Origin of the sequence: Pseudomonas sp. HN2-3, assembly GCF_020691745.1 — a bacterium.
GTDB lineage: Bacteria > Pseudomonadota > Gammaproteobacteria > Pseudomonadales > Pseudomonadaceae > Aquipseudomonas > Aquipseudomonas capeferrum.
On sequence record NZ_CP085704.1, the window covers coordinates 858,168 to 973,510 of the forward strand.

The following is a 115,343-nucleotide window of genomic DNA, read 5'->3' on the forward strand; positions in this document are numbered from 1 at the left end:
CTCTCGTTGACGCCGCCGCTGGCCTCAAGTTTGGCCTTGCCTGCGGTGATGCGCACCGCTTCGCGCATTTCATCCAGGGTCAGCTCGTCGAGCATGATGATATCCGCCCCCGCACTCAGGGCCTGGCGCAGTTCGTCCAGGCTTTCGACCTCGATTTCCACGGGCTTGCCAGGGGCGATGCGGTGCGCTGCTGCCACCGCTTCAGGCACGCCACCGCTGGCGGCGATGTGGTTTTCCTTGATCAGGAAGGCATCGTAAAGGCCGATGCGGTGGTTGTCGCAACCGCCACAGGTGACTGCGTACTTTTGCGCCAGGCGCAGGCCGGGCAGGGTCTTGCGGGTGTCGAGCAGGCGCACCTGGGTGCCGTCGACCAGGTCGGCCAGAAAGCGCGCGCGCGTGGCGACGCCAGACAGCATCTGCAAAAAGTTGAGCGCACTGCGCTCACCGCTGAGCAGCGAGCGTGCCGGGCCTTCCAGGTGGAACAGCGGCTGGTTGGCCAGCGCGCGGTCGCCGTCGGCGACTTGCCAGTGCACGGCTACCCGCGGGTCGAGCTGGCGGAACACGGCGTCGACCCAGGCGGTGCCGGCGATCACGCAGTCCTCGCGGGTAATGATGGTCGCCTTGGCCAGGCGCTCGGCAGGGATCAGCTGCGCGGTGATATCGCCACTGCCGATGTCCTCCAGCAGCGCGCGGCGCACGTTGGCTTCGATTTCGGCGGTCAGGTCGGCGAGGCGTAGGTTCGGCATGGTCGGCTCCACAAGCTAGATGCCGGCGATTATAGGGCAGGGGGCCGGTGTGTACAGCGCCCTGGCGGGTGACCTTTGGTCGGTCGGTGTGAGCATCTGCGGCAAAGCAGGGTCATTTCCCCGTACGCGAAACGGCGCTGGCAGCTATCAGATTTTTTGCCGATAATGGTGCCCAGTATTTGGCGTCATAGCTTTGACGAATTATTGCCCGCTCGGGCAAGCGAGCCTGCAAGGAGTTCGGGATGCATAAAGAAGGCAAGGTGGTGCCGCTGGCGGCAGCCATCGACAGAGGGGCGCGCACGCCTCTGCCTTGCCTTCCGGTATTGCTCCTGCAAGTGCGCGACAAGGCTGCACTGCAATTGCGCCAAGGCCTGCAAGCCTTGTTCGACAACGCCGACGACACCCTGTTCGAGATGGCCGACAAGGCCTTCGAGCGCTGCGACCAGAACCTGTATTTTGAAGCGATGCGCGACGTGCGCCTGAAGCGCAAAAGCATCGAGCGGGGCTTTCTCGATACCTTCTACGACACCTTCGCCAGCATCGGCAAGGTTGACCCCTTGGGGTGCCTGGGTGAAACGCAAAGCGCAGCCAGCAAGGCGCAACTGGAGCGCGCATCGGCGCTTGAAGGGATGGTCGCGCGGGTGCTCTCGCGTGACGGCATTGCCCTCCAGCAACTGGGCCTGCGCTTGCAGGCCTTGCTCGATCGCCCTGTAGCGGAGCAGCAGAACCCGGTCGGGCCTGCTGCCCTGTGCGGTTATTTTCTCGAAGCGGGCCGCAACCTGGGGGTCGGTCTGCGGGTGAAGCTGGTGTTGCTCAAGCTCTTCGAGCGCTACGTGCTGCGTGATGTGGATGTGCTTTACGCGGAGGCCAACCAGTTGCTGGCCGCCGCCGGCGTGCTGCCCGAGTTGCAACCTGCACCGCGTCGGCGTGCCGAGGACCGGCGCATGAGTGCCGGGCGCCGGCCGGCAAACCTGGAGGCACAGGGGCAGGTGGGCGCGGACAGTGCGGGGCAAGCGTTTTTTGCTTCGCTGCAGGCACTGCTGGCCCCGTCGCGTGGGCAGATCGCACCGCGTTTGCAGGCTGTGGCCGCTGCCCAGCCGATCAGCACCGGCGACCTGCTGCGCCTGCTCTCGCATTTGCAACACTATGTACCCGCCACCCAAGCGGCAGATGACTTCGAACTCGGCCAGCAGCTTGAGCAACTGCTGTTGCGCGTCAGTGTGCGCAGTGGCACCCGCCGGCGCATCGCCACCGCCGATGAAGACATGATCAACCTGGTCGGCCTGCTGTTCGGCTATATCCACAATGACCACAACCTGCCGCCCAGCCTGCGGGCGCTGATTGCGCGTTTGCATATCCCGCTGCTCAAGGTCGCGCTGCTCGACAAGGGATTGTTCAGCCGTGCCAGCCACCCGGCCCGCCGCCTGCTCAACGAGATCGCTGCTGCTGCGATCGGCTGGGAGCAAGGCGGTGAGGGCCTGCGCGACAGTTTGCATCTGCGGGTGGAGCGAATCATTCAGCGCCTGCTCAACGATTACACCGAGGACGCGTGCCTGTTCGCCGAACTGCTCGACGAATTCCTCGCCTTCAGCCACGACGAGCGCCGCCGTAACGAGCTGCTCGAGCAGCGCACCCGAGACGCCGAAGAGGGCCGGGCGCGCACCTTGCAGGCCCGCCTGCGGGTGCAGCAGGTGCTCAACCAGCGTCTGCGCGGGCGGGTGTTGCCGCAGGTGGTGGTACAGATGCTGGTGCAGGCCTGGAGCCAGGTGCTGCTGCTGGCGTGGCTCAAGCAGGGCGAAGGCTCGCAGGTGTGGCGTGATGCCCTGGCCACCATGGACACCCTGCTCGTCAGCATTGCCCCGCACCAGGCCTGCGAGCAACTGCTGCAACAGGTGCCAGGCCTGCTCAAGGCCTTGCGTGAAGGCCTGGCTGGCGTGGCGCTGGACTCGTCCGCCACCCGCGACTTCTTCCAGCAACTGGAGCAATTGCACCTGCGTGCCTGCTCGGCTTGCGTACCGCCATTGGCCGATGACCACCCGGCGTTGCAAGAGGTACGGGTAGCCGAGGACATCGTCCTGGCCCTCGCCGAAGAGCCGGCCTGTGCGCCCTTGCACATTGCCGATGGGTTCGCCGCGCAACTGCGCCAGGTTCAGCGCCTGCGTATCGGCACCTGGGTCGAGGTGTTCGATGAAGACGACACACTGCGCTGCAAGCTGGTGGCACGTATCGACAGCAATGATCGGCTGATCTTTGCCAATCGCACGGGCATGAAGGTGCGAGAATGGAGCACTGGCAGCCTGGCCCAGGCGTTGCAGCGGGGGGATGCGCGTGTGCTCGATGACGGCTTGCTGTTCGAACGGGCGCTGGCGTCGGTGCTTGAAGGGCTGCGGCAACAGCAGGTGCATTGACCCCCTTACAATGATTCACATGCAAACGGCCTCGCCCGCAGGGCATACTGCTGTTCTGTACCCGGCGTTTTTCAGGATCTGCCACCATGCAATTGGACCGTGCCACCGGCTGGTTCCACGGAATCACCCACTGCCCTTCGCCGAACTTCAACGCGCGCCCCGAGGGCGAGTCGATTTCCCTGCTGGTGATCCACAACATCAGCCTGCCGCCCGCGTGTTTCGGCACCGGCAAGGTTCAGGAGTTCTTCCAGAACCGCCTGGACGCCAATGAGCACCCCTATTTCCAGAGCATCTGCCAGCTGACGGTGTCGGCGCACCTGTTCGTCGAGCGCGATGGTGCCGTGACCCAGTTCGTGTCATTGCTCGACCGCGCCTGGCATGCTGGCGTCTCCAGCTTCGACGGGCGTGAAGGCTGCAATGACTTTTCCATCGGCATCGAGCTCGAAGGCACTGACGACCTGCCTTACACCGATGCCCAGTACGCCACGCTGGCGCAGCTTACCCGGCAGATCCGCAACGCCTGGCCGGTCATCGGCCTGGCGCGCATCCAGGGCCACAGCGACATTGCGCCGGTGCGCAAGACCGACCCAGGCCCGGCATTTGACTGGGGCCGCTATCGCCAAACCGTGAAGGATAACGAGGATTACCCATGAGTTTTCTGGTTCTGCTGCTGGCGCTGTGGGTCGAGAAGTTCTCGGCACTGCGCCATCAAGTACAGCGCGATGGTTTTTTCCTGGGCGAAATGGTGCGCCTGGAGCGCAGCGGCAAGGTGCAGCCGTGGTGGACGCTGGCCATTCTGGTGCTGGCGCCGGTAGCGGTGCTGGTACTGCTGCTGCATGTGCTGGAGCCGGTGGCCTATGGCCTGCTGGCATTGCCGGTACACCTGCTGGTGCTGGTCTACAGCCTGGGCCGCGGCGATGCGAAGGCGGCGCTGGGGCCGTTTCGCGATGCCTGGCGGCGCGGTGATGATCAGGCCGCCCTGCACGTTGCCGAGCGCGATCTGGGCCTGGTGGCCGACGAACCGCAAAGCCTGCTGGTGCGCGTGCAGGGCTATTTGCTGTGGCAGGCTTACCAGAGCTTCTTTGCCGTGATCTTCTGGTATTTCGTGCTCGGCCCCGGTGCTGCATTGGCCTATCGCCTGCTGGCGCTGTGCGGCGAGCACAGCAATCAGCCCGCGCTCAAGGCGCGTGCCGAGCAATTGCGGCACATCATGGACTGGCTGCCGGTGCGGGTGCTGGCCTTGAGCTTCGCGCTGGTCGGCAATTTCGTCGCGGTCACCCGCGTCATGCTCCACGAACTGCTCAACTGGCACATCAGCGCCGGGCACCTGGTGGCCCGGGTCGGCCGGATTGCCGACGATATTCCCGAGGAAGAAGACAGCCAGCGTGGGTTGAGCCGGTTGGACAGCCTGTGGGAGTTGCTGCTGCGCTGCGCGGTGCTGTGGTATGCCGGGTTCGCCTTGTGGACGGTGCTGGTCTGAGCCTACCCAGGTAGCTGGCTACCAGCCAAACAGCTCGCAGGCATTACGGCTGCTGGCAGCGGCCAATTGCTCGACATCGACCCCCATCACCTGCGCCAGCGCCGCCGCGATCTCAGGCAGGTGCTCCGGGCTGTTGCGCTCACCCGGGTACATCACCGGGGCCATGTCCGGCGCATCGGTCTCCAGCACGACGCTCTCCAGCGGTAGCCGTGCCAGGGTCTTGCGCAGCCGCAACGCCTGGGGCCAGGTGGCTGCCCCGCCAAGGCCAAGGCGAAACCCGAGCTTGATGTATTCACGCGCTTCTTCGTAGCTGCCCGCAAACGCATGGATCACCCCCGCCCGCGCCGGCTTGTAGCGCTTGAGCGTGGCGATCACCTGGGCGTGGCTGCGGCGCACATGCAGCAAGGCGGGCAGTGCGAAGTCGCAGGCCAGTTGCAACTGGGCCTCGAACAGCGCCTGTTGGCGGCCCTTGTCCAGTGCTTCGAGGTAGTAGTCCAGCCCGAACTCACCCACAGCGCACAGGCGCGGGTCGCCGCGCAGGCGGTCCAGCCAGTCGCGCAGTTGCGTGAGGTGCTCGGGGCGATGCTGGTCAAGATAGACCGGATGCAGCCCAAGGGCTGCAAACACCTGCGTCTCGGCGCAGGCCAGGTCCCATACCCGCTGGAAGTTCGCCTGATACACCCCCAGCACCACCATGCGTTCAACCCCTCGCACCGCCGCGTTGGCCAGCAGGCGCGGCCGGTCGGCATCGAAGTCGGGGAAGTCGAGGTGGGTGTGGGTGTCGATCAGGCGCATGCTCAGCCCGCTGTGATCCGTTGCTTGAAGGTTCGACCGATGGCGTGTACGCCGGGTTCGTAGCGTTTTTCCTCGATTGCAGCCAGGGCCAGCTCCAGTGCGGTGGCCGCAATCAGCCCGTGCTGCTGGGCCATGGCATTGACCGGAAGCGGCAGGAAATCGAGCAGTTGATTGTCACCGAAGGTGCCCAGCTGCAGCTGGCGCGAGTCGGCGGGGCGCGCCTGCAGGGTGTCGAACACCCCTTGCAGCAGCACGTAGGAAGTGGTGACCAAGGCATCGGGCAACCCCCCTTGCTCGTCGATCAGTTGCTGCATCAGGCGTTGGCCGCATTCGCGGCTGAATGCCTCGCCCTGGTAACGCCGCACTTCACCGGCATAGCCTTGCAGCGCTTCGTCGAAGCCGCCGGCACGGGCCTGGCTGACCGAAAGCTCTGGGCGCGCGCCGATCAGGGCGATGCTGCGCGGGGCAGCGCTTAGCAGGCTGGCCGCCAACTGGCGGCTGGCATCGCGGTCATCGCTGATGACCGAGCAGAAGTGCGCTGGGTCCAGGCGGCGGTCAATGGCGATCACCGGCATGCCCTTGTCCTGCAGTTCACGGTAGCTGTCGTCTTCCACCGGTAGGCAGCTGGCGACGAACAGGGCGTCGCAACGGCGGGCGCGGAACAGTTGCTGCAGCTGGCGCTCGCTGTCGGGCTGGTCATCGCTGCTGGCAATCAGCAGTTGATAGCCCCGGGCGCGGGCGCCTTGTTCCAACTGCTTGGCGATGCGCGCGTAGCTGGGGTTCTCAAGGTCAGGGAGAATGAAGCCCAATGTGCGGGTGTGTCGGCTGCGCAGGCCGGCGGCTTGCGGGTTGGGTGTGAAGCCATGGGCCTCGACCACCGCGCGCACACGCTCGACAGTGCCGCTGCTGATGCGCTGCTGTTCGGCCTTGCCATTGATGACGTAGCTGGCAGTGGTCACGGACACACCGGCCAGACGGGCGATATCGCTGAGTTTCACCGAATTTTCCTTATTATTACCGGGGCTGGCTGCGAGGCCTGACCGGGTAGTTTGACCCGGAGTTGCCGCCGCGCGCAGACGACCATTGTCGCAATTGTCCGACAGGATGGGGCTTTTTCCTGGGGAGATTATCGAGTAACGTGGCCGCCTGGTCAGGTTAAACGTTTCAGCTGCCAAATATTCTGCCTTGGCTGCCGCCTGTGCAAGGCTGTTGAACTGGCCGTTTTCGTGAATTTCACAACAATAACCTCAGTACCCGACTTTGGGCACTGTAAAAGGAGAAGGTCATGCTCGAGCTCGCCACAGGGCAGATAGCCATGGGCCAGAAGGCCGCGGACAAGGCCGAGGCATTGCGCCTGCTGGCGGACCAACTGGTTGCCGACGGCCTGGTCGCCGAGGGTTACCTGCAAGGCCTGCAGGCCCGTGAGGCGCAGGGCTCGACCTTCCTCGGCCAGGGCATTGCCATCCCCCACGGCACCCCGCAGACTCGCGACCTGGTGCATACCACTGGGGTGCGCTTGCTGCAGTTCCCCGAGGGTGTGGACTGGGGCGATGGCCAGGTGGTCTACCTGGCCATCGGTATCGCTGCCCGCTCTGACGAACACTTGCGCTTGCTGCAACTGCTGACCCGCGCCCTGGGCGAGACCGACCTCGCCGAAGCGCTGCGCCGGGCCAGCTCTGCCGAGGCCTTGCTCAAGTTATTGCAAGGTGCGCCGCAAGCCTTGGCGCTGGATGCGCAACTGGTCGGCCTGAACCTGCCGGCCGAAGACTTCGACGAACTGGCCTGGCGCGGTGCGCGCCTGCTGCAGCGCGCCGGTTGCGTCGACAGTGGCTTTGCCGCCGTGCTGCAACAGGCCGAGCCGCTGCCACTGGGCGAGGGCCTGTGGTGGCTGCACAGCGAGCGCCAGGTGCGCCAGCCTGGCCTGGCATTCATTACCCCGCAGCAACCGTTGCGTTACCGCGACCAACCGCTCAACGGCCTGTTCTGCCTGGCAAGCCTCGGCGCTGCCCATCAGGCCTTGCTCGAGCGCCTGTGCGAAGTGCTGATCGAAGGGCGCGGGCAGATGCTCTACCAGGCCACCAGCAGCCGCGCGGTGCTGCAGGTGCTGGGCGGCGAGGCGCCGGCAGATTGGCCCAGCGCGCGCATCGTGCTGGCCAACTCGCATGGTTTGCATGCCCGCCCGGCCAAGGTGCTGGCACAACTGGCCAAGGGGTTCGAGGGCGAAGTCCGTGTGCGCCTGACCGACAGCGCGCAACCCGCCGTGTCGGTCAAGAGCTTGAGCAAGTTGCTCAGCCTCGGTGCCCGTCGTGGTCAGGAGCTGGAACTGATTGCCGAACCCGGCATTGCCGCTGATGCGCTGCCGGTGCTGCTGGCGGCCATCGAGCAGGGCCTGGGCGAGGACGTCGAGCCGCTGCCGCAAAGCGCTGCAGCGGTTGCCGTCCCGCCGCAGGAGGTGCTGCAGGCACCCGCCGCAGGTAGCCGAATTCAGGGCGTCGGCGCGGCCCCCGGCATTGCCAGTGGCCCGGCGCACGTCTGCGTCGAGCGCGACATCGACTACCCGCTGCGCGGTGAGTCCCCCGCCACGGAACGGGTCAAGCTGCGCGAGGCCCTGGCAACGGTAAACGGCGAGTTGCAAACGCTGGTCCAGCGCAGCGACAAGGCCATCGGCGAGATCTTCGTCACCCACCAGGAAATGCTCGCCGACCCGGCGTTGGCCGATGATGTCGAGCAGCGTCTGGCCCAGGGCGAGAGCGCCCCTGCGGCGTGGATGGCGGTGATCGAGGCGGCCGCCCGGCAGCAGGAGTCGCTGCACGACGCCTTGCTCGCCGAGCGTGCCGCCGACCTGCGCGACATCGGCCGCCGCGTGCTGGCCCAGTTGTGCGGCGTGCAAGCGCAGGTTGAGCCCGACCAGCCCTATGTACTGGTGATGACCGAGGTCGGCCCCTCCGATGTGGCCAGGCTGGACCCAAGCCGGGTCGCCGGCATCGTCACCGCCCAGGGCGGGGCGACTGCTCACAGTGCCATCGTCGCCCGCGCCTTGGGCATACCGGCGGTGGTCGGCGCCGGTGCAGCGATTCTGCTGCTCGATGGCGGCACGCCATTGTTGCTCGATGGGCAACGCGGTGTGGTGAACATCGCGCCAGCCGCCGCTGAGCTGCAACGCGCCTTGGCCGAGCGCGACCAGCGTGAGCAGCGCCTGCAAGCGGCCTGGGCCAACCGTCATGAACCGGCTATCACCCGTGATGGCCATGCCGTCGAAGTCTTTGCCAACATCGGCGAGAGCAGCGGTATCGACAAGGTCGTGGAGCAGGGCGCAGAAGGCGTCGGCTTGCTGCGCACCGAGCTGATTTTCATGGCCCACCCCCAGGCGCCGGACGTGGCCACCCAGGAAGCCGAGTACCGCCGCGTGCTCGATGGCCTGGGTGGGCGGCCGCTGGTGGTGCGCACCCTGGATGTCGGCGGCGACAAGCCGCTGCCTTACTGGCCGATCGCTGCCGAAGACAACCCCTTCCTCGGCGTGCGCGGTGTGCGTTTGACCTTGCAGCGCCCACAGGTGATGGAAGACCAGCTGCGCGCCTTGCTGCGCGCGGCCGACCAGCGCCCGCTGCGGATCATGTTCCCGATGGTCGGCCAGGTGCACGAATGGCGTGAAGCGCGGGCCATGGTCGAGCGCCTGCGTGAGGAAATTCCGGTGGCCGACCTGCAACTGGGCATCATGGTCGAGGTGCCCTCGGCGGCCCTGCTGGCGCCGCAGCTGGCACGTGAAGTGGACTTCTTCAGCATCGGCACCAACGACCTGACCCAATACACCCTGGCCATCGACCGTGGCCACCCGAGCCTGTCGGCCCAGGCCGACGGCCTGCACCCGGCGGTGTTGAGCCTGATCGACATGACCGTGCGCGCTGCCCATGCCGAAGGCAAGTGGGTGGGCGTGTGCGGTGAGCTGGCCGCCGACCCGCAGGCGGTCGCCGTGCTGCTTGGCCTGGACGTTGACGAGTTGAGCGTCGCCGCCCGCAGCATTGCCGAAGTCAAGGCCCTGGTCCGCCAGGCCGATCACCAGACGGCCCGCGCCCTGGCGCGCGAAGCCTTGCAACAAGACAGCGCCGCGGCGGTTCGCGCGCTGGTGGAGCGTTACTGATGGCCAAGATCCTCACCCTCACCCTGAACCCGGCGCTTGATATCACCATCGGCCTCGATACCTTGCGCCCAGGGCACGTCAATCGCAGCCAGGCGCAGCACAGCCATGCCGCCGGCAAAGGGCTGAACGTCGCCCAGGTACTGGCCGATCTGGGCCACAGCGTCACCGTTGGCGGCTTCCTTGGGCAGGGCAACCTGCAGCCGTTCGAAGCCTTGATCGACTGGCGTGGTTTTACCGATTGCTTTGTCCGTGTAGCGGGCGAGACGCGCAGCAACATCAAGCTGGTCGAAGCCGATGGCCGCGTGACCGACATCAACGGCCAGGGGCCAGAGGTCGACGAGGCCGCCCGCGTTGCGTTGCTGCGGCGGCTGGAGCAGGTCGCCCCTGGGCATGATGCGGTGGTGGTTGCCGGCAGCCTGCCCCGCGGTATCAGCCCTGAGTGGTTCCGCCAGTTGCTCGAACAACTGAAGGCTCAGGGCCTGAAAATTGCCCTGGACAGCAGTGGCGAAGCGCTGCGTGCCGGCCTGCAATGCGCGCCGTGGTTGGTCAAACCCAATACCGAGGAACTTGGCGAGGTGCTTGGCCTGGTGCTGCAAAGCCCGGCGCAGCAACGCGCGGCGGCCGAGCACCTGCTGGCCAGTGGCATCGAGCATGTGGTGGTGTCCGCCGGCGAGCAGGGCGTCAGTTGGTTCGCCCGCGACCTGGCCCTTCATGCCCAGCCGCCCAAGGTACGGGTTGCCAGCACCGTGGGCGCGGGGGATTCGCTGGTGGCGGGCATGGTCCATGGCCTGCTGCTTGGCGAGGCGCCCGCGCAGACCTTGCGCCGAGCCACCGCCATCGCCGCCCAGGCCGTGACCCAGGTCGGTTTCGGCATTCGTGACCGCGAGCAACTGGCACGCCTGGAAGCGGGCGTGCAAGTGACAGAACAACAAGAGGGTTGCCGATGAACATTGCCATTGTCACCGCCTGCCCCAACGGCCAGGTGTCCAGCGTGCTGAGCGCGCGTCTGCTGGCTGCAGCTGCCCAGCGTCGTGGCTGGAGCACCAGCGTCGAGGTGGAGGACGCCGAGCACCCCGAGCGGCAGCTGACGCCGGCACAGATCAGCGAAGCCGACTGGGTATTGGTGGTCAGCACCGGGCCAGTGGACCTGGCCCGTTTTGTCGGCAAGCGCGTGTACCAGAGCACACCGTCCCAGGCGTTGGCCGACCGCGAGGGTTTCCTCGACGAGGCGGCGGCCAAGGCCCAGCTGTTGGCCGAGGTGCCCGGCAGCCCGGTCGCGGTGAGTGGCGCTGGCACGCGGATCGTCGCGGTGACTGCCTGCCCGACCGGCGTCGCGCACACCTTCATGGCCGCAGAGGCCTTGCAGCAGGCCGCGCAGCAGCAGGGCTACCAACTTACCGTGGAGACTCAAGGGTCGGTAGGCGCGCGTAACCCACTGTCCGCCCAAGCCATCGCCGAGGCCGACGTGGTGCTGCTGGCCGCCGACATCGAAGTGCCCACGGCGCGTTTCGCCGGCAAGCGCATCTACCGCTGCGGCACCGGCATCGCCCTCAAGCAGGCTGGCGCCACCCTGGACAAGGCCCTGGCCGAAGCCAAGGTCGAACATGCCGCCGATGCCGCTGCGGCTGCCAGCGCCGGGAAGGGTGAGAAGACGGGGGTGTACAAGCACCTGCTCACCGGGGTGTCGTTCATGCTGCCGATGGTGGTAGCCGGCGGCCTGTTGATCGCGTTGTCGTTCGTGTTCGGTATCGAAGCCTACAAAGAGCCCGGCACCTTGCCGGCGGCCTTGATGCAGATTGGCGGCGAGGCGGCGTTCAAGCTGATGGTGCCGCTGTTGGCCGGCTACATCGCCTGGTCGATCGCCGACCGCCCAGGCCTGGCGCCCGGCATGATCGGTGGTCTGTTGGCCAGCACCCTGGGGGCTGGCTTCATCGGCGGCATCATTGCAGGGTTTCTCGCCGGCTACAGCGCCAAGGCCATTGCCCGTTGGGCGAGGCTGCCAAGCAGCCTGGAGGCGCTCAAGCCGATCCTTATCATTCCGCTGTTGGCCAGCCTGTTCACTGGCCTGGTGATGATTTATGTGGTCGGTCAGCCAGTGGCGGCGATGCTCGAAGGGCTGACGCAGTTTCTCGACAGCATGGGCACCACCAACGCCATCCTGCTTGGGCTGGTGCTTGGCGGCATGATGTGCGTGGACCTGGGCGGGCCGATCAACAAGGCCGCCTATGCCTTTTCGGTGGGCCTGCTGGCCTCGTCGAGCTATGCCCCCATGGCGGCGACCATGGCTGCCGGCATGGTGCCGCCGATCGGGCTGGGGATTGCCAGCTTCATCGCCCGGCACAAGTTTGCCCCGAGCGAACGCGAGGCGGGCAAGGCCGCGCTGGCCCTGGGGCTGTGCTTCATTTCCGAAGGCGCCATCCCGTTTGCCGCCAAGGACCCGCTGCGGGTGATCCCGGCCAGTGTCGCCGGGGGGGCCTTGACCGGTGCGTTGTCGATGTACTTCGGCTGCAAGCTGATGGCACCGCACGGGGGCCTGTTCGTGCTGTTGATCCCCAACGCGATCAACCATGCGTTGCTGTACCTGCTGGCGATCGTGGCGGGTAGCCTGCTGACGGCCGTGGTGTACGCGGTGATCAAGAAGCGTGAGCAGGTGGAGTTGGCAGTGGTGCCGGTGAAGGGGTAATCGAGCGTTCTGGGGCTGCGCAGCAGCCCCCCTGCCTACCGCTGATGTTTGCGCCGCAACGGCTCCAGCAAGTCCATCAGCCCGTTATGATCGACTTCATGCATCAGCGCCAATAACCCCCCCAGTTCCCCGGCCGGGAAGCCCTTGCGCGCAAACCAGGCCAGGTAGTCACCCGGCAAGTCGGCAATGATGCGGCCTTGATACTTGCCAAAGGGCATGGTCCGGGTGACCAGCAGTTCGAGGGTTTCCGGTTTCATCGGCGCACCTGGCTGTGGAAAAGCGCCGACCATACTGCAATCTGCACGAAGGCCCAAGCGGCAATCATGCAGAACGCCGCTTCGAGCATCGCTGGGCGATTATTTAAGTAATTGATTTAAAAGGATTTAATTCTAAAACAAAGGTTGGCACGAACGCTGCTCCATTACAGATGACTATCACCTGCCAAGGAGTTCGTGAACATGAGCAACCCCAACAAAGACGTGATCGATGTGCTCAACGACTTGATCGAATACAGCAAGGATGGCGAAAAAGGCTTCAAGGCCTCGGCCGAAGATGTGAAAAACCCCGAGCTGAAAGCCTTCTTCGTCCAGCGTGCCGGTGAATGTGGCAACGCCGCCGGCGAGCTGCAAAGCGAAGTACGCCGCCTGGGTGGCGACCCTGAGACATCCACCAGCATCAGCGGTGACCTGCACCGTGGCTGGGTCAACCTCAAGGCGATGGTCACCGGCAAGGATGAAGAGGCCGTGCTGAATGAGGTCGAGCGGGGCGAGGATCATGCCCTGAAAGCCTACAAGGAAGCCCGTGAGAAACTGGTCAAACTGGGCCGTGCTGCCAGCGATCCGAGCTACGCCCTGGTGGAAAAACAGCTGCAAGGTGTGCAGCGTAACCACGACCAGGTCAAGGCACTGCGTAACGCAGCCCGCGCCCGTTCCTAACGCGTAGGCCCCTCTACCCGGTTGCGGCCATTGGCCTTTGCCCGGTAGAGCGCCTCGTCCGCAGCCCCCAGTACGCTCGCCAGATCGTGCTGGGGGCCTGCTTCGTACAGGCCTATGCCGATGCTCACCGTCACTGCGCGGGTGTCATTGGCAAACGGCGCCAGCGCCGCCACGCTGCTGCGAATACGTTCGGCCAGCAGCCGCGCCCCGGCCAGATCGGTCTCGGGCAAGATCACTTGAAACTCCTCCCCACCATAACGCGCCGCCAGGTCCGCCGGCCGCCTGATGCAGGCCTCGATGCACTTGGCTACTTCACGCAGTGCATGGTCACCCCCGGCATGGCCGTGGCGTTGGTTGAACGCTTTGAAATGGTCCACATCCACCATCAGCACTGCCAACGGTTTGTGGTTGCGCTGCGCGCGCGCCCACTCCAGGCGCAGCACCTGATCCAGCCGACGGCGGTTGGCCAGGCCGGTCAGGCTATCGGTGGCGGCCAGTGTCGCCAGGCCCTGCTCGGCCTCGTGGCGACGGCGCAGTTCGCGGCCCAGCAACAAGGTCAGCCAGAGCAGGCCCATGCACAGCACGCCCGTGGCCACGCCAATCACAATCGCGGTACGCCGCCACGACTGGAACACTTCGTCGGCCGAGTGCACTACCAACACGATCAGTGGCAAGTCGGCCACGTGGGCGAAGGTGTACATGCGTGAGGTGCCGTGGGTGGCGGAGCGGGCAGTGAAGCTGCCACTGCGCTCGCCAAGGATGCGCTTGAAGTTGGGCCGCTCGGCATAGAGGGTGCCGATCAGCGGGTCTTGCGGGCGCGTGGGCTGGCGGGCCAGCAGTTGGCCGTCGGTATTGAACAGGTTGATGCTGCTGTCATCGCCGATGTCCAGGCGCTTGAACAGTTCGCTGAAGTACGAAAGGCGCAGGGCGCCCGCCACCAGGCCGGCAAACTCGCCATCGGGGCCGGAGATGCGCCGGCTGAAACTGATGCACCAGTCCAGGTCGCCCAGCCTGGCCTTGAACGGAGGGCCAACCAGCAAGCCGAGGTCGGCATTGTGTAAATGGGCCTGGAACACCCCGGTGTCGCTGAAGTTGGCCTTGCGCGGTACGGTGCTGGTGGAATCGCCCACCACGTTGCCTTGCTTGTCGAGCCAGAGCACGTCACCGCGCTTGCGGTCGACGAACGCTTCATTGAACAACAGGCGTTGGCGTAGCGCACCGGGGATCTCCGGCAGTTCCTTGCGCCCGACCGCCCAGATCAAGCCCTGCAACGACTGATCGTAAAGTTCGGCGTTGCGCAGGATGTCGCTTTCGATCAGTTGGACGATGTTGTTGGAGGCGCGGATGGCCGACAGTTCGACGCTTTCGCGCTCACGGGCCAGCAGGTAACTGACGATGGCCACGATGGCGAGCACGGCAAGGCAACTGCCCAGGTTGAGGATCAGCTCGGGGTGCGACCTGTAGAGTGCGAAACGCGGTGATCGGGTGAGCATGCTCGCTACTGCTGAGGCAGGGCCATTCGCGGCGGCGCCATTCTAGGGAACTGGGGATTGTCGGACAAGATTTGTCCGACGGAATCACGCGGTGCCGTTGCCAGTCCTGTGGGAGCGGGCTTGCCCCGCGAATGGCCCTACGCGAGGCGTGGCACCGGCTTCGCCGGTGTTCGCGGGGCAAGCCCGCTCCCACACGGTCCCTGCTAAATCAAAAAATAGGTGGGTCAGAACACGTTCAACGGATAATCGACGATCACCCGCAGTTCGTCGTTGTCGCTGTTGCTGTCGATCGACGCATAGCCCTGGCTGCCCCGGTGGGCGGCGTAACGCACCAGCACCGAGAGGTCCTTGAAGTCGCCTTCCTGGAACACGTATTTCACGTCCAGGTCACGCTCCCAGTGCATGGCATTCTTGCCATCGGCGCGGTAGTAGTCGTAGTGGGTGTTGTTCTGGTCGGCTTTGGTCAGGTCTGCCTCGCCGCGCGAGTACGACAGCGTCGTGCTCAGGCCGGGGATGCCCAGGCCTGCGAAGTCGTAGCCGTATTGCAGCTTCCACGAGCGCTCGTTGGGCGCGTTGAAGTCCGAGTACATGCGCGAGTTGTCCAGGTACACGCTGTCGCCCAGGTTGATGTAGTCGAACGGCGTATCGCCATTGACCCGCTGGTAGGCAGCCGTGACGCTGTGGAACCCGGCGTTGACGGTGAAGTGCACGCTGTAGGTGTTGTTGTCGATCTTGCCCAGCAGGGCCTGGCCGGTGTCTTGGGTGTGATAGAAGTGCACACCCGGGTTGAGGCTGACCAGGTCGTTGACCACATAGGTGTAGTCGAAGTCGGCGTAATACTGGTTCCAGATGTCCTTCAGCTCGGCGGCGTACAGGTTGGCGGTGATGTTTTCGCTACCGCTCCACGCTGCGCCGGCCCAGTTCAGGTGCTTGCTCTTGTCGTGTTCGTCCAGCGAGCCGTAGTAGGTGTCGATGCGGCGGTGGCCGCTCTGGTTGTACGGCTTGGTGAAGCTGACCTGGCCGCCTTCGAGCAGCAAGCCGTCGATGCTGGTGTTGGTCAGGCTCACACCGCGGAAGGTCTGCGGCAGCATGCGGGTTTCGCCACCGGCGATCACCGGGTTGGTGAGGAACAGGTCACCGGCCTTCAGCTCGGTGTCAAAACCCTTCAGTTTGACTGCTGCACCTGCGGTAGAGAACGAATGCGGGGCCGCGCCCAGTTCGCCGTCGTCCTTCACATGCTGCGGCAGAATGCTGGTGCCAGCATGGCCGCCACCGCCATCGAGCTTGAGGCCCAGCATGGCATGGGCGTCCACGCCGAAGCCGATCACGCCGGGGGTATAGCCCGACTCGAAGCGCGCCACTGCGCCCTGGCCCCACTCGCGGGTGTCGCGCGCGCCGGCATTGTGGTTGTCGCGGTTGAAGTAGGCATTACGAAAATGCAGGTTCAGGGAAGACCCTTCGATGAAGCCATCAGCCTTGTCTTCATCTGCCTGGGCGGCGAAAGGCATCGTTGCAGTCAATGCAATGAACAACGGGGTAAAACGAAACGCGGAAGGCACCGGTACTAGCTCCTTTGGTCTGACGGTGGGGCAGTTTTTATTTTTGAATGTGCAACTTTCTTATGGGTGACGTTACCGCCGGGCTGATAGTTAAAACACATAAAAAAAGCCGCTGATTGGCAGCGGCTTTAAAAGGCTAACATATCGGCACCTAAGGTGCCCATGGCGTAGCCAAGGGAAAACGGGAGCAGGTACGGCGGCCGATCAGCTGTCGGCATTGGCGTCGCTGGACACCTTGGAAGCGGTCTGGTTTGCGTCTTTTACGGCATCGGCCTGTTGTGCGGCTACAGCGTCGCGGGCCTCTTGATGGACGGCGGCGAGCTCTGCATTACGGGCGACGAAAGCCGGGGATTCTTCGGCCATGGCCAGGGGCGACAACAACAGGGAAGACAGGACGAAGACGCTGGCAATACCCATACTGTTGGACATTTGAAACTACCTTCTTGCGATGCAAGTGCTAATGAGGACAGGGCTAAAGTTAGTCCCTTCAGGGCACTTGAAACAGAGCGAAGTACGATAAGCACTGTTGCGCAAAAGGTAACGATCATGCGGCGAAAGCTCAGGCTTCTGCGGCAAACCCGCGCAGTTGAGCGCTTGGCAGGCGAATGCCGAAGGTGTTGGCGCCTGCTTCGCTGCGTACAAAAACCTCGCCGCCATGCATCAACGCAATCGCCTTGACGATAGCCAAGCCCAAACCATGGTTGCCACCCCCACTGTTGCTGCGCGCTGCATCCACCCGATAGAAGCGCTCGAACAGCAGCGGCAGGTGTGCGTCTTCGATCGCCGGCCCCGGGTTGCTCACGGCGATGCTGACCTGGCTCGGCCCGCTGTCGATCCGCACCTGGATCACCTGGTTGGGCGCGGTGTGCTGCACGGCATTGTTCAGCAGGTTGATCAGCGCCCGGCGCAGCTGGGCTTTCTCGATGGGCGCCTGGGCATCGCCACTGACCGCGACGCGGACCTGTGCGTCTTCGAGGATGTAGTCCAGGTAGTCCAGCGTGGTCGCCACTTCCTCGGCCAGCGAGGCTTGGGTCAGTGCGGTGGCCTTGCTGCCCTGGTCGGCGCTGGCCAAAAACAGCATATCGTTGATGATGCTGCGCAGGCGCTCCAGCTCTTCGAGGTTCGATTGCAGCACTTCGAAGTAGTGCTCGGCGCTGCGGCCGCGGGTCAGTGCCACCTGGGTCTGGCCAATCAGGTTGGTCAGCGGCGAGCGCAGCTCGTGGGCGACGTCGGCGTTGAACGCCTCCAGCCGTGAGTAGGCCTGGCTGACCCGGTCGAGCGCGGCGTTGAAGGCCCCGGCGAACTGCGCCAGTTCCGGGGCCAGGTCGTGGGTTTGCAGGCGCCCGTCCAGGCGTGGCGGCGCCAATGCCTGGGCTTCGTTGGACAGTGCCAGCAACGGGCGCAGGCCGATGCGTGCCACCCAGTAGCCGAGCACCGAGGCCAGCAGCACGCCGAGCACCGCCAAGCCAACGATGGCCACCAGCAAACTGTGCTGCGCCTGCCAGAAGGTCTCGGTGTCGATGCCGATCAGAAAGCGCAGCGGTGGGCGCTCAGCCAGCGCCGGCAACTCGCTGACCAGCACCTTGTAAGGGTAGGGCTGGCCGGGCAGGCGCAGGTCGCGCATGCCCGGCGGGCCTTCGGCAAATGCGCGAACCAGCTCGCTGGGGTGGCCATAGTCGTAGGCCGGGTCGCTGCTGACCACCCAGAAGCGGATGCGCTTGTCCTCTTCACTGAGCAGGTTGAGCTTGTTGCTGACCTTGGCCCAGTGATCGGCCGTGCCGAAACGGTTGAGGGTGGACTCCAGCACACTGAAACGCGCATCCAACTCGGCGGCCGGCAGCAGGTCGAGGCTGCGATCGACCTGGCGGTACAGCGCCGTACCGATCAGCAGGAACACGCTCACTGCCACCAGGATGAACAGCACCGACAGGCGCAGTGCGATGGAGTTAGCCCGCACGGTTTTCCAGGACATAGCCCATGCCTCGGATGGTGTGCAGCAGCTTGTGGTCGAATGGCCCGTCGAGCTTGGCGCGCAGGCGTTTGATCGCCACTTCGACGACATTCGCGTCACTGTCGAAGTTGATGTCCCAGACCAGCTCGGCAATCGCGGTCTTGGACAGAATTTCGCCCTGGCGGCGGGCCAGCACGCTGAGCAGCGAGAACTCCTTGGCGGTCAGGTCCAGGCGTTGGCCGGCCCGGCTGGCCTTGCGTGCCATCAGGTCGATCCACAGGTCGGCGACCTGTATCTGCAGCGGTTCGTGGCTGCTGCTGCGGCGGGTCAGGGCCTGCAGGCGGGCGACCAGTTCGAGGAAGGAAAAGGGTTTGCCCAGGTAATCATCGGCCCCTTCGCGCAGGCCATGGATGCGGTCTTCGACCCGCTCGCGGGCGGTCAGCATGATCACCGGCGTCTGCTTGCGCGCCCGCAAGGCGCGCAGCACGCCGTAGCCGTCCAGGCCCGGCAGCATCACGTCGAGCACGATTACCGCATAGTCACCTTCCAAGGCCAGGTGCAAGCCGTCGATGCCGTCACGCGCCAGGTCCACGGTAAAGCCTTGCTCGCTGAGGCCGCGATGCAGGTAATCGGCGGTTTTTTCTTCGTCTTCGATGATCAGCACACGCATGGTCTTGTCTCAACTGGCACTTGGCGCGGCCGCGTTGGCGGCCCGACGGCGATGGAACAGGCGCTCCAGGGCCAAGTATATGACTGGGGTGGTGAACAGCGTCAGGGCCTGGCTCACCAGCAACCCGCCGACCACGGCAATGCCCAGCGGTTGGCGCAGCTCGGCACCGGCGCCGAAACCGAACATCAGCGGCACCGCGCCGAGCAGCGCGGCCAGGGTGGTCATGATGATCGGCCGAAAGCGCGTCAGGCAGGCCTGGTGGATCGCCTGCTCGGGCGTCATGCCGTGATGGCGCTGGGCTTCAAGGGCGAAGTCGATCAAGAGGATGCCGTTTTTCTTGACGATGCCGATCAGCAGCACCACGCCGATCAAGCCCATGATGCTGAAGTCCTGGCCCATGGCCCAGAGCAGGATCAGCGCGCCCAGGCCCGCCGAGGGCAGGGTCGAGATGATGGTCAGCGGGTGGACAAAGCTCTCGTAGAGCACCCCGAGGATGATGTACACCGCCACCAGGGCGGCGAGGATCAGCCACGGCTGGCTCGACAGCGAGCTCTGGAAGGCCTGGGCCGCGCCCTGGAAGTTGCCGCTGATCGAGTCGGGCATGCCCAGTTCGCGCTGGGTGCGCTCCAGGATGCTCACCGCATCGCCCAAGGCCACGCCCGGGGCCAGGTTGAACGACAGGTTGGCAGCCGGGAACAGCCCATCGTGGCTGATCGACAGCGGCCCGGTGCTGGGCGCGGCAACGTGGGCCACGGCGGACAACGGCACCATCTCGTTGCTCAGGGGCGAGCGCAGGTAGAAGTAGTTGAGGCTCTCGGCCTTGCCACGCTGGCGCGCGTCCAGTTCGAGGATCACTTTGTACTGGTTGGTCTCGGTCTGGAATTCGCTGATCTGCCGTTGGCCGAAGGCGTCGTACAGTGCCTGGTCGACGTCGGTGGTGGTCAGGCCGAAGCGCGCGGCGGCCTGGCGGTCGATGTCGATGCGGGTGACGCTGGCCCCCAGTTGCAGGTCGTTGGACAGGTCGCGCAGTGCCGGGTTTTCACGCAGGCGGTCGGTCAGGCGCTGGGTCCATAGGTTCAGTGCCACGCCGTCGTTGCTCTTGAGCACGTACTGGTACTGGGTGCGCGACGGGCCGGAACTGAGGTTGATGTCCTGGCCGGCGCGCATGTACAGGACGATGCCCGGCACCTGGGCGAGCTTGGGCCGCAGCCGGTCGATCAGCTCGCTGGCCGAGACATCGCGCTCGCCGCGAGGCTTGAGGGCGATCCAGAAGCGGCCATTGGCGATGGTCTGGTTGCTGCCGGTGACGCCGACTGAGTGCGAAAATGCACGCACGGCCGGGTCAGCCTCGATGATCTTGGCCAGGGCCTGGTGCTTTTCGATCATCGAAGGGTACGACACGTCCGCTGCCGCTTCGCTGGTGCCGAGAATGAAGCCGGTGTCCTGCAGTGGGAAGAAGCCCTTGGGGATGGCCACGTAACCCACCACGGCCAGGGCCAGAGTGAGGCCGAACACGCCGAGGGTCAGGCGCTGATGGGCCAGGGCGTGGTTCAGGCCTTTTTCGTACCACCTCACCAGGCGCTCGCCAAAGCCGCCGTGCTGCTCGCCGGCCGGGCGGCGCATGAACAACGCGCAGAGGGTGGGTGCCAGGGTCAGCGAGACCACCACCGAAATCAGGATGGTGGCCGTGGCGGTCAGGGCAAACTCCTTGAACAGGCGCCCGACCACCCCGCCCATGAACAGCAGCGGGATGAAGGCGGCAATCAGCGAGAAACTGATCGACACCACGGTGAAGCCGATTTCGCCGGCGCCCTTGAGTGCCGCCGTGCAGCTGTCGTCCCCCGCTTCGAGGTGGCGGTGGATGTTTTCCACCACGACGATGGCATCGTCCACCACAAACCCCACCGAAATGACGATGGCCACCAGGGTCAGGTTGTTCAGGCTGAAACCGAGTACGTACATCAGCGCGCAACTGGCAATCAACGACACCCCGAGCACGCTGGACACCACCAGGGTCGCCGACCATTGACGCAGGAACAGCGCCATGACCCCGATCACCAGGGCCACAGCGATCATCAGGGTCAGCTCCACTTCGTGCAGCGAGGCGCGGATGGTTTGGGTGCGGTCCTGCAGGACCGACACCTCGATCGAAGCCGGGAGCATTTCCTGCAGCTTGGGCAGGGCCGCCAGCACCCGGTCCACGGTGTCGACGATATTGGCGCCGGGCTGGCGAAAGATCACCAGGTTCAGCCCAGGCTGGTCGCCGGACCAGGCCTTGACGTAGGCGTTTTCGGCGCCGTTGATCACCTTGGCCACGTCGCGCAGGTGCACCGGCGCGCCGTCGCGGTACGAGACGATCAGTTGGGCGTAGTCCTCGGGGTGGAACAGCTGGTCGTTGGCCGCGAGAGTCGACACGCTGTGCTCGCCGTACAGCGCGCCCTTGGCCAAGTTGAGGCTGGTCTGCTGGATGGCCAGGCGCAGGTCGGCGAGGGTCAGGCCGATGGCTGCCAGCTTCTCCGGTTGCGCCTGCACGCGGATGGCGGGGCGCAATTGCCCGGTGATATTGATCAGGCCGACCCCGTCGATCTGGCTCAGTTGGCGTGCCAGCAGGGTTTCGGTGTAATCGCTCAGGTCATTGCCGGGCATCTGGTTCGAGCTGACAGTCAGCACCAGCACCGGGCTGTCGGCCGGGTTGACCTTGCGCCAGGTCGGCGGGTTGGGCAGGTCTTGCGGCAAGCGGGCAGTGGCGGTGTTGATCGCGGCCTGGACTTCCTGGGCCGCCGTGTCGATGTTCTTGTCGAGGGTGAACTGCAGAATCAGGTTGGTCGACCCCAGCGCGCTGCTGCTGGTCATCTGGGTCATGCCGGGGATGGCACTGAACTGCACCTCCAGCGGCGTGGCCACCGACGAGGCCATGGTTTCCGGGCTGGCCCCTGGCAACTGGGCAGTGACCTGAATGGTCGGGAAGTCGGCCTCGGGCAGCGGTGCCACCGGCAGGCGGGGGAAGGCGATGGCCCCCAGCATCACCAGAGCGAAGGTCAGCAGCAAGGTAGCGATCGGGTGGTCGATGCACCAGGCCGAAACCCCGTTGCGCGCGTTCATGGCTGGCTCCGGCCGTCGGCCATTTCTGCGGGGGCCGGCGCATCGGTGGTGACTTCGACCCGCGACCCAGGCTTGAGCCGCGACTGGCCGTCGAGCACCAGGCGCTCGCCTGCCTTGACCCCGGCGATGACATTCAGCCCGCTGTCCTGGTACAGCACGTTGACCGGCACGCTGGTCACCTTGTCACCGTCCAGGCGGTACACGAAGTGGCCGTCGACGCCGCGCTGCACTACGGGGGGCGGCACCACCAGGGCATTCTCCTGCATTGCCGTGCGCAAGCGAACGGTGACCAGTTGGCCGGGCCACAGGCGCCCATCCTTGTTGTCGAATTCGGCCTTTACCCGCACCGTGCCCGTGGTCGCCGAAATCTGGTTGTCGATCAGCGCCAGGTGGCCTTCACCGAGCAGGCTGCGTTCGCCGTCGGCGTCCATGTAGGCCTGCACCAGCGCCGGGCTGGGCGCCTTGAGCAGGCTTTGCAGGGTGGGCAGCATCTGTTGCGGCAGGGCGAACTCGACGGCGATCGGGTCGATCTGGGTCACGCTGAACAGGCCCTGGGTGTCGCTGCTGCGTACCAGGTTGCCGGGGTCGACGTTACGGATACCGACCCGGCCGGTCACCGGTGAGCGGATCTGCGTGTAGGACAGTTGTACTTCGGCGTTGGCGATGGCGGCCTGGTTGCCCTTGACCGTGGCCTGCAACTGGTTGACCAGGGCCTGCTGCTGGTCGAGGGTTTGCTTGGATACCCCGTCATCGGTACTCAGCAGGCGGTAGCGCTTGAGGTCGACACCGGCGACCTGGATCTGCGCCAGGCTCTGCCCGAGCTGCGCGCGCGCCTGGTCGAGGCTGGCGCGGATCGAGCGGTCGTCGAGGGTGGCCAGCAGGTCGCCTTCCTTTACCCATTGGCCTTCCTTGACCAGCACCTGGGTCAGCACGCCTTCCACCTGTGCGCGGATTTCGACGCTGTGAAGCGACAGCACCGAGCCGATGGCGCTGGCATAGCGCGGCACGTCTTGTTGGGTGACGCTGACCACGCGCACGGGGATCGCTGCCTGGGCGCGGGGGGCGGGCGCTGGTTGACGCTGACTGAACCAGACGCCCAGCGCTACCAGAATGAGCAGCGCCAAGGCGGCAAGGGTGACAGAGCGGGACGGACGTCGCATCGGGGGCGGGCACCTTGGCCAGAAGGGGGAGACGGTTGTCTGTACTCAAGCTTATAGCCCCCGGAGAGGGTCGGCAGCATGACGGCTGGCTGACAGCGGTGACAGTTTCGGGTTTGGCGACGGTTTTGTGGTGGGGCGGAAATCGAGCGCCGCCCGCGCGGCGCTTCGCGGGGCAAGCCCGCTCCCACATCTGTTTCGGGCCAGTCTCGCCTGTGAGATAGGCGCGCGCCCCCTCGTTTATACGACACGACATTGGGGTGGACGCCAAGAGGGACGCGCGCCAATGCTTCAGGAATAATTGGCCCGAAACAGATGTGGGAGCGGGCTTGCCCCGCGAAGCGCCGCGCGGGCGGCGCTCGATCTCGAATCCGTCACAAGGCCCAAGCCATGCACCCGGCCCCCCCGCAATCCGCGTTACCCCGTCAAAACCCAATAAACGCGTAATAAACCGGCGTTTCAGAGGTCGTGCTCAGCCCAACCCCCCGCAAACTGGCCGTCAACGCTTCATCCTGCACATGCAGCGTCCACCGCGCCCCATTATCCTCCGGCACCTGCGCCAACGCTGTCGCAAAAGCCCCCATCTCCGGCAAATAAGCCGTAAACCCGTTCCCTTTCAGCGCACTGGTAGTCATGCCCAACGCCTGGCAAACCGCAACCTTGGCCGCGATGTCATCACGATCCGCCTGGCGCGAAGCCTCCACCAGCGCCGCCAGCCCCGCGTCGGCCAGCTGGCTGCCATGAATCAGCGCCGGCCCCTGCTGCCAAGCCTCGGTCGGGCAGTCCTTGTTCTCGGGTCGCAGCGGAATATGCGGGTTGATTTCCACCGGGTAGATGCGACAGACCAACGGGCGCGCGTCGTAAATGGTGCACAGGTCATTGTCGTCGAGGTTGCGACAGCGCCCCGGGTTGAAGGCCGCGAAGGTCACTGAGACGCGAGCGACCGTGTCGCCGCAGGCCACCGGGTGGGAGCGGCGCAGCACATGCTCGCGTTGCTCCTCCGGCATGCCCGGGCCATCGGCCACGAAGGCTTCTATCAATACCACCACCTGGCCCCCAGACGCCGCCCATTGGCGCGCCTCGTCGAGGGTCAGCGGCACATGGTGGCCGGTGCAGCACTTGCCGCAGCCGGTGCAGGCGAAACGCAGGTTGTCGGTCACTTGGCTTCCGGGTTCCATTCGCTGACGAACGCGCGCTGGTGCTGGCGGTCGTAAAGGCACAATTCGGTGCCGCTACGTTGCTGCATGTGCTTTTGCGGGTAGACGCCTTCGATCAGCAGGGCACTCATGCCGACTTGGTCGTCGAATTCGGCGGGCTTGCCGCGCGCATGGGCGTCCTTGAACTGGCTGGCGGCAAGGCACGCCTTGAGCATCTGCTGGCGCTGCTCGTTCCAGGCCTGGCTGCTGGAGGCCTGGGCGACACCGCTGAACAGCGCGCAGGCGACTAGGAGGGAGCTGAAAAACTTCATACGCGATTCCGGCAAATATCTTCCGAGGGGAGCGAATTATGCCCGAGTCATCCCCGACGGCAAGCCGGGGAGTTTGTCGCTTGATGTATCAACGCTCGGCAAACACCACTGCCCGCGCCGCCACCACCAGGCAATCGGTCAGCTCCGGCGAGGAGAATTTGGTAAGGATGGCATTGGCCCCCGCCAGCCTGGCTTTTTCGCTGCTCATGGCGCTGTCAAGCGAGGTATGCAGCAGGATATACAGGTGCTGAAAATCGGGCGTTTCACGCAGGGTACGGGTGAAAGCATAGCCGTCCATTTCGGACATCTCGATATCGGAGACGATGATGTTGATCTCCTGCGCGGTGCCCTGCAGTTCCAACAACACGTTGATGGCGTCCTTGGCACTGCGTGCGGTATGGCATTCGATGCCCAGGTTGCGCAGGGTGTGCACCGACTGCTGCAAGGCCACTTGGCTGTCGTCCACCACCAGGATGTTGGCGGCGGCCAGCAGGCTCGCGTCTTCTTCGGTCAGTGCGCCGTGCTGTGGCTCGGCGGCAGGCGGGGCGATGGCATGGATGACCTTCTCGATGTCCAGTACCTGCACCAGCGCGTTGTCGACCCGGGTCACGCCGGTGATGAACGAGCGGTTGCCCGAACCGAAGGGCGGCGGTTTGATGTCGGTGCTCAGGCAATGCACGATGCGGCTCACGGCCTGTACATGCAGGCCCTGGCGCGAGCGGCTGATCTCGGTGACGATCAGGCAGCCGCCGTCCGGGTCGGCCAGCGGGCGCTCGCCGATGGCGCGGGACAGGTCGATGACCGACAGCGAGTTGCCGCGCAGGGTGGCCACACCTTTCACATGGGGGTGCGATTCGGGCAGCTTGGTCAGTGAAGGGCAGGGGATGATCTCGCTGACCTTGAGCAGGTTGATTGCCATCAGCTTGCCGCTGCGCAGGGTGAACAGCAGCAAGGACAGCGAATCCGCGCGGGCATTTTGCGTGGCCATGGTGACCTTCGTGGGAATAGGGGGATAACGGGTTATCGGCGTATTTGCGTCGGGCTTTAGTGGGCGTGTTGTCGATGCCTGGCCTGATAGAGCGGGGGGGCGCAAAGCGCCCCCACGATTACCGTTCGCGCAGGGCTTCCTTGGCCCGGTTCAACGGCTTGATCAGGTAGTCGAGGATGGTCTTCTCGCCCGTGCGGATATCCACCGTGGCAATCATCCCGGGCACGATCGCAAAGTGCTTGCCGGCCTTGTTCTGCAGGCTGTCCTGCTCGGTGCGGATAAACACCCGGTAGTAGTAGATCTCCGGCTTCACCTCGTCCTGCAGGGTATCCGGCGAGATGCCGACTACTTTGCCTTCCAGCCCGCCGTACACCGAGTAGTCATAGGCACTGATCTTGACCTTGGCCGCCTGGTCGGGGTGGATGAAGGCGATGTCCCGTGGTGCAATGCGGGTCTCGATCAGCAGGCGCTCGTCCATCGGCACGATCTTCATCACTTGCCCACCGGGCTGCACCACACCGCCCAAGGTATTGACCTCGATGTCCTTGACGATGCCGCGCACCGGTGAGCGCAGGGTCAGGCGCGTCAGCGAGTCGCTGCGCCCGCGGATCACCTCGGATAGGCTGTCGGCCTCGGCGCTGGCCTTGGCCAGTTCCTCGCGTGCACGCACCAGGTAGTCGGAGCGCGCTTCGTTGGCCTTGAGCTGCAGTTCCGAGCGCTGGCGGTTCAAGCGGATCACCTCGACCCGGCTCGAGGCGCCCATCTTCGCCAGGTTCTCGGTGATCTTCAGCTCGCTGCGCACCAGTTGCAGCGAGTCCTCGATACCGGCCAGGGTCTGCTCCAGGCCACGGCGACGTGTCTGGTACAGCGCGGTCTCGGCGTCGATCAGGTCGGGTGAGTCGCGCAGGCTGTCGGGGAACACCAACGGCTTGCCGGTCACCTCTGCCTGCAAGCGGGCCTGGCTGGCCTTGGCCGCCCGGTACTTGGCTTCACTTTCGCCGACGCTCGAGGAGGTCTTGGTCGGGTCGAGCTGGGCCAGTACCTGCCCGCGGTCGACCAGGTCACCTTCGGCCACGCTCATCTGCGCGACGATGCCGCCCTCGAACGACTGGATCACCTGCTCGCGTGAACTGGGGATCACCTTGCCGGTGCCGGTGGACACTTCGGTCACCTCGAACCAGGCCGCCCACGCCAGGAACGCCGCCAGCATCAGCGCACAGAGGGTGATGATGCGGCCGGCGCGGAACACCGCCTGGTCGTCCTGCCCGTCCAGGTAGGACGCCGGGAGTTCATGGTTGCTCATGCCTGGGCTCCTTGCAGTTTCGCCAGCGCGGCATCGCGTTTGTCGTCGATGACGATGCGCCCGCCATCGAGCACGAGGATCCGGTCGACCCGCTGCAGCACGCTCAGGCGGTGGGTGGCGATCACCAGGGTGCGGCCCTGGCAGAAGCGTTCGAGGTTATCCAGCAGCTTGCGTTCGGTCATGTCGTCGAGGGATGCGGTGGGTTCGTCCAGCAACAGCACCTGCGGCTGGCGCACCAGCAGGCGTGACAGCACCAGGGCCTGGCGTTGGCCGCCGGACAGGCCCACGCCGCCTTCCAGGATCAAGTGGTCCATGCCTTTGGGCAGCCGCCGGACAAAGTCCAGCGCCCCCGTGGCGGCCAGGGCGGCGACCAACTCCTGATCACTGGCCTGGCCGGCACCCAGGGTGAGGTTTTCCCGCAGGGTGCCGTGGAACAGCCGCGAGTACTGCGGCAGCAGGCCGACATCGCGGCGCAGGTCGGCAGGGTCGAGGTGGGCCAGGGCAATGCCATCCAGGTTGATTTCGCCCTGGACCAAGTCCATGGCACCGCCCAGGGCCTGCAGCAGGGTGGATTTACCGGCACCGTTACGGCCGAGCACGGCGATGCGTTCACCCGGCTGGATGTCCAGCTGGGCGATGCTCAGGACGGGCGGGGCCTCCGGGCTGTAGCGGAAGTTGGCCTGGCGCAGCTGATACTCGCCGCGGATGGCCGGCAGGTGCACGCGGGCTTCGTTTTCGGGGTGATCGACCGGTGACTGCATCAACTTGTCGAGGCCTTGCAGGGCCACCTTGGCCTGCTGCCAGCGAGTCAGCACATGGGTCAGTTGTGCCAGCGGCGCCATCATGCGCGACGACAGCATCGACGCCGCCACCAGGCTACCGGTGGTGAGGTCGCCGGCGATCACCATCGGTGCGCCGATGACGATGACCACCGCAAACACCGCACCCTGCACGTTCTGCGTCCAGGTCACCAGGCCGTTGGTCAGGGTGCGCAGGCGCAGGTTGGTGTGGGCGCAGGCGGCGTTGTACTGGTTCCATTGGCGCTCGAAGCGTGCTTCGGCTTGCAGTGCCTTGATTTCGTCCAGGCCCTGGATGCTCTCAACCAGCATGGCGTTACGCAGCGCCGACTCACGCATCGAGGCATTGGCCAGACGGGCCAGGCGCCGTTGCGCGAGCAGGCCGGGCAGGACCATGGCCAGCAACGCCACCAGCGGGATGAACACCAGCACGCCGCCGATCAGCCAGAACACGAACAGGAACAACAGGAAGAACGGCAGGTCGGCCAGGGCCGTGGCGGTGCTCGAGGTGATCAGGTCGCGGATCGACTCCAGCTCGCGTAACTGCGAGATGAACGAGCCGGTCGACTTGGGCCGCACCGAATTGCGCAGGCGCAAGGCATGCCCATAGACCAGGTCGGAGACGCGCAGGTCGGCGCGCTTGCCCAGCAGGTCGGTCACCTTCAGGCGTAGCAGGCGCATGCTGAAGTCGAACACCAGCGCCAGCACCACACCGCCAAACAGCACGTACAGCGTGGGCAGGGACTCGGCGGGGATCACCCGGTCGTACACCTGCATGGAAAACAGCACGCCGGCCAGGGCCAGCACGTTGGCCACCAGCGAGGCGACCATCACCTGCCCATACGGGCGCAGGTCGCGCAACACGATGCGTGCGAACCAGTGGCGGTCGTAGGGGGCGGTGTAGTCGTCGGTGCGCACATCGCGCAACGGCCGCGCCGGGCGCAGCAGGGCAACCCGGGTGATGCGCCCTTTGAGGGTGTCGCGTGGCAGGCGTGAGGTCAGCCCCTGGTCACCGGCGAAGACTACCGCCAGGTCGTCCTCTTCGGTTACCGACTCGACCACTGCCAACTGGCCGTCGTCGAGTTCCAGTACCAGCGGCGTGCGCCATTGCCGCAGGCCTTTGGCATCGAAGCGCACGAAGCGCAGCGCCAGCCCGGCCTGGCGGGCCATGTGGCGAAGAATTTCATCCAGTGGGCGGGCATCTTCGACGGCCGCCAAGCGTATGCGTTGCGGCGACACGTCCAGGCGGTAGTGGTGCGCGACCTGGAGCATGACCTCAAGCCAAGGCCCCAGGTCTGGCCGTTGCTGGGCCGTTTGCTCCGGGGGCTGGCTGGGCAGGGTCACATTGACGGATTCGTTCATGGCTGGATCTCCACACCTTGCAGGTTACGCCCCTCGAGCCCGAAGGCCGTGCGCAGGGCGCCGGTGTTGTAAAGGCAGTCGACATCCAGGCGCAGCAGGTCGGAGCGGGTGCCGGCGAGTTCGAAGCGTGACTGGTAGATTTCCTGCTCGGCGTTGAGCAGGTCGAGCAGGGGCCGGGTGCCCAGGTCCAGGTACTGCCGGCCGTACAGCATGCGGGCTTCCTGAATGCTGACCTGGCGGGCCTCCAGCGAACTGAGCCGACGGCCCAGCCCTGAGGTCTGCGCCATGGCCTCGGCCAGGCCGCGACGGGCCTGCAGGCGGGCGGCATCCTCGGCCGAGTCGGCGGCAGTCAGCGCATGGCCGGCGGCGCGGCTGCGGGCGCTGATGGCGCCACCCTGGTAGATGGGCACCTCGACGTTCAGGTAGATGCCTGCCTGGGTGCGGTCCATGCGTGAGTTGTCGCGGTCGTAGTCGTTGTCCAGGTAGTGGTTGATCTGCGGCTGCAGCGACACGGTGGGGTAGGCTTCGGCCTTCGCCTGGGCCAGTTCGGCCTGGCCTTGGGCGCGTTGGGCCAAGGCCATCAGCACGGCGGGCAAGCGGTCGTCGCCTTGTGCCGGGCGCTTGCAGGCCTGGTTCAGCTCGGGTGGCGATTCCTCGGCAAGCGCCGGTGGCGTGACCCGCCCCAGCAACGATGCCAGGGTCGAGCGCCAGCGTTCGTACTGTGACTGGTATTCCTCCAGGGTGGCGCGGGCGCTTTCCACGCGGGACTCGGCCTGGACCACGTCGGAGCGGGTGCTGGCGCCCATGTCGCTGCGTTGGCGAGCCATGCCGGCGATGTCGCCCACCCCGCGGATCTGGTCGCGGGCAATGGTGATCAGTTGTTCGTAGCGGCGGGTTTCGACCCAGGCATAGGCGGTGTCGCGGGCCAGTTCGTCGACCACCAGCAGGATATTGGCTTGGGCGCGGGCGGCGGCGGCCTGGGCAGCGCTGACGGCGCTGTCGACCTTGCCGAAGTCGTAGAGCATTTGCTTGAGCGACAGGTTGAGCGCCTGGCTGTTGCGGTCGCCGCCGTAGCCGGTGTCATAGCCAGTGCGCACACCGCCGGAAATCTGCGGGTAGTAACCGGCGCGGGCAACATTGATGCCTTCGCCTTGCTTGTAGAGGTTGCCGATGGCCTCGGCGATGCTGGGGTGCCATTGCGCGGCTTGCAGCACCGCTTCGGTCAGGCCAAGGCGGTCGCCATTGGCGACGGGGGCCATGCCGATGGCAGGGCGGGCGGGCACTGCATCGGGCGCATCACGTAACAGTGATGGCCCGATCTGGCGCAGTTGTGGGTCGATGTCATCGGCCGCCTGGGCAGCCGTGTTGAAGTTCAGGGCCAGGAGCCCCAAGGCTCCCAGCAACAGCGGTGACAGCGGACTGCTTCGCTTCACATAGTTCCCTTACTGCTGTTCCGTCCTTGCCGCCGGGCGATGGCCCGGCGGGGTTGCAGCGGCCTCAGACGACATGGATACCGTTCTGCACCCACAGGTGCTGGCTTGGATCCTCCTGGGCCGTGTATTGGTTATAGTCGATGCCGTCGGCGGTTTGGTTCCCGACCAGCGCCCAGTTGTCCGTCATGTGAACCGAGTCGTTTTCATCCCCCTTGATGACCAGTGTGTCGGTGCCGGTTTCGGTGATCGCGACCACGTCCGCCAGGTTCAGGGTCAGCGCCACCGAACTGGTGTCGTTGAGGTCGATCACTTCGATGTCATGCACCCGCCCGACCAGGTTACCCAGGTCGATGCTGGCATCACCGCCGCCCCACAGCAGGGTGTCGGTACCGGTGCCGCCATCGACGCTGGCGAAGTTCTGGTCGACCACCACCAAGGTGTCGTCGCCCGCACCCCCTTGCAGGGTGATGTGGCCGCCCTGGCTGCCATCGAGGTGGTCGTTGCCGTCGGTGCCGGCGATCACTTCGCTGGAGGCCGCCGCCGCGATACTGGCCAGTGCGACACCTTCGTCGCCGGTGTCGGCCAGCAGCGAGCTGGTGGCGGTGAAGTTGGCGGCGTTGTCCAGGTTGATGGTGAGGTTGGCGGTGTCGGTGGTGCCGTTGGGGTGGGTCAGTTCGTAGGTGAAGGTTTCATGCTGGCCGATCACCGCATTGGTCAGCCCGGCGTTGAGGGTGTAGGTGTAGCTGCCATCGGCGTGCACCAGCAAGGTGCCGTAGTTGCCCGCCACACTGACCCCGTTGTAGCCCGGGATGGTGTAGGTATTGGCCGCCGTCATCACACTCAGCACGGTCAATGGCGAGCCGACGTTGTCGTCGGCCAACAGGTTGCCGGTGACTGCGGTGGCGCCGCTGACCACGAACTCGGTCAGGTGCGTGGTAGTGGCGTTGACGCTGGTGGTGATCGAGCTGGCCAGGCCGATGCCACCTGCGGTGACACGTATTTGGTAGGCGCCGGCGCCTTGGTTCTGGAACGTGTAGCCGGCACCGCCGCCAAGCAGGCTGATCAGTGAGCCGCCACCGACCGACTGCACCAGCACGTACTGGCCGGTAGCCGGGTTGAGTTTGAGCAGGTCGAGGGTGGTGCCATTGAGCAGGCTCAACAGGTTGGTGGAGTTGACTACCACTTGCAGGTTGGCCGTGGTGTCGGCGGCAACGCTGGTGGTGTAGAGGGCCTGGCGCGAACCAATCAATGGCAGGCCGAGCGTGCCCAGGGTGGCACTGCTGGTGTCTACCCGGTTGGCCAGGGTGAGGTGGCTGGTACCGGCATCGTTGACCGCATCGACTACCGTGGCCGGTGCGCCGTAGTTGCTGTCGCTCCAGATTTCCGTGGCTTGTGGGCTGTCGATGCGCACATACAGGTTGGCGGCATCGGACGCGCCGTTGGCATGCAGCAGCTGGTAGCTGAACACATCGACCTTGCCGACGCTCGATGGGCTGCCGTTAGGCGTGTAGGTGTAGCTGCCGTCGCCGCGGATCACCAGGGTGCCGTACAAGCCCTGCACCGTGGTGGCGCTGCCCGCCGAGACATAGCTGCCGTCCTTCATGACCTGAAGGACGGCGGCGCTGTCCGGGCCAAGGGCGTCGACGGCGCCGTCGGTGCCGACGTCAGTGATGACGTTCCCCGATGTTGCCGTGCCGGTGCCGGTGAACTGCGTGAGGCTGGTGGTTTCGATGTCCAGCGTGGTGGTCACGTTGGTAATCAGGCCGATGCCGCCACTGCCGACGGTCAGGCGATAGTCCCCCGCCTGCAGCACGCCGATATCAACGCGGATGCCCTGGCCCAGCGGCAGCAGGATCAGGTCGAGCAGGCCTTGGCTGGTGCCTGTGGCCAAGGTCACCCAGTTACCGGCAGCGTTCTTCACCTGCAGGGTGAAGGTCGTGTTGTCGAGCAGCGACAGCGCGCTGCTGGTGTTCAGGGTCAGCGTCGGGTCCACGGTGGTACCGGCACCTACCGTCCAGATGTAGGTCTTGGTGAAGCCCGCCAGCAAGGTCGTGAAGCTGTCCTGATAAGTCCGCGAGCTGACCACCGGAGCCAGGTTGACCTCGGCGGTCACCAGGTTGTCGCTGGCGATCACCGGGGCATTGGCGTCGACGTCGGGCGCGGTGATGTTGACGTTGCCGGACACGTTGCCGCGCCCGTCGCTGAGGGTGACCGACAGCAACTGGCCATTATCCTGAGGTGGGCTCAGGGCCACGGTGAAGTTGCCGTCCGGTTGCACCACCGCCGTCTGCAGCACGGTGCCGTTGGCACTGCGCACGGTGACGGTGGCACCCACTTCGCCACTGCCGGTGAGGCTGCTGCCGTCGGCGCTGATCACCAGGTTGCTGGCGGCCGCAGGTGGGGTCAGGTCAGGTGCGGTAAGCGCGGTGCCGGTCGAGGCATTACCCGCACCGTCGGTGAGGGTGACGCTCAGGGCCTGGTTGTCGATCTGCGCCGCAGTCAGGCTGACCACGAACAGGCCGTTGCTGCCCACTGTTGCGGTGCCCAGCACGGTGCCTGCGCTGTTGCGCACGGTGACGGTGCTGCCGACCTGGCCAGAGCCGCTGACGGCCGTGCCGTTGGCGTTGATGGTTGCCAGCGGCGCTGCCGGTGGCGTGGTGTCCGGCGCCGTCAGGCTGATGCTGGCGGACAGGTTGCCGGACGGGTCGGACTGGCGTACGACCAGCAATTGCCCATCATTTTGCGCTGTGGTCAGGGTGATGGTGAAGGTGCCGTCGGGTTGCACCACGGCCGAACCGAGCGGGCCGCTCGGGCCTTGCACGGTCACGGTTGCACCGGCCTCGCCACGCCCTGTGAGCTCGGTACCCGTCCCGTTGATGACCACGTTGGTAGGCGCAACAGGCGGCTGTACATCGATAGCCGTGAAGCTGGTGCTGCCAGACGCGTTGCCGGCCGTATCGGCCTGGCTCACGGCCAATACCTGGCCATTGAGCTGCGGCGTGATCAGGTTGATGCTGAACACGCCACCGGCATTCACCACCCCGGTGCCGAGCACGTTGTTGGCGGCGTCGCGCACGGTCACCGTAGCATTGGCCTCACCGGTACCGGTGAGTACCAGGCCATTGGCGGACAGGCCGGTCACCAGCGGGTTGGCCGGTGGCGTGATGTCGGCGGCCTGGACGAAGGTCGGTTGCGATTCGCCGCCCACCAGTGCCACCGCCGTCACGCTAAGGTGCTGGCCGTCGAGCTGCGCCGTGTTCAGTTGCAGGGTGAAGGTGCCATTGAGTGTGGCGCCGCCCGTGCCGATCAGGTTGCCTGCGGCATCGTACACGCGGATGCCGACACCGCTCGGCGCGTTGCCCGACAGGGTCAGGCCGTCGCTGCCCAGGGTCACGTTGGTGGGCGGCACCGGCGGTGCCAGCAGTGGCGTGATATAGGTCGCGACCGCCGAGGTGTTGAAGCCGTCAGACTGCGTCACCGCCAACGTGGCAAGGCTGCCGGCTGCCGGCACCAGGGTTACCTGGAAGTTGCCGGCAGCATCCACCTCGCCAGTGCCCAGCACGATGCCGCCGCGGCTGACGGTGACCGTCGCATTGGGTTCGCCTTTACCGGTCAGCACGTTGAAGGTGTTGTTGATGGCCATGTCCGTGACCACGGCAGGCGGCGAGGTGTCGTTGGTCTGGTAGCTGGCAGGCAGCGAGGCGTTGCCGGCATCGTCGGTGGACACCACGGTCAGCAGTTGGCCATTGTTCTGGGCCGGGTTGAGGGTGACGGTGAACTGGCCGTTTTCAGGTACCTCCACCGTGCCGACCACCGCGTTGTTTGGCCCGCGAACGGTGATGGTGGTGCCTGCTTCGGCAGTACCCGTCATCGAGGTGCCGGCCGGGTTGAGCAACAAGTCGGTCGGTTGTAGCGGTGGCGTCAGGTCCGGTGCGGTCACTTGCAGTGGCGCGGACGGGTTGCCGGTGGCGTCCTGGGCGATGAGGGTCAGGGTTTGGCCGTTGATCTGCGCAGCGTTCAGGTCGAGCACGAAGGTGCCGTCCGGGTCGACTGTCACCTGGCCAAGCAGGTCGCCATTGTTGTTTACCACGGTGACGCGGGCGCCGGCTTCACCGGTACCAACCAGCTGGGTGCCGCTGTCGTTGATCACGGCGATCACTGTGGCTGGCGGGGTAACGTCAGCTGCGGTGGTCGTGCTGATCGGCGAGACGTTGCCGCGCGGATCGGTCAGGGTCACTTGCAACACCTGCCCGTCAAGCTGCGCCGAGCTCAGGTCGACCACGAACTTGCCGTCGGCACCGACCTCGATGGTGCCGATCTGGGTGATGCCGACGTAGACGCGAACGGTAGCGCCCGCTTCGCCGACGCCGCTGAGCTGGTCGCCCGCCACGTTGAGCCGCAGCTCGGTCGCAGGCGCTGGTGGTGTGAGGTCGGGCGCCAGGATGTTGACCGGCGCACTGATGTTGCCGGGTGGGTCGGCCTGCTGTACCGACAGCGGTTCGTTGTTGATCTGCGCGGGTGTCAGCTCGACGCGGAAGCTGCCGTCGGCCTGCACGGTGCCAAAGCCCAGCACGGTGCCCGCAGTGTTGCGCACGGTGACGGTTGCCCCGGCTTCGCCCAGGCCGGTCACCACGCTGCCGTCGACACTGATGTCGACCTCGGTAAGCGCAGCGGGCGGGGTGAAGTCTGGGGTCTGCAGGGTGGCCACCGCCGATACGTTGCCGGCAGCGTCGGTCTGGGTGAAGCTGAGCAGCTCGCTGTTACCCAACGCCGGGGTGAGGGTGACGGTGAAATGCCCGCTGGCGTCGACCGTGGCCCTGCCGACTTCGTCGCCATTCGGCGCGGTGACGATGACCTCTGCCCCAACCTCGCCGCGGCCGGTGAGGGTGATGCCATCGCTGGAGATGGCAAGCTCGGTTGGTGCGGCTGGTGGCGTGGTGTCGGGCGCGGTGATGGCACTGGCATCCGACTGGTTGCCGGCGGCATCGATCAGCACCACTTGCACCTGCTGGCCGTTGGCCTGCGGCGTACCGAGGTCTACCTGGAAGCTGCCGTCGCCACGCACGACCGCGGTGCCGAGCACGCTGCCATCGGCAGCCAGCACGCGGACAGTGGCGCCCGCTTCGCCGGTACCGTTGAGCAGGCTGCCGCCCCCGGCGAAGGCCAGGTTCTCGGCGGCATCGGGTGCCACGCGATCAGGCGCGGTGAGGCTGATGCTGTTGGACTCGTTGCCGGCAACATCGGACTGGCTGGCGCTGAGCTGTTCGCCGTTGATCTGCGCGCTGCCAAGGCCAATGCTGAAGTTGCCATTGGCATCGACCAGACCGGTGCCGAGATCGATGCCGCCTTCACCGATCACGGTAACGGTGGCACCCGGCTCGCCGCGGCCACTGAGCACCAGCCCGTCGCTGGACAGCACGACATTGGTCAGCGGCAGCGGTGCGGTGGTGTCGGGCGCTTGCAGGCTGGCCGGCAGCGACGTGCTGCCGTCGGTGCCTACGGCGCTGACTTGCAGCACTTCGCCGTTGGCCTGGGCGCTACCGAGGTTGACCGTGAAGGTGCCGTCGTTGGCGACGGGGGCGGTACCCAGCAGTACGCCATTGGGGCCATACACGTTCACTGTGCTGCCTGGGGTTGCCGTGCCGGTCACTGCCAGGCCATCGGCAGCCAGTACCAGGTTGTCGGGTGTATCTGGCGCCAGCACGCCCGGTGCGGTGACGGTTTGCGCAGGCGAAACGTTCTGCGCGGCATCGGCCTGCACCACGCTGAGGCTTTCGCCGGTAATGGCAGCCGGTGACAGGGCCACGCTGAAATGGCCATCGGCCCCGACGGTGGCGGTGCCTAGCACGCTACCGTCCGGTGCGCGAACGGTGACTGTGGCGTTGGCTTCGCCGGTGCCGGTGAGGGTCGCGCCATTGGCCGCGACAGCAAGGTTGGTCACGACGGCAGGTGGCGTGGTATCGGCTGCGGTGTAAGGCGCGGCTGGCGACACGTTGCCTGCGGCATCGGTGGCGGTTACCTGCACGGTCTGGCCGTTGGTCTGGGCACTGTTCAGGGTGACCTGGAAGGTGCCATTGCTGCCGGCTACCGCAGTGCCGAGCACGTTGCCTGCGGCATCGCGCACGGTCACGGTGCTGCCCGCTTCTGCGTTACCGGTCAGTTGCAGGCCGGTGGCAGCCAGGGCCAGGGTGGTCGGTGCCGGTGGTGGGGTGAAGTCCGGCGCGGTGACTGCTACTGCAGTAGAGGTGTTGTTGCCCGCGTCGGTCTGGGTCACGCTCAAGTGCTGGGCGTTGAGCTGTGCGTTGTCGAGCGTCAGTGTGAAGCTGCCGTTGGCGGCCACCAGCCCGGTGCCGATGATGGTGCCATCCGGGCCGCGCACGGTCACGGTGGCGCCTGCTTCACCGAGGCCGCTCAGGGTCAGGCCGTTGTTGTTCAGCACCACATTGGTCAGCGGCGCGGGTGGGGTCAGGTCAGGGGTGCTGACGTTGACTGCCGTCGAGGTATTGCCAGCAGCATCCACTTGCGTGACGCCGATGGCCTGGCCGTTGGCCTGCGGTGTGTCGAACACCACCGTGAAGCGCCCATCGGCACCGACCACAGCGGTGCCGAGCACGGTGCCGGCGGCATTGCGGACCTGGACCGTGGCGCCCACTTCACCGCTGCCCGACAGCTGCCGGCCGTCCTGGCTGAGGACGGGGTTGCTGATGGCGGCAGGCGGTGTGCGGTCTGGCGTCGCCATGCTGGCCGGGCCAGACACGTTACCCGCAGCATCGCTGAGCGTGACCTGCAGGGGGCTGCCGGCGGTTTGCGCGCTCGGCAGGGTGATCTGGAACTGGCCGTTCTGGTTGACGGTGCCGGTGGCCAGGATCGCGCCGCTGGCATCACGCACAGTGACGTTGGCACCGGCTTCGCCTTCGCCGCTGAGCACGGTGGCCGCGCTGTTGAGGCTGAGGTTGTTGGCTGCCTGCGGCGCCTGCAGGTCAGGTGCCTGCAGGGTGGCCGCGAGCGAGACGTTACCCGCGCCATCGGCCTGGGTGATGATCAGGTTTTGCCCATTGGCCAGCGCTGGCGCGAAGCTGATGCTGAACAAGCCATTGCTGCCGACGGTCGCGGTGCCAAGCACGTCGCCCTGGGCATTGACCACGCGAACGGTCGCACCCACTTCGCCCTGGCCGGTCAGCGTGCTGCCGGTACGGTCGATGGCAACCTGGGTCGGCGCATCCGGCGCTGTGCTGTCGTTGGCCACGAGGGTGGCCGGTACCGACGGATTGCCATCGACCGAGGTGCGAGCGGTGACCACAAGGGTCTCGCCATTGAGCTGGGCATTCTGGAAGAACACCCGGAAGGTGCCATCGCTGCCAACCGTCGCCGTGCCCAGGGTGGTGCCGCCGGCGGTCACGGTGATCAGCGACCCGACGGTGCCCTGGCCGATCAGCAGGAAGCCATCGGCGCTGAGGGCGAGGCCGCTTGGAGTGGCGGCTTCGGTGCCATCCGGGCCGTCCAGCGAGACCGGGGTGGACTCGTTGCCGGCGGGGTCGATCACCACCACGTCGACGGTTTCGCCCGCCGTCAGTGGTGGGTTGACCGGTACCACGAAGGTGCCGTCCGGGGCCACGGTTTCGCTGCCGCGCTCGCTGCCGTCCGGGTTACGGATGACCACCGTGCTGCCAGGTTCGGCGCCGCCGCCGACAATGCTGCCATCCGGGCTGACGGTGACCCCCGTGGCCGGCAGTGGGTCGGTGGTGTCGGGTGCGGTGATGGTGATCGGCGCGGAGCCGTTGTTGGCGCCGTCGGTGACTACCACGGTCACGCTTTCGCCATTGGTCTGCGGGGTCGGCAGCGTCACGCTGAAGCTGCCATCGGGGTTCACCGGCTCGGTGGTTTCGTTGCCGTCCGCGTCCCGCACCGTCACCGAAGTAGCGCCTGGCGCGTTGCCGGTAACGGTGGTGCCATCCGGGCTGACCACCACGTCGGTGGGCAGTGCTGGCGGCGTGACGTCCGGTGCGATGATCTGGGTAGCCAGGGATTGGTTGCCAGCGGCGTCGGTCAAGGTCACGTCCAGCGCCTGGCCATCGAGCTGCGCAGGCGCCAGCGGTACTGTGAACTGGCCGCCAGCCGGTACCACCACACTGCCCACCAAGGTACCGTCGGGGGTGCGCACTTCAACAGTCGAGCCCGCTTCGCCGGTGCCCTGGATCGCGTTGCCGCCGGGGGTGATGGAGAGCCCGTCCGGTGCGGTAGGGGCGGTGCTGTCATCGGCGGTGAAGGTGGCCGATGGCGATGCATTGCCTTCGCTGTCGATCAGTACCACCGACAGCACTTCGCCGTTGGTCTGGGCGGGCGTGAGGGTAACGCTGAAGGTGCCGTCCTCGCCCACCGGGAGGGTGCCCAGCAGGTCGCCGGCTGCGTTGCGCACTTCCACGGTGCTACCCGGTTCGCCCTGGCCACTGAGTACCGTGCCTTCGGGGTTCAGGCCCAGGCCTTGCGCCGCTGCCGGTGCTTCGAGGTCAGGCGCGGTCACGGTGCCAGGCGTCGAGTCATTGCCGGCGCCGTCAGCCTGGGTGACGGACAGGGTCTGCCCGTTGAGTTGTGGCGGGTCGATGCTTACGCGGAAGCTGCCGTCGGCCTCGACCACGGCGGTGCCCAAAATCGCGCCAGCCGTGCCGGTGACGGTAACCTGCGCACCCGGCTCGCCGGTGCCACTAACGGTGCGGCCATCGCCCGACAAGGTGAGGCCTGTCGGGGTGTCTGGCGCTTCGCTGTCCGGTGCCGGCAGGGTGACGGCGGTAGACAAGTTGCCGGTGGGGTCACGTTGCTCCACGGTCAGTGCCTGGCCGTTGGTTTGCGGCGTGTCCAGGGTGATTTCGAAGGTGCCGCCCGTACCAACCACGACGCTGCCCAGCACGGTGCCGTCCGGCCCCCGCACGATGACCGTGGCATCGGGTTCACCGGTGCCGGTGACGGTGGTGCCTGCGTCATCGATGGCGACGCCAGTGACCACTTGCGGTGGTGTGGTATCGGGCGCCGTGAAGTCGACCGGGCCTGCGCTGTTGCCCAGGTTGTCGGTGGCTTCCACGGTCAGGCTTTCGCCATTGCGCTGCGGCTGGTTGAGGGTGACGTCGAAGCGGCCGTCGGCAGCCACCGTGGCGGTACCCAGCACGGTGCCGTCCTCGGCGCGCACGGTCACGATCGAACCGCTCTGGCCCTGCCCGGTGAGGTGGATGCCGGAGGTATCGATGGCCAGGCCCGAAGGCTGCAGCGGGCCATCCAGGTCAGGCGCGTTGACGGTTGCGCTGGAGGTGTTGCCTGCGGGGTCGCGCAGTACCACGTCCAGTTCCTGGCCGTCGGTTTGCGCGGGGGTCAGGATAACGCTGATGACGCCGTTGTCGCCGACCTGGGCATTACCCAGCACATCGCCCTGGGCGTTGATGACCTGAACGGTGGTGCCGGGCTCGCCGCGCCCGGTGAGGACGCTGCCATCGGCGCTGAGCTGCAGGTCGCTGGCCTGGTTGGGCGGGGTGATGTCGGGTGCGGTGATCTGGGTCGGCAGCGAGCTGTTGCCATCGGCATCGACGGCGACCACATCAAGCACTTCGCCGTTGGCCTGAGCAGGTGTCAGGCCGATGGTGAAGGTGCCGTCGGTGCCTGCCTGGACGCTGCCAATGACAGTGCCCTGGGCGTCGCGCACCTCAACTTGCGTGCCCGCTGGGGCAGTGCCGCTGATGGATGAACCGTCAGGCGCCAGCACCAGATCGCTCGGGCTTTCGGGCAGCGGTGCATCGGCAACGATGACGTCGATGCCCACCGAGGTGTTGCCAGCGGCGTCGGTTTGCACCAGTACGATCGACTCGCCAGCGGCCAATGGGTTGGCGAGGTCGATCACGAAGGTGCCATTCGGGGCCACCGTGCCGGTGCCGATGACAGTGCCACCGGCATCCCGCACTTCCACTTCGGCGCCGGCTTCGCCGCGACCCGACACGGCCAGGCTGCCAGCACCGGCGACGACGTCGGTGATGATCGCTGGCGCGGTGATGTCCGGTGCCACGTAGCTCAACGGCACCGAGGTGTTGCCGGCGGCGTCGACCACGGTGATGGCCAGGGTCTCGCCATTGGCCTGGGCAGGGTTGAGGGTCAGGGTGAAGGTGCCGTCGGGCTCGACGATGGCGCTGCCGATCAAGTCGCCCGAGGCGTCACGTACGTTCACCCGCGCGCCCGGTTCGGCGCTACCGGTGAGGCTGTTGCCAGCGGTAAGCACCAGGTCGGTGGGTTGCGGCGGGGCAACCTGGTCTGGTGTGTCCACCGAGCCTGGTTGCGAAACGTTGCCGGCGGCATCGGTCAAGGTCACTTGCAGGGACGAACCGTCTACAACCGCCGACGGCAGTTGCACGGTGAAGTCGCCGTCGGGGCCTACCGTGCCACTTTGCAGCAGTTGGCCTTGGTCGTTGCGTACCTCGACCGTCGCGCCAGGTTCGCCGCGACCAGAAACGGTGCGCCCGTCTTCGCTGACCACCAGGTCGGTGGCCGGCTCTGGCGGCGTGGTATCGCCGCCGTTGTCGATATCCGGCGCGGTGACGGTGCCGGCTGTCGAGCTATTGCCCGTGGTATCGGTGGCAGTGACTTGCAGTTGTTCGCCATCGACTTGGGGGGGGGTGAGGGTGACGCTGAAGGCGCCGCTTGGGCCGACCAGCGTGCTGCCCAGCTCGGTGCCATCGGCTGCCAGAACCCGCACGGTGCTGCCGGCTTCGGCACGCCCGGTGACCACGCTGCCATCGGTGGTGACGGCGAGTTCGGTGGGCGTGTCGGGGGCGGTGATGTCCGGTGCGCTGACTTGTACCGGCAGGGACGATGCACCGGTGCTGTCGATGGCCACCACATCCAGCAGTTCGCCATTGGCCTGTGCGGGTGTGAGCACGACGGTAAAGGTGCCTTCGGCACCGACCACCACGCTGCCGACCAGGGTGCCGTTGGCATCGTGCACTTCTACGCGGGTGCCGGTCTGGGCGCTACCGCTGATGCTGGTACCGTCTTCAGCGACCACCAGCTCGCTTGGGCTGGTGGGTACGGTGGCCAGCGGCACATCGTATTGCAGGGCTTCAGAGGCATTGCCGGCCGCGTCGGTCTGGACCAGGCTCAGGCGTTCGCCCGGCTGCGCGGCGGGGTTGAGGTCGACCAGGAAGGTGCCGTTGGCAAGCACGGTACCGCTGCCCAGCAGGTTGCCATCGACGTCACGCACTTCGACGCTGGCCCCCGCTTCACCGCGGCCGCTGAGGGTCAGGCCGTCGGCACCGACCACGATGGTACTGACCGCTGCCGGTGGGGTGATGTCCGGGGCATCGAACTGCAGCGGAGCAGAGGTGTTGCCGGCGGCATCCACCAGGCGGATGTCGAGGGCTTCGCCATTGGCCTGTGCAGGCGACAGCGTAAGGCTGAAGCTGCCGTTGTCGTTGACCAGGCCCGTGCCGATCAGGTCGCCATCAGCGTCGCGGACCTGCACCGTGGCACCCGGCTCGCCGCTACCGGTCAAGGTCACGCCATTGGCCAGGGCCAGGCCGGTCGGTTGCTCGGGTGCCTGCAGGTCTGGCGAGATGACCGAGCCAGGTTCGGAGGCGTTGCCTGCGGCGTCGGTCAGTATCACTTGCAGGGTACTACCGTCTTTGACGGCCGGGTCCAGGGTGAGCTGGAAGCTGCCATCCGGGTTGACCGTGCCGGTGGCCAGGAGATTGCCCTCGGCATCGCGCACCTGCACGCTGGCCCCGGCTTCGCCGCGGCCGTTGAGCTGGCTGCCAGCGAGGCCAATCACCAGGTTGGTTGGCGCCTCCGGTGGGGTGGTATCTCCGCCGTCGATGTCAGGGGCCGTGACCGTGCCCGCCGTGGAGCTGTTGCCAGCGTTGTCGGTGGCCGTCACTTGCAACACCTCACCGTCGACCTGAGGTGGGTCGAGGGTGATGTTGAAGATGCCGGTCGGGCCAACCAGTGCACTGCCAAGTTCAGTGCCATCGACCGCCAGGATCCGCACGGTGCTACCGGCTTCGGCACGCCCGGTAACCACGCTGCCATCGGTGCTGACGGCAAGTTCGGTCGGTGTGGCGGGCGCGGTGATGTCGGGTGCGCCCACTTGCACTGGCAGCGACGATGCGCCGGTGCCGTCGATAGCCACCAGGTCGAGCAGCTCGCCATTGGCTTGGGCCGGGTTGAGGATGACGGTGAAGGTGCCTTCGGCGCCGACCACGACACTGCCGACCAAGGTGCCATTGGCATCATGCACTTCCACGCGCGTACCGGCTGGGGCGCTACCGCTGATGCTGGTACCGTCTTCTGCCACCACCAGGTCGCTTGGGCTGGCCGGCGCGGTGGTCAGGGGTACGTCGTACAGCAAGGCTTCGGAGGCGTTGCCGCTTGGGTCGCTCTGCACCAGGCTCAGTTGCGCGCCCGGTTGGGCTGCTGGCGCAAGGTCAATCAGGAAGGTGCCGTTTTCGCCAACGGTGCCGGTGCCGATCAGGTTGCCATCGGCGTCACGCACTTCGACGCTGGCCCCCGCTTCGCCCCGACCGCTCAGGGCCAGGCCGTCGGCGCCGACGACAATGTTGCTGACTGCCGCCGGTGGGGTGATGTCCGGGGCATCGAATTGCAGTGGGGTGGAGCTGTTGCCAGCGGCATCCACCAGGCGCACATCCAGCGCCTCGCCATTGGCCTGCGCAGGGAACAGTGTGAGGCTGAAGCTGCCGTTGTCGTTGACCAGGCCGGTGCCGATCAGGTCGCCAGCAGCATTGCGAACCTGCACCGTGGCGCCCGGTTCGCCGCTACCGGTCAAGGTCACGCCATTGGCCAGGCCCAGGCCGGTCGGTTGCTCAGGGGCCAGCAGGTCTGGCGAGATGACCGAGCCGGGTTCGGAGGCGTTGCCTGCGGCGTCGGTCAGTACCACTTGCAGGGTGCTGCCGTCGTTCACGGCTGGGTCCAGGGTGAGCTGGAAGCTGCCATCCGGGTTGACCGTGCCAGTGGCCAGGAGATTGCCCTCGGCATCGCGCACCTGCACGCTGGCCCCGGCTTCGCCGCGGCCGTTGAGCTGGCTGCCGGCGAGGCCGATCACCAGGTTGGTCGGTGCCTCCGGTGGCGTGGTGTCACCGCCGTCGATGTCCGGCGCCGTGACCGTGCCGGCTGTGGAGGTATTGCCCGCAGCATCGGTTGCGGTGACCTGCAGCACCTCCCCATCGACTTGCGGCGGGTCGAGGGTGATGTTGAAGGTGCCGGTCGGGCCGACCAGGGCAGTGCCCAGTTCGCTGCCGTCAGCGGCAAGAATACGCACGGTGCTGCCCGGTTCGGCGCGGCCGGTGACTGTGCTGCCGTCAGCGCTTACGGCGAGCTCGCTTGGGGCAGTTGGGGCAGTGATGTCTGGTGCTGCGATTTGCACAGGCAGGGACGACAAGCCCGTGTCATCGATGGCCACCACATCCAGCAGTTCGCCGTTGGCCTGGGCCGGGTCGAGGATGACGGTGAAGGTGCCATCGGCACCCGCCACCACGCTGCCGACCAGGGTGCCGTTGGCATCATGCACCTCAACACGGGTGCCAGCTGGGGCATTACCACTGATGCTGGTGCCGTCTTCGGCCACTACCAAGTCGCTCGGGCTGGCCGGCGCGGTGGTCAGGGGGACGTCGTACAGCAGGGCTTCGGAGGCGTTGCCGCTTGGGTCGGTTTGCACCAGGCTGAGCTGCGCACCAGGCTGTGCGGCCGGGTCGAGGTCGATCAGGAAGGTGCCGTTGGCCAGTACCGTGCCGGTGCCAATCACATTGCCATTGGCATCGCGTACTTCAACGCTGGCACCTGCTTCGCCACGGCCGCTCAGGGCCAGGCCGTCGGCACCGACGACGATGTTGCTGACAGCGCCAGGTGGGGTGATGTCCGGAGCATCGAACTGCAGCGGGGTGGAGGTGTTGCCGGCGGCATCCTCCACGCGGACATCCAGTGCCTCGCCGTTCGCCTGAGCGGGGGCGAGGGTGACGCTGAACAGGCCATCCGCGCCCACCAGGGCGGTGCCGATCACCGTGCCCGCTGCATCGCGTACTTGAACAGTGGCACCCGGTTCGCCGCGACCGGTAAGGGTCACGCCTTCGGCCAGGGCCAAGTCGGTGGGTTGTGCCGGTGGCAGCAGGTCTTGCGAGGCGACCGAACCCGGCTGCGAAACGTTGCCTGCGGCATCGGTCAGGGTCACTTGCAAGGTGCTGCCATCGATCACGGCAGGGTCAAGCGCGATCACGAAGGTGCCATCTGCACCGACGGTTCCGGTCGCCAGCACATTGCCGGCGGCGTCACGCACCTGCACGGTGGTGCCCGCTTCGCCACGGCCGCTGAGCTGAGTGCCAGCAAGGCCGATCACCAGGTTGGCCGGTGTACTCGGTGGGGTGATGTCGACGCCGTCGATGTCCGGCGCGGTGACGGAGCTGGCTGTAGAGGCATTGCCTGCGGCGTCGGTAGCGGTGGCTTGCAGCACTTCGCCATCGACCTGTGGCGGGTCAAGGGTGATGCTGAAAATACCGGTCGGCCCAACCAGGGCAGTACCCAGTTCAGTGCCATCGGCGGCAAGAATGCGCACGGTGCTGTCCGGCTCGGCGCGGCCAGTAACGAGAGTGCCGTCAGCGCTGACGGCCAATTCACTCGGTGCGGCTGGCGCGGTGATGTCTGGCGCGGTGATCTGCGCAGGCAGGGACGACAAGCCCGTGTCATCGATGGCCACCACATCCAGCAGTTCGCCGTTGGCCTGGGCCGGGTTGAGCTCGAGAGTGAAAGTACCGTCGGCACCGGCAATGGCGCTGCCGATCAGCGTGCCATTGGCATCATGCACTTCCACACGGCTGCCGGCTGGGGCGGTACCGGTGAGGGTGGTGCCGTCGGCATCGATGGCCAGCTCGCTCGGGCTGGCCGGCGCGGTGGTCAGCGGTACGTCGTATTCGAAGGCAACCGAAGCGTTGCCGCTCGGGTCGGTCTGTACCAGGCTTAACTGTTCGCCGGGTTGTACGGCCGGGTCAAGGTTGATAGTGAAGGTGCCATTGGCGCCCACCGTGCCGGTGCCGATCACATTACCGTCGGCATCGCGCACTTCGACGCTGGCACCCGCTTCGCCGCGACCGCTCAGTACCAGGCCGCCAGCGCCGATGACAATACCGCTTACTGCGGCAGGCGGCGTGATATCTGGGGCATCGAATTGCAGCGGGGTCGAGGTGTTGCCCGCAGCATCCGCCAGGCGGATATCCAGCGCCTCGCCGTTTGCTTGAGCGGGGGCGAGGGTGACGCTGAACAGGCCATCCGCGCCCACTAGGGCGGTGCCGATCACCGTGCCCGCTGCATCGCGTACTTGAACAGTGGCACCCGGTTCGCCGCGACCGGTAAGGGTCACGCCTTCGGCCAGGGCCAAGTCGGTTGGTTGTGCCGGTGGCAGCAGGTCTTGCGAGGCGATGGAGCCCGGTTGCGAAACGTTGCCGGCTGCATCGGTCAGGGTCACTTGCAGGGTGCTGCCGTCGATCACGGCAGGGTCAAGCGCGACCACGAAGGTGCCGTCTGCAGCCACGGTGCCGGTCGCCAGCACATTACCGGCAGCGTCACGCACCTGCACGGTGGTACCCGCTTCGCCACGCCCGCTAAGTTGGGTGCCGGCAAGGCCGATCACCAGGTTGGTCGGTGCACTCGGTGGTGTGGTGTCGACGCCGTCGATATCCGGCGCGGTGACGGAGCTGGCTGTCGAGGTATTGCCCGCAGCATCGGTCGCGGTAGCTTGCAACACTTCGCCATCGACCTGGGGCGGGTCAAGGGTGATGCTGAAAATACCGGTCGGCCCAACCAGGGCAGTACCCAGTTCAGTGCCGTCGGCGGCGACGATACGCACGGTGCTGCCCGGTTCGGCGCGGCCAGTGATGACGGTGCCGTTGGCATTGACGGCCAATTCGGCAGGTGCGGCTGGTGCGGTGATGTCCGGCGCAGTGATCTGCGCAGGCAGGGACGACAAGCCCGTGTCATCGATGGCCACCACATCCAGCAGTTCGCCGTTGGCTTGCGGCGGGGTGAGTTCCAGGGTGAAGGTGCCGTCGGCACCGGCAATGGCGCTGCCGATCAGCGTGCCATTGGCATCATGCACTTCCACACGGCTGCCGGCTGGGGCGGTACCGGTGAGGGTGGTGCCGTCGGCATCGATGGCCAGGCCGCTCGGGCTGGCCGGTGCGGTGGTCAGCGGTACGTCGTATTCGAAGGCCACCGAAGCGTTGCCGCTCGGGTCGGTCTGCACCAGGCTCAGCTGCTCGCCAGGTTGCACGGCAGGGTCGAGGTTGATGATGAAGGTGCCATTGGCGGCCACGGTACCGGTGCCGATCACATTACCGTCGGCATCACGCACTTCGACGCTGGCCCCGGCTTCGCCGCGACCGCTCAGCACCAGGCCGCCAGCGCCGACGACAATATCGCTTACTGAGCCAGGCGGCGTGATATCCGGGGCATCGAACTGCAGCGGGGCCGAGCTGTTGCCAGCAGCGTCCAGTTGACGGATGTCCAACGCCTCGCCGTTCGCCTGAGCGGGGGCGAGGGTGACGCTGAACAGGCCATCGGCGCCGACCAGGCCGGTGCCGATCACGGTGCCTGCGGCGTCGCGAACCTGAACAGTGGCGCCTGGTTCGCCGCGACCGGTAAGGGTTACGCCTTCGGCCAGGGCCAGGTCAGTCGGCTGCGCCGGTGGCAGCAAGTCTTGCGACGCGACCGAGCCCGGTGGCGAAACGTTGCCGGCAGCGTCGGTCAGGGTGACTTGCAGGGTGCTGCCGTCAATCACGGCAGGGTCAAGCGCGATCACGAAGGTGCCGTCTGCACCGACGGTGCCGGTCGCCAGTACATTTCCGGCAGCATCACGTACCTGAACGGTGGTACCTGCTTCGCCGCGGCCGCTAAGCTGCGCGCCAGCGAGGCCGATTACCAGGTTGGTCGGTGCCTCCGGTGGCGTGGTATCACCGCCGTCGATATCCGGCGCGGTGACGGAACTGGTTGTCGAGGTATTGCCCGCAACGTCGGTTGCGGTGGCTTGCAGCACTTCGCCATCGACTTGCGGCGGAGCGAGGGTGATGTTGAACACGCCAGTCGGGCCGACTAGGGCAGTGCCCAGCTCGGTGCCGTCGGCAGCAAGAATACGCACGGTACTGCCCGGTTCGGCGCGGCCAGTGATGACGGTGCCGTTGGCATTGACGGCCAATTCGGCAGGTGCGGCCGGTGCGGTGATGTCTGGCGCATTGATCTGCGCAGGCAGGGACGACAGCCCCGTGTCATCGATGGCGACTACGTCCAGCAGTTCGCCGTTGGCCTGGGCCGGGTTGAGTTCGAGGGTGAAGGTACCGTCGGCACCGGCAATGGCGCTGCCGATCAGTGTGCCATTGGCATCGTGAACTTCGACACGGCTGCCGGCCGGCGCGGTACCGGTGAGGGTGGTGCCGTCGGCGTCGATGGCCAGGTCGCTCGGGCTGGCTGGCGCGGTGATCAGGGGCACATCGTATTCAAAGGCAACCGAAGCATTGCCGCTCGGGTCGGTCTGCACCAGGTTTAGCTGTTCGCCAGGTTGTACGGCGGGGTCGAGGTCGATGATGAAGGTGCCATTGGCGGCCACCGTGCCGGTGCCGATTACATTGCCGTCGGCATCACGCACTTCAACACTGGCCCCGGCTTCGCCGCGACCGCTCAGCATCAGGCCGCCAGCGCCGACGACAATATCGCTTACTGCAGCAGGCGGCGTAATGTCCGGGGCATCGAACTGCAGCGGGGCGGAGGTATTGCCAGCAGCATCCACCAGGCGGATATCCAGTGCCTCGCCATTAGCTTGAGCCGGAGCAAGCGTCAGGCTGAAGCTGCCATCCGCATTGACCAGGCCGGTACCAATCACGTTGCCTGCGGCGTCACGCACCTGCACCGTGGCGCCTGGTTCGCCGCGACCGGTAAGGGTCACGCCTTCGGCCAGGGCCAGGTCGGTCGGCTGCGCCGGTGGCAGCAAGTCTTGCGAAGCGACCGAGCCCGGTTGCGATACGTTGCCAGCGGCGTCGGTCAGGGTGACTTGCAGGGTGCTGCCGTCGATCACGGCAGGGTCAAGCGCGATCACGAAGGTGCCGTCTGCAGCCACGGTCCCGGTCGCCAGCACATTGCCGGCGACGTCACGCACCTGCACGGTGGTGCCCGCTTCGCCACGGCCGCTGAGCTGAGTGCCGGCAAGGCCGATCACCAGATTGGTCGGTGCGCTCGGTGGCGTAGTGTCGACCCCGTCGATGTCCGGCGCGATGACCGAGCTGGTAAGCGAAGTGTTGCCAGCGGCGTCGGTCGCCGTGGCTTGCAGCGTTTCACCATCGACCTGAGGCGGGTTGAGGGTGATGTTGAACACACCAGTCGGGCCGACCAGCGCGCTGCCCAGTTCGGTGCCGTCGGCGGCAAGAATACGTACGGTGCTGCCCGGTTCGGCGCGGCCAGTGATAACCGTGCCGTCAGCGCTGACAGCCAGCTCGCTCGGTGCGGTCGGCGCGGTGATGTCTGGCGCGGTGATTTGTGCAGGCAGGGACGACAGCCCCGTGTCATCGATGGCGACTAGGTCCAGCAGTTCGCCGTTGGCCTGGGCTGGATTGAGCTCGATAGTGAAGGTGCCGTCGGCACCGGCAATGGCGCTGCCGATCAGCGTGCCATTGGCATCATGCACTTCCACACGGCTGCCGGCTGGGGCGGTACCGGTGAGGGTGGTGCCGTCGGCATCGATGGCCAGGCCACTCGGGCTGGCGGGTGCGGTCCTCAGAGGGACATCGAACGCCACCACGGCCGACGCGTTGCCGCTTGGGTCAACCTGTACCAGGCTCAGCTGTTCGCCCGGTTGCGCAGCCGGGTCCAGGTTGATCAGGAACGTACCGTTGGCGCCGACTACACCGCGGCCAAGCAGGTTGCCATCGGCGTCGCGTACTTCCACGGTGGCGCCCGCTTCGCCACGACCGCCCAGTACCAGGCCGCCAGGGCCGACCACGATGTTGCTGACGGCATCCGGGGGGGTGATGTCTGGGACATTGAATTGCAGCGGAGCAGAGCTGTTGCCAGCGGCATCGACCTGGCGGATATCCAGCGCCTCGCCATTGGCCTGAGCTGGGGAGAGCGTCAGGCTGAAGCTGCCATCTGCGCCTACCAGGCCGGTGCCGATCACTGTGCCCGCTGCGTCGCGAACTTGAACAGTGGCGCCAGGCTCGCCGCGACCGGTAAGCGTTACGCCTTCGGCCAGGGCCAGGTCAGTTGGCTGTGCCGGTGGCAGCAGGTCTTGCGAAGCGACCGAGCCCGGCTGCGATACGTTGCCGGCAGCGTCGGTCAGGGTGACTTGCAGGGTGCTGCCGTCAATCACGGCAGGGTCAAGCGCGATCACGAAGCTACCGTCTGCACCCACGGTGCCGGTCGCCAGCACATTGCCGGCGGCGTCACGCACCTGCACGGTAGTGCCCGCTTCGCCACGGCCAGTGAGTTGATGGCCCGCGAGGCCGATCACCAGATCAACAGGGGCGTCAGGCGGCGTGGTGTCGCCGCCGTCGATATCGGGTGCGGTGACGGAGCTTGCTGTCGAGGTATTGCCTGCGTCGTCGGTTGCGGTGGCTTGCAGCACTTCGCCATCGACTTGCGGCGGAGCGAGGGTGATGTTGAACACGCCGGTCGGCCCGACCAGGGCGCTGCCCAATTCGGTGCCGTCGGCGGCAAGAATACGCACGGTGCTGCCGGGTTCGGCGCGGCCAGTGACGACAGTGCCGTCAGCGCTGACGGCCAGCTCACTCGGTGCGGCCGGCGCGGTGATGTCTGGCGCGGTGATCTGCGCAGGCAGGGACGACAGCCCCGTGTCATCAATGGCGACTACGTCCAGCAGTTCGCCGTTGGCCTGGGCCGGGTTGAGTTCGAGAGTGAAGGTGCCGTCGGCACCAGCAATGGCGCTGCCGATCAGCGTGCCATTGGCATCGTGCACTTCCACGCGGCTGCCGGCTGGGGCGGTACCGGTGAGGGTGGTGCCGTCGGCGTCGATGGCCAAGCCGCTCGGGCTGGCTGGCGCGGTGGTCTGTGGCACATCGTATTCAAAGGCAACCGAAGCGTTACCGCTCGGGTCGGTCTGCACCAGGCTCAAGTGTTCGCCAGGTTGTACGGCAGGGTCCAAGTCGATCAGGAACGTGCCGTTGGCCAATACCGTACCGGTGCCAATCATATTGCCGTTGGCGTCGCGCACTTCAACCGTGGCCCCCGGCTCGCCGCGACCACTTAAGGCCACGCCTCCGGCACCGACGACGATGTTGCTGACGGCAGCAGGCGGCGTAATGTCCGGGGCATCGAATTGCAGCGGAGCCGAGCTGTTGCCAGCAGCATCCACCAGGCGGATATCCAGTGCCTCGCCGTTTGCTTGAGCGGGGGCGAGGGTGACACTGAACAGGCCATCTGCGCCCACCAGGCCGGTGCCGATCACCGTGCCCGCTGCGTCGCGAACTTGAACCGTAGCCCCTGGCTCGCCACGACCGGTAAGGGTCACGCCTTCGGCCAGGGCCAGGTCGGTCGGCTGCGCCGGTGGCAGCAGGTCTTGCGAAACGACCGAGCCCGGCTGCGAAACGTTGCCAGCGGCATCGGTCAGAGTCACTTGCAAGGTGCTGCCGTCGATCACGGCAGGGTCGAGCGCGATCACGAAGGTGCCATCTGCAGTCACGGTGCCGGTCGCCAGCACATTGCCGGCGGCATCACGCACCTGCACGGTAGTGCCCGCTTCGCCACGGCCAGTGAGTTGATGGCCCGCGAGGCCGATCACCAGATCAACAGGGGCGTCAGGCGGCGTGGTGTCGCCGCCGTCGATATCGGGTGCGGTGACGGAGCTTGCTGTCGAGGTATTGCCTGCGGCGTCGGTAGCGGTGGCTTGCAGCACTTCGCCATCGACTTGCGGTGGAGCGAGGGTGATGTTGAATACGCCAGTCGGGCCGACTAGGGCAGTGCCCAGCTCGGTGCCGTCGGCGGCAAGAATACGCACGGTGCTGCCGGGTTCGGCGCGGCCAGTGACGACAGTGCCGTCAGCGCTGACGGCCAGCTCACTCGGTGCGGCCGGCGCGGTGATGTCTGGCGCGGTGATCTGCGCAGGCAGGGACGACAGCCCCGTGTCATCAATGGCGACTACGTCCAGCAGTTCGCCGTTGGCCTGGGCCGGGTTGAGTTCGAGAGTGAAGGTGCCGTCGGCACCAGCAATGGCGCTGCCGATCAGCGTGCCATTGGCATCGTGCACTTCCACGCGGCTGCCGGCTGGGGCGGTACCGGTGAGGGTGGTGCCGTCGGCATCGATGGCCAGGTCGCTCGGGCTGGCTGGCGCGGTGGTCTGTGGCACATCGTATTCAAAGGCAACCGAAGCGTTACCGCTCGGGTCGGTCTGCACCAGGCTCAAGTGTTCGCCAGGTTGTACGGCAGGGTCCAAGTCGATCAGGAACGTGCCGTTGGCCAATACGGTGCCGGTGCCAATCATATTGCCGTTGGCGTCGCGCACTTCAACCGTGGCACCCGGCTCGCCGCGACCACTCAGGGCCACGCCTCCGGCACCGACGACGATGTTGCTGACGGCAGCAGGCGGCGTAATGTCCGGGGCATCGAACTGCAGCGGAGCGGAGGTATTGCCAGCGGCATCCACCTGGCGGATATCCAGCGCCTCGCCATTGGCCTGAGTAGGGGACAGCGTCAGGCTGAAGCTACCGTCTGCACCCACCACGCCGGTACCGATCACGTTGCCTGCGGCGTCACGCACCTGAACCGTAGCCCCTGGCTCGCCACGACCGGTAAGGGTCACGCCTTCGGCCAGGGCCAGGTCGGTCGGTTGTGCCGGTGGCAGCAGGTCTTGCGAAGCGACTGAGCCAGGCTGCGAAACGTTGCCAGCGGCATCGGTCAGGGTGACCTGCAAGGTACTGCCGTCGATCACGGCAGGATCAAGCGCGATCACGAAAGTGCCGTCTGCACCCACAGTGCCCGTCGCCAGCACATTGCCGGCGGCGTCACGCACCTGCACCGTGGTGCCTGCTTCACCGCGGCCGCTGAGTTGCCGCCCGGCCAGGGCGATCAGCAGGTCGGTTGGCGCATCCGGCGGGGTAGTGTCGGGCGGTGTTTCGACATCCGGGGCCGTGATACCGGCGGCTGGCGAAGTGTTGCCAGCCGCATCCTGGGCGGTCACTTCCAGGGCCTGGCCTTCAGTCTGCGGAGGCTGCAAAGCAATGCTGAATTGCCCGTCGGCACCGGCTACCGCGCTGCCCAGCAGCACGCCACCGGCGCCCCGCACCGCTACCGTGGAGCCGGGCTCGGCACGGCCGGTGAGGGTTGTACCCTGTTCATTGATGGCAAGCTCGGTCGGCGCTACGGGGGCTGTTGCATCCGGGGCGGTAACACTGCCTGGGGCCGAGACATTGCCAGCGCCATCGGTCAGGGTGACTTGAAGGTTCTCGCTGTTGATCTGCGGGGGGGTAAGCGACACATTGAAACTGCCATCGGCACCCACCGTGCCGCTGCCGATCAGGTTGCCCGAAGCGTCGCGAATGTTCACCGTGGTGCCTGCTTCGCCACGCCCGGTCAGGCGCAGGCCATCGGGGGACACCAGCAGGTCGATGGGCGTGGCAGGGGCGGTGGTATCGCCTGGGTCCGAGCTGCCGCTGCTGCCACCGCCACTGTTGTCTGCAGCGGCCGCCGCGCCGCCGATACCCAGCAGGCTGAGCCCGGCAATCGCCCAGGTGGGCATCTCGCTACCGGCCACACCGATACCCGCGACCAGTTCATCCAGCGAAGCCACTTCGTCGAAGGTAAAACCGGTGAATGCCGCTGCATCGTAGTTCGCATGCCACAGGGTGCCGTCTTCACCGACGAAGACGATGTCGCTGCCGACCCCCGCCTGATCCACGGCGAAGAAGTTGCCGATAGTGACCTTCTCGCCCGACTTCAAGGTGACGATCAGGTCTTGCCCGCGCTGGGTTACGGTTGCCACTTTATCGGGAGAAACCGGCATCTGCACGACGCCTGGCCCGTTGAGACTGACATTGCCCCAGGCACTCTGGGTGGCGACTGCGGATTGCTTATCGGCGACGACGATGTTGTCCATGGATGCTCCCTGCTGGTGTGCGGCTACACTGGCTCGACTTCGCGACCCAGGGCCGGCGCAACGTGAAAGAACGTGTTGCGCGCAGCCTCGACCATGACGGCCGTGATACCGGTGGTTAGGGAGATATAGCAGCCCAGCAGGAAGCAACCAGATGGCTTTCTGGGTTAATCCTTTGGTAGATAGCCCTCAGCGAAGCCCCAGCCGACGCGCCAGCCTACTGAGGTTGGCGCGGTCCAGGCCCAGTTCGCGCGCAGCGGCGGCCCAGTTTTCTGCATGCCGTTGCAGGCAGTTTTCGATGACCTGGCGTTGGTAGTCATCCATGGCTTCACGCAGCCCACCCTCGGGCAAAGACGCCGCTTGCAGCGGGGTGGGTGAGGGCAGGGGGTGCAACGCGGGGGCGACACGCAAGTCCAGGTCGATGGCATCCAGGGTGAGGATGCGTGGCCGGTCAGGGTGCTGGCCCAGCGCCTTGAGTGCCGAGCGACCGATCAGGTGTTCCAGCTCACGCACGTTGCCTGGCCAGTCGTAGGCCAGCAGCGCGGCCTGGGCTTCGCTGCTCAGGCGCAGGCTGTTCAGGCCCAGGCGCGAACGGTTCTGTTCGAGGAAATAGCCCGCCAATAGCAGCACATCACGCCCACGTTCACGCAGCGGCGGCACGTGCAGCGGGTACACACTCAGGCGATGGTAGAAGTCGGCGCGGTAGTTGCCGTCGCGTACTTCTGTTGCCAGGTCACGGTTGGTGGCAGCGATCAGGCGCACGTCGACCCGGTGCTCACGGTCCGACCCCAGGCGTTGCAGTTGGCCACTCTGCAGCACCCGCAGCAGCTTGGCTTGCACCATCAGTGGCAGTTCACCGACTTCATCAAGGAACAGCGTGCCGCCATTGGCCAGCTCGAACTTGCCAAGGCGTTCGCCATGGGCGCCGGTGAAGGCGCCGCGCACGTGGCCGAACAGTTCGCTTTCCACCAAGGTGTCGGGCAATGCGGCGCAGTTGAGGCTGACCAGGGGCTTGTCGGCACGGTTGCTGGCCTGGTGCAGGGCTTGGGCCACCAGCTCTTTGCCGACGCCGGTCTCACCGGTGATCAGCACGGTCAGTTCGCTGCCGCCGACCAGGCGTATCTCCTCTTCCAGGCGTTTGTGCGCGGCGCTCTGGCCAATCAGCTGCTTGTCTTGGGTGCTGGCCTGGCGGTAGATCTCGGCGCGGTGGTGTTCGTCTTCTGCGCGCAGGGCCAGGTGTTCGATGCGCTCGGCCACCGTCACCGTGGCGGCGGCCAGGCTGGCGAAGGCCTGCAGGGCATCCAGTTCCAGGCTCTGGAACTGCCCTGGGGTGAGTGCGTCGAGGGTCAGCAGGCCCCACGGGCGTTCATCGACCATCAAGGGGCAGCCCATGCAGTCATGCACTTCAAGGTCGGCATCGGCGGCGGTGACCAGGCCGTCGTAGGGGTCGGGCAGTTCCGAATCGCTGGGGAAGCGAGTGGGTTGCGGGCGGCTCAACAAGACCTGGAAGCGCGGGTGCTCGCTGACCTTGAAGCGTCGGCCCAGGGTATCGGCGCTCAGCCCATCCACCGCCAGAGGCACCAGCCACTCACCGTCCAGGCGCAGCAGCGCGGCAGCGTCGCAAGGCAACAGCCCACGCATGGCCTGAAGCAGTCGACGGTAACGTTCGTGGTCGCTCAGGTCGCGGGACAGGTCGCTGACCAGGGGGAGGAGGGCGGTGAGCAGGGGCTTTGCAGTCATAAGGACTCCTATTGGTCATTATGACTATACGCCGACCTAGGTCATTATGACATGGCCTGCGTCAACCCACTGATTTTGCTAGGGATAAAAGTTGGCACGATTGGTGAAATGCCTAATGCAATCATTTCAAGCCACAGGCTCAGGAGTCGTTGCAATGCTCAATGCCGAACAACGTGCAATCATCAAGGCCACCGTACCCCTGCTGGAAAGCGGCGGCGAAGCACTGACCACCCACTTCTACAAGATGATGCTCAACGAGTACCCGCAAGTACGCCCGCTGTTCAACCAGGCCCACCAGGCCAGCGGCGACCAGCCACGTGCGTTGGCCAACGGCGTGTTGATGTATGCCCGCCACATCGACCAGCTCGAACAGCTCGGTGGCCTGGTCGGGCAGATCATCAACAAGCACGTCGCGCTGCAGATCCTCCCGGAGCACTACCCGATCGTCGGCAGCTGCCTGCTGCGTGCCATCGAAGAAGTGCTCGGCAAGGAAATCGCCACCCCTGAAGTGATCGCTGCCTGGGGCGCCGCGTATGGCCAGTTGGCCGACATCCTCATCGGCGCCGAAGAAAGCCTCTATAAAGAGAAGGAACAAGCCGCCGGTGGATGGCGCGGTACCCGCGCGTTTCGCCTGGTACGCCGCGAGCAGGAGAGCAGCGAGATCGTCTCGTTCTACTTTGCGCCGGTGGATGGCAAGCCGGTGCTCAAAGCTGAGCCAGGGCAGTACATTGGCCTGCAGTTGTTCATTGACGGTGCAGAGCAGCGTCGCAACTACTCCTTGTCGGCCCTGTGCGACGGCAAGCAATACCGCATCAGCGTCAAGCGCGAAGCCGGTGGCAAGGTCTCCAATTACCTGCATGACGAACTGGTCGTGGGCGAGACGTTGCAACTGTTCCCGCCAGCGGGCGATTTTACCCTGGCCGCCAGCGACAAGCCGCTGGTGCTGATCAGTGGTGGTGTGGGTATCACCCCGACCCTGGCGATGCTTGAAGCGGCGCTTGCGACCCAGCGCCCGGTGCATTTCATCCACTGCGCGCGCAACGGTGCCGTGCACGCCTTCCGTGACTGGATCGATGGGCTGGCCGAGCGCCACCCGCAGCTCAAGCGCTTCTATTGCTACGCAGAGCAGGATGCCGACGACCAGGCCGATGCCGTGGGCCTGCTGAGCCAGGAGCTGTTGGCGCAGTGGCTGGGGCGTGAGCGTGACGTCGATGCCTACTTCCTCGGGCCCAAGGGCTTCATGGCAGTGATCAAACGTCACCTCAAGGGCCTGGGCGTGCCTGAACAGCAGAGCCGCTACGAGTTCTTCGGGCCGGCGGCGGCGCTGGAGTAACCTGCGCCTATTGTGGGTAGGCGCCCGACAAGGCCGTGCCTACCCAGAGCACCTCATCTATATAAAGGAGAGATGAAACAGGCCCCGAACCTTTCATCTTTAATCCTCCTTTAATCACGGTATCCTTCACTCCCGGGTGTCGAGGGGCTTGCCCCTGTGCGGCACCCGGGTAGCCGCTTTTTTGCCGTGGCGCGTTGAACCGACGTCGCCAAGGCCGGTCTCAGCCATCTCCGGATAACCCGCGCAGTGCCATCACGCCGCCACCTCGGCACGCTCAAAAGGCCCTGCCCAGCGTGTAGAATTGCGCACAGGCAGGCGGACCACGCGGCCACTATCCATCGAAGGAATCGGCAATGAACGAACAAACATCGCGCCTGAATCGGGAACGGCGCTTTCTGGTGCTGCTAGGGCTGATCTGCCTGTCGCTGATCGGTGGCGCCCTCTATATGCAAGTGGTGCTGGGCGAGGCGCCTTGCCCGCTGTGCATCCTGCAGCGTTATGCCCTTCTGTTTATCGCCGTGTTCGCCTTCATCGCCGCCGCGATGCCGGGGCGCCGCAGCCTGACCTTGTTCGAAGGCCTGGTGGTGCTCAGCGCGGTGGGCGGAATCGTTGCGGCCGGCAACCATGTGTATATACTCGCCAACCCCATGGTCAGTTGCGGCATCGATACCCTGCAGCCAATCGTCGATGACCTGCCCCTGGCCAAGCTGTGGCCACTGGCGTTCCAGGTCGACGGCTTCTGCAGCACGCCGTACCCACCGATCCTCGGTCTGTCGCTGGCGCAATGGGCACTGGTCGCGTTCGTGCTCACCGCCATTCTGGTACCGCTGGGTATCTACCGCAACCGACGTCAGTCTTAGACAAAAGTCCCGAATTGTGTGAGGTCTTTTGCACCGTGTGAGATGCGCAGAAAGTTGCTCCCCGCTTGATCCAGATCAATCACGAAGCCTTGTAGAATGCGGCTTTGAGGGCTACCGGGCGGGGTGCGACAAACTGTCGCGAAGTTGATTCTTCGGGGTGCATTGTTACGTATTCTGTAAAAGACTGTTGCTCAATAAGTCATAGTCAAGGGTTGGCGACCTATCTACAATCGCCCCCAATTTCCGTTCGGCACTGCTTGCGAGTCGCAGGATTGAAGGAAGCCCCAGCGCTCCCTTTTGCTGACTTCGTCAAGTTTCGCCCAGCGGCGATACCGAGCGGACACCCCTCCGCGTTTTCCCGCACCAAATGGACTTGGTCTGAAGTACAGGCCTGTTGCCTACGAAACCATAAGCACCGCTAACACGCTTGAGCCAAGGTCCTGCAGTCGGACCCCAGGCAGGAGCGAGTACGGGCGCGAAATGCCTCACTTGGCAGGACGAAGTGTTGGCTACCAAAACACAAATTGCATTGAAGCAAGCTGATCTAGAGGTCGTGAGATGAGTAAAAAGCGTTACCCCAGACTGTTTGGCATATTGCCCTTTTTAGGCATGCTTTTACTCAGTGGGTGCAACTGGACCCTGCTCGACCCGAAAGGTCAGGTCGGCATTGAGCAAAAGAACCTCATCCTCATCGCTACCGGCCTGATGCTGCTGGTGGTGATTCCGGTCATCATCATGACCGTGGCGTTCGCCTGGAAGTACCGTGCTTCCAACAAGGCTGCGACCTACACGCCTGACTGGTCGCACTCGACCAAGATCGAGGCTGCGGTGTGGATCATCCCGATCCTGATCATCATCGCGCTGGGTTATGTCACCTACAAGTCCACCCACAAGCTGGACCCGTATCGTCCGCTGGATTCGGACGTCAAGCCGATCCAGATCGACGTGGTCGCACTGGACTGGAAGTGGCTGTTCATCTACCCGGAGCAGGGCATCGCGACGGTCAACAAGATCAACTTCCCGGCTAACACTCCGGTCAACTTCCGCGTCACCTCCGACGCCGTGATGAACTCGTTCTTCATCCCGGGCCTGGGCGGCCAGATCTACGCCATGGCCGGCATGACCACCAAGCTGCACCTGATCGCCAACGAGAACGGTGTGTTTGACGGTATCAGCGCCAACTACAGCGGTGCTGGCTTCACCGGCATGAAATTCAAGGCTACTGCCACTTCCCAGGAAGACTTCGACAAGTGGGTCGCCGAAGTGAAGCAGTCGCCTCTGAAACTGGGCAAGGCCGAGTACGAAGCACTGGCCAAACCTAGCGAATACAACCCAGTCGCGCTGTACAGCGAGGCGCCAGCGGAGCTGTTCCAGACCATCGTCGACAAGTACGAAGGCATGAACCGCGGCAAGCCGGTCCACGAAGAAGCAGGCAGCAAAGATCTGGCCACCACCACGGGTGTGGAATCGAGTACGCAACCAGCTGCCGGTGCAGAGGAGTAAGAGATGTTCGGTAAATTAAGCCTGGAGGCGATACCCTATCACGAGCCGATAGTCATGGTGACGCTTGCCATGATCGCGCTCGGCGGTATCGCTGTCGTCGGCCTTATCACCTATTTCCGCAAGTGGACCTACTTGTGGACCGAGTGGCTGACCACGGTCGACCACAAGAAAATCGGGGTGATGTACATCATCGTCGCGATGATCATGCTGCTGCGCGGCTTTGCCGACGCCATCATGATGCGTACACAGCTCGCTGCTGCTACCGGCGGCTCCGAAGGCTACCTGCCGCCTGAACACTATGACCAGATCTTCACCGCTCACGGTGTGATCATGATCATCTTCATGGCGATGCCGTTCTTCACCGGCCTGATGAACCTTGCGGTTCCTCTGCAGATCGGTGCACGTGACGTTGCCTTCCCGTTCCTGAACTCCCTGAGCTTCTACCTGCTGCTGGCAGGCGTGCTGCTGGTCAACATCTCCCTGGGCGTCGGCGAATTCGCCAAGACCGGTTGGGTTGCCTATCCGCCGCTCGCGGGCATTCAGTACAGCCCTGGAGTGGGTGTCGACTACTACATCTGGGCGCTACAGCTCTCCGGATTGGGTACGACGCTTACCGGTGTGAACTTCCTCGTCACCGTGATGAAGATGCGCGCACCTGGCATGAAACTGATGGACATGCCGATCTTCACCTGGACCTGCACCTGGGCCAACGTGCTGATCGTTGCTTCCTTCCCGATTCTGACCGCTGCACTCGCTCTGCTGACTGTTGACCGTTATCTGGACTTCCATATTTTCACCAACGAGCTTGGTGGGAACCCGATGATGTACGTCAACCTGTTCTGGGCGTGGGGTCACCCTGAGGTTTACATCCTGATTCTGCCGGCCTTCGGCGTGTTCTCGGAAGTGACTTCGACCTTCTCCGGCAAGCGTCTGTTTGGCCACCACTCGATGATCTACGCATCGGGCGCAATCGCCATCCTGGGCTTCGCGGTATGGCTGCACCACTTCTTCACCATGGGTGCCGGCGCCAGCGTCAACACCTTCTTCGGCCTGGCGACGATGCTGATCTCCATTCCGACGGGTGTGAAGTTGTTCAACTGGCTGTTCACCATGTACCAGGGCCGTGTGCGCTTCACCGCGCCGATGCTGTGGACCCTGGGCTTCATGATCACCTTCTCCATCGGTGGCATGACCGGCGTTCTGCTGGCAGTACCAGGTGCCGACTTCGTTCTGCACAACAGCCTGTTCGTAATTGCTCACTTCCACAACGTGATCATCGGTGGTGCGGTATTCGGCTACATCGCCGGCTTCGCCTACTGGTTCCCGAAAGCCTTCGGTTTCACCCTGAACGAGAAGTGGGGCAAAGCTGCCTTCTGGTTCTGGATCTCGGGCTTCTACGTTGCGTTCATGCCGCTGTACGCCCTGGGCTTCATGGGCATGACCCGTCGTCTGAACCACTCCGACAACCCACTGTGGGAACCCTACCTGTACGTAGCCGTTGTCGGCGCCGTGCTGATCCTGTTCGGTATCGCTTGCCAGCTGATCCAGCTCTACGTTTCGGTCCGCGACCGCAACCAGAACCTGGACGTGACCGGCGACCCATGGGGCGGTCGTACCCTGGAATGGTCGACTTCGTCGCCACCTCCGTTCTACAACTTCGCCCACATGCCTGAGCAGGTTGGTCTGGATGCATGGCATGAATCCAAGGAAACCGGCGTTGCCTACAAGCCGGCGACCAAGTTCGACGCCATCCACATGCCGAGCAACACCTCTACCGGTTTGTTCATGGGCCTGTTCCTGACCGTCTTCGGCTTTGCCTTCATCTGGCACATCTGGTGGCTGGTTGGCGCAAGCCTGGTTGCAACCATCGCTGTCTTCGTTCGCCACGCCGCGCGTGACGACCAAGGCTTCATGGTTCCGGCCGAAGAAGTGGCGCGCATCGAAGGCGAGCGCATGAAAGCGCTGGCCAAAGCAGGTGCTCTGCCTGCCGGCGCACGTGTCGAATCGTTTGAGCGGGTGTAATCAATGTCCAGTCAAGTAATGCACGGCGCTGCTCATGGTCACGACCATGGGCATGACGACCACCACCACGACTCGGGCCAGATGACCGTACTCGGTTTCTGGCTGTACCTGATGACCGACTGCATCCTGTTTGCGTCGCTCTTCGCCACCTACGCGGTGCTGTCCGGCAGTTTTGCCGGCGGCCCGTCGGGTCATGACATCTTCCAGCTCGATTTCGTGCTGGTAGAAACCGCGTTCCTGCTGCTGTCCTCGATCACCTTCGGCTTCGCCATGCTGAAGATGTTCGCTGGCAATAAAGCAGGTGTACTGGGCTGGTTGGCTGTGACCTTCCTGTTCGGTGCAGGCTTCATCGCGATGGAAATCTATGAATTCCATCACCTGATCGCCGAGGGCTTCGGCCCGCAGCGCAGTGGCTTCCTGTCGGCGTTCTTCGCGCTGGTCGGTACCCACGGCCTGCACGTGACTGCCGGCCTGATCTGGATGGCAATCATGATGTACCAGATCAACAAGCACGGCATCACGCCGACCGCCAAGACCCGCATGAGCTGCCTGAGCCTGTTCTGGCACTTCCTGGACGTGGTCTGGATCTGCGTATTCACCGTCGTTTACCTGCTGGGGGTTCTGTAATGGCTAACGCACACGACACTCATCACGAAGGTAATCACGGTAGCGTGAAGTCCTACATGGTCGGCTTTGTTCTGTCGATCATCCTGACCGCGATCCCGTTCGGCCTGGTGATGTTCCCAAGCCTGCCGAAGAACCTGACCGTCCTGGTCGTGGTGGCCATGGCCGTCATCCAGGTGGTAGTGCACCTTGTGTACTTCCTGCACATGGACCGCTCGCAAGAGCAGCGTTCCAACGTGTCGACGTTCCTGTTCACCGCCATGGTAATTGCACTGCTGGTCGGCCTGTCGCTGTGGATCATGTTCAACATCCACATCGAAATGATGGCCAAGTGAGGTAAGACTGCATGTCCGTTAAGCACTTTATCCAAATCACCAAACCGGGGATCATTTTCGGTAACGTGCTTTCCGTGGCAGGCGGATTCTTCCTTGCCGCGAAGGGCCATGTGGACTTCGCCCTGTTCCTGGCGGTGGTGGTTGGTACTTCCCTGGTGGTGGCGTCCGGTTGTGTGTTCAACAACTGCATCGACCGCGACATCGACATCAAGATGGAACGTACCAAGAACCGCGTCATGGTCCAGGGCGGCATGTCGCTGACCCTCGCGCTGATCTACGCCACCCTGCTTGGGGTGGCGGGTTTCAGCCTGCTGTATGTCCAGGCCAACCCACTGTCGGCGTTCTGTGCGCTGATCGGTTTCATCGTCTACGTCGGTTTCTACAGCCTCTGGCTGAAGCGTAAATCGGTGCACGGCACGTTGGTCGGCAGCCTGTCCGGTGCCATGCCTCCTGTGATCGGCTACTGCGCCGTCAGCAACAGCTTCGACCTGGCTGCAGTGACCCTGCTGGTGATGTTCAGCCTGTGGCAGATGCCGCACAGCTTCGCGATCGCCATCTTCCGCTTCAAGGATTACAGCGCTGCCAACATCCCGGTTCTGCCGGTGGCGCGCGGCATTCTTGCTGCCAAGAAGCAAATCGTGCTTTACGTGCTGGCCTTCGTGCTCGCGACCCTGATGCTTACCCTCGGCGGTTACGCCGGCCTCGGCTACATGGCCGTGGCGGCAGCCATGGGCCTGTACTGGCTGTATATGGCCTGGGGTGGCTACAAGGCCGAGGACGACAGCAAGTGGGCCCGCAAGGTGTTTGGCTTCTCCATCCTCACCGTTACCGCCCTGAGCGTGATGATGTCGGTGGACAGCCAGACCGCTGCGGACGTGCTGATGACCTACGCACGCTGATACCGCTGCCTGTTACACGAAAACCCCGGCCATGTGCCGGGGTTTTTTTATGGGTGTTCTCCTGTGCCGGCCTCTTCGCGGGGCAAGCCCGCTCCCACAGGTGTAGGGCAAGTCCCAATGCCTGTGTATAACCCTGTGGGAGCGGGCTTGCCCCGCGAAGAGGCCGGCCCTGAAAACATAAAATTCTAATTTTCAAAAAATACATCTGAAAAAATATAATAAAACAGGAAATTGTCCTTTACAGGTATCCTGTTTCGGCACTATCTTCTGATCCAGGCCGCTATATCGGCCAACGTCGCTCGGACGGTTCCGGGCGCTTACGTCTGCAGAGGAAACCATGGCCAACCCAGGTTTGCCGCGCCGCTTCGCGCGCATCGATCGTCTCCCCCCTTACGTCTTCAACATCACTGCCGAGCTCAAGATGGCCGCCCGCCGCCGTGGCGAAGACATCATCGACCTGAGCATGGGCAACCCCGATGGCGCCACCCCGCCGCACATCGTCGAGAAGCTGGTGCAGGTCGCCCAGCGCGAAGACACCCACGGCTACTCCACCTCCCGCGGCATCCCACGCCTGCGTCGGGCCATCTCCAATTGGTACAAGGAGCGCTACGAGGTCGACATCGACCCGGAAAGCGAAGCCATCGTCACCATCGGCTCCAAGGAAGGCCTGGCCCACCTGATGCTCGCCACCCTCGACCAGGGCGACACAGTGCTGGTACCCAACCCCAGCTACCCGATCCATATCTATGGTGCAGTGATAGCCGGTGCCCAGGTGCGCTCGGTGCCACTGGTGCCGGGTGTGGATTTTTTCAATGAGCTCGAACGGGCCATTCGCGAGTCCATCCCCAAGCCGAAGATGATGATCCTCGGCTTCCCGTCCAACCCCACCGCGCAGTGCGTCGAGCTGGACTTCTTCGAGCGGGTGGTGGCCCTGGCCAAGCAGTATGACGTGCTGGTGGTGCATGACCTGGCCTACGCCGATATCGTCTACGACGGTTGGAAAGCGCCGTCGATCATGCAGGTGCCCGGGGCCAAAGACATCGCGGTGGAGTTCTTCACCTTGTCCAAAAGCTACAACATGGCCGGCTGGCGTATCGGCTTCATGGTGGGTAACCCAGAGCTGGTCAATGCCCTGGCACGCATCAAGAGCTACCACGACTACGGCACCTTCACGCCCTTGCAGGTGGCCGCCATCGCCGCGCTGGAAGGTGACCAACAGTGCGTGCGGGACATCGCCGAGCAGTACCGTCAGCGCCGTAACCTGCTGGTGAAGGGCTTGCACGAGCTGGGTTGGATGGTCGAGAACCCCAAGGCGTCGATGTACGTCTGGGCGAAGATTCCGCCGGAGTATGCGCACCTGGGCTCGCTGGAGTTTTCCAAGAAGCTGCTGGCCGAGGCCAAGGTCTGCGTGTCGCCAGGTATCGGCTTTGGTGATTACGGCGACGACCACGTGCGCTTTGCTCTGATCGAGAACCAGGACCGTATACGCCAGGCGATCCGCGGTATCCGCCAGATGTTCAGGGCCGATGGCCTGACCCACAAGTAAACCGCGCGGGGCCGCAACGCGGCCCCCATCGGGCAGGAGGTTGGCCTTCCGTCTGCCTGCCCGTTATGCACGCCAATACCTTCAGCACTCATTCTTCCTGTTCAGGTATTCCAATGAGTGTATTCACAGCCTATTTCTGCGGTACCGCTTCCAACCGTTTCGATGATGCAAACCCCAATTTCTGGAACGGTGAACTGGTCTCGACGTTGGCCAGCAACGATAAAGGGTTCGAGTTCGCTCATTGGATTGCAGTCGATGGGCCTGGTAGCGGCAACCTTCAGGACGACAACCTGTTCGTCGAGCCAGGCGGCTACTTCAACTGGAGTGGCCAGTTGTTCGGCCGCGGCTGGGACGAAAACGTGAACCATGTGCTGCAAGTCATCAAGGGCGAAAGTAACTGGCAGCGCACCAAGCTTAGCGAGGACGCGTACACAAGGCTCAAAGACGCGGGCGTACCGATCCCGGATGCGTCCGCAACGGCATCCTGGTTCTGGCGAACCTACGACTATGGAGACCGCCACCCAACCCCGCAGGAATTGCAGGAGCGGATCATCAGCATGTTCCGCAAGCCGCGCCTGCCCACCCAGGTCAACCTGGTGGGCTGGAGCCGGGGTGGTATCAGTTGCCATATGCTGGCCAATGCGATGGCGCAAGACCCGGTGCTGCGAGATATCCCGGTCAACATTTTTGCCATCGACCCGGTGCCAGGCATTGGCAACATCCAGACGCAACGGGTGAAACTGGCGGGCAATGTCAGAGAGTACGTCGGTTTCTATTCGCGGGATGAGCGCTCCAAAGGTTTTGCCTGCGTGATCCCCTCTGTAGAGAGCGGCACGCACATGTGCATTTATCCGATGCCGGGCCGGCATGCCACCTTGGTCGGCAATGCGTCGGCCAATGGCGCGGGCGACGGCAAAGTGCTGACTGAGCCCGGTTTGATCGTGCGGCATTTCGCCGAAGTCTGCCTGACCCGTTGGGGTGTCGATTTGGACAGGCGACTGGCGCTGGATGACGAACAGTTGATGCAGCATCACCTGGCCATGGCCACTGCCGATGAGCAATACCAGGCCATGCGTAGCGAGTCGTATACCGTCTTCACCGAAGGCAGCAAGGACGACCGGCTGGTGCACTGCGGCGAAGCCCAGGCGCACTTCAGCCAAGTGAGCGGCGAAAGCTATGACCCAGGAGAAGGCCTTGGCCTGCAACACTGGGATGCCAGCACTTACAAGGCCCTGCGATAGGTCAGGCGGGCGGCCATCCAGTGGACTGGCCGCCTGTTTTTCGGGCTTCGGGCTTCCCGGATCAGCGGCGATTTTTTTTGCATTGCCCCTCTATCCAGCCGGCCCCGGTTGGATTGAAAATGGCGCTGCGGGCCCAGCCCCGATAACAACAACCTTCCCTCCGTGGCCTCATGTCCGAATATAACCCTTGCCTTGACTGCGGCGCCTGCTGCGGGTACTTCCGTGTGTCCTTCTTCTGGGGCGAATGCCAGTCTGCCGGGGGCGTTGTGCCTGACGACCTGGTGGTGCAGATCAACCCCACCCGGGTCGCCATGATCGGCACCGATGCCAAGCCTTGCCGCTGCGTGAGCCTTGCGGGCGAGATTGGCAAAGAGGTGGCGTGTACCATTTACGCCAACCGCTCGAGCCCTTGCCGAGAGTTTGAAGCGTCGTGGGAGGGTGGGTTGCATAACCCCAGCTGCGACGATGCTCGCGCGGCCTATGGGCTACCGCCGCTGACCCCGCCAGGGGCTAACGAGCCACATTGGCCGGATGACGGGGCTGAGGTAGCTTGAGGTTACTGAGTGGCCTGTACCCGCGAGAGGGTCATCCTGAATGGCCTGTCGGGGCGCGAGTAATGGCTGAAAGGTGCATGACGCAAGGGCTGCAGCGCTCTTGAGATCGAGCGCCGCCCGCGCGGCGCGGGCGGCGCTCGATTTGCGCCCCACCGCAAGACCCCCAAATGATCCCCAAAACACTATAAAAACCCAAGGCATCCCCCAGCCGCCCCGCTTGACGTTAAACTGTCATCTCCCCAGCAATGGACAGGAGATCCGGCGTGACCCCACCCCGCAGTTTCCCCAGTGACCTCTGCCTCGACAGCCCCCGCCTGCAATTGCGCCCGATGCGCCATGGCGATGCCGCGCAATGGCTGGCGATCATGGCCGACCCCGAGGTCATGCGTTATTGGCATCATGCACCCTGGCAAGACCTTGCCGAGGCCGAAAGCGCACTGGCCGCTGACCGCGAAGCCTATGCCAATGGCGACCAGCTCAAGCTAGGCATGTACCGCCGTGACAACGGCGAACTGATCGGCATGGTCCAACTGTTCAATATCGACGACGTTTCCCGCCGTGGCGAAATCGGCTACTGCCTGGCCAGCGCCGTACAGGGCAGGGGCTACATGGACGAGGCATTGACCTGCTTCATCGACTACCTTGCCCATACCCTGCACATGCGCCGCCTTGAGGGCGAAATCGACCCGCGCAACCAGGGCTCGGCACGCACGCTGGAGCGTCAAGGCTTCGTGCTCGAAGGCACCTTGCGGGCGCGTTGGTGCGTGGCCGGCGAGCTGTCCGACTCGGGTATCTACGGTTTGCTGTTGGAGCCACCTGTTGCTTGATGTTGTAGCGAGCATCAATGTTCGCCGAGTATCACACCACCGTAGTTGGCCTTTCGCGGCACCTACTTAGATCTGGAAGCGGGGCAGGGCCTGGGTTATGGTCGCAGCCTGTCCCGTTTTCCCCCAGGTGTGCCCCTTGCCCGTTTTCTACCTGAGCATCAGCCTGCTTTTGTACTTGCTCGCGCTTTTTTTCGATGGCGCGCTGATGAGTGGCGGCCGCCACATGCCGGCCTTGCAGATTTTGCTGTATGGGCCCTGGGGCATGCCGTTCGGGTTGTACCAGTGGTTTGCCAACCCGTTGTTGGCGGTGGCAATTCTTGCCCACCAGCGGTTCCGTCGGATGGCGTTGGGGTGCGGGCTGGCCGCGCTGTATCTGGCCGCCAGCAGCTTTGGCATCGACCGCCTGCCAGACAGCCAGAGCTACGACTTCAATGCACGCACCGGCTTTGGTGCGGGCTTTTATCTGTGGCTTGCGGCGATCTTAGTGTTTTGCGCGGGCCAGGCCTGGCATTGCTGGAAGGCCCGCAGCGCAGCCGACATGCCTGGCTGGCGCTGGCTTGATGTGGCCTTGATTGCTGCGCTGGGGGTGGCGTTGTATGCCGCCACGCAGATGCCGTCGTTGCGTTTCGAGCCGGGCAAGGTGCTGATGCCGCCGGAGCAACCGCAGTCATTTTGATACTCACAAGGAGGGTTTGCATGATCAAGCATTACCTGGCAGGCCTGGCATTGGCCTGCGTGCTGCCGCTGGCTGTGGCGGACGACTATACGCCGGCCTATGGGCAGTGCATGGACAAGGCTTCAAGCACCCTGGCCATGAGCGAGTGCATCAACGCCGAGACCCACGTGCAGGACCAGCGCCTGAACCGGGTGTACAAGCAACTGATGGGCAAGCTGGATGCCGGGCAGCAGAAGACCCTTCGGGATGTACAGCGCAAGTGGATGGCTTACCGTGATGGCAACTGTATGTTCCATGTGCAGGCCAGTGGCGGAACCATGGCACAGCTGGAAGGCGGCACGTGCGTGATGGACATGACCCGTGACCGGGCGGCGGAGCTGGAGCGGGTGTTGGGGCCCGTGTAGGAGCGGCCTTGCGTCGCGAAAGGGTCGCGTAGCGGCCCCAAAATATTCGCGGCGAAGCTGAAATCTGGGGCCGCTACGCAGCCCTTTCGCGACGCAAGGCCGCTCCTACGACGAGCGGGCCTTGAGGTATTCGCGCACCTCTACAGCGTCCCCGGCAAACTCGATACGCTCGGCCTTGGCATCGCGCTGATAGGCATACATCGGGTCGTAATACTCCGTCAGCAACCCTTCGATCCAACCCCTGTGCAAATCCACCGAGCCACAGCGCAGTTGCTCGTCCAGCGCTTCACGCATGACCGCCGACAACCGCTGGAATCGCTCACCGCCCAGGCGCTTGTGGATATTGGCCAGGCTCTGCAGCATGCGCTCGGCGAACAGCCGCCGCCCCAGCTCTTCGCCGTGCAGCGCGACGAATTCGGCGCTCAGGTTGACCACGTAGTCGCGCAGGATACGTTCGACACGGTTCTCGAAGCTGTCCTCCAGCCACACCAACGGGTACTGCTGCATGCCTTGGTACAACGCCAGCGGCACCGTGCAACTGCCGACGATACGGCCTTCATCTTCGAGCACGAACTGCTCGATGCCGCGTGCGCGCTTTTTCAGCACATCGACGGCCAGCTTATTTTCGAAGTCGATCTGCGCAGGTTGCGCCGTGGCGCGTTTGCCGAAGCTGGAACCGCGGTGGTTGGCGTGGCCTTCAAGGTCGAGCACGTTGCTCAGTTGCTGCAACACATCGGTCTTGCCGGTGCCGGTAAGGCCACCCAGCAGGACGAAATCGCAGTGCTCCACGGCGTCCTGGGTGGTATCGAGGAGGAAGGTGCGCATGGCCTTGTAGCCGCCCTTGACGCGGGGGTAGTCGATACCCGCTTCATCACGCAGCCACTGCTGGACAATCTGCGAGCGCAGGCCACCGCGCGCGCAATACAGATAGCCGTCAGGGTGGGCCCGGGCAAAGCTGGCCCAGGCGTGCAGGCGCTCACGCTTGGTCGTGCCTCTGACCAGTTGGTGGCCGAGGGTGATGGCGGCGGCCTGGCCCTGCAGCTTGAAACAGGTGCCGACCTTCTGCCGCTCCAGATCGTTCATCAGCGGCAGGTTGACGACACCCGGGAAGGCACCTTTGGCGAATTCGACGGGCGCGCGCATGTCCATCATCGGCACGTCGTTCAAGAACAGCTGGCGGTAGTCGGTGCAGTCGGGGCGCATCAAAGCACCTCGACTGCATGGCCCTGTCGCTCGACCAGGGTGCCGATGGGGGCCAGTGCCAGGCCCAGTTCGGCGGCCACAGCCAGAAACTGCGCTTCACCCTCAGGGCTGACCGCCACCAGCAGGCCACCGCTGGTCTGCGGGTCGCACAGCAGGTGCTTTTGCTCATCGCTCAAGGCGCCGATCTTGTGGCCATAGCTGTCGTAGTTGCGCAGCGTGCCGCCTGGGATGCAGCCCTCGGCCAGGTAATGCTCGACGCTCGGCAGGCGGGGGACTGCAGCGAAGTTCAGCTGGGCGGTGAGGCGGCTGCCTTCAGCCAGTTCTACCAGGTGGCCCAGGAGGCCGAAGCCGGTGACGTCGGTCATCGCCATGACACCGTCGAGCTTGCCGAAGCGGCTGCCGGGGGTGTTGAGGGTACACATCCAGTCGCGTGCCAGGCCCTGGTCCTGTTCACGCAACTTGGCCTGTTTCTCGGCGGTGGTGAGGATGCCGATGCCCAGCGGCTTGGTCAGGTACAGCTGGCAGCCTGCAGTGGCGGTGTCGTTGCGCTTGAGGTGGCGCTTGCTGACCACGCCGGTGACGGCCAGGCCGAAGATCGGCTCCGGGGCATCGATGGAGTGGCCGCCTGCCAGCGGGATGCCGGCTTCGGCACACACCGCACGCCCGCCGCGAATCACTTCGCGGGCGACCTCCGGCGGCAGTACGTTGACCGGCCAGCCGAGGATGGCGATGGCCATCAACGGGTCGCCGCCCATGGCGTAGATGTCGCTGATGGCGTTGGTGGCGGCGATACGGCCGAAGTCGTAGGGGTCATCGACGATCGGCATGAAGAAGTCGGTGGTCGAGACCACGCCGCGTTCCTCGTCCAGGGCATACACGGCGGCATCATCGCGTGAAGCATTGCCAACCCAGAGCTTGGGGTCCAGGGCCTGGGCGCCGCTTTCGGCCAGGATCACGTCCAGCACCTTGGGGGAGATCTTGCAGCCACAACCGGCACCGTGGCTGTACTGGGTCAGGCGGATTGGCTCGCTCATACGTTCCTCAGCAGATCAAATTGTTGCGCGATTGTAGCAAAGCTGGTCATTGCGCCGTGGCCCCTTATACTTTGCACGGACGGCGTGGCAGCCGCCCATTACCCCGCCACTGTCCCGGAGAATGCCCATGCTCAAACCCCCTCTGGCGCTCGTCGCCGGCCTCGTGTTGTCCTGCTGTGCCGTTGTCGCCCAGGCCGCAGAAACGCTGCGGGTCAGTGCCATCCCCGACGAAGCACCCACTGAACTGCAACGCAAGTTCAAGCCGTTGGGGGAGTACCTGGCCCGTACGTTGGGCATGGAGGTGAAGTTCGTGCCAGTCTCCGACTACCCGGCGGTGGTCGAGTCGCTGGCCTCGGACCGCCTCGACCTGGCTTGGCTGGGCGGCTTCACCTTTGTCCAGGTGCACCTCAAAGACCCCAATGCCACGCCGTTGGTGCAGCGTGAGCAGGACGCGCAGTTCACGTCCAAGTTCATCACCGCCAACCCCAATGTGAAGCGCCTGGCCGACCTCAAGGGCAAGTCGTTCGCGTTCGGGTCGATATCGTCCACCTCGGGCAGCCTGATGCCGCGTTACTTCATGCTCAAAGACGACAAGATAAAGCCTGAGGACTACTTCAGCCGTGTGGCTTACTCCGGTGCCCACGACGCCACCGCAGCCTGGGTGCAGGCGGGCAAGGTCGATGCTGGGGTGCTCAATGCCAGTGTCTGGCAGAAGCTGGTGGATGCCGGCAAGGTCGATACCAGCAAGGTCAAGGTGTTCGCCACCACGCCCACCTATTTCGACTACAACTGGACCGTACGCGGCAACATGGACCCGGCACTCAAAGCGAAAATCAAAAAGGCATTCCTCGACCTCGACCCGGCCAACCCCGAGCACAAGGCGATTCTCGACTTGCAGGCCGCCAGCCGTTTCATCGAGACCAAACCTGAGAACTACCTGGGTACCGAACAAGCCGCGCGTGAGGCCGGCCTGCTCAAGTGACGGCTATTCGTTTGCACGGTGCCAGCCTGCGCCACGGCCAGGTGCGTGCGCTTGAAGCGGTGAGCCTGAGCATCGAGCAGGGCGAGCGGGTTGCGATCATCGGCCCGTCAGGGGCGGGCAAGTCCAGCTTGCTGCACCTGATGGCCACCGCTATCCAGCCCAGTGACGGGCGGTTGGAGCTGTTCGGTGAACTGCCCTGGGCGCTGTCTGGCAGGGCGCGTCAGCGGTTGCGGGCGCGGGTTGGCTTGGTGCACCAGGCGCCGCCCTTGCCGCCGCGCCAACGGGTGGTCACGGCGGTGCTGGCGGGGCGGCTGGGGCAGTGGGGCACCTTGCGTGGCTTGCTCAACCTGTTGTACCCGACCGATGTAGCGGGCGTGCGCCAGGCGTTGGCAGAGTTGGGGCTGGCCGACAAGCTTTTCGTGCAGTGCGGGCAGCTGTCTGGCGGCCAGTTGCAACGGGTGGGCATCGCCCGGGTGTTGTATCAGCGGCCGGCACTGCTGCTGACCGACGAGCCTGTGTCGGCGATGGACCCGGTGCTGGCCGACCACAGCCTGGCATTGCTCAACCGTCACGCCCAGGCCAACGGCGTCACGCTGGTGGCCAGCCTGCACGCGGTAGAACTGGCATTGGCGCACTTCCCGCGGGTGATCGGTATCCGTGAGGGGCAGGTGGTGTTCGACAGCCCCGCCGCAGCCGTCAGCCCGCAGATGCTGGCGGCACTCTACGCCAACGAACAATTGGCGCCGCCGCCTACGCCGGGGCCTACGCCTGCGCTGACGGTACAGATCCCGCGATGCTGAAGGCCGATACCCGCGACCCAGCGGCGCTGCCACGGTTGCTGTTGACCCTGCTGGCCTTGGCGGTGTTATGGCCGGGTGTGCAGTTGAGCGAGCTGAACCCGGGTGTGCTGTGGCAGGCCGAGAACCGTCAGCAGATCGCCAGTTTCACCCAGGCGTTCTGGCCACCGGCGCATGATGCCGAGTTTTTGCTGCTGCTGTTCGAGGCCACGCTGCAGACCCTTGCCGTGGCCACGGCCGGCATGGCCCTGGCGCTGCTGCTGGCGGTGCCGGCCAGCCTGCTGGCCAGCCGCGCCTTGTCGTTGCGGGCGGCCTCGCGCGGCGGCCGGGCCGGGCTGTTGTCGCGGGTGCTGCGCATGCCGGTGCGCGGGCTACTGATCTTTCTGCGTAGCGTGCCGGAAATCGTCTGGGCCTTGCTGTTCGTGCGTGCCGTAGGGCTTGGGCCAACGGCCGGTGTGCTGGCCATCGCCATTACCTACAGCGGCATGCTCGGCAAGGTCTATGCGGAAATCTTCGAGTCGGTCGACCAGCGCCCGGCCCATGCGCTGTTGCAGGCGGGCAGTGGCCGGCTGATGGCTTTCTTCTACGGCATCTTGCCCAATGCCGGGTCGGAGGTGGTGTCCTACACCGTCTACCGCTGGGAGTGCGCGGTGCGGGCTTCGGTGGTGATGGGCTTTGTCGGTGCCGGCGGCCTGGGGCAGCAGATCGACCTGTCGATGCGCATGTTTGCCGGTGCGCAAGTGGCGAGCATGCTGCTGACATTCCTGTTGCTGGTGTCTTTTGCTGACATGCTCAGCCGCTTCCTGCGGGCGAGGCTGGCATGAACCGGGTGATCAACCTGCTGGTGCTCGGCGCGCTTGTGGCAGCGGTGGTGGCCTCGTTCGCTTACCTGGAGCTGGACCTCCAGGCGCTGGTAGGTGACGGCGGGTTGGGGCAGATGGCCGAATATGCGCGGCGCTTCCTGCAGCCAGACCTGTCCGCCGAGCATTTGCGCGCGGTGGGGCGTGGCGCCTTGGAGACCTTGGCCATGTCTGGCCTGGGTACCTTGCTGGCGGTGGTGCTGGGGATGCTGCTGGCGTTGCCGGCGGCGGGCCGGTTCGGCTGGCCGCTGCAGGCTGCGGCGCGGGTGCTGCTCAATGCCTTGCGGGCCATCCCCGAGCTGGTCTGGGCGGCGCTCACCGTGCTGGCAGCAGGGCTTGGCCCGAATGCCGGCACCCTGGCCCTGGCGTTGCACACCGCCGGGGTGCTGGGCCGGTTGTTTGCCGAGGCCCTGGAGAACGCGCCGGCCGAGCCTGCGGCCGCCATTCGTTTGCAGGGTGGCAGCCAGGTTGCGGCGTTCTGCTTTGGCACTTTGCCCAACCTGTGGCCGCAGTTGTTGGCCTACAGCCTGTACCGCTGGGAGAACAACATCCGCATGGCCAGCGTGCTGGGGTTTGTTGGGGCGGGTGGCTTGGGGCAGATGCTCTATACCACCTTGAGCCTGTTCCAGGAGGCGCAGGCCAGCACGGTGATCCTGGCGATGCTGGTGCTGGTGTTGCTGGTGGATGCGTTGAGTGATGTGCTGCGCCAGCGCTATGTGCGCGCCTGATCGGGGCTGCAAAGAGGCCCCGACAGCCGTCAGGTCACCTGCTCCCCATGCTGCGCCTCCCGTTGCATCGACTCCAGGTTGCGCTCGATCGTCTCGCAGATGGTATCCATCTGGATCTGGTGCTCGCTTAACCGGAACGGGCTCTGCAGGTCGGTGCCGATGCGCTCGATGGCCAGCAGCATGAACCCCACCACCGTCGAGGCCAGCGGGGTAAACCAGCCCAGCGACTCGACCAGCCCCACCGGCACGATCAGGCAGAACAGCGTGATGAACAGCCGCGGAAAATACACATAAGGGTAGGGCAGCGGTGTGTTGGCAATCCGCTCCATTCCGCCCTGAGCATTGGACAGGTCCACCAGCGTCGACTCCAGCCTCGCCAGGCGGATGCTGTCCAGGCGCCCGGCCTGGTACTCCCGCGCCAGCAGGGCCGCCGAGCCGCTGAGGATGTCATTGGCGAAGTTGTTCGAGCGGTTGCGCCGTTCGAACTCCGCTGGGGGGATGAACGCCATCAGTTCATCCGGGCAACGCTCACCTTTGAGGTGCGCCGCCAGGCAGTTCACATAGGCGATATGGCGGCGCAGCAAGGTGGCCTTGGCCGGGTTCAGGCTATCGTCCGGGTCGTCGATCAGGGTCAGCGTCTGCCGGGCAAAGCTGCGCGAACTGTTGACCAGGGCACCCCACAACGTGCGCGCCTCCCACCAGCGGTTGTAGGCACTGCTGTTGCGAAAGCTCACCAGCACCACCAGCGCCGAACCCAGCAAGGTCAATGGAATCAGCGGCAGGGTGAACTTGCTGTTGAAGAACAGCATGAAGTCGATGGTGACCAGCACATCCCAGATCAGCAGCCAGAACAGCGACCAGCCGATGTAACCGATGGTCTTCACGACCAGGCGGTACTTGCGGGCGATGATCTCTTTCACACGGGGTACCTCGGAACGCGGGGGATGCAGGATCGGACGCCGAGTGAGGGTTATGGTTCGGTGTAGTCTCTCTTAGGGTGTTAACAGAAGTGTCGAGCTACCCAAGTATTTGCCTCATCTGCACCAACGCCACCCGCTTCCCATCCGGCGCCTGGCGCGCCTCGATGCCGAACGGCACAAAGCCCATCTGTGGATAAAGCAGCAACCCCGCCGTGTTGTGATTGAAGCACGACACCCAAACCTCCCGTGCCGCAAACTGCTTGCGGGCCAGCTCGACCATGGCGTTGACCAGGTAGCTGGCCACACCATGGCCGCGGGCCGCTGGGGCCACGACCACGTTGCCCAGGGCGCATACACCGCCGTGCTCGGCTTTGTAGAAGTTGGCGAAGGCCAGCACCATGCCGCCGCCTTCCACCACCGTGGACCCGTTGCGCTGGGCGATGGCGTCGGTCAGTTGCGCGGGCGTGAGCGGGTAGGTGGCCTTGGGGAACATGTAGAACAGTTCGTCCGGGCCTTGAGGGAAGCAGCAGATGGCGGGGATGTCATTGGGCTGTACAGGGCGGTGGCTGAGGTGCATGGCAGGTCCTTTTACAGGCGTGTGGCTGGCGCTCACAGCGTAGCACTGCGCATGGGGCGCGGGCCTGTCGGGAGCGCCTGGCCGCCGCTCAAGGTTTGGCGGCCACCGCCACAAACCCCTTGATCGCGGCAGGCGCATGCGGTTTGGCCTTGCGTGCCAGCAGGTACTGGAAGCGCCGCCATTCCTTGTCGATCTCGCTGTACGACATGAACACGCTGACGCGCTCTTTATCGGCGAGGTCCGGGCGAGCGCGCACGTCGATCTCGTTCTTGGGGATGAACGCGACATTGATACCCACCACCTGGCCGTCATCGGCGAACACCGGCCCGCCCGACATGCCCTTGACCATGGGGCCGTCGTGCAACGAGTAGAAGACACTGCCCGGGGTGCCTTCGAGGCGTACCAGTGATGGCATGGCATGGCCCTTGCCCTGTACGGGCATCATCAGGCTGTTGAAGCCGACGGCCGTCACCGACTCACCTGGCACGTATTGCCGCCAATGCGGTACCTCACGCGCCTTGTGCTTGAAGAACACGACATCACCGAGGCCCTCGTGGACCACGTTGCGCAGGAAGGGTGTGTGTTTTGCGGTCACTGCGTAGTCTTCGTTCCACTGGATGGCACTGGCCATCAGCAACATCGGCAACGGCGCACCTGAGGTGACCACGAAAGCCTGGCTGTAGACGGGATCGGAGACGTAGGACGTTGGCACTCCATTGCACCCACTGAGCAGCATCATTGCCGCCAGACAGGGCACGGTTGTTTTCATGTGTCACACAGTCATGGAAAAATGGGAGCGCAAATATGGCCAAGTGATATCACTCTGGCAATACTTTGTGCATATATCCGACGAGTAACATCTTAAGTAGGGGGGAGGAGGCTAGCCAATAGATTCGAGGCATGGCTGCTGCCCCGCTCGTCAGGCACGCGGCGTCAATTTGATGAGGGATCAAGGGCGCGATTTTCGTGTTACTCACCACTCGCGATGAGGGTGATGAGCTCCATTGAGCTCTATTGAGCTGTATTGAGCTTGTCGGACAGTGAGAAGCTGCAGTTTGAGCCCTTGTTGCAGGCTGAACTGGATACCCTGACACTGCATAACTGTGCCAGGTATCGGCTGGGCATGAGCCAGGTGCAAGCGTGGATCGAGGCCGGACGCCCACGTTGACGAGGCGTACGCAGGGCATTGGTCGCACGTATTCATAGATCAAAACTGAAAGGAATCAAACATGCTGAAGCTCAATCCCCTGGTCCCCGAACTCATTGTTTCCGACCTCACACGAAGCCTTGCCTTCTACTGCGACATACTCGGCTTCAAGGTCGAGTACGAGCGGCCAGAAGATCATTTCGCTTTTCTTTCTTTCGGCGGCAGCCAACTTATGTTGGAACAGGACTGGCACAGTGAATCGCCTTGGCGGGTCGGGCCTCTTGAGCCGCCTTATGGGCGTGGTATCAACCTGTCCATCGAATGCCCGAACGCTTCAGCGCTGGTGTCGGCACTGGAGGCGGCCGGGTATCCCCTCAGAAACCCGGTTGAAGAGCACTGGTACCGCAGCGGTGAACTACTGTTTGGTCAGCGCAATTTTCTGCTGCTCGACCCGGATGGTTACTTGCTCCGTTTTGCAGAAGCTATCGGCAGCAAACCCTGCTAGCCGCACCTGTCAAAGCGACTACCCATTCGGGTTGATTGGATCATCGCTATCATCCAAGGCGCCATTCGATGTCCCGGTGTGTGCTGGCCATTTCTACGGATTGCCCAATTCGATCACGCTATAGGTGAACTCGTTGGCCTGCTTGGCCTTGCCGCGCGCAGACTCGGCAACCTGAACCCGGTCATCATCGTGGACCACCATTACCTGGCGGGCATTCAACGCTACAACGCCTTCCGGTTTGTTATCGAACCAAAAGGGCGAGCCGTCGGGCCCGAGGAACGGTAGCGGTGTACGCGACCCGTCCGGTTTAAGCAGTGGCAGTGGCAATGCCCACAAATAGCCACCAATCTGGTCACCCTGCTCATGGCTGGTGGTGGCCAGCAGGCGCTTGTTGAAGGGGTCGTATTCCAGGCTGGAAAGGCTCAGCGGTCTGTCGTCGCCCTGCACGCGCGGTTCGAATTGATAGGCCAGTTCGAAGGCGCCACTGATCTCGGGCTCACCGGCCTGCACTGTGATCGGCGCCTGCAGGGTTCATTTTCATTTTGCGGCTCCTTGCACGAGAGATGAAGGCAAGGGCCAGCGTAGGGAAGGGTGCTGAGCCGGGGCAGAGGGCAGTTGTGCCAAGGGGCCGCGCGACGGTGCTTGAGGATTGCTAAACGCCAGGCACAAAAAAACCGACCATAAGGTCGGTTTTTTCTGGATTTTGGTGCCCCGAGGGAGACTCGAACTCCCACTCCTTTCGAAAACGGATTTTGAATCCGCCGCGTCTACCAATTCCGCCATCAGGGCTTGTGGCGCGCAGTATAGAGAGGTGCCTCGGGTCGGTCAATCGGGTTTCATGGTCAATTTTCACACATTGGGCTAAACTTCCCGGCCCTGCCGAACCGAACATCATCATGCGCGTCGCCGATTTTTCCTTCGAACTCCCCGATTCCCTGATCGCCCGCCACCCTCTGGCCGAGCGCCATGGTAGCCGTCTGCTGGTCCTCGATGGGCCGAGCGGCGCCTTGGTACATCAGCAATTCACCGATCTGCTCGACTATTTGCGCCCGGGCGACCTGATGGTATTCAACAATACCCGGGTTATCCCGGCGCGCTTGTTCGGCCAGAAAGCCTCCGGCGGCAAGCTGGAAGTGCTGGTCGAACGCGTGCTGGACAGCCACCGGGTATTGGCCCACGTGCGCTCCAGCAAGGCGCCCAAGGTGGGTGCTCAGATTCTCATCGATGGCGGTGGCGAGGCCGAAATGGTCGCGCGCCACGAAACGCTGTTCGAGCTGCGCTTCACCGAAGAGGTGCTGCCACTGCTCGAACGCGTCGGGCACATGCCGCTGCCGCCCTATATCGACCGCCCCGACGAGGGCGCCGACCGTGAGCGTTACCAGACCGTCTACGCCGAGCGTGCCGGAGCGGTCGCAGCGCCCACGGCCGGCCTGCACTTCGACCAGGCGCTGCTGGAGCAGATTGCCGCCAAGGGCGTGGAGCGGGCCTTCGTGACACTGCACGTCGGCGCGGGCACCTTCCAGCCGGTGCGGGTCGACAAGATCGAAGACCATCACATGCATAAAGAGTGGCTCGAAGTGAGCCAGGATGTGGTGGATGCGGTTGAGGCCTGCCGTGCCCGCGGCGGGCGTGTGGTGGCCGTGGGCACCACCAGCGTGCGCTCGCTGGAAAGCGCGGCGCGTGATGGCGTGCTCAAGGCCTTCAGCGGCGATACCGACATCTTCATCTACCCGGGCCGGCCATTCCATGTGGTCGATGCCCTGGTCACCAACTTCCACCTGCCGGAGTCCACGCTGCTGATGCTGGTCTCGGCCTTCGCCGGCTACCCCGAGACCATGGCCGCCTACGCGGCAGCGGTCGAGCAGGGGTACCGCTTCTTCAGTTACGGTGATGCCATGTTCATCACCCGCAATCCGGCGCCACGCGGGCCCGAGGATCAAGCATGAGTCGCACCTGTCGAATGTCCTTCGAACTGCTGGCCACCGACGGCAAGGCCCGTCGTGGTCGCATTACCTTCCCCCGAGGCACCGTGGAAACCCCGGCGTTCATGCCGGTAGGCACCTACGGCACGGTCAAAGGCATGCTGCCGCGCGACATCGAGGCCATCGGCGCCGAGATGATCCTGGGCAACACCTTCCACCTGTGGCTGCGCCCGGGCACCGAGGTGATCAAGAAGCACAACGGCCTGCACGACTTCATGCAGTGGAAAGGCCCGATCCTTACCGACTCCGGTGGCTTCCAGGTGTTTAGCCTGGGCGCCATGCGCAAGATCAAAGAGGAAGGCGTGACCTTCGCCTCGCCCGTCGACGGCTCCAAAGTGTTCATGGGCCCCGAAGAGTCGATGCAGGTCCAGCGTGACCTGGGCTCGGACGTGGTGATGATCTTCGACGAGTGCACCCCTTACCCGGCCGAGCACGACGTGGCACGCACCTCCATGGAGCTGTCGCTGCGCTGGGCCCAGCGCTCGAAAAACGCCCACGCCGACAACACAGCGGCGCTGTTCGGCATCGTCCAGGGCGGCATGTACCAGGACCTGCGCATGCGCTCGCTGGAAGGCCTGGAAAACATCGGCTTCGACGGCCTGGCCATCGGCGGCCTGTCGGTGGGCGAGCCCAAGCACGAGATGATCAAGGTGCTGGACTACCTGCCGGACCAGATGCCTGCTGACAAACCTCGTTACCTTATGGGGGTAGGCAAACCGGAAGATCTCGTTGAGGGTGTGCGCCGCGGCGTCGACATGTTCGACTGCGTGATGCCGACGCGTAATGCGCGCAACGGCCATCTGTTCGTCGATACCGGGGTGATCAAGATCCGCAATGCGTTCCATCGCCACGATGAGTCGCCGCTGGATCCGACCTGCGATTGCTATACCTGCACCAACTTCTCCCGCGCGTACCTCCACCACCTGGACAAATGCGGCGAAATGTTGAGCAGCATGCTGAATACCATCCACAACTTGCGCCATTACCAGCGCTTGATGGCCGGTTTACGCGAGGCTATTCAACAGGGTAAATTGGCCGCCTTTGTCGACGCCTTCTACGCCAAACGCGGGCTGCCTGTGCCGCCTTTGGGCTGATTGTCAGCACTTAAATATTAAAACTCAGTAATGGAGTGCCTCATGAGCTTTCTGATTCCCGCCGCTTACGCGGACGCAGCAGCACCTGCCGCCGGCCCAGCCGGTACCGGTTTCGAGTGGATCTTCCTGGTCGGCTTCCTGGTCATCTTCTACCTGATGATCTGGCGTCCACAGGCCAAGCGCGCCAAAGAGCAGAAGAACCTGCTGGGCAACTTGCAAAAAGGTGACGAAGTTGTCACCAACGGCGGCATCGCCGGCAAGATCGTCAAGGTCACCGATGATTTCGTGGTGCTGGAAGTTTCCGACACCGTCGAGCTGAAGTTCCAGAAGGGCGCCATCGCCGCGACCCTGCCAAAAGGTACGCTCAAGGCTATCTGAGTTACCGGTTTTATTTTTCCAGTCGGGGCGCGCAACGCGCCCCGCGTCTTGAACGGGCGGCGTGATGCTGAACAAATACCCTCTGTGGAAATACGCACTGATCCTGCTGGTACTGGCGATCGGTTTTATTTATTCCGCTCCCAACCTCTACCCGGATGATCCGGCGGTGCAAGTCAGTGGTGCCAGTTCGGCGCTGCAGGTAAACCAGGCCGACCTCGATCGCGTCTCCAAGGCGCTGACCGATGCCGGTATCACCGTCAAGGGCGCCAGCCTGGGTGAAAAGGGCAGTGCGCTGATTCGCCTGACCAACCAGGAAGACCAGCTTCCAGCCAAGGATGTAGTGCGCAAGGCACTGGGCGATGATTACGTCGTGGCCCTGAACCTGGCCCAGACCACTCCGCAATGGCTGCGTAACCTGGGTGCAAGCCCGATGAAACTGGGCCTGGACCTGTCCGGTGGTGTGCACTTCCTGCTGGAAGTGGACATGGACAAGGCCATGACCGCCCGTATGAAGGTGTATGAAGGGGAGGTCAAAACCCTCCTGCGCAAAGAGCGCATCCGCTACCGCAGCCTGCCTCAGCAGGATGGCGGCATCATGCTGGGCTTCGCTGACGATGCAACCCGCGAGCAGGCACGTGCCCTGATCCGCAAGAATTTCTCCGATTTCGACCTGACTGCCACCGAGCGCAATGACCTCGCCGTGCTGCGTCTGGCGCTGACTCAGGCGAAAGTCGCCGAGATCCGCGAATACTCGATCAAGCAGAACCTGACCACCGTGCGCAACCGCGTCAACGAGCTGGGCGTGGCCGAGCCGCTGGTTCAGCGTCAGGGCGCCAACCGTATCGTGGTCGAGCTGCCAGGCGTGCAGGACACTGCCGAAGCCAAGCGTATCCTCGGCAAGACCGCTAACCTTGAGTTCCGCTTCGGTGCCGAACCTGGCGCGTCCAAGGCAACCACCGAGGTCTTCGAGTTCCGCGAGGGCGGCCGCTCCGCCCCGGTCGAGCGTGGCCTGATCATCACCGGTGACCAGGTTACCGACGCCCAGGCCAGCTTCGACGAGCACGGCCGCCCGCAAGTGAACATCCGCCTGGATGGCCACGGCGGCGAGCTGATGAGCCGCGCCACGCGCAGCAACGTCGGGCGCAGCATGGCGGTGATCTTCATCGAGCAGAAGCCGGTCACCCGCTACGTCAAGCAGACCGTCGACGGCGTCGAGAAGGAAGTGCCGGTACAGAGCTTCCAGGAAGAGAAGAAGATCATCAGCCTGGCGACCATTCAGTCGCCGCTGGGTAGCCAGTTCCGCATCACCGGCCTGAACGGCCAGGGCGAATCGTCCGAGCTGGCCCTGCTGTTGCGTGCCGGTGGTCTGGCTGCGCCGATGTATTTCGCTGAAGAACGTACCATTGGCCCAAGCCTGGGTGCGGACAACATCACCAAGGGTATTGATGCGTCGCTGTGGGGCATGCTGTTCGTCTCGCTGTTCATCATCGCCATCTACCGCGGCTTCGGCGTGATCGCCACCATCGCCCTGGCGGGCAACATGGTCTTGCTGCTGGCGCTGATGTCGCTGCTGGGCGCGACCCTGACCCTGCCGGGTATCGCGGGTATCGTGTTGACCATGGGTATGGCGGTAGACGCCAACGTGCTGATCTTCTCGCGTATCCGTGAGGAGCTCAAAGCCGGCATGTCGGTGCAGCGCGCCATCCATGAAGGTTTCAACCGCGCCTTTACCGCGATCATCGACGCCAACCTGACCAGCCTGCTGGTCGGCGGCATCCTGTTCGCCATGGGTACCGGCCCGGTCAAGGGCTTTGCGGTCACCATGTCCCTCGGGATTTTCACCTCGATGTTCACCGCCATCATGGTGACCCGCGCAATGGTCAACCTGACCTGCGGCGGGCGTGACATCAAGAAGCTGTGGGTTTGAGGGAGCTGCGATGAAAACCATCAACTTCATGGGCGTGCGCAATGTCGCGTTCGCCATCACTGTGCTCCTCACCGTCCTGGCGCTGTTCAGCTGGTGGCAGAAGGGCCTGAACTTTGGCCTGGACTTCACCGGCGGTACGCTCATCGAGCTGACCTACGAGCGCCCGGCCGACCTCAAGGCGGTACGTGCCGAACTGGTCAACTCCGGCTTCCACGAGGCCGTGGTGCAGAGCTTTGGCGCAACCACCGACCTGCTGGTGCGTATGCCGGGCGATGACCCGCAACTGGGCAGCAAGGTAGCCGAGGCACTGCAAAAAGCCGGCGGCGACAACCCGGCCACGCTCAAGCGCGTCGAGTTCGTAGGCCCGCAGGTGGGTGAAGAGCTGCGTGACCAGGGTGGCATGGGCATGCTCCTGGCCCTGGGCGGCATCCTCATCTACCTGGCCTTCCGCTTCCAGTGGAAGTTCGCCGTGGGCGCGATCATCTCGCTGATCCACGACGTGGTGGTGACGCTGGGTATCCTGTCGTTCTTCCAGATCACCTTCGACCTGACGGTATTGGCGGCGGTGCTGGCGATCATCGGTTACTCGCTCAACGACACCATTGTCGTATTCGACCGGGTGCGTGAGAACTTCCGTGTGATGCGCAAGGCGTCGCTGATCGAGAACATCAACGTCTCGACCACCCAGACCCTGCTGCGTACCATCGCCACCTCGGTGTCGACCTTGCTGGCCATCGCCGCACTGCTGTTCTTCGGTGGCGACAACCTGTTCGGCTTCTCGCTGGCGCTGTTCATCGGGGTCATGGCCGGTACCTACTCGTCGATCTATATCGCCAACGTGGTACTGATCTGGCTGAACCTGAACAGTGAAGACCTGATTCCGCCAGCCAAGACCGAAGGCGTGGACGAGCGTCCGTAAGGGCTTTTCCTACGCCGTTTGGCGAATCAAGAGGCGCGAGTATTGAACTCGCGCCTTTTTTTTTGCTCCAAGGCAGGGAGAAGGCGGGCTATGTCCCGCAGGGAAGATCAGGAGGTTCAGGTGAATAAATCAATGCTGGTGGGTGCGGTACTGGGTGCTGTCGGTGTAACTGCCGGAGGTGCTGTGGCGACCTACAGCTTGGTGAACAAAGGGCCGGAGTACGCCCAGGTCACCGATGTGCAGCCGATCAAGCAGCAGGTCAAGACACCGCGTGAGGTCTGCAAGGACGTCACCGTGACGCGTCAGGCGCCGGTCAAGGACCAGCACCAGATCGCCGGTACCGTCGTGGGTGCCCTGGCCGGTGGCCTGCTGGGTAACCAGATTGGTGGTGGTACCGGCAAGAAGATCGCCACCGTGGCCGGTGCGGTCGGTGGTGGCTATGCCGGTAACAAGGTGCAGGAAGGCATGCAGCAGCGTGACACTTACACCACGACGCAAACCCGCTGCAATACGGTCAATGACATCAGCGACAAGGTCGTTGGTTATAACGTGAAGTACACCATTGGTGACCAGGCGGGGCAGGTGAAGATGGACCGCGAGCCGGGCTCGACCATCCCCCTGGACAAGAATGGCAAGCTGATTCTCAGTGACAACCAGGCCGGGCAGTAAAGCTCACATTGGCCAGTTTGAGGAGGCGGGCTGGCGAGCCCGCTCCCAAGCCGGTCTAGCGTAGTTGTTGCTGCGCGCCTAGCTGCTTGCGAAGCCGGACGCGGTCCGGCTTGCCGGTCGGCGTCATGGGTATCCGTTCAAGCACTGCGATATTGGCACTAATGCCCAGGCGTTCCAGCCCCCCGGTCAGTTTCGCCAACCGCTCATGTGCGTCAGCCGTGTTGCCTTGCACGATCACATGGGCGCGCCGGCGATCCTGCTCCTCTACCAGTACCACCACGCGCTCGAACTTCATGGCCTGTGCGATCTGCGCTTCCAGGGCGGGGGCAAACTGCATGCCTTGTTGCGTGAGCAGGGCATCCGTCGCGCGCCCCAGCGGCATCAGGCTGCCGTCGGCAAGGCGCCGGGCGATATCGCCGGTGGCATAGGCCTGGTCCTCGCAAGGGATCGGTGCAGGTGGGAAGTACCCCGAGCCGCGGTGCGTGGAGCGGGCGATGATTTCGCCTACTTCCGGTTGCGCGGGGTCCAGCGGTTCCAGCGTCACCTCGACATCACCTACCGGGCGCATGCCACAGCCGACCTGCAGGCTCGGCGTGAAGTTTGCCAGGACCATGCCGAACTCCGTCGAGCCGTAGATCCTTTTCAGGTGCACGCCCAGGTGGCGCTCGCTTTCCAGCACCACATGGTCGTCCAGGTAGGCGCCGCCGCAGAAAGGTTTGCTCAGTGCTGGCAGGCGGATGCCGGTGTTCTGTGCGGCCTGTGCCAGCTCCAGGTACTGCGACGGCAGTGCGCTCATCACGCTGATGCGCTGTTCGTGCAGGGTGCGCAGGGTGTGCTCAACCTGGGTCGCATCACCCAGGTACAGCGTCGCACCCGTCAGCAAAGCCGGGAATACATGCAGGTCTACTGCATGCCCGCCATCGAGGCTATGGATATTCAGGTAGCGCGCACCGGCGTCCAGGCCGGCGCTGTCTACCCAATGCATGATTTCACGGTACAGCCGGTCCTGGCGCCACAGCGCAAGTTTGGGTGCGCCGGTGCTGCCTGAGGTTTCCTGCATGCGCATCAGCCCGGCGCAGTCGCGCCACGCTGGGGTCTTGAGGTTGACAGGTGTGGGCGAATAGAGGGTAAAGCCTGGTACACCAAGGCCCGCCGGCACTATGCCGGCTTCGGTGATCAGTAGGGCGGCGCCGACCTGGCCCAGGCGCATTGCCCGCTGGTGTGTGCTGCTGGCCACGCTCACGGGGCAGTGAATCAGCCCCAGGCTTGCCATGGCAAACAGCAGCGCCACATAACCGGTACTGTTGCCCAGTTGAGTGGCTACCACATCACCTTCGCGCAGGCCTGCAGCATGCAGCCTGGCGCGCAACTGGTCGATGTCCTGCAGCAGTTCGCCGTAGCTGCGGGTTTTGCCATGGCTGTCGACGACCGCCGGGTAGTCGCGATGGCGCGCAACCATGCTGAAGAACTGTTGCTGGAACATGCAGGAGGGCTCCTTGTGGGTCAGCCGAAATACAGCTTCAGGTGTTTTCCCGTGCCGTCCATGTGCATCGTGGTGCTGCCTGCCGGTGCAGGCTGGTGCCACGCTAGTAAATAGGCTGCGCGCAGCGCCTGGTACCTCCCAGAACAGGGAGGTTGTGGCGGGTTGGGCAACTGACTAGTGTCTGCGACCGCTTGCTTCTCGTCGGCGAGCACTCTATGCACGTTGATTTCAATGTGCCATGTAACTATCTTATCGACCCACCTGAATGAGGGAGTCGATATTCCCTCGCGTGTTGTCTCGCCATGAGACCACCGTCAAACGGTGCCTACGAGGAAGGGAATGACCCTACTGGTAATGGATGAGCTGCTGCGACTCAGCGAAATGGAGCGCTTTGAGGACTGGCTGGCTCACCTTAAAATCCTGACCCGCAAGCTGGGATACTCGAACTTTCTGATCGGTCTCAAGCCTGCGCCCACTGACGCCAATCAGCAGGTGCTGATCTACAGCGACTACCCTGATGCGTGGCGCACACGTTACGACGCCGAGTCCTACGCTGCGGTCGATCCGGTGGTTCAGCACTGCCTGAACGCAAACCGGCCACTGCTCTGGGACCGGGACAACTACCGCCGTCCCTCAGAGTCGGAATTCTTCGAAGAAGCCGCCGCACATGGCTTGCAGCAAGGCCTTGCGCTGCCCTTGCATGGTCCGCGCGGCGAGGCGGGCATGCTCTGCCTGAAACCCTCTGAAAGTGGTCCGCAAGCGACTGCTACGATGATCGAGTCCTTGCCTACGGCGACCCTGCTGCGCGATTACGCGATGGAGGGGATGCTCAAGGCACGCATCGAATGCTCCACACCCGTGCACCTGACGAGCCGGGAAAAAGAGGTGCTGCAGTGGAGCGCAGCAGGCAAGACCACCTGGGAAATCTCGATGATTCTGTCGTGCACGACCTCGGCCATCGACTTCCACTTCAAGAACATCCGCCGCAAGTTCCAGGTCAGCTCGCGCCAGATGGCGGTGCTCAAAGCCATCCAGCAAAAATCGATCACGCCCTGAGTGTCACTGCGGGCGTTGGGCCAGGTCGCTTTCCTCCAGGCGACCGCTGAGGTAAAGGCGCAGCAGGATATACACCGGGGCGGGCACTTGACTGGTGCATTCGATGCGGCTGGCGCAGGCCTGGCTGATGCCGAACCTTGACCAGAATTCGGTCTGGCTCTGCTTGAGGCCCAGGCGCAGGCTGATGGCTTGATGGGCGACCTCGCGCACAGCTGAGGTATTGAGTAGCTTCATCGGGAATCAATCCTGCAAAAGCCGAAAAATTAACAAGTCTGGTTAATGTCGGCCACCTCCCAAATTAGGTAGGATTTTATTTAACCGGCATGAATATACCGTGGGTGGCAATTCAAACCCCTGCCGGTAATTGCCCCTATGCTTATCTCCATTGATCGCCGCACTAACATCGACCCGCAAGCGCTGAATGCCATGCATAAACTTCGGGCACGTATCTTCAAAGTTAAAAAGATGTGGGACATCCCGCTGATCAATGACATGGAGATCGATGGCTACGATGCGCTTGACCCCTATTACATGATCATCAACCGCGATGACGAGGCGGGGTATGTCTGTGGGTGCTGGCGGATACTGCCGACCACGGGCCCGAACATGCTGGCGCATACCTTTCCCGAACTGCTGCATGGGCATCCTGCACCGTGCTCCGACGCCATCTGGGAGCTGAGCCGCTTTGCCATCGAGCTGCCGGACGGCAATCGGTTCGGCTTCTCCCAGGGCACCACGCAGGCTATTCATGCGATTGTCAGCTATGCCATCGGCTGTGGCGTGAAACAGTTCGTCACGGTGACCACGGTGGGGGTCGAGAAAATGTTGATCCGCCTGGGGTTGGATATCAGCCGCTTCGGCCCGGCGTTGCAAATTGGTGTCGAGCGTGCGGTGGCGTTGCGTATCGAGTTGAATGAGAAGACGACCTCGGCATTGGAGGCGGCCATCAAGAATAACTGCCATTGAATAGGCCGCGGCTGCCGTGCGGCTGTTATATCAATACGTTGTAAGGCTGGTGAAGTGTCGAGCACAATACGTCGCCATAAAAAAAGCACCCCGAGGGGTGCTTCTTTATAACGCCAACGGTACTTAGCGCTTCATGCTCTCTGGCAGGTGCGGCTGGATAGCCGTCAGTACTGCCTTGAAGCACTTGATGTTGCCCGCGACGATGTGGCCCTTGTCGAGGAAGTCGTGGCCACCGTTGAAGTCGCTTACCAGGCCGCCTGCTTCTTGAATCAGCAGTACGCCTGCAGCCATGTCCCACTCGGACAGGCCCGACTCCCAGAATGCATCGAAGCGGCCGGCGGCGACGTAAGCCAGGTCCAGGCTGGCGGAGCCTGCGCGGCGGATGCCTGCAGTCTGGCCAGTCAGGGCGCGGAACATGCCCAGGTAGTTGTCCAGGTCGGCCATCTGGCTGTCACGGAACGGGAAACCGGTGCCCAGCAGGGCGCCTTCCAGGCTGGTGCGCGAGCTGACGCGCAGGCGGCGGCCATTGAGTTGGGCGCCACGGCCACGGCTGGCGGTGAATTCTTCCTGGCGAACCGGGTCGAGAACCACAGCGTGCTCAAGGCGACCACGGTATTTGCAGGCGATGCTGACAGCGAAATGAGGGATGCCGCGCAGGAAGTTGGTGGTGCCGTCCAGTGGGTCGATGATCCACAGGTAGTCCTTGCCTTCTTCGCCGGTGCCCGCGTGCATGCCGGTCTCTTCACCCTGGATGGAGTGGTTCGGGTAGGCCTTGCGCAGGGCGTCGACGATTTTCTGCTCGGCGGCGCGATCGACTTCGGAAACGTAGTCCTTGGCCTCTTTCTCATCGACCTTGATGCTATCCAGGCGTTCGATGGAGCGGAAAATCAGTTCACTGGCGCTGCGAGCGGCGCGCAGGGCGATATTCAGCATAGGCTGCATGGGCGGGTCACCTGGAGATGTTAAAGAAGAAAGCCGATCATTCTAGCAGAAAACTTTGACGGCAGAAGTGTCACATTTGCTTTCATGGCGTTACGTCTGTCGGTTCTGTAAGATCGAAGGCCCTGATATCTGCCTCTGAGAGCACAACACCGTGCTGCAAAATATTCGTGTTGTTCTGGTCAATACCAGCCACCCCGGCAACATCGGCGGCGCTGCGCGTGCCATGAAAAACATGGGCTTGTCGCGTCTGGTGCTGGTGCAGCCAAAAGCGTTTCCCGATGCCGAAGCCAGTGCCCGGGCCTCGGGCGCCGACGATGTGCTGGGTAACGCCCAGGTTGTCGACAGCCTTGAGCAGGCGCTGGTCGGCTGTAACCTGGTGATGGGTACCAGTGCCCGCGAGCGCAGCATCCCCTGGCCATTGATCGACCCTCGCGAATGCGGGGCCAAGGCTGTGGAGCATGCGCTGGGCGGCGAGGAAATCGCCCTGGTGTTCGGTCGCGAACACGCTGGCCTGACCAACGACGAACTGCAGCGATGTCACTTCCACGTGCACATTCCCTCGAACCCCGACTTCAGCTCGCTGAATCTGGCCGCCGCGGTCCAGGTGCTCTCTTATGAGGTGCGCATGGCCTGGCTGGCAGCCGAGGATGCCCCGGCGAAAGTCGAGAAGGCCGACGCCAGCGAGCTGGCGACCATGGACGAAATGGAGCTGTTCTACGACCACCTGGAAAAGACCCTGGTGGACATCGGCTTCCTTGACCCCGAGAAGCCCAAGCACCTGATGGCGCGCCTGCGTCGGCTGTACGGGCGCAGCTCGGTGAACCGTCCGGAAATGAGCATTTTGCGCGGCATCCTCACCGAGACCCAGAAAGTGGCTCGGGGCGAACCGCATAAAAGGAAGGACTGACAGATGTTCGAACGCCTGCGTGAAGATATTCAAAGCGTATTCCATCGTGACCCGGCAGCGCGCAACGCCTTCGAGGTGCTGACCTGCTACCCGGGCATGCATGCCATCTGGCTGCACCGGCTGGGCAATGCCTTGTGGACGCGTGATTTCAAGTGGCTGGCCCGGCTGGTGTCGAACTTCGGGCGCTGGATGACCGGGATCGAGATCCACCCTGGCGCCACCATTGGCCGGCGTTTCTTCATCGACCATGGCATGGGGATCGTCATCGGCGAGACTGCCGAGATCGGCGACGACGTCACGCTTTATCAGGGTGTGACCCTGGGCGGCACCAGCTGGAATAAAGGCAAGCGCCATCCGACCCTGGAAAACGGCGTGGTGGTGGGGGCGGGGGCCAAGGTGCTGGGCCCGTTCACCGTCGGTGCCGGGGCCAAGATCGGCTCCAATGCGGTGGTGACCAAGGCCGTGCCGGCGGGGGCGACCGCAGTGGGTATCCCGGGCCGCATCATCGTCAAGAGCGAAGAAAACGAAGTCGAAGCCCGGCGCAAGGCCATGGCCGAGAAGATCGGTTTCGATGCGTATGGCGTCAGTGGCGACATGCCAGACCCGGTCGCACGTGCCATCGGGCAGATGCTCGACCACCTGCAAGCGGTGGATGAGCGCCTGGAGGGCATGTGCGGCGCGCTGACCAAGATGGGCAGCGACTACTGTGCCAAGGAGTTGCCGGCACTGCCGGAGGATGACTTCACCGAAGCTGCCCAGGCCGCCCAGCGCGACACTCAGTCGCATTGATCGCGTCGCGCTGAAGCCGTGGTGACATACGGGGCGTGTGCTCACGCCCCTCGTCTGCTACAATCGCGCCCGCCTCCCGACGTAAAACCCGACTAAAGCAGTAGGTCTAATAGTTGACTTAAATGCTCGGGAATCGCATACTCGCTCACATCCTGTAACTCCCGTGGTACCCAATAGCCATGCGACTGACTACTAAAGGCCGATACGCCGTGACAGCCATGCTCGACCTGGCGTTGCACGCGCAGCATGGGCCCGTGTCTTTGGCCGACATTTCCGAGCGCCAGGGCATTTCCCTCTCTTATCTGGAGCAGCTGTTCGCCAAGCTGCGCCGCAGCAGCCTGGTATCCAGTGTGCGCGGTCCAGGCGGTGGCTATCAGCTGTCGCGGGGCATGGAAACCATCCAGGTGGCTCAGGTCATCGACGCGGTCAACGAATCGGTCGATGCCACCCGTTGCCAGGGCCTAGGGGATTGCCATGCCGGTGATACCTGTCTGACCCACCACCTGTGGTGCGATCTCAGCCAGCAGATCCATGAATTCCTCAGCGGCATCAGCCTGGCCGACCTCGTCAAGCGCCGTGAGGTGCAGGAAGTTGCCCAGCGCCAGGACCTGCGTCGTGTCGCAGGCCGATCCGCCCAGTTGGACAAGATTGAGACGTCCGCCGTCGACTGACCTTTATAACAGCGACGAGCGACGCCACCGCCTGATAGGAGATATCCATGAAGTTGCCGATCTACCTCGATTACTCCGCGACCACCCCGGTCGACCCACGTGTCGCCCAGAAGATGGCCGACTGCCTGCTGGTCGACGGGAACTTCGGTAACCCGGCTTCGCGCTCCCACGTCTTCGGCTGGAAAGCCGAGGAAGCGGTCGAGAACGGTCGTCGCCAGGTCGCCGAACTGATCAACGCCGATCCGCGTGAAATCGTCTGGACCAGCGGTGCCACCGAGTCCGACAACCTCGCTCTCAAAGGTGTCGCGCACTTCTATCAGACCAAGGGCAAGCACATCATCACCTCCAAGATCGAGCACAAGGCGGTCCTGGATACCGCTCGCCAGCTCGAGCGTGAAGGTTTCGAAGTCACCTACCTGGAGCCAGGCGAAGACGGCATCGTCACCCCGGCCATGGTCGAGGCCGTGCTGCGCGACGACACCATTCTGGTCTCGCTGATGCACGTCAACAATGAAGTCGGCTCGATCAACGACATCGCCGCCATCGGTGAGCTGACCCGCTCGCGCGGCGTTCTGTTCCATGTCGACGCGGCCCAGTCGGCCGGCAAGGTCGAGATCGATGTGCAGAAGCTGAAGGTCGACCTGATGTCGTTCTCGGCGCACAAGGTCTACGGCCCCAAAGGCATCGGCGCACTGTACGTCAGCCGCAAGCCGCGTGTGCGCCTCGAGGCAATCATTCACGGCGGTGGCCATGAGCGCGGCATGCGTTCGGGCACCCTGCCAACCCACCAGATCGTCGGCATGGGCGAGGCGTTCGCCATCGCCAAGCAAGAGATGGCCAGTGAAAATGTGCGCATCAAGGCCCTGAGCGACCGCTTCTTCAAGCAGGTTTCGGACCTCGAAGAGCTGTACGTCAACGGCAGCCAGACCGCCCGTGTACCGCACAACCTGAACCTGAGCTTCAACTACGTCGAAGGCGAGTCGCTGCTGATGTCGCTGAAGGACATCGCGGTATCGTCCGGTTCGGCCTGTACCTCCGCTTCGCTCGAGCCGTCGTACGTACTGCGCGCTCTGGGCCGCAATGACGAGCTGGCGCACAGCTCGATCCGCTTCTCCTTCGGTCGCTTCACCACTGAAGAAGAAGTCGACTACGCCGCGCAGAAAGTCTGCGAGGCCGTTAACAAACTGCGTGAGCTGTCGCCGCTGTGGGACATGTACAAAGACGGCGTTGACATCTCCAAGATCGAGTGGGCCGCCCACTAAGCAGTCGCCGGCAAGAGCGGCTCCCTGATGAGGAAGGAATTGCACCATGGCATACAGTGAAAAGGTCATCGACCACTACGAAAACCCGCGCAACGTCGGCAAGATGAATGCCGAGGACCCGGATGTCGGTACCGGCATGGTCGGCGCGCCGGCCTGCGGTGACGTGATGCGTCTGCAGATCAAGGTCAACGAGCAGGGCGTCATCGAAGACGCCAAGTTCAAGACCTACGGCTGCGGTTCGGCCATCGCCTCCAGCTCCCTCGCCACCGAGTGGATGAAGGGCAAGACCCTGGACGAAGCCGAAACCATCAAGAACACCCAGCTGGCCGAAGAACTGGCGTTGCCGCCGGTCAAGATCCACTGCTCGGTACTCGCCGAGGATGCCATCAAGGCAGCCGTACGCGATTACAAGCAGAAGAAAGGCTTGATCTAAGTCGCCTGTTGCGAGGTAAGGAGTTCTGATGGCTATCAGCATGACAGAAGCCGCCGCCAACCATGTGCGGCGTTCCCTCGAGGGGCGCGGCAAGGGCGAAGGTATTCGCCTGGGCGTGCGCACCACCGGTTGTTCGGGCCTGGCCTACGTGCTGGAGTTCGTCGACGAGCTGGCTGACGAAGACACGGTGTTCGAGAACCATGGCGTCAAGGTGATCATCGATCCCAAGAGCCTGGTGTACCTCGACGGCACCGAACTGGACTTCGTCAAGGAAGGGTTGAACGAAGGCTTCAGGTTCAACAACCCCAACGTGCGCGGTGAGTGTGGCTGCGGCGAAAGCTTCAACGTTTGAGGCTGGCTGTGGGTACTCCTTGTCATTTCGCACTGTTTGACCTCCAGCCAAGCTTCCGCCTGGATCTCGACAAGCTGGCCACTCGCTACCGCGAGCTGGCCCGCGAAGTCCATCCTGATCGCTTTGCCGACGCCTCCGAGCGTGAGCAGCGCGTAGCGCTGGAAAAATCCGCAGCCCTCAACGACGCCTACCAGACCCTGCGTAATGCGCCGCGCCGAGCCCGCTACCTGCTGGCCATCGGTGGCCATGAAGTGCCTCAGGAAGTCACGGTCCACGACCCCGACTTCCTGTTGCAGCAGATGCAGTTGCGCGAAGAGCTCGAAGAGCTGCAGGACGAAGCCGACCTTGAGGGTGTCGGCGTGTTCAAGAAGCGCCTCAAGGTCGCCCAGGACACGCTGAACGAGGACTTCGCCGCCTGTTGGGACGTTGCAGACGAGCGCGAGAAGGCCGAGCGCCTGATGCGCCGCATGCAATTCCTCGACAAGCTCGCCCAAGAAGTGCGCCAACTGGAAGAGCGCCTCGACGATTAACCCGGTGTCTTTCGTGATGACGCCTAAGGTATTCAGATAAGCATGGCCCTACTGCAGATCGCCGAACCCGGTCAGACCCCTCAGCCGCACCAGCGTCGCCTGGCGGTGGGTATCGACCTGGGTACCACCAATTCTCTGGTCGCCGCCTTGCGCAGCGGTCGTAGTGAGCCCCTGCCCGATGCGCAGGGTAATGTCATTCTGCCGTCTGCGGTGCGCTACCTCGAAGGGCGCAGCGAAGTCGGGCAGGCTGCGCGCGATGCCGCTTCCAGCGACCCACTGAACACCGTGCTGTCGGTAAAGCGCCTGATGGGGCGTGGTCTGGCCGACGTCAAGCAATTGGGCGAACAGCTGCCTTACCGCTTTATTGGCGGTGAGTCGCACATGCCGTTCATCGACACCGTCCAGGGGCCGAAAAGCCCGGTGGAGGTGTCCGCCGATATCCTCAAGGTGCTGCGTGAGCGCGCCGAGCAAACCCTCGGCGGCGATCTGGTGGGGGCGGTGATCACCGTGCCGGCCTATTTCGACGACGCCCAGCGCCAGGCCACCAAGGACGCTGCGCGCCTGGCCGGCCTCAATGTGCTGCGCCTGCTCAACGAACCGACCGCAGCGGCCGTGGCCTATGGCCTGGACCAGAACGCCGAAGGCGTTGTGGCCATCTATGACCTGGGTGGCGGTACCTTCGACATTTCCATCCTGCGCCTGACGGCCGGTGTCTTCGAAGTGCTGGCCACCGGCGGCGATACCGCCCTGGGCGGCGATGATTTCGACCATGCCATTGCTGGCTGGATCATCGAGCAGGCTGGCCTGTCCTCCGATCTCGACCCCGCCACCCAGCGCCAGTTGCTGCAGGCCGCCTGCGCCGCCAAGGAAGCCCTGACCGATGCCGACGTTGTCAGCGTCCGCCACGGTGCCTGGCAGGGCGAGCTGAGCCGCGCGGCCTTTGAAGCCATGATCGAGCCGTTGGTCGCCCGCAGCCTCAAGGCCTGCCGCCGCGCCGTGCGCGACAGCGGCGTCGAGCCCGAAGAGGTCGGTGCCGTGGTGATGGTGGGCGGTTCGACCCGCGTACCCCGCGTACGTGACGCTGTCGGCAGTCTGTTCGGCCGCACCCCGCTGACCTCGATCGACCCGGACCAGGTGGTGGCCATCGGTGCTGCCATCCAGGCCGACACCTTGGCTGGCAACCGCCGCGAAGGTGGCGAGTTGCTGCTGCTCGATGTCATCCCGCTGTCCCTGGGCCTTGAGACCATGGGTGGCTTGATGGAGAAAGTGATTCCGCGCAACACCACCATTCCGGTGGCGCGTGCCCAGGAATTCACTACCTATAAAGATGGCCAGTCGGCCATGATGATCCACGTGCTGCAGGGCGAACGCGAGCTGATCAGCGACTGCCGCTCCCTGGCGCGCTTCGAACTGCGCGGCATCCCGGCGATGGTTGCCGGCGCCGCGAAGATCCGCGTGACCTTCCAGGTCGATGCCGATGGCCTGCTCAGCGTCGCGGCCCGCGAACTGGGGTCGGGGGTCGAGGCCAGCATTCAGGTCAAGCCATCCTACGGCCTGACCGACGGCGAGATCGCCCGCATGCTCAAGGATTCGTTCGAGCACGCAGGCACCGACAAGCAGGCGCGTCAGCTGCGTGAACACCAGGTTGATGGCGAGCGTCTGCTCGAAGCGGTGCAGGGCGCCCTGGACGCCGATGGCCAGCGGCTGCTCAGCAGCGAAGAACGCGAAGCCATTGAATTCCAGATGCAAGAACTACGTGATTTGCTGACCGGCACCGATGGCCCTGCCATCGAGCAACAGACCAAGCGTCTGTCGCAGGTGACCGATGCATTTGCCGCCCGTCGCCTTGATTCGACGGTCAAAGCCGCACTGGCCGGGCGCAACCTGAATGAGATCGAGGAGTAACCGATGCCGCTGGTGACATTCCTGCCGCATGAGAAGTTCTGCCCGGAGGGGCTGACCGTGGAGGTCGCGCCCGGGACCAACATCCTGGAGCTGGCCCACGACCATCACATCGAGATGGAAAGCGCCTGCGGTGGCGTAAAGGCCTGCACCACCTGTCACTGCATTGTTCGCAAAGGTTTCGAGTCGCTCGATGAAGCCGACGAGCTGGAAGAGGACATGCTGGACAAGGCCTGGGGCCTGGAGGCCCAGTCGCGCCTCGGCTGCCAGGTAGTCGTCGGTGACCAGGACCTGGCCATCGAGATCCCCAAGTATTCGCTCAACCACGCTGCCGAAGCGCCCCACTGAGGATTTTTGCATGAGTCTGAAATGGGTTGATGTACTTGAGATCGCCATCCAGCTTGCAGAAAGCAAGCCGGAAGTCGATCCTCGTTACGTGAATTTCGTCGATCTGCACCGCTGGGTGCTGGCATTGCCAGAGTTCAGCGACGATCCGTCACGCGGCGGTGAGAAAGTGCTCGAGGCCATCCAGGCGGCCTGGATTGATGAAGCCGACTAAGCGCGACGCTGCAGGTTAGGCAATCCCCTGGAACCCGCGTATAATTCGCGGGTTTAATTTTTCGCAACACTCATATTTCTGGAGTTTTCCATGGCTGTTCAACGTACTTTCTCGATCATCAAGCCTGACGCAGTTGCCAAAAACGTCATCGGCAAGATCACCACTCGCTTCGAAGACGCCGGCCTGAAAATCGTTGCCTCGAAAATCAAGCAACTGTCCAAAGCCGAAGCCGAAGGCTTCTACGCTGAGCACAGCGAGCGCGGCTTCTTCGGCGACCTGGTTGCCTTCATGACTTCCGGTCCGGTTGTCGTTCAGGTTCTGGAAGGCGAAAACGCAATCGCTCTGAACCGTGAGCTGATGGGCGCTACCAACCCTAAAGAAGCTGCTGCCGGCACCATCCGTGCTGACTTCGCCGAGTCGATCGACGCCAACGCCGTTCACGGTTCGGACTCCGAAGCTGCTGCTGCTCGCGAAATCGCTTACTTCTTCGCTGCTACCGAGGTAACCACTCGCTAAGCGAAAGCTTACGGGTGAGGGTGAATCCATGACGACATCTACTGGCAAAATCAACCTGTTGGGCCTGACCCAGCCGGAAATGGAACAATTCTTCGACTCTATCGGGGAGAAGCGCTTCCGTGCCGGCCAGGTGATGAAATGGATTCACCATTTTGGCGTCGATGATTTCGCCGCCATGACGAACGTCGGCAAGGCCTTGCGCGAAAAGCTCGAGGCTGTTGCCGAAATTCGCCCACCGGAAGTGGTCAGTGAAGACATTTCCGCCGACGGCACCCGTAAATGGGTGATCCGCGTTGCCTCCGGCAGCTGCGTCGAGACCGTCTACATTCCCACCGACGACCGCGGCACTTTGTGCGTCTCGTCGCAAGCCGGCTGCGCCCTGGATTGCAGTTTCTGCTCCACCGGCAAGCAAGGCTTCAACAGCAACCTCACCGCCGCCGAAGTGATCGGCCAGGTGTGGCTTGCCAACAAATCTTTCGGGACCGTCCCGGCCAAAGTCGACCGCGCGATTACCAACGTGGTCATGATGGGCATGGGCGAGCCTCTGCTGAACTTCGACAATGTCATCGCCGCCATGAAGATCATGATGGATGATCTGGGCTATGGCATTTCCAAACGTCGCGTCACCTTGTCCACCTCGGGCGTGGTGCCGATGATCGACGAGCTGGCCAAGCACATCGACGTGTCGCTGGCCCTGTCGCTGCACGCGCCGAACGACGCGCTGCGCAACCAGTTGGTGCCGATCAACAAGAAGTACCCGTTGAAGGTGCTGCTGGAGTCGTGCATGGGCTACATGGCCACCCTGGGTGGCAAGCGCGTGCTGACGGTTGAGTACACCCTGCTCAAGGACGTCAACGACCAGCCCGAGCACGCCGCACAGATGATCGAGCTGCTGCGTGACGTGCCGTGCAAGATCAACCTGATCCCGTTCAACCCGTTCCCGCATTCCGGTTACGAGCGTCCTAGCAACAATGCTATCCGCCGCTTCCAGGACCTGCTGCACCACGGCGGCTTCAACGTCACCACCCGTACCACCCGTGGCGAGGACATCGACGCCGCTTGTGGTCAGCTGGTCGGCCAGGTCAACGACCGCACCCGCCGCAGTGAGCGCTACATCGCCGTGCGCCAGTTGTCTGCCGACGCCGAGCTGCCAGACAGCGCCGCGCGCCACTGACCGAGAACCTAGCCATGAGCCTGCGCGCCGCGCTGTCGATCCTTGCGCTTTTGCTGCTGGCCGGCTGCGTGTCGGGCGGCGCGGGCGATCCGCTGGCCAGTCGGCAGGGGCGGGAAGAGGCGGGCAGGGCTTATGTGCAGCTTGGGCTTGGGTATTTGCAACAAGGCCTGACCGAGCAGGCCAAGGCGCCGCTTGGCAAAGCCCTCGCCCTCGACGCCAGCGATGCCGGCGCACACGCCGCCCTGGCGCTGGTGTTTCAGGCGCAGGGTGAGCCGGGGTTGGCCGAGAAACACTTTCAAAAAGCCCTGCAGGCACGCCCTGGCGATACGCGAATTCGCAACAATTACGGCAGTTTCCTTTATGCTCAGGGGCGATTTGCCGAGGCCAAGCAGATGTTTCGCCTGGCCAGCGCCGATACCCTGTATCCTGAACGCTCCCGCGTGTACGAGAACCTTGGCCTGACTGCCCTGAAGCTCGAACGTCGTGACCAGGCCCACACATATCTGTTCAAAGCGTTGCAACTCAACCCGCAGCAACCGAGAGCGTTGCTGGAAATGGCTGAGTTGTCCTACGAAAACAGGCATTATGTGCCGGCCCTGGACTACTACGATCGTTTCAGCCGGTTGAGCGACCATGACGCCCGTAGCCTTCTGCTGGGCAGCCGCCTTGCCCGGGTATTCGACGAGCAGGGCACACTGGCCGACCTGGGCCAGCAATTACAACGACTTTATCCCGGTACGCCGGAATATCAGCAATACCTGTCGGAGCAACGATGAACGCCGCGCATCCCGAAGTAGCAGTAGCGCCTGGCCAGAACCCCGGTGAGCTTTTGCGCCAGGCCCGTGAGAAGCGGGACTGGTCACAAGCCGAGGTGGCCCGCAAGCTCAACCTCACTGTCAGTTCGTTGAACCACGTGGAAACCGGCGCCTTCGACAAGCTGCCCGGGCACACCTTCGCCCGTGGCTATATCCGCGCCTATGCCAAACTGATGGACCTGGACCAGGCCGCGTTGGTCGAGGCCTTCGACCAGTACACCGGTACCCACGCCAAGGGCAGTGAAGTGCATTCGCTGGGCCGCATCGAAGAACCGGTGCGCCTGTCGCACAACATCCTGCGCGGTGTCAGCCTGTTGCTGCTGGTGGCAGTGGTCGGTGGTGGTTTCGTTTGGTGGCAGGACCAGGGCAGCTTGCGGGGCAAGGACCTGGCCAAGATCGCCCTCGAGCACGTCGAGGTCGAGAGCGCCGACGGCACCACGCAGATCCACCCGCTGGACGAGCCTGAAGACCAGGCCGTGACGGCAGGCCAGCAACCCGAAAGCGCACCGTTGCCGCTGGAGCAGGCCGCTGGCGAACAGCCGCTTGCCGCCGCCGAGCAAGTGCCGGCCAGCCCTGCGCAAACCCCAGCTGCAAACGCAACGCCAGCCCCGGCCGCGCAGGCACAAGTGCCCGCCGCAGCCACTGCGCCAACGCCAGCACCGGCTGCAGTAGCACCTGCTGCCACGGCACCTGCCGCTGCTGCCCCTGTGGTCGCCGCCGCCGAGCCGGCCGCACCGGTCGCAGTACCTGCCGGTAGCGCCAAGGTCGCCATCCAGTTCACTGCCGATTGCTGGACCCAGGTCTCCGACGGCAACGGCAAGGTGCTGTTCAGCGCCGTCAAGCGCAAGGGCGACAACCTCGAGCTGACCGGCAAGCCGCCGTTCGCGGTACGCCTGGGCTTTGCCCGTGGCGCCCAGGTCAGCTACAACGGCCAGGCCGTCGATGTTGCTCCGTTCACCAGTGGCGAGACTGCTCGCCTGAAGTTGGGACAGTAAGTCATGCACGGCGAATCTCCGATCAAACGTCGCGAATCCCGCAAAATCTGGGTCGGCAATGTGCCGGTGGGTGGTGATGCGCCCATCGCGGTGCAAAGCATGACCAACACCGACACCAACGATGTCGACGCCACTGTCGGCCAGATCCAGCGTCTGGTCGATGCCGGTGTCGACATCGTGCGCGTCTCGGTACCGGACATGGACGCCGCCGAAGCGTTTGGCCGCATCAAGCAACGGGTGAGTGTGCCGCTGGTCGCCGACATTCATTTCGACTACAAGATCGCGCTGCGCGTGGCCGAGCTGGGTGTCGACTGCCTGCGTATCAACCCGGGCAACATCGGCCGTGAAGACCGTGTACGCGCGGTGGTCGATGCCGCCCGTGACCGCGGTATCCCGATCCGTATCGGCGTCAACGCAGGCTCCCTGGAAAAGGACCTGCAGAAGAAGTACGGCGAACCGACCCCAGCGGCGCTGGTCGAGTCGGCGCTGCGCCATGTCGAGCACCTGGACCGCCTGGATTTCCAGGACTTCAAGGTCAGCGTCAAGGCCTCCGACGTGTTCATGGCCGTCGAAGCCTATCGCCTGCTGGCCAAGCAGATCATCCAGCCCCTGCACCTGGGCATCACCGAAGCCGGTGGCCTGCGTTCGGGGACGGTGAAATCCGCCGTCGGCCTCGGTATGCTGCTGGCCGAGGGCATCGGCGATACCATTCGTATCTCCTTGGCCGCTGACCCGGTCGAAGAAGTGAAGGTCGGCTACGACATCCTCAAGTCGCTGCACCTGCGTTCGCGTGGCATCAACTTCATCGCCTGCCCGAGCTGCTCGCGGCAGAACTTCGATGTGGTCAAGACCATGAACGAGCTGGAAGGGCGCCTGGAAGACCTGCTGGTACCGCTGGACGTGGCGGTGATCGGTTGTGTGGTCAACGGCCCCGGCGAAGCCAAGGAAGCCCATGTAGGGCTGACCGGCGGTACGCCGAACCTGATCTACATCGACGGCAAACCGGCGCAGAAGCTAACCAATGACAACCTGGTCGATGAGCTCGAGAAGCTCATCCGCCAGAAAGCGGCCGAGAAGGCCGAGGCCGACGCGGCGCTGATCGCCCGTGGCTGACACACAGCATTCGTAAGGACTTTTCGTGAGCAAATCGCTGCAAGCCATCCGTGGCATGAACGACATCCTGCCAGAACAGTCGCCACTGTGGCGCTACTTTGAAGGCACCGTGGCCAGTCTGCTGGATACCTACGGGTACAGCCAGATCCGCACGCCGATCGTCGAGTTCACCGAGCTGTTCAAACGCTCCATCGGTGAAGTGACCGACATCGTCGAAAAAGAGATGTACACCTTCGAGGACCGCAACGGCGATTCGCTCACCCTGCGCCCTGAAGGTACCGCCGCCTGCGTGCGTGCCGTGCTGGAGCATGGCATCACCGGCAACGGCCAGGTGCAGAAACTGTGGTACATCGGCCAGATGTTCCGCCACGAGCGCCCGCAGAAAGGCCGTTACCGGCAGTTCCACCAGATCGGCGTGGAAGTGTTCAACCTCGATGGCCCGGACATCGACGCCGAGCTGATCATGCTGACCTGGCGCCTGTGGGGCCTGCTGGGCATCCAGGACGCGGTCAAGCTCGAGCTCAACAGCCTGGGCACCAGTGAAGCCCGTGCGCGCTACCGTGATGCGCTGGTCGAGTTCCTGTCGGCACGCCTTGAGCAGCTGGACGAAGACAGCCAGCGTCGCCTCAAGAGCAACCCGCTGCGCATCCTCGACAGCAAGGACCAGAACACCCAGGCGGTGCTGGTCGGTGCACCGAAGCTCGAAGATTACCTGGACGAAGCGTCCCGCGTGCACTTCGAGGGCCTCAAGGCCCGTCTGGATGCGGCCGGCATCCCGTTCGTGATCAACACCAAGCTGGTGCGTGGCCTGGACTACTACAGCAAGACCGTGTTCGAGTGGGTGACCGACAAGCTCGGCGCCCAGGGCACCGTCTGTGCCGGTGGCCGCTACGACGGCCTGGTCGAGCAGATGGGCGGCAAGCCGACCACTGGTGTAGGTTTCGCCATGGGTATCGAGCGCCTGATCCTGCTGCTGGAGACCCTGGGCAAGGTGCCCGAGTCGATCAGCCGGCAGGTCGATGTCTACCTCTGCGCCTTCGGTGAACAGGCAGAGCTGGCTGGCCTGCGCCTGTCCGAAAGCCTGCGTGATCGCCTGCCGGGCCTGCGCCTGGTGGTCAACGCTGGTGGCGGCAGCTTCAAGAGCCAATTCAAGAAAGCCGACAAGAGCGGCGCGCTGTTGGCCCTGATTCTTGGCGACGACGAGTTGGCCAAGCAGGAAATCGGCGTGAAGCCCCTGCGTGGCCAGGGCGAACAACAGAACATTGCCTGGGATGCTCTGGCTGAGCACCTGGAAACCGCAATCGCTCAGGCGTAACGCGGTTCAACAAGCGAATAGGCGAAAAGGAGTATTGGGGTGTCGAGTACAGATGATGATGACCTGGCAGGGGTCAAGGACTGGTGGAACCGCAACGGCAAGCCACTGCTGACCGGTGCCCTGCTGGCCGGCGTGGTGGTGTTGGGCTGGAATACCTGGCACAAGTACCAGAACAACCAGTCGCAAGGTGCCTCGCAGCTGTACCAGGCATTGCTTGAGACCAGCCTGACGCCAAGCGGCCAGCCAGACGCGACCAAGGTCGCGGAACTGGCCGGCAAGCTCAAGAGCGAATTCGGCGGTACCGCCTACGCCCAGTATGGCAGCCTGTTCGTGGCCAAGGTCGCGGTCGAGAGCGGCAAGCTCGACGACGCCGCCGCCGAGCTCAAGGGTGTGCTGGACAAGCCTGCCGATACCACGCTGGGCGAAATTTCGCGCCAGCGCCTGGCCCGTGTACTGGCTGCCCAGGACAAGGCCGACGAGGCCCTCAAGCTGCTCGACGGCGACGCCGACAAGGCGTTCCTGGCCAGCCGCGAAGAATTGAAGGGTGACCTGCTGGTACAGCTTGGTCGCGCCGACGATGCCCACAGCGCTTATGAAAAAGCCAAGGCCGCGCTGTCCGATGAAGCGGCGGTCGGTGGCCTGCAATTGAAGCTGGATGACCTGGCCAAAGGGGACGCCTGACGTGATCGGTTGGAAACAAGCAGCAGTGCTGACCCTGGCCGTTCTGGCCGCGGGTTGCAGCAGCAACAGCAAGAAGGAACTGCCCCCGGCCGAGCTGACCAAGTTCACCGAGGAAGTGGTACTGAAGAAGCAGTGGAGCCGTTCGATCGGTGACGGCCAGGGCGAGACGTACAACACCCTGGTACCGGCCATCGAAAACGACCGTATCTACGCCTCCGACGTCAACGGCGAAGTCTTCGCCCTCGACCGCATCACCGGCGACGTGGCCTGGAAAAAAGACCTCGACCTGCAGGTGTCGGGCGCTGTCGGTGTGGGTTACGGGCTGGTCATGCTCGGTACCCTCAAAGGCGAAGTCATCGCGCTGGACTCCAGCACCGGTGAAGAGCGCTGGCGCTCACGCGTGACCAGTGAAGTGCTGGCACCACCAGCCAACAATGGTGACGTGGTGGTGGTGCAGACCCAGGACGACCGCCTGATCGGCCTCGATGCCGCGACCGGCGACCGCCGCTGGATCTATGAAAGCACCCCGGCCGTGCTGACCCTGCGGGGCACCGGCGCGCCGATCGTGACCAACCGCATGGCGGTTGCCGGCCTGTCCACCGGCAAAGTGATCGCGGTGGATATCAGCAACGGCGTGCCGGTGTGGGAGAGCCGCGTGGCCATCCCGCAGGGGCGTTCCGAGCTGGACCGCGTAGTGGATATCGACGGCGGCTTGCTGCTGTCCGGTGGTACCCTGTACGTCAGCACCTACCAGGGCCGCGTAGCGGGCCTGGACCTGGAAAGCGGCCGTGTGCTGTGGCAGCGTGATGCTTCCAGCTACGTGGGTGTCGCCCAGGGTTACGGTAACGTCTATGTCAGCGAAGCCTCGGGTACCGTTGAAAGTGTCGACGAGCGCTCTTCCAGCGCCCTGTGGACCAACGATTCCATGGCTCGCCGTCAGCTGTCGGCACCGGAAGTGTTCTCCAGCTACGTGGCTGTAGGTGACTTCGAGGGTTACCTGCACCTGCTCAGCCAGGTCGATGGCCGCTTCGTCGGCCGCGAGCGAATCGACAGTGATGGCCTGCGCGCCCGGCCCTTGGTGGTCGGCGACACCATCTACGTCTTCGGCAACAGCGGCAAGCTCGAGGCACTGACCGTCCGCTGAAGCTAAGCTCAAGTCCGCCAACGGGCTTGAGCCGCGGTGTAGGAAACGCCGCACAAACTCCGGCCGCTGCCTTGCAGCGGCCTTTGCATTTTCAAGAATTCAAGAGTGGAGAGCCGCATGGTTCCCGTAATCGCCCTGGTGGGACGGCCGAACGTCGGCAAATCCACCATGTTCAACCGCCTGACCAAAACCCGCGATGCCATCGTCGGTGACCTGTCGGGTTTGACCCGTGACCGCCAGTATGGTGATGCCTCCTGGCAGGGTCGTTCCTTCATCCTGATCGACACCGGTGGTATCACCGGTGACGAAGTGGGCATGGACGAGAAGATGGCCGAGCAGTCGCTCATGGCCATCGAAGAAGCCGACTATGTGCTGTTCCTGGTCGATGCCCGTGCGGGCATGACCGCAGCAGACCTGATGATCGCCGAGCACCTGCGCAAGCGGAACAAGTCGGCGATTCTGGTCGCCAACAAGATCGACAACATCGACCCTGACGTCGCCCGCGCCGAGTTCTCGCCGATGGGCATGGGCAACGCCATCCCGGTGGCGGGCTCCCAGGGCCGTGGTATCAGCGCCCTGATGGAAGCCGTGCTCGGCCACCTGCCACGCGATGCCGAAGACGAAGCGCTGGACCAGGACGTCGCCGAAGGCGAGGAAGCCGTGCGCATCCCTGGCCCGAGCGAAAAGGATGGCATCAAGATCGCCATCATCGGCCGCCCGAACGTCGGCAAGTCGACCCTGGTCAACCGCATGCTCGGCGAAGAGCGCGTGGTGGTCTACGACGAGCCGGGTACTACCCGTGACAGTATCTACATCCCGTTCGAGCGTGATGGCGACAAGTACACCTTCATCGACACCGCCGGGGTGCGCAAGCGCGGCAAGATCCACGAGGAAGTCGAGAAGTTCTCCGTGGTCAAGACGCTGCAGGCGATCAAGGACGCCAACGTCGTGATCTTCGTCATGGATGCCCGCGAAGGGGTGGTCGACCATGACCTGAACCTGCTGGGCTTCGCCCTCGAAGCCGGCCGCGCCATCGTCATCGCCCTGAACAAGTGGGATGGCATGGAGCCGGGTGAGCGCGCCTACGTGAAGACCGAGTTGGAGCGCCGGCTATTCTTCGTCGACTTCGCCGACATCCACTTCATTTCCGCGCTGCACGGCACGGGCGTGGGCAACCTGTACAAGTCGGTACAGGCCGCGTTCATGTCGGCGGTAACCCGCTGGCCGACCAGCCGCCTGACGCAGATCCTCGAAGACGCCGTGAGCGAGCACCAGCCGCCGCTGGTCAATGGCCGCCGCATCAAGCTGCGCTATGCGCACTTGGGGGGTGCCAACCCGCCGCTGATCGTGATCCACGGCAACCAGACCGACAGCATTCCCAAATCGTACTCGCGTTACCTGGAAAACACCTATCGCCGCGTGCTCAAGCTGGTCGGTACGCCGATCCGTATCGAGTACAAGGGTGGTGAAAACCCGTACGAGGGCAAGAAAAACACCCTCACCGATCGCCAGGTCAACAAGAAGCGCCGCTTGATGTCGCACCACAAGAAGGCCGAGAAGAAGCGCCGCGACAAGCGCTAACTAGCGGCAAGCTACAAGCTCAAAGCTGCAAGAAAAAGCAGGCGTTGATGCATGCCGCTTTTTCTTGTGGCTTGAAGCTTGTAGCTTATAGCTCTCAGTCCCCAGGAAAGAGGGCTCCATGATCCGCAGCAAACTGCCGAATGTCGGCACGACCATCTTCACTACCATGTCCCAGCTCGCCGTGCAGACCGGTGCGCTCAACCTCTCCCAAGGTTTCCCTGACTTCAATGGCCCGCAGGCCCTGCTCGATGCAGTGGGCCGGCATGTGGCCGCCGGGCATAATCAGTACGCGCCGATGACCGGCCTGCCGGCCCTGCGCCAGCAGGTTGCGGCCAAGGTCGAGCGCCTGTATGGGGCCAAGGTCGATGCCGATCAGGAAGTGACCATCACCCCCGGTGCCACCGAGGCGATCTTCTGCGCCATTCAGGCGGTGATCCACAGCGGTGACGAGGTGATCGTCTTCGACCCTTGTTACGACAGCTATGAGCCTTCCGTAGAGCTGGCCGGCGGACGTTGCGTGCATGTACAACTCAGTGACGGCGACTTTCGCATCGACTGGCAGAAGTTCAGCGATGCCCTGAGCCCGCGCACACGCATGGTCATCCTCAATTCGCCGCACAACCCCAGCGGCGCGTTGATCACCCGAGAAGACCTGGACCAGTTGGCGCGGCTGATTGCCGAGCGCGATATCTACCTGGTCAGTGATGAAGTCTACGAACACCTGGTCTACGACGGTGTAGGCCACGCCAGCGTACTGGCCCATGCCGAGCTGTATAGCCGTGCCTTCGTGGTCAGTTCGTTTGGCAAGACCTACCATGTGACGGGGTGGAAGACCGGCTACGTGATTGCGCCAGCGGCCCTGAGTGCAGAGCTGCGCAAGGTGCACCAGTACGTCAACTTCTGCGGGGTGACGCCTTTGCAGTGCGCGCTGGCGGACTTCATGGCCGAGCACCCCGAGCACCTCGACCAACTGCCCGGCTTCTACCAGGCCAAGCGCGACCTGTTCTGCGACTTGCTGGCGGGTTCGCGCTTCAGTTTCCGCCGCGCGGCCGGCACCTACTTCCAACTGGTGGACTATTCGCAGATCCGCCCGGACCTGAACGACGTCGACATGGCGCTGTGGCTGACCCGTGAGCATGGCGTGGCGACCATTCCGGTGTCGGTGTTCTACCAGCAACCTATCCCCGAGCAACGCCTGGTGCGCCTGTGCTTTGCCAAACGTGAGGAGACGCTGCGTCAAGCAGCGGAAAAACTATGCGCGATCTGAGTGCACTGCCCAACCTGAAAATCGCTCTGGTGCAAACCACCTTGGCCTGGCATGACCGCGAGGCCAACTATGCGCATTTCGAGGTATTGCTCGACCAGGCGGGTGACGTCGACCTGGTGATCCTGCCCGAGATGTTCACCACTGGGTTTTCCATGGAGTCGCAACGCCTGGCCGAGCCTGAGAACGGCCCGACCTACAAATGGCTCAAGGCCCAGGCCAAGCGGATCGACGCAGTGGTCACCGGCAGCGTGATCATCCAGGCCGCCGATGGCAGCCACCGCAACCGCTTGCTTTGGGCACGGCCGGATGGCGAGATCCTGCACTATGACAAGCGCCACCTGTTCCGCATGGCCGGTGAGCATAAGCACTACACCCCGGGCGAGCGCCAGGTGCAGTTCGAGATCAAGGGCTGGCGGGTGCGCCCGTTGATCTGCTACGACCTGCGTTTCCCGGTGTGGAGCCGCGATGCCCAGGACACCGACCTGTTGCTGTATACCGCCAACTGGCCGGCCGCGCGCCGCCAGCACTGGAACCGCCTGCTGCCGGCCCGCGGCATCGAGAACCTGTGTTATGTGGCGGCGGTGAACCGCGTGGGCACCGATGGCAAGGGCTTCGCTTATTCGGGTGACAGCCAGGTGCTGGACTTCCAGGGCGAGAGCCTGCTCAGCGCGGGCGAGGCGGACGGGGTGTTCACGGTGGTGTTGCGGGCGGCGGAGCTGGCGGCTTACCGCAGCAAGTTCCCGGCTAACCTGGATGCTGATACTTTCGAGCTTCACTGAGTCAGCACCGGCCCTTGTGTAGGAGCGGCCTTGCGTCGCGAACGGGCCGCGAAGCGGCCCCAGGTTATTGGCGGCAGCGCTGAAATCGATGGGGCCGCTTCGCGGCCCGTTCGCGACGCAAGGCCGCTCCTACACAAAGGCGGGCTGTATCAGTTGTGGCAGTGATCAGTACACATCCCGCCGATAGCGCCCCTCTTCGATCAATTGCTCGACCAACGCTTCTCCGAGAATGCCCTTCAGCGCGGCATCAACACCGGCAGCCATCCCTTGCAGGCTGCCACAGACATACACACAGGCGCCGTCCGCGACCCAGCGCTTGACCGCTTCGGCCTGCTGCAGCAACACATCCTGCACATACACCTTCTCTGCCTGATCCCGCGAGAACGCGAGGTCCAGGCGCGCCAGGTCACCGCTGCCCAGCCAGCCTTGCAGCTCATCACCGCACAGCAGGTCGTGGGCCCGGTTACGCTCACCGAACAACAGCCAGTTGCGCTGCTCGCCCGCGTTGATGCGTGCCTTGATCAGGCTGCGCAAACCCGCCAGCCCGGTACCGTTGCCGATCAGAATCATGGGTGCCGGCGACGCGGGCAGGTGGAAGCCACTGTTGCGGCGCAGGCGCAAGCCCAGCGCGCCATCCACCGGCAGGTACTCGGTCAGCCAACCGGAACCCAGGCCGAGGGTGCCATCGGGGTGACGTTCCTGGCGCACGATCAACTCCAGCACACCGTCACTGGCGATCGAGGCGATGGAGTATTCACGCGTGCCGATCGGTACCAGCGCATCGACCAGCGCCTGGGCGTGCAGCCCCACCAGGTGATCGCGCCGGCTCGGCAGCTGGCGGCTGGCCAGCGCCTGACCCAAGGTTTCGCTCAGGCCGTCGAGCTGCACGGACGTGTCGGCATTCAGCCCCAGGCCATGGAGGAAGGCATCGACCCGCGGCTGACCATTGCGCGGCAAGATTTCCACCAGGTCACCAGCCTGCCAGCTGGCGGGCGCTTCGGCACGCAGGCCGATCAGGTAAACCGGCTGGCCTTGGCTGCCCGGGTTCATCAGCGCGCGTTGCACCAGGGTCCAGTTGCCGAAGCTTGCTGGCTGCCAGGCCGTTACCGGCTGAGCGCCGGTCAGTTGCGCCAGTGCCTGCTGCCATTGCTGCAGGGCCGCCGGGTCGGCGCTGTCTACCTCCACCGGGCTGAACGCAGTGCTGGCGCCGCGCTCAGCCAACCAGGCCTGCAGGCGCCGGGCGAAACCGCAGAAGTGCGGATACTGACGGTCGCCCAAGGCGAGCACTGCGTAGTTGAGGTTGTTCAGCGCCCACGGCTGGCCAAGCACCTTGCGCTCGAACGCGCGGGCGCTGTCAGGGGCTTCGCCATCGCCAAACGTACTGACCACGAACAGTGCACGGCGGGCTTGGCGCAAGTCATCCTCGCCCAGTTCGGCCAAGGCGCGGACCTGCACCGGGAGGCCTGCAGCCTGCAACTGCCCGGCACTCTGCCAGGCCAGCTGTTCGGCAAAGCCGCTTTGGCTGGCGAAGCTGACCAGCCAGCTGTCGCTGCCGGCGTTGACGCTGTCGACGTTGCCGCGGGCGGCGCGCACCTGGCGCTTCTTGCGGCGGCGGTCGAGGTACAGCAGCCAACCCGTCACGAAGAACAGCGGCATGGTCAGGCTGGCGACGGTGACGATGATGCGCCCCGGCAGGCCGAAGTACTCGCCCACGTGCAGGGCGTAAACGCTCTGCAGCAACTGCGCCTTGAAGGATTTGTCGGCGTAGCGGTCGTGGTTTTTCACCTGGCCGGTGGCCGGGTCCAGCATCAGGGTGTCGAAGGCGCGCGGGTGCGCAGCGTTGTCCAGCAGGAAGAACAAGTTGGCCGGTTGCCCACCTGCCGGTGGCAGGCGCAGGTTGTAGGCGGCCAGGCCGGGGCCTGCGGCAGCCTTGAGGCTGGCCCAGATGGCGTCGTAGTCGACCACCAGCGGCGGTGCGTTTTTATCGACCTTCTGTGGCCCGTGGCGGCCACGGCCTTCGCCGCGCTTTTGCTGCTGGCCTGCTGCCGGCGCGTCGGCCAGCAGGGTGTTCAGGCCTTGGCGATACCATTCGTAAGACCAGAACAGGCCGGTGAGGGCGAACAACAGATAGAACAGCAGGCACCAGGTACCTGCCACGGCGTGCAGGTCCCAGTTGAAGGCGCGGCCTTTCTTGGCCCAGTCGAAGGTCAGCCAGACCCGCCAATTGAGTGCCTTGCGCGGCCAGCGCAGGTACAGGCCGGAGAGGCAGAAGAAGATCAGCATCAGGGTGCAGGCGCCGGTGATCTGCCGACCACTGTCGCCCATGGCCAGGAAACGGTGCAGGTTGAGCATCAGGTTGAAGAAATCCTGCCCGGCCACTTCGCCCTTGAGCTCGCCGGTGTACGGGTCGGCATAGCGCAGCTCGCCGCGGCGCTGGCCCGGCGGTGGGGTGAAGAAGATTCGCGCTGCGTTGCCCTGATGAAGGTCGACCCACAGCATCGACACCTTCTCGCCTTGCGCAGCCTCGACCCGCTGCACCAGTTCGGCGGGCGGCAGCACGCCCTCGGGGCGCACTTCTACCTTCAGCACATCGGCATTGAACGCACGCAGCAGTTCTTCCTGAAACGACCAGATCGCCCCGGTAATGCCCATCAAGGCCAGCACCAGGCCAGCGGTGATGCCAAAGAACCAGTGCAATTGGAACAGCGTCTTCTTCACCACATCGATCACCTTGTCGTGCTGCCGCAACCTGCGCGGCGTGCATTATGCCTTGGTACGCAAAAGCCCCGCTCACTGGAATGAACGGGGCTCCGGGTTGCTGCTTTAGAAGTGGACGCTGGTGGTCAGCAACGCGGTCCGGCCCGCCGCCTGGTTGGCGAAGTGGGTGGAGAACGCCTTGTCGTAGTACACCTCGTTGGTCAGGTTCTGCACGTTCAGCTGCAGGTCGACGTTCTTGGTCAGCTTATAGGCCGCCATGGCGTCGTAACGTACATAGCTGTCGACCATGGTGGTGTTGGCCACGCTGCCGTAGACGTCATCCACATAGAACGCGCCGCCACCGACGGTGAGCTTCGGCGTGATCGCGTAAGTGGTCCACAGGCTGGCGCTGTTGTTCGGCGTGTTCGGCAGCTGGTTGCCGTCGTTGGCCTTGCCCAGCGCGCCACCGTCGATCTGGCGGGCCTGCATGTAGGTATAACCGGCGAAAACCTGCCACTTGTCGGTCAGCTTGCCGCTGGCCGACAGCTCGATGCCCTGCACGCGGGTTTCACCGACGTTTTCGTAGCTGGTGGTATCTACCTGCACGCGAGCGTTTTCCTTCTCGGTGCGGAACAGCGCGGCGGCCAGGGACAGGCGCTGGTCGAGCAGGTCCCACTTGGTGCCGATCTCGTAGTTGGTAGTTTCTTCCGGCTCCATGTCGCTGCTCAGCAGGTTGCCGGCGCGGTCACTGGTGTTGCCCAGCGGGTTGCCTTCGGTGCCTTCACCCAGCATTGCGCCGGGTGGCGTTGCGGAGGTGGCGTAGGAAACGTAGATGCTGCCGTTTTCGGCCGGTTTCCAGACCAGGCCCAGCTGGCCGGTGATGAACTCGCTGGTGTCACGGCCCTTGGAAGCAACGCCCTTGCTGTTCACCACGGTAGCGCCGGCGGCATCGTAAGTGCGGTACTGGGTGTCGAAGTGGTCGTAGCGCAGGCCCATGTTCAGCAGCCAGTCAGGCGTCAGCTCCAGGGTGTCGAACACGTAGAGGGCGCGGGTGTTGCTCTTGGTGTCGGTGCCCGCGTAGTTACGCGCAATATTGCCGTTCCAAGGGTCGTCCGGGTTCGGGTTGCTCAGCGAGGTGCAGTTGTAGCCGCTGCTGGCGCCGATCATGCCTGGGGTGCAGTTGCTGTTGGCGCTGCCCCCCGGCACGGTATCGGTGTCAACGGTGTAGGACGAACGCTTGCTCTCTTCGCGGCTCAGCTCGATACCGGTGGAGAAGCTGTTCTTCATGCCGCCCAGGTAGAACTCGCCAAACAGGTCAGTCTGGTTGGTGGTGGTGGCGGTGTTGCCGACGCGGCTGTTGGCACGGCGCCAGACGCTGCCGTTGTTGACGTTGCCCTTGCTGTCGTCCGGCTGGGTCAGGATGTAGTCCTGCATGCTGTTGCCATGGCGCAGGGTGTTCTTGACGGTCAGCGAGTCGGTCAGGTCGTGTTCGATCGCGAAGGTGGCGATGTCGACCCGGCTCTTGCGGAAGTCACGGCCGGTCAGGCCGTAGAAGTTGTCGCTGTCGCCACCGTCGTTCGGCTTGCTCGGGTGCGCCGAGGTGCGCCCGCCGCTGCCCGAGGTCGGGATGGTGTAGGGAATGCCCGAGTCCGGCAGGTCGTCGCTTTCCAGGTGGTAGTAGTCGAGGTTGACGCGGGTCGGCGTGCCCAGGCCGAAGGCCAGGGACGGGGCGATGCCCCAGCGGTCGTAGTTGACCTTGTCACGGCCGGCGACGTTGCTCTCGTGGGTCATCAGGTTGAGACGACCGGCGACGGTGTCGCTGAACTGGTAGTTGCCATCGAAGGTGTAGCGTTGGGTCTGGTCACTGCCCCAGGTCCAGGCGCCGTCCAGCGAGTTGCCCAGGTGCGCACGCTTGCTCACCAGGTTGATGGTGCCGCCTGCGGCGCCTCGGCCACCGATGGCCGAGTTCGGGCCCTTGGCCACTTCCACCGACTCGATGGCGAAGATCTCACGGGTTTGCGCGCCGGTATCACGCACGCCGTCCAGGTAGGTATCGCCCTGGGCGTCAAAGCCGCGGATGAACGGGCGGTCGCCCTGGGGGTTGCCGCCTTCACCGGCACCAAAGGTGATGCCAGGTACCGTACGCAGGGCGTCCTGCAGGCTGAGGGCGTTGGTGTCCTTGATCACCTGCTGCGGAATCACCGTGACCGAGCGCGGTGTATCGACCAGCGGCGCGGTGTACTTCTGCGACGAGGCTTTCTCGACCTTGTAGTCGGTGCTGGCCTGTTCGGCCTTGCCGTTGACGCTGGTGGCATCAAGGGTAACGGCACGGTTGGCGGCAGGCTCGGCAGCGTAGGCGGTCGAGGCAGTGATGGCGACGCCGATGGCGGTCACGATCAGGCGTGGCGAACTCACAGCAGATGGCACGTAGTGACGCATTGGTAAGGACCTTCCCCAAGGTGATAAGGCGGCGGATCTTAATGTAAGCAATTGTGACTAACAATTGAGAGTCGTTACCATTCGTGAGGAATTTACAATCTTTACAGTTTGCCGTTACGGTTTTCGTCGGCTGAAACGTCTTAAGCGGCGAATGGGGCTTGTGGTGTGTAAAAGGTAATCAATATCATTGACGCCTTTACATTTGCCCAGGTGCCGCCGCCATGCTGCTTCACATTCCCGGCCTGTTCGATGCCGACGAACTCGCGCGTATCCGTGAGGCCCTGGAGCAGGCTGACTGGGCCGATGGCAAGGTCACGGCGGGTTATCAGTCGGCCAAGGCCAAGCACAACCTGCAGTTGCCTGAAGGCCACCCGCTGGCCAAGGAGCTCGGCAGCGCATTGATCGACCGCCTGTGGAACACGCCCCGGTTCATGTCGGCAGCGCTGCCGCACAAGGTCTTCCCACCGCTGATCAATTGCTACCGCGAAGGCGGCAACTTCGGCTTTCACATCGACAATGCCCTGCGCCAGCCCAAGGGCAGCGCGGAGCGGGTGCGTACCGACCTGTCGTCAACGCTGTTTCTCAGCGACCCGGACAGTTACGACGGCGGCGAACTGGTGATCCAGGACACTTATGGCGTGCAGCAGGTGAAGCTGGCGGCCGGCGACCTGGTGCTGTACCCCGGCACCAGCTTGCACAAGGTCAACCCGGTGACACGCGGCCAGCGCTATGCTGCGTTTTTCTGGACGCAAAGCCTGGTGCGCGAAGACAGCCAGCGGGCGCTGTTGTTCGAGATGGACAATGCCATCCAGCAACTCACCGCCGATGTGCCCGAGCACCCTTCGCTGCTGCAGTTGACGGGTACCTACCACAACCTGCTGCGCCGCTGGGCTGAGGTCTGAGACGTGTCATACCAATTGCGTCGTGAAGAAGTGATCGATGTTGCAGGCCTCAAGGCCATGCTCGAAGACAGCCCCGGCAAGGCTGCCCAGGCGATCCTGGCGGCAGCGGGGCAGGGGGCGGTCGAGGCACAGTTGCTGCTGGGGCAGATTCTGCTCGACGGGCGTGGCATCGAAGCCGATGCCGGTGTGGCCCGGCGCTGGTTCGGCATCGCCGCCCAGGCTGGCAATGCCATGGCGCACAACATGCTTGGGCGTTGCCTGGAACATGGCTGGGGGGGGGAGGTGAGCCTTTCGCAGGCGGCCATCCACTATGCGCGTGCGGCCGACGCGGGGCTGGGCTGGGGCCTTTACAACCTGGGCAACCTGCTGGCCACCGGGCGTGGGGTGCCGGCAAACCAGGCCCAGGCGTTGCTCTGTTACGAGAAAGCGGCGCACATGGGGCATGCCAAGTCGATGAACTTGTATGGGCGTTACCTGGAGCAGGGCATCGCCACGGCGCCCAGCCCGGCGCGGGCGGTGCGCTGGTATCGACGTTCGGCAGAGGCGGGGGACTTTCGCGGCATGTTCAGCCTGGCGCTGGTGCTGGTCGAGCGTGGACAGGTGGCTGAGGCTGGGCCTTGGCTGGAGCGTGCGCGGGTTGAGGGGAATGTGAATTTTCTGCGCAGTGCAGTGGCCACTCTGCAGGGCGCTGGACCGTTGCTGGTGGGGTATGCTGCCGGGTACGCCGAGGAACTCGAACAGCGTCGGGAATGATGTTTACAGTGCCGGCCTCTTCGCGGGGCAAGCCCGCTCCCACAGGTTATCTGTTCCTGTGGCACAGCAGGGTCCGGTGGGAGCGGGCTTGTCCCGCGAAGAGGCCGGCATTGACACACACACATGAAAACGGGGCCTTTCGGCCCCGTTCTTCATTACAGGTAGTAAGCCTTCAGCGGCGGGAAGCCGTTGAATTCCACCGCGCTGTAGCTGGTGGTGTAGGCACCGGTCGACAGCCAGTACAGGCGGTCGCCGATCGCCAGGTTCAGCGGCAGGCCGTACTTGTAGTGCTCGTACATGATGTCGGCGCTGTCGCAGGTCGGGCCGGCGATGACCACTTCTTCCATCTCGCCTTTCTTCTCGGTCCAGATCGGGAACTTGATGGACTCGTCCATGGTTTCGATCAGGCCGGAGAATTTGCCCACGTCGGTGTACACCCAACGCTCGACCGCGGTACGCGACTTGCGCGCTACCAGCACCACTTCGCTGACCAGGATGCCGGCGTTGGCGATCAGCGAACGGCCTGGCTCGAGGATGATTTCCGGCAGGTCGTCACCGAAGTCTTCCTTCAGGAAGCGGATGATCTCTTCGGCGTAGGTTTCCAGGCTGTTGGTACGGGTGATGTAGTTGGCCGGGAAGCCGCCACCCATGTTGATCAGTTTCAGCTCGATGCCGTCTTCTTCCTTCAGGCGCTCGAAGATCACCTTGACCTTGGCGATGGCCGCGTCCCACACGCTGATGTCGCGTTGCTGCGAACCGACGTGGAAGGAAATGCCGTACGGCACCAGGCCCAGGTCGCGGGCGAGGATCAGCAGGTCCATGGCCATGTCGGTCTGGCAGCCGAATTTACGCGACAGCGGCCAGTCGGCAGTGGTGGAGCCTTCGGTGAGGATACGCACGTAAACCTTGGAACCCGGCGCGGCCTTGGCGATATTGCGCAGGTCGGCTTCCGAGTCGGTGGCGTACAGGCGCACGCCCTTCTCGTAGAAGTAGCGGATGTCCTTGGATTTCTTGATGGTGTTGCCGTAGCTGATACGGTCGGCGCTGACGCCACGGTCCATCACTTTGTCCAGCTCGTAGATCGAGGCGATGTCGAAGCTCGAGCCTTTGTCTTTGAGCAGGTCGATGATCTCGACCGCCGGGTTGGCCTTGACTGCGTAGTAGACCTTGGCGAATTCGAAACCGGCGCGCAGGTCGTCGTAGGCCTTGCTGATCATCTGGGTATCGATGAGTACGAACGGGGTTTCTTGCTTGTCAGCGAACGCCTTCATTTTCTGGAAGGTGTCACGCGCGAAATAGTCTTCGACCTGGATCGACATGCTCAGGGACTCCATGGGCAAACTGAAAAGATAAGTGGCTGCAAACTGAACGTCCTCCGTATCCCCACTTTGGTTCGCCTACTCAGTACTTGAGCCGGATGGATCGTTTCCAGCATGGACGTTCGGCGCGC

The 115,343-nt window shown here is 64.0% G+C and carries 87 protein-coding genes and 1 tRNA gene (1 of these 88 only partly in view); 56 read left to right on the top strand and 32 right to left on the bottom strand.

Translation table 11 applies throughout. The features are described 5' to 3' along the window. Positions 1–746, bottom strand: the 5' portion of a protein-coding gene (gene nadC / locus LJX93_RS03965) for a carboxylating nicotinate-nucleotide diphosphorylase (RefSeq protein ID WP_033701266.1). The gene continues 103 nt to the left of window position 1, outside the view; only the first 746 of its 849 coding nucleotides appear in the window; it begins with the start codon at positions 744–746; the stop codon falls past the left edge of the window. A 242-nt stretch (positions 747–988) separates the two neighbouring features. Here nadC and LJX93_RS03970 point away from each other — a divergent pair, with 242 nt between their 5' ends. The 3 genes from LJX93_RS03970 (at position 989) to ampE (ending at position 4,634) form a co-directional block, all read left to right on the top strand. After that, the gene (locus LJX93_RS03970) at positions 989–3,154 is read left to right on the top strand and encodes a DUF1631 domain-containing protein (protein WP_227696766.1); all 2,166 of its coding nucleotides are present in this window, start codon (positions 989–991) and stop codon (positions 3,152–3,154) included. An 86-nt stretch (positions 3,155–3,240) separates the two neighbouring features. Further along, entirely contained in the window at positions 3,241–3,807 is a 567-nt protein-coding gene (ampD, locus tag LJX93_RS03975) for a 1,6-anhydro-N-acetylmuramyl-L-alanine amidase AmpD (protein WP_033701263.1), read from the top strand. Further along, positions 3,804–4,634, top strand: coding sequence for a regulatory signaling modulator protein AmpE (ampE, locus tag LJX93_RS03980; protein WP_033701262.1), 831 nt, complete (start codon positions 3,804–3,806; stop codon positions 4,632–4,634). Before ampD ends, ampE begins: the two co-directional genes overlap by 4 nt. 18 nt (positions 4,635–4,652) lie before the next feature. Here the strand turns inward: ampE and LJX93_RS03985 are convergent, their stop codons facing one another. Continuing rightward, positions 4,653–5,429, bottom strand: coding sequence for a TatD family hydrolase (locus tag LJX93_RS03985; RefSeq protein WP_033701261.1), 777 nt, complete (start codon positions 5,427–5,429; stop codon positions 4,653–4,655). A 2-nt stretch (positions 5,430–5,431) separates the two neighbouring features. After that, entirely contained in the window at positions 5,432–6,427 is a 996-nt protein-coding gene (cra, locus tag LJX93_RS03990) for a catabolite repressor/activator (RefSeq protein WP_033701260.1), read from the bottom strand. Between the two features lie 287 nt (positions 6,428–6,714). Here cra and ptsP point away from each other — a divergent pair, with 287 nt between their 5' ends. The 3 genes from ptsP to LJX93_RS04005 are packed head-to-tail and all read left to right on the top strand — an operon-like array spanning position 6,715 to position 12,250. After that, complete coding sequence (ptsP, locus tag LJX93_RS03995; protein WP_227696767.1) at positions 6,715–9,567, top strand: phosphoenolpyruvate--protein phosphotransferase; 2,853 nt, start codon at positions 6,715–6,717, stop codon at positions 9,565–9,567. Continuing rightward, entirely contained in the window at positions 9,567–10,514 is a 948-nt protein-coding gene (pfkB, locus tag LJX93_RS04000) for a 1-phosphofructokinase (protein WP_033701258.1), read from the top strand. Before ptsP ends, pfkB begins: the two co-directional genes overlap by 1 nt. Then, on the top strand, positions 10,511–12,250 hold the full coding sequence (locus LJX93_RS04005) for a PTS fructose-like transporter subunit IIB (protein ID WP_095064024.1): 1,740 nt from the start codon (positions 10,511–10,513) through the stop codon (positions 12,248–12,250). The genes pfkB and LJX93_RS04005 overlap by 4 nt, the downstream gene beginning before the upstream one ends. A gap of 35 nt (positions 12,251–12,285) precedes the next feature. Here LJX93_RS04005 and LJX93_RS04010 read toward each other — a convergent pair whose 3' ends face one another. Next, positions 12,286–12,507, bottom strand: coding sequence for a DUF3820 family protein (locus tag LJX93_RS04010; protein ID WP_095064025.1), 222 nt, complete (start codon positions 12,505–12,507; stop codon positions 12,286–12,288). Between the two features lie 201 nt (positions 12,508–12,708). Between LJX93_RS04010 and LJX93_RS04015 the strand changes: the two genes are divergently transcribed. Continuing rightward, entirely contained in the window at positions 12,709–13,185 is a 477-nt protein-coding gene (locus LJX93_RS04015) for a ferritin-like domain-containing protein (protein ID WP_033701252.1), read from the top strand. Here LJX93_RS04015 and LJX93_RS04020 read toward each other — a convergent pair. The 15 genes from LJX93_RS04020 to norR all read right to left on the bottom strand — a co-directional run bounded on the left by LJX93_RS04020 (position 13,182) and on the right by norR (position 55,324). Further along, positions 13,182–14,678 (bottom strand): sensor domain-containing diguanylate cyclase, encoded by a 1,497-nt coding sequence (locus LJX93_RS04020; RefSeq protein WP_033701251.1) that lies wholly within the window; start codon positions 14,676–14,678, stop codon positions 13,182–13,184. The two genes, LJX93_RS04015 and LJX93_RS04020, sit on opposite strands and share 4 nt — an antisense overlap. A gap of 224 nt (positions 14,679–14,902) precedes the next feature. After that, positions 14,903–16,237, bottom strand: coding sequence for an OprD family porin (locus tag LJX93_RS04025; protein ID WP_095064026.1), 1,335 nt, complete (start codon positions 16,235–16,237; stop codon positions 14,903–14,905). A 204-nt stretch (positions 16,238–16,441) separates the two neighbouring features. Then, positions 16,442–16,666, bottom strand: a complete 225-nt coding sequence (locus LJX93_RS04030) for a hypothetical protein (RefSeq protein ID WP_033701248.1) — start codon at positions 16,664–16,666, stop codon at positions 16,442–16,444. Between the two features lie 130 nt (positions 16,667–16,796). After that, a complete protein-coding gene (locus LJX93_RS04035) occupies positions 16,797–18,209 on the bottom strand; it encodes a heavy metal sensor histidine kinase (protein WP_033701246.1) in 1,413 nt (470 codons plus the stop codon). Next, on the bottom strand, positions 18,184–18,858 hold the full coding sequence (locus LJX93_RS04040) for a heavy metal response regulator transcription factor (protein ID WP_033701245.1): 675 nt from the start codon (positions 18,856–18,858) through the stop codon (positions 18,184–18,186). Before LJX93_RS04040 ends, LJX93_RS04035 begins: the two co-directional genes overlap by 26 nt. A gap of 9 nt (positions 18,859–18,867) precedes the next feature. After that, positions 18,868–21,960: a multidrug efflux RND transporter permease subunit gene (locus LJX93_RS04045; protein ID WP_227696768.1), complete on the bottom strand. Its 3,093-nt coding sequence runs from the start codon at positions 21,958–21,960 to the stop codon at positions 18,868–18,870. Continuing rightward, on the bottom strand, positions 21,957–23,120 hold the full coding sequence (locus LJX93_RS04050) for an efflux RND transporter periplasmic adaptor subunit (RefSeq protein WP_227696769.1): 1,164 nt from the start codon (positions 23,118–23,120) through the stop codon (positions 21,957–21,959). The genes LJX93_RS04045 and LJX93_RS04050 overlap by 4 nt, the downstream gene beginning before the upstream one ends. Positions 23,121–23,542: 422 nt before the next feature. Then, positions 23,543–24,277 (bottom strand): YkgJ family cysteine cluster protein, encoded by a 735-nt coding sequence (locus LJX93_RS04055; RefSeq protein WP_033701242.1) that lies wholly within the window; start codon positions 24,275–24,277, stop codon positions 23,543–23,545. Beyond that, entirely contained in the window at positions 24,274–24,585 is a 312-nt protein-coding gene (locus LJX93_RS04060; protein WP_033701241.1) for a hypothetical protein, read from the bottom strand. Before LJX93_RS04060 ends, LJX93_RS04055 begins: the two co-directional genes overlap by 4 nt. A gap of 88 nt (positions 24,586–24,673) precedes the next feature. Beyond that, on the bottom strand, positions 24,674–25,573 hold the full coding sequence (locus tag LJX93_RS04065; protein WP_033701239.1) for a chemotaxis protein: 900 nt from the start codon (positions 25,571–25,573) through the stop codon (positions 24,674–24,676). 118 nt (positions 25,574–25,691) lie between these two features. Beyond that, complete coding sequence (locus LJX93_RS04070; protein ID WP_227696771.1) at positions 25,692–26,876, bottom strand: HlyD family type I secretion periplasmic adaptor subunit; 1,185 nt, start codon at positions 26,874–26,876, stop codon at positions 25,692–25,694. Then, positions 26,873–29,035: a type I secretion system permease/ATPase gene (locus tag LJX93_RS04075; RefSeq protein ID WP_047582717.1), complete on the bottom strand. Its 2,163-nt coding sequence runs from the start codon at positions 29,033–29,035 to the stop codon at positions 26,873–26,875. Before LJX93_RS04075 ends, LJX93_RS04070 begins: the two co-directional genes overlap by 4 nt. Further along, positions 29,032–30,468, bottom strand: coding sequence for a TolC family outer membrane protein (locus LJX93_RS04080; protein WP_033701236.1), 1,437 nt, complete (start codon positions 30,466–30,468; stop codon positions 29,032–29,034). Before LJX93_RS04080 ends, LJX93_RS04075 begins: the two co-directional genes overlap by 4 nt. A gap of 64 nt (positions 30,469–30,532) precedes the next feature. Next, positions 30,533–53,587, bottom strand: coding sequence for a BapA/Bap/LapF family large adhesin (locus LJX93_RS04085; RefSeq protein ID WP_227696772.1), 23,055 nt, complete (start codon positions 53,585–53,587; stop codon positions 30,533–30,535). Between the two features lie 186 nt (positions 53,588–53,773). Then, positions 53,774–55,324, bottom strand: a complete 1,551-nt coding sequence (gene norR, locus LJX93_RS04090) for a nitric oxide reductase transcriptional regulator NorR (RefSeq protein ID WP_047583867.1) — start codon at positions 55,322–55,324, stop codon at positions 53,774–53,776. Between the two features lie 154 nt (positions 55,325–55,478). On the opposite strand from norR, the gene hmpA reads away from it, so the two are divergent. The 13 genes from hmpA (at position 55,479) to LJX93_RS04155 (ending at position 68,148) form a co-directional block, all read left to right on the top strand. Further along, complete coding sequence (gene hmpA, locus LJX93_RS04095) at positions 55,479–56,657, top strand: NO-inducible flavohemoprotein (protein WP_156310420.1); 1,179 nt, start codon at positions 55,479–55,481, stop codon at positions 56,655–56,657. A gap of 353 nt (positions 56,658–57,010) precedes the next feature. Beyond that, positions 57,011–57,517, top strand: coding sequence for a disulfide bond formation protein B (locus LJX93_RS04100; RefSeq protein WP_033701229.1), 507 nt, complete (start codon positions 57,011–57,013; stop codon positions 57,515–57,517). A gap of 558 nt (positions 57,518–58,075) precedes the next feature. Continuing rightward, positions 58,076–59,020: a ubiquinol oxidase subunit II gene (gene cyoA / locus LJX93_RS04105; protein WP_012316183.1), complete on the top strand. Its 945-nt coding sequence runs from the start codon at positions 58,076–58,078 to the stop codon at positions 59,018–59,020. A gap of 3 nt (positions 59,021–59,023) precedes the next feature. Beyond that, a complete protein-coding gene (gene cyoB / locus LJX93_RS04110) occupies positions 59,024–61,042 on the top strand; it encodes a cytochrome o ubiquinol oxidase subunit I (protein ID WP_033701227.1) in 2,019 nt (672 codons plus the stop codon). A 3-nt stretch (positions 61,043–61,045) separates the two neighbouring features. Further along, positions 61,046–61,669 carry a cytochrome o ubiquinol oxidase subunit III gene (gene cyoC, locus LJX93_RS04115; protein ID WP_033701226.1) on the top strand — a complete coding sequence of 208 codons (624 nt, stop codon included), beginning with the start codon at positions 61,046–61,048 and terminating at the stop codon, positions 61,667–61,669. Next, positions 61,669–62,001 carry a cytochrome o ubiquinol oxidase subunit IV gene (gene cyoD / locus LJX93_RS04120; protein ID WP_033701225.1) on the top strand — a complete coding sequence of 111 codons (333 nt, stop codon included), beginning with the start codon at positions 61,669–61,671 and terminating at the stop codon, positions 61,999–62,001. The genes cyoC and cyoD overlap by 1 nt, the downstream gene beginning before the upstream one ends. 11 nt (positions 62,002–62,012) lie before the next feature. Further along, entirely contained in the window at positions 62,013–62,900 is an 888-nt protein-coding gene (gene cyoE, locus LJX93_RS04125) for a heme o synthase (RefSeq protein ID WP_047583869.1), read from the top strand. 337 nt (positions 62,901–63,237) lie between these two features. Then, positions 63,238–64,446: an alanine transaminase gene (gene alaC, locus LJX93_RS04130; protein WP_033701220.1), complete on the top strand. Its 1,209-nt coding sequence runs from the start codon at positions 63,238–63,240 to the stop codon at positions 64,444–64,446. 113 nt (positions 64,447–64,559) lie between these two features. Further along, on the top strand, positions 64,560–65,687 hold the full coding sequence (locus tag LJX93_RS04135) for a hypothetical protein (RefSeq protein WP_227696773.1): 1,128 nt from the start codon (positions 64,560–64,562) through the stop codon (positions 65,685–65,687). 170 nt (positions 65,688–65,857) lie between these two features. Continuing rightward, positions 65,858–66,241: a YkgJ family cysteine cluster protein gene (locus tag LJX93_RS04140; protein ID WP_095064032.1), complete on the top strand. Its 384-nt coding sequence runs from the start codon at positions 65,858–65,860 to the stop codon at positions 66,239–66,241. Between the two features lie 263 nt (positions 66,242–66,504). Continuing rightward, a complete protein-coding gene (locus LJX93_RS04145; RefSeq protein WP_027595514.1) occupies positions 66,505–67,068 on the top strand; it encodes a GNAT family N-acetyltransferase in 564 nt (187 codons plus the stop codon). A gap of 136 nt (positions 67,069–67,204) precedes the next feature. Then, positions 67,205–67,744 carry a hypothetical protein gene (locus tag LJX93_RS04150; RefSeq protein ID WP_227696774.1) on the top strand — a complete coding sequence of 180 codons (540 nt, stop codon included), beginning with the start codon at positions 67,205–67,207 and terminating at the stop codon, positions 67,742–67,744. A gap of 20 nt (positions 67,745–67,764) precedes the next feature. Then, the gene (locus LJX93_RS04155; RefSeq protein WP_033701215.1) at positions 67,765–68,148 is read left to right on the top strand and encodes a lysozyme inhibitor LprI family protein; all 384 of its coding nucleotides are present in this window, start codon (positions 67,765–67,767) and stop codon (positions 68,146–68,148) included. A 105-nt stretch (positions 68,149–68,253) separates the two neighbouring features. Here LJX93_RS04155 and mnmH read toward each other — a convergent pair whose 3' ends face one another. Then, the gene (gene mnmH / locus LJX93_RS04160; RefSeq protein ID WP_033701214.1) at positions 68,254–69,351 is read right to left on the bottom strand and encodes a tRNA 2-selenouridine(34) synthase MnmH; all 1,098 of its coding nucleotides are present in this window, start codon (positions 69,349–69,351) and stop codon (positions 68,254–68,256) included. Next, a complete protein-coding gene (selD, locus tag LJX93_RS04165; protein WP_047583872.1) occupies positions 69,351–70,385 on the bottom strand; it encodes a selenide, water dikinase SelD in 1,035 nt (344 codons plus the stop codon). Before selD ends, mnmH begins: the two co-directional genes overlap by 1 nt. Before the next feature lie 127 nt (positions 70,386–70,512). Here selD and LJX93_RS04170 point away from each other — a divergent pair, with 127 nt between their 5' ends. The 4 genes from LJX93_RS04170 to phnE are packed head-to-tail and all read left to right on the top strand — an operon-like array spanning position 70,513 to position 73,752. Then, entirely contained in the window at positions 70,513–71,367 is an 855-nt protein-coding gene (locus tag LJX93_RS04170; RefSeq protein ID WP_227696775.1) for a putative selenate ABC transporter substrate-binding protein, read from the top strand. Next, on the top strand, positions 71,364–72,167 hold the full coding sequence (locus LJX93_RS04175; protein ID WP_033701210.1) for a phosphonate ABC transporter ATP-binding protein: 804 nt from the start codon (positions 71,364–71,366) through the stop codon (positions 72,165–72,167). Before LJX93_RS04170 ends, LJX93_RS04175 begins: the two co-directional genes overlap by 4 nt. Beyond that, positions 72,161–72,988 (top strand): PhnE/PtxC family ABC transporter permease, encoded by an 828-nt coding sequence (locus LJX93_RS04180; RefSeq protein WP_227696776.1) that lies wholly within the window; start codon positions 72,161–72,163, stop codon positions 72,986–72,988. Before LJX93_RS04175 ends, LJX93_RS04180 begins: the two co-directional genes overlap by 7 nt. Continuing rightward, positions 72,985–73,752, top strand: a complete 768-nt coding sequence (gene phnE / locus LJX93_RS04185; RefSeq protein WP_186662904.1) for a phosphonate ABC transporter, permease protein PhnE — start codon at positions 72,985–72,987, stop codon at positions 73,750–73,752. Before LJX93_RS04180 ends, phnE begins: the two co-directional genes overlap by 4 nt. Before the next feature lie 29 nt (positions 73,753–73,781). Here the strand turns inward: phnE and LJX93_RS04190 are convergent, their stop codons facing one another. The 3 genes from LJX93_RS04190 to LJX93_RS04200 all read right to left on the bottom strand — a co-directional run bounded on the left by LJX93_RS04190 (position 73,782) and on the right by LJX93_RS04200 (position 75,985). Further along, entirely contained in the window at positions 73,782–74,672 is an 891-nt protein-coding gene (locus tag LJX93_RS04190) for a bestrophin family protein (RefSeq protein ID WP_227696777.1), read from the bottom strand. Between the two features lie 97 nt (positions 74,673–74,769). Then, positions 74,770–75,249: a GNAT family N-acetyltransferase gene (locus tag LJX93_RS04195; protein ID WP_033701206.1), complete on the bottom strand. Its 480-nt coding sequence runs from the start codon at positions 75,247–75,249 to the stop codon at positions 74,770–74,772. 88 nt (positions 75,250–75,337) lie between these two features. Then, entirely contained in the window at positions 75,338–75,985 is a 648-nt protein-coding gene (locus tag LJX93_RS04200; RefSeq protein ID WP_095064153.1) for a trypsin-like peptidase domain-containing protein, read from the bottom strand. 493 nt (positions 75,986–76,478) lie between these two features. Between LJX93_RS04200 and LJX93_RS04205 the strand changes: the two genes are divergently transcribed. Next, positions 76,479–76,901 (top strand): bleomycin resistance protein, encoded by a 423-nt coding sequence (locus LJX93_RS04205; RefSeq protein WP_033701203.1) that lies wholly within the window; start codon positions 76,479–76,481, stop codon positions 76,899–76,901. A gap of 93 nt (positions 76,902–76,994) precedes the next feature. Here the strand turns inward: LJX93_RS04205 and LJX93_RS04210 are convergent, their stop codons facing one another. Next, on the bottom strand, positions 76,995–77,411 hold the full coding sequence (locus LJX93_RS04210) for a hypothetical protein (protein ID WP_227696778.1): 417 nt from the start codon (positions 77,409–77,411) through the stop codon (positions 76,995–76,997). Positions 77,412–77,605: 194 nt separating this feature from the next. Further along, positions 77,606–77,690 (bottom strand) — tRNA-Leu (locus LJX93_RS04215). Between the two features lie 107 nt (positions 77,691–77,797). Here LJX93_RS04215 and queA point away from each other — a divergent pair. The 6 genes from queA (at position 77,798) to LJX93_RS04245 (ending at position 83,870) form a co-directional block, all read left to right on the top strand. Beyond that, positions 77,798–78,847, top strand: a complete 1,050-nt coding sequence (gene queA / locus LJX93_RS04220; RefSeq protein ID WP_033701201.1) for a tRNA preQ1(34) S-adenosylmethionine ribosyltransferase-isomerase QueA — start codon at positions 77,798–77,800, stop codon at positions 78,845–78,847. Between the two features lie 14 nt (positions 78,848–78,861). Further along, positions 78,862–79,977 (top strand): tRNA guanosine(34) transglycosylase Tgt, encoded by a 1,116-nt coding sequence (gene tgt, locus LJX93_RS04225; protein ID WP_077068621.1) that lies wholly within the window; start codon positions 78,862–78,864, stop codon positions 79,975–79,977. A 42-nt stretch (positions 79,978–80,019) separates the two neighbouring features. Continuing rightward, entirely contained in the window at positions 80,020–80,355 is a 336-nt protein-coding gene (gene yajC / locus LJX93_RS04230) for a preprotein translocase subunit YajC (protein WP_027595530.1), read from the top strand. Between the two features lie 64 nt (positions 80,356–80,419). After that, complete coding sequence (secD, locus tag LJX93_RS04235) at positions 80,420–82,282, top strand: protein translocase subunit SecD (RefSeq protein ID WP_033701200.1); 1,863 nt, start codon at positions 80,420–80,422, stop codon at positions 82,280–82,282. Between the two features lie 10 nt (positions 82,283–82,292). Further along, positions 82,293–83,201, top strand: a complete 909-nt coding sequence (gene secF / locus LJX93_RS04240; protein WP_047583875.1) for a protein translocase subunit SecF — start codon at positions 82,293–82,295, stop codon at positions 83,199–83,201. Between the two features lie 120 nt (positions 83,202–83,321). Beyond that, complete coding sequence (locus LJX93_RS04245; protein WP_033701198.1) at positions 83,322–83,870, top strand: glycine zipper 2TM domain-containing protein; 549 nt, start codon at positions 83,322–83,324, stop codon at positions 83,868–83,870. A 55-nt stretch (positions 83,871–83,925) separates the two neighbouring features. Here the strand turns inward: LJX93_RS04245 and LJX93_RS04250 are convergent, their stop codons facing one another. Further along, positions 83,926–85,353: a class I adenylate-forming enzyme family protein gene (locus LJX93_RS04250; RefSeq protein ID WP_227696780.1), complete on the bottom strand. Its 1,428-nt coding sequence runs from the start codon at positions 85,351–85,353 to the stop codon at positions 83,926–83,928. 339 nt (positions 85,354–85,692) lie between these two features. On the opposite strand from LJX93_RS04250, the gene LJX93_RS04255 reads away from it, so the two are divergent. After that, a complete protein-coding gene (locus LJX93_RS04255) occupies positions 85,693–86,409 on the top strand; it encodes a LuxR family transcriptional regulator (RefSeq protein WP_050506134.1) in 717 nt (238 codons plus the stop codon). Between the two features lie 3 nt (positions 86,410–86,412). Here the strand turns inward: LJX93_RS04255 and LJX93_RS04260 are convergent, their stop codons facing one another. Next, positions 86,413–86,643: a hypothetical protein gene (locus LJX93_RS04260; protein ID WP_027595536.1), complete on the bottom strand. Its 231-nt coding sequence runs from the start codon at positions 86,641–86,643 to the stop codon at positions 86,413–86,415. A 192-nt stretch (positions 86,644–86,835) separates the two neighbouring features. On the opposite strand from LJX93_RS04260, the gene LJX93_RS04265 reads away from it, so the two are divergent. After that, positions 86,836–87,375 carry an acyl-homoserine-lactone synthase gene (locus tag LJX93_RS04265; RefSeq protein WP_271909879.1) on the top strand — a complete coding sequence of 180 codons (540 nt, stop codon included), beginning with the start codon at positions 86,836–86,838 and terminating at the stop codon, positions 87,373–87,375. A gap of 123 nt (positions 87,376–87,498) precedes the next feature. On the opposite strand, the gene suhB is transcribed toward LJX93_RS04265, so the two are convergent. Next, entirely contained in the window at positions 87,499–88,317 is an 819-nt protein-coding gene (gene suhB / locus LJX93_RS04270; RefSeq protein ID WP_033701193.1) for an inositol-phosphate phosphatase, read from the bottom strand. Positions 88,318–88,468: 151 nt separating this feature from the next. Between suhB and trmJ the strand changes: the two genes are divergently transcribed. The 21 genes from trmJ to LJX93_RS04375 all read left to right on the top strand — a co-directional run bounded on the left by trmJ (position 88,469) and on the right by LJX93_RS04375 (position 107,102). Beyond that, on the top strand, positions 88,469–89,224 hold the full coding sequence (trmJ, locus tag LJX93_RS04275; protein WP_033701191.1) for a tRNA (cytosine(32)/uridine(32)-2'-O)-methyltransferase TrmJ: 756 nt from the start codon (positions 88,469–88,471) through the stop codon (positions 89,222–89,224). Between the two features lie 3 nt (positions 89,225–89,227). Further along, positions 89,228–90,013, top strand: a complete 786-nt coding sequence (cysE, locus tag LJX93_RS04280) for a serine O-acetyltransferase (RefSeq protein ID WP_033701190.1) — start codon at positions 89,228–89,230, stop codon at positions 90,011–90,013. Between the two features lie 179 nt (positions 90,014–90,192). Continuing rightward, on the top strand, positions 90,193–90,684 hold the full coding sequence (gene iscR / locus LJX93_RS04285) for a Fe-S cluster assembly transcriptional regulator IscR (RefSeq protein WP_027595541.1): 492 nt from the start codon (positions 90,193–90,195) through the stop codon (positions 90,682–90,684). A 47-nt stretch (positions 90,685–90,731) separates the two neighbouring features. After that, complete coding sequence (locus LJX93_RS04290) at positions 90,732–91,946, top strand: IscS subfamily cysteine desulfurase (protein ID WP_033701189.1); 1,215 nt, start codon at positions 90,732–90,734, stop codon at positions 91,944–91,946. 46 nt (positions 91,947–91,992) lie between these two features. Next, complete coding sequence (gene iscU / locus LJX93_RS04295) at positions 91,993–92,379, top strand: Fe-S cluster assembly scaffold IscU (RefSeq protein ID WP_003248539.1); 387 nt, start codon at positions 91,993–91,995, stop codon at positions 92,377–92,379. Between the two features lie 28 nt (positions 92,380–92,407). Then, a complete protein-coding gene (iscA, locus tag LJX93_RS04300) occupies positions 92,408–92,731 on the top strand; it encodes an iron-sulfur cluster assembly protein IscA (protein WP_033701188.1) in 324 nt (107 codons plus the stop codon). 8 nt (positions 92,732–92,739) lie between these two features. Then, positions 92,740–93,261: a co-chaperone HscB gene (gene hscB, locus LJX93_RS04305; protein ID WP_033701187.1), complete on the top strand. Its 522-nt coding sequence runs from the start codon at positions 92,740–92,742 to the stop codon at positions 93,259–93,261. A 42-nt stretch (positions 93,262–93,303) separates the two neighbouring features. Continuing rightward, the gene (gene hscA / locus LJX93_RS04310) at positions 93,304–95,166 is read left to right on the top strand and encodes a Fe-S protein assembly chaperone HscA (RefSeq protein ID WP_156310410.1); all 1,863 of its coding nucleotides are present in this window, start codon (positions 93,304–93,306) and stop codon (positions 95,164–95,166) included. 3 nt (positions 95,167–95,169) lie between these two features. Beyond that, positions 95,170–95,511, top strand: coding sequence for an ISC system 2Fe-2S type ferredoxin (gene fdx / locus LJX93_RS04315; RefSeq protein ID WP_033701184.1), 342 nt, complete (start codon positions 95,170–95,172; stop codon positions 95,509–95,511). 10 nt (positions 95,512–95,521) lie between these two features. Continuing rightward, a complete protein-coding gene (gene iscX / locus LJX93_RS04320) occupies positions 95,522–95,722 on the top strand; it encodes a Fe-S cluster assembly protein IscX (RefSeq protein ID WP_003248529.1) in 201 nt (66 codons plus the stop codon). A 90-nt stretch (positions 95,723–95,812) separates the two neighbouring features. Continuing rightward, positions 95,813–96,238, top strand: coding sequence for a nucleoside-diphosphate kinase (gene ndk / locus LJX93_RS04325; RefSeq protein WP_033701183.1), 426 nt, complete (start codon positions 95,813–95,815; stop codon positions 96,236–96,238). A gap of 28 nt (positions 96,239–96,266) precedes the next feature. Beyond that, positions 96,267–97,412 carry a 23S rRNA (adenine(2503)-C(2))-methyltransferase RlmN gene (gene rlmN, locus LJX93_RS04330; RefSeq protein ID WP_033701180.1) on the top strand — a complete coding sequence of 382 codons (1,146 nt, stop codon included), beginning with the start codon at positions 96,267–96,269 and terminating at the stop codon, positions 97,410–97,412. Positions 97,413–97,426: 14 nt separating this feature from the next. Continuing rightward, complete coding sequence (gene pilW, locus LJX93_RS04335; RefSeq protein ID WP_033701179.1) at positions 97,427–98,188, top strand: type IV pilus biogenesis/stability protein PilW; 762 nt, start codon at positions 97,427–97,429, stop codon at positions 98,186–98,188. Then, positions 98,185–99,222: a RodZ domain-containing protein gene (locus LJX93_RS04340; protein ID WP_033701178.1), complete on the top strand. Its 1,038-nt coding sequence runs from the start codon at positions 98,185–98,187 to the stop codon at positions 99,220–99,222. The genes pilW and LJX93_RS04340 overlap by 4 nt, the downstream gene beginning before the upstream one ends. Positions 99,223–99,225: 3 nt before the next feature. Continuing rightward, positions 99,226–100,335 (top strand): flavodoxin-dependent (E)-4-hydroxy-3-methylbut-2-enyl-diphosphate synthase, encoded by a 1,110-nt coding sequence (gene ispG / locus LJX93_RS04345; protein WP_033701177.1) that lies wholly within the window; start codon positions 99,226–99,228, stop codon positions 100,333–100,335. A gap of 25 nt (positions 100,336–100,360) precedes the next feature. Further along, complete coding sequence (gene hisS, locus LJX93_RS04350; protein WP_033701176.1) at positions 100,361–101,650, top strand: histidine--tRNA ligase; 1,290 nt, start codon at positions 100,361–100,363, stop codon at positions 101,648–101,650. Between the two features lie 39 nt (positions 101,651–101,689). Then, positions 101,690–102,331, top strand: a complete 642-nt coding sequence (locus LJX93_RS04355) for a tetratricopeptide repeat protein (RefSeq protein ID WP_033701175.1) — start codon at positions 101,690–101,692, stop codon at positions 102,329–102,331. Between the two features lies 1 nt (position 102,332). Then, positions 102,333–103,475, top strand: a complete 1,143-nt coding sequence (gene bamB / locus LJX93_RS04360) for an outer membrane protein assembly factor BamB (RefSeq protein WP_033701523.1) — start codon at positions 102,333–102,335, stop codon at positions 103,473–103,475. A 117-nt stretch (positions 103,476–103,592) separates the two neighbouring features. Next, on the top strand, positions 103,593–105,056 hold the full coding sequence (gene der / locus LJX93_RS04365) for a ribosome biogenesis GTPase Der (RefSeq protein WP_033701174.1): 1,464 nt from the start codon (positions 103,593–103,595) through the stop codon (positions 105,054–105,056). Between the two features lie 118 nt (positions 105,057–105,174). Then, the gene (locus tag LJX93_RS04370) at positions 105,175–106,323 is read left to right on the top strand and encodes a pyridoxal phosphate-dependent aminotransferase (protein ID WP_033701171.1); all 1,149 of its coding nucleotides are present in this window, start codon (positions 105,175–105,177) and stop codon (positions 106,321–106,323) included. Continuing rightward, positions 106,311–107,102 carry an amidohydrolase gene (locus LJX93_RS04375; protein WP_033701169.1) on the top strand — a complete coding sequence of 264 codons (792 nt, stop codon included), beginning with the start codon at positions 106,311–106,313 and terminating at the stop codon, positions 107,100–107,102. Before LJX93_RS04370 ends, LJX93_RS04375 begins: the two co-directional genes overlap by 13 nt. Positions 107,103–107,267: 165 nt before the next feature. Here the strand turns inward: LJX93_RS04375 and LJX93_RS04380 are convergent, their stop codons facing one another. Both LJX93_RS04380 and LJX93_RS04385 read right to left on the bottom strand, forming a co-directional pair. Continuing rightward, entirely contained in the window at positions 107,268–109,823 is a 2,556-nt protein-coding gene (locus LJX93_RS04380) for a PepSY domain-containing protein (protein WP_227696781.1), read from the bottom strand. A 102-nt stretch (positions 109,824–109,925) separates the two neighbouring features. After that, positions 109,926–112,238 (bottom strand): TonB-dependent receptor, encoded by a 2,313-nt coding sequence (locus LJX93_RS04385; RefSeq protein WP_047581351.1) that lies wholly within the window; start codon positions 112,236–112,238, stop codon positions 109,926–109,928. A gap of 221 nt (positions 112,239–112,459) precedes the next feature. On the opposite strand from LJX93_RS04385, the gene LJX93_RS04390 reads away from it, so the two are divergent. After that, positions 112,460–113,140: a Fe2+-dependent dioxygenase gene (locus tag LJX93_RS04390; protein ID WP_095064040.1), complete on the top strand. Its 681-nt coding sequence runs from the start codon at positions 112,460–112,462 to the stop codon at positions 113,138–113,140. 3 nt (positions 113,141–113,143) lie between these two features. Further along, positions 113,144–113,893 (top strand): tetratricopeptide repeat protein, encoded by a 750-nt coding sequence (locus LJX93_RS04395; RefSeq protein WP_033701163.1) that lies wholly within the window; start codon positions 113,144–113,146, stop codon positions 113,891–113,893. Positions 113,894–114,048: 155 nt separating this feature from the next. Here the strand turns inward: LJX93_RS04395 and LJX93_RS04400 are convergent, their stop codons facing one another. After that, the gene (locus LJX93_RS04400) at positions 114,049–115,212 is read right to left on the bottom strand and encodes a type III PLP-dependent enzyme (RefSeq protein ID WP_047581355.1); all 1,164 of its coding nucleotides are present in this window, start codon (positions 115,210–115,212) and stop codon (positions 114,049–114,051) included. Between the last annotated feature and the right edge of the window lie 131 nt (positions 115,213–115,343).

Bases quoted from the DNA above. Each gene is read 5' to 3' on its own strand.
- LJX93_RS04385 (WP_047581351.1), bottom strand. From the start codon at position 112,238: ATGCGTCACTACGTGCCATCTGCTGTGAGTTCGCCACGCCTGATCGTG.
- LJX93_RS04040 (WP_033701245.1), bottom strand. From the start codon at position 18,858: ATGCGTGTGCTGATCATCGAAGACGAAGAAAAAACCGCCGATTACCTG.
- LJX93_RS04010 (WP_095064025.1), bottom strand. From the start codon at position 12,507: ATGAAACCGGAAACCCTCGAACTGCTGGTCACCCGGACCATGCCCTTT.
- cyoA (WP_012316183.1), top strand. From the start codon at position 58,076: ATGAGTAAAAAGCGTTACCCCAGACTGTTTGGCATATTGCCCTTTTTA.
- phnE (WP_186662904.1), top strand. From the start codon at position 72,985: ATGAACCGGGTGATCAACCTGCTGGTGCTCGGCGCGCTTGTGGCAGCG.
- LJX93_RS04170 (WP_227696775.1), top strand. From the start codon at position 70,513: ATGCTCAAACCCCCTCTGGCGCTCGTCGCCGGCCTCGTGTTGTCCTGC.
- LJX93_RS04035 (WP_033701246.1), bottom strand. From the start codon at position 18,209: ATGTCCTGGAAAACCGTGCGGGCTAACTCCATCGCACTGCGCCTGTCG.
- cyoB (WP_033701227.1), top strand. From the start codon at position 59,024: ATGTTCGGTAAATTAAGCCTGGAGGCGATACCCTATCACGAGCCGATA.
- rlmN (WP_033701180.1), top strand. From the start codon at position 96,267: ATGACGACATCTACTGGCAAAATCAACCTGTTGGGCCTGACCCAGCCG.
- ispG (WP_033701177.1), top strand. From the start codon at position 99,226: ATGCACGGCGAATCTCCGATCAAACGTCGCGAATCCCGCAAAATCTGG.
- selD (WP_047583872.1), bottom strand. From the start codon at position 70,385: ATGAGCGAGCCAATCCGCCTGACCCAGTACAGCCACGGTGCCGGTTGT.
- cysE (WP_033701190.1), top strand. From the start codon at position 89,228: ATGTTCGAACGCCTGCGTGAAGATATTCAAAGCGTATTCCATCGTGAC.
- cyoC (WP_033701226.1), top strand. From the start codon at position 61,046: ATGTCCAGTCAAGTAATGCACGGCGCTGCTCATGGTCACGACCATGGG.
- cyoD (WP_033701225.1), top strand. From the start codon at position 61,669: ATGGCTAACGCACACGACACTCATCACGAAGGTAATCACGGTAGCGTG.
- LJX93_RS04265 (WP_271909879.1), top strand. From the start codon at position 86,836: ATGCATAAACTTCGGGCACGTATCTTCAAAGTTAAAAAGATGTGGGAC.
- LJX93_RS04255 (WP_050506134.1), top strand. From the start codon at position 85,693: ATGACCCTACTGGTAATGGATGAGCTGCTGCGACTCAGCGAAATGGAG.
- hscA (WP_156310410.1), top strand. From the start codon at position 93,304: ATGGCCCTACTGCAGATCGCCGAACCCGGTCAGACCCCTCAGCCGCAC.
- LJX93_RS04020 (WP_033701251.1), bottom strand. From the start codon at position 14,678: ATGCTCACCCGATCACCGCGTTTCGCACTCTACAGGTCGCACCCCGAG.
- LJX93_RS04140 (WP_095064032.1), top strand. From the start codon at position 65,858: ATGTCCGAATATAACCCTTGCCTTGACTGCGGCGCCTGCTGCGGGTAC.
- iscR (WP_027595541.1), top strand. From the start codon at position 90,193: ATGCGACTGACTACTAAAGGCCGATACGCCGTGACAGCCATGCTCGAC.
- queA (WP_033701201.1), top strand. From the start codon at position 77,798: ATGCGCGTCGCCGATTTTTCCTTCGAACTCCCCGATTCCCTGATCGCC.
- ampE (WP_033701262.1), top strand. From the start codon at position 3,804: ATGAGTTTTCTGGTTCTGCTGCTGGCGCTGTGGGTCGAGAAGTTCTCG.
- LJX93_RS04015 (WP_033701252.1), top strand. From the start codon at position 12,709: ATGAGCAACCCCAACAAAGACGTGATCGATGTGCTCAACGACTTGATC.
- pfkB (WP_033701258.1), top strand. From the start codon at position 9,567: ATGGCCAAGATCCTCACCCTCACCCTGAACCCGGCGCTTGATATCACC.
- LJX93_RS04085 (WP_227696772.1), bottom strand. From the start codon at position 53,587: ATGGACAACATCGTCGTCGCCGATAAGCAATCCGCAGTCGCCACCCAG.
- ampD (WP_033701263.1), top strand. From the start codon at position 3,241: ATGCAATTGGACCGTGCCACCGGCTGGTTCCACGGAATCACCCACTGC.
- iscX (WP_003248529.1), top strand. From the start codon at position 95,522: ATGAGTCTGAAATGGGTTGATGTACTTGAGATCGCCATCCAGCTTGCA.
- LJX93_RS04200 (WP_095064153.1), bottom strand. From the start codon at position 75,985: ATGCTGCTCAGTGGGTGCAATGGAGTGCCAACGTCCTACGTCTCCGAT.
- LJX93_RS04260 (WP_027595536.1), bottom strand. From the start codon at position 86,643: ATGAAGCTACTCAATACCTCAGCTGTGCGCGAGGTCGCCCATCAAGCC.
- LJX93_RS04060 (WP_033701241.1), bottom strand. From the start codon at position 24,585: ATGAAGTTTTTCAGCTCCCTCCTAGTCGCCTGCGCGCTGTTCAGCGGT.
- LJX93_RS04370 (WP_033701171.1), top strand. From the start codon at position 105,175: ATGATCCGCAGCAAACTGCCGAATGTCGGCACGACCATCTTCACTACC.
- LJX93_RS04070 (WP_227696771.1), bottom strand. From the start codon at position 26,876: ATGAGCAACCATGAACTCCCGGCGTCCTACCTGGACGGGCAGGACGAC.
- suhB (WP_033701193.1), bottom strand. From the start codon at position 88,317: ATGCAGCCTATGCTGAATATCGCCCTGCGCGCCGCTCGCAGCGCCAGT.
- LJX93_RS04400 (WP_047581355.1), bottom strand. From the start codon at position 115,212: ATGTCGATCCAGGTCGAAGACTATTTCGCGCGTGACACCTTCCAGAAA.
- LJX93_RS04065 (WP_033701239.1), bottom strand. From the start codon at position 25,573: ATGGCCACGCAAAATGCCCGCGCGGATTCGCTGTCCTTGCTGCTGTTC.
- yajC (WP_027595530.1), top strand. From the start codon at position 80,020: ATGAGCTTTCTGATTCCCGCCGCTTACGCGGACGCAGCAGCACCTGCC.
- LJX93_RS04340 (WP_033701178.1), top strand. From the start codon at position 98,185: ATGAACGCCGCGCATCCCGAAGTAGCAGTAGCGCCTGGCCAGAACCCC.
- LJX93_RS04100 (WP_033701229.1), top strand. From the start codon at position 57,011: ATGAACGAACAAACATCGCGCCTGAATCGGGAACGGCGCTTTCTGGTG.
- LJX93_RS04155 (WP_033701215.1), top strand. From the start codon at position 67,765: ATGATCAAGCATTACCTGGCAGGCCTGGCATTGGCCTGCGTGCTGCCG.
- LJX93_RS04135 (WP_227696773.1), top strand. From the start codon at position 64,560: ATGAGTGTATTCACAGCCTATTTCTGCGGTACCGCTTCCAACCGTTTC.
- iscA (WP_033701188.1), top strand. From the start codon at position 92,408: ATGGCTATCAGCATGACAGAAGCCGCCGCCAACCATGTGCGGCGTTCC.
- LJX93_RS04195 (WP_033701206.1), bottom strand. From the start codon at position 75,249: ATGCACCTCAGCCACCGCCCTGTACAGCCCAATGACATCCCCGCCATC.
- LJX93_RS03970 (WP_227696766.1), top strand. From the start codon at position 989: ATGCATAAAGAAGGCAAGGTGGTGCCGCTGGCGGCAGCCATCGACAGA.
- LJX93_RS04180 (WP_227696776.1), top strand. From the start codon at position 72,161: ATGCTGAAGGCCGATACCCGCGACCCAGCGGCGCTGCCACGGTTGCTG.
- LJX93_RS04205 (WP_033701203.1), top strand. From the start codon at position 76,479: ATGCTGAAGCTCAATCCCCTGGTCCCCGAACTCATTGTTTCCGACCTC.
- secD (WP_033701200.1), top strand. From the start codon at position 80,420: ATGCTGAACAAATACCCTCTGTGGAAATACGCACTGATCCTGCTGGTA.
- der (WP_033701174.1), top strand. From the start codon at position 103,593: ATGGTTCCCGTAATCGCCCTGGTGGGACGGCCGAACGTCGGCAAATCC.
- cyoE (WP_047583869.1), top strand. From the start codon at position 62,013: ATGTCCGTTAAGCACTTTATCCAAATCACCAAACCGGGGATCATTTTC.
- iscU (WP_003248539.1), top strand. From the start codon at position 91,993: ATGGCATACAGTGAAAAGGTCATCGACCACTACGAAAACCCGCGCAAC.
- LJX93_RS04050 (WP_227696769.1), bottom strand. From the start codon at position 23,120: ATGCGACGTCCGTCCCGCTCTGTCACCCTTGCCGCCTTGGCGCTGCTC.
- pilW (WP_033701179.1), top strand. From the start codon at position 97,427: ATGAGCCTGCGCGCCGCGCTGTCGATCCTTGCGCTTTTGCTGCTGGCC.
- LJX93_RS03985 (WP_033701261.1), bottom strand. From the start codon at position 5,429: ATGCGCCTGATCGACACCCACACCCACCTCGACTTCCCCGACTTCGAT.
- LJX93_RS04045 (WP_227696768.1), bottom strand. From the start codon at position 21,960: ATGAACGCGCGCAACGGGGTTTCGGCCTGGTGCATCGACCACCCGATC.
- LJX93_RS04290 (WP_033701189.1), top strand. From the start codon at position 90,732: ATGAAGTTGCCGATCTACCTCGATTACTCCGCGACCACCCCGGTCGAC.
- LJX93_RS04005 (WP_095064024.1), top strand. From the start codon at position 10,511: ATGAACATTGCCATTGTCACCGCCTGCCCCAACGGCCAGGTGTCCAGC.
- fdx (WP_033701184.1), top strand. From the start codon at position 95,170: ATGCCGCTGGTGACATTCCTGCCGCATGAGAAGTTCTGCCCGGAGGGG.
- mnmH (WP_033701214.1), bottom strand. From the start codon at position 69,351: ATGCGCCCCGACTGCACCGACTACCGCCAGCTGTTCTTGAACGACGTG.
- ptsP (WP_227696767.1), top strand. From the start codon at position 6,715: ATGCTCGAGCTCGCCACAGGGCAGATAGCCATGGGCCAGAAGGCCGCG.
- secF (WP_047583875.1), top strand. From the start codon at position 82,293: ATGAAAACCATCAACTTCATGGGCGTGCGCAATGTCGCGTTCGCCATC.
- hmpA (WP_156310420.1), top strand. From the start codon at position 55,479: ATGCTCAATGCCGAACAACGTGCAATCATCAAGGCCACCGTACCCCTG.
- LJX93_RS04075 (WP_047582717.1), bottom strand. From the start codon at position 29,035: ATGAACGAATCCGTCAATGTGACCCTGCCCAGCCAGCCCCCGGAGCAA.
- LJX93_RS04375 (WP_033701169.1), top strand. From the start codon at position 106,311: ATGCGCGATCTGAGTGCACTGCCCAACCTGAAAATCGCTCTGGTGCAA.
- LJX93_RS04030 (WP_033701248.1), bottom strand. From the start codon at position 16,666: ATGTCCAACAGTATGGGTATTGCCAGCGTCTTCGTCCTGTCTTCCCTG.
- tgt (WP_077068621.1), top strand. From the start codon at position 78,862: ATGTCCTTCGAACTGCTGGCCACCGACGGCAAGGCCCGTCGTGGTCGC.
- ndk (WP_033701183.1), top strand. From the start codon at position 95,813: ATGGCTGTTCAACGTACTTTCTCGATCATCAAGCCTGACGCAGTTGCC.
- norR (WP_047583867.1), bottom strand. From the start codon at position 55,324: ATGACTGCAAAGCCCCTGCTCACCGCCCTCCTCCCCCTGGTCAGCGAC.
- alaC (WP_033701220.1), top strand. From the start codon at position 63,238: ATGGCCAACCCAGGTTTGCCGCGCCGCTTCGCGCGCATCGATCGTCTC.
- LJX93_RS04390 (WP_095064040.1), top strand. From the start codon at position 112,460: ATGCTGCTTCACATTCCCGGCCTGTTCGATGCCGACGAACTCGCGCGT.
- LJX93_RS04250 (WP_227696780.1), bottom strand. From the start codon at position 85,353: ATGTTCCAGCAACAGTTCTTCAGCATGGTTGCGCGCCATCGCGACTAC.